Here is a 110,977-nt window from a genome sequence, read left to right as displayed (position 1 = left end):
CGCCTGACCCGTCCCTGCATGATCACGCACCTGGTTTCCGCAGGTGGGGTCAGGACCCGCCGAACCTGTGCATGATCACGGTCGAGGTTTGCGCAGGTGGGGTGGGGTTCCGGCGAACCTGTGCATGATCACGCGGGGAGGCGGTAGGTGCCGTCTTCCAGGATCTCGGCGAGTCCGTCGTCCAGCAGGCCGTCGAGCGCCCGCTCCCGCTGGACGTGGTCGTCCCACACCACGTCCAGTGCCTCCTTCGGCACCGGGCCGTACGCCTCGCGCAGGACGGCGAGCAGCCGGCCCCTGCACTGGCGGTCGGTGCCCGCGTAGGTCTGCCCCACCCGTGCCGGTCCGGCGTGGGCCGGGCGGCCCGCCAGCCTCCAGGCGCACCGCGACGCCACGGGGCAGTCGTCGCACCTGGGGGCGCGAGCCGTACAGACCAGGGCGCCCAGCTCCATCACGGCGACCGCCCAGCGCGGAGCGCCGACGGGCGGCAACAACGACTCGGCCAGCCGGCGCTCTGCGGCCGTGGTGGCCTTCGGCGGATATTCCTCCCCCTGTACGGCTCTCGCGAGAACCCGCCGGACGTTGGTGTCCAGGACGGCGTGGGTGCCTCCGTAGGCGAAGCTGGCCACTGCGGCCGCCGTGTAGTCGCCGATGCCCGGCAGGGCGCGCAGCTCGTCGTAGGTGGACGGCACCCGGCCGCCGTGGTCCACGGTGATGGCCTTCGCGCACGCGTGCAGGTTGAGTGCCCGCCGGGGATAGCCGAGGCGGCCCCAGTGCCGTACGGCCTCGCCTGGCGGCTCCTGGGCGAGGGACTCCGGGGTGGGCCAGCGCTGCATCCAGTCGGCCCAGATCGGCAGCACCCGGACGACGGGGGTCTGCTGGAGCATGATCTCGCTGACGAGGATCCCCCAGGGGGTCGCGTCGGGTCGCCGCCACGGCAGGTCGCGGTTGTGTTCGGCGTACCAGTCCAGGATCGGTTCACGTAGTGAGGCGGCCACCGTCCGACCTTATCGCCGGTCATTCCGGAGCAGGTCCGGACGGAAGCCACGCGTGCACCGGCTCCGTCCGGCACCGGCGCGGCGAGCCGTTTCCCCTGGCGGCCCATGACTCACCATACTGTCCGTATGGATCCGGACACGTTCCGTGGTGATGTCGGTGTCGAGGGCGGGGACGTCTACTGGCGCCGCCGGGTGTCGGTGCTCACCGGCATGCTCGTCGTCGTGGCAGTCGTGGCCTGGGCGTGTTCGAGCGCGTCCGGTAAGCCGGAGAGCCCGACCGGGGTCAAGGCCACACCGGGGGCCGGCGACACGATGGTCGTCTCGCTTCCCTCGCCGCTCGGTTCGAAGTCTCCCGGCCCTTCGAGCGCGGCTCTGGCGCCGGGTGGCCGGCTGCCCTCCGCGTCGGCCGTGCCGTCCTCGCACGCCTCGACGAGCTCGAGGCCCAAGCGGCCGGGTGACCCGTGTGACGCCAGGGATCTCGTGGTCGCCCTCCAGACCGGCCAGGACGTCTACAACAGAGGCGTGACGCCGAGTTTCATGCTGACGATCGTGAGCACCAGCCGTGTCTCGTGCACGGTCGACGTCGGGCCGCGGGCGCTGGAGATGCGCGTCACGTCGGGTTCGGACCGGGTCTGGTCGACGGCCGACTGTGTCAGCGGCCCGGGCGTCGACACGCAGACGCTGCGGCGAGGCGTTCCCTACGTCCGGACGGTCCAGTGGGATCGCCGGCTCTCGGGGAGCGACTGTGCGAGCCGGCGTTCGTCCGCTGCGCCGGGCACCTACGTCGCGTCGGCTCTCGCGGGTCCCCTCCGCAGCCCGAAGGTGGTCTTCCATCTCCGCTGAGTGACTCCGCTGAGCGACTTCTAGAGGTAACGCTCCAGGATCGACGACTCGGCGAGGCGGGAGAGCCCTTCACGGACGCTGCGGGCCCGTGTCTCGCCGACCCCTCCGACCGCCTGGAGATCGGTCGTGCTCGCCGCCAGCAGCTTCTGCAGGCCGCCGAAGTGGCCGACGAGCCGGTCCACGATCGTGTCGGAGAGGCGGGGGACCTTGGCCAGCAGCCGGAAGCCGTGCGGGCTGACCGCGGTCTCCAGGCCGTCGGCGCCGGAGTGGCCCAGAACGTGGGCGACCCTCGACAGATCGAGCAGGTCGGTGGAGGACAGGTCGTCGAGCTCCCGCATCGCCTCGGCGAAACGCAGGGGCCCGCCGTCGAGTGAGGACGGCAGGTAGTCGCGCACGATCAGCTCGCGATCGGAGTCGACCCCGGCGACCAGTTCGTCGAGCTGGAGGGTGAGCAGCCGGCCGTCGGTGCCGAGCTCGACCACGTAGCCCTCGATCTCCCCGGCGATCCTGCGGACCATCTCGAGCCGCTGCAACACCGCCGTCACGTCGCGGACGGTGACCAGGTCCTCGATCTCCAGAGCCGAGAGCGTGCCGGCGACCTCGTCGAGCCGCAGCTTGTAGCGCTCCAGCGTGGCGAGCGCCTGGTTGGCCTTGGAGAGGATGGCCGCCGACTCCTCCAGGACATAGCGCGTGCCGTCGAGGTAGAGCGCGATGATCCGCATCGACTTGCTGATGGCGATCACGGGAAGCGACGTTTGCCTGGCCACGCGTTGAGCGGTCCTGTGCCGGGTGCCCGACTCGTCCGTCGGGATGCCGGGATCGGGCACGAGATGGACGGCGGCGCGGACGATGCGCAGGTCGGCGCTGTCCAGCACGATCGCGCCGTCCATCTTCGCGAGCTCGCGCAGCCGGGTCGCGGCGAACTCGACGTCGAGCTCGAATCCGCCGGTGCAGATCTCCTTGACGGTGTCGCTGTAGCCGAGGACGATCAGGCCGCCGGTGTGGCCGCGGAGGATGCGCTCCAGCCCGTCACGCAGGGCGGTGCCCGGAGCGACCGCGGCGAGCACGGTCCTCCTCCGGTCGTCCAATCCCTTGTCGTGTTGCACGTGACCCCCGTGCTCGGCGGCTCCATCGGCCCGGTGACGCCCCTGAGAGCTCATGACACCGCCCAGTTTACCGGCGTAACGGCGTCTTCACCGGACGTGTGCGAGTGCATCCCACACGTTCTCGACTTCTGTGACGTCGAAGCCGGGCGCGAAGCTCGTCGTGCGGGACGCGGGTTCGCGGACCGCGACCAGACCGCCCCGCGACTTCGGGCTCTCCAGCCGGGGGGTGTCGTTCTCGAGTGAACCCGCGGGCACCAACGCCCGGGTGAACCCCAGCCGCGAGGCCTCGGCCAGCCGTCGCCGCACGTCCCTGACCGCGCGCAGTTCGCCGGCCAGGCCGACCTCACCAAGGACGATCATGCCGGAGGGCAGGGCCTTGTCCCCGGCCGCGCTGACGACCGACAACATCAGGGCCAGGTCGACGGCCGGGTCGGTCAGCCGGATCCCCCCGACCGTCGCGGTGAACACGTCACACTTGCCGATCTTGGCGTTGAGCCGTCGTTCCATGACGGCGAGCACCATCGCGACCCGGTAGGAGTCGAGCCCCGAGGAGGTGCGCCGCGGCTGCGGCGCCTCTGTCGGCCCGACCAGGGCCTGCAGTTCGGCGGGGATCGGCCGGGTGCCCTCGATGGTGACCGTGACGCACGTGCCGGGCACCGGCTCCGGGTGTCGCGAGACGAACAGCCCGCTCGGGTCGGAGATGCCGGTGATCCCGCGCTCGTGCAGGTCGAAGCAGCCGACCTCCTCGATCGGGCCGAACCGGTTCTTGGCCGCGCGGACCATGCGCAGCCGCGAGTTGCGGTCGCCTTCGAACTGCAGGACCACGTCGACCAGGTGCTCCAGCACGCGGGGGCCCGCGATCGTGCCGTCCTTGGTCACGTGACCGACGAGCACGGTCGACATGCCGCGCTCCTTGGCCAGCCGTACGAGGTTGCCGGCGACCTCGCGGACCTGGGTGACGCCGCCGGGCACTCCCGTGGCGTCGGCCGAGCCGATCGTCTGAACCGAGTCGACGATCAGCAGCCGGGGCTGGACCTTCTCGACATGGGCGACGAGGGCGGCCAGGTCCGTCTCCGCCGCCAGGTAGAGCCCGTCCTCGATCGCGCCGATCCGGTCGGCCCGCATCCGCACCTGGGAGGCCGACTCCTCGCCCGTCACATAGAGCACGGTGTCGTGCCGGGCCGTACGGGCGGCGGCCTCGAGCAGCAGCGTCGACTTGCCGATGCCGGGCTCACCGGCGAGCAGGACGACCGCGCCCGGCACCAGCCCGCCCCCGAGGACGCGGTCGAGCTCGCCGACCCCCGTCGGCCTGGCGTGCGCCGTCTCGGCCTTGACCTGGCCGATGGGGACCGCGGGAGCGGAGACCGCTCCCGGCTTGACGACGTGGACGCCCTGCCGGGCGCCCGCCTCCTCGACCGTGCCCCACGCCTGGCACTCGCCGCACCGGCCCACCCACTTGGCGGTGGTCCACCCGCACTCGCCGCACCGGTATGCCGGCCTCGCTGCCTTGCTCACGTGCCGGAGGCTATCGGTCGCCGCCGACAATCGCGTCAGATGTGAGGCTCGAGGTCGGCGAGGAGCAGGCGCTTGGGCTTGGCTCCCCTGATCTGCTGGACCACCTCGCCGTCCCGGTACAGGTTGAGCGTGGGCAGGCCGAGGATGCCGTACTTCGCCGCGATCTCGGGGTTCTCGTCGAAATTGATCGACGCGACGGTCACCCGGTCGCCGTACTCCTCGGCGATCTCCTCCAGCACCGGCGCGACCATCCGGCACGACGGGCACCATTCGGCCCAGAAGTCCACGAGCACGGGCTTGCCGCTCCGCAGCACCTGCTCCTCGAAGTTCTCCGCCGTCAGCGTGATCATGCTTCTCCTCGTTTGATCAGGCAGCCCGGGCACGCCTCGGCGAACTGGGCGGCCACCTCGGATCTGCGGGCCAGCAGAGAGCGGATCTCGGCGTCGATGTCGGCCAGCTTGCGCCGGTAGACGGCGACGGACTCCGGGCAGGAGCCCCCCGACTCGTGCCCCGACTTCAGGCACTCGACGAAGGGACGGGCGTCCTCCAGGGTGAAGCCCACGGCGATCAGCGAACGGATCTCCGCGACGAGCCGCACGTCGGCCTCGTCGTACTCGCGGTAACCGTTCGCGGAGCGCCGGGCCCTGATCAGCCCGTTCTGCTCGTAGTAGCGCAGCGCCCGGGGGCTGACCCCCGACCGCCGAGCCAGTTCTCCGATCCGCATCGGCCCTCCTTCGGCTCGACCGTAAGCGTTGACGCCGGTGTCAGGGTCAAGCCTCGGGAGGCGGCGGATATGCCTCAGAAGTGCCGCCATCTGAGAACGTTGGGATAGAAGATCTTCAGGCCGGGGGTCTCCTCGACGGCCCTGGCCGCCACCGCGGGCGCGAACTCGATGGCCAGCACGGCCTCGAGGTCGGCCCGGGACGAGAACTCCATCGTCAGGTCGAGCTCCCTGCGCCGCCATCCCTGGCGGGACCAGAACTCCTCGACGGCCTCGGGGGAGTACGAGGGGACCGTCTGCCGGAACCACCGGCCGAAGTCGCCGCGAGAGCCGTCCAGGTCGATCACGAAGGCCGCGCCGCCCCGGCGGACCACCCGGGTCAGCTCGCGCAGGCCGGGCTCACAGCCGGGACCGAAGAAGTAGGCCCACCGGGCGACCGCCACGTCGACCGACGCGGGGGGAAGGGGCAACTCCTGGGCGGTGGCCGTACGGACGGTGACGTTGGGCAGGGTGGCGCACCGGGCGGCGGCGCGCGCCGCGAGGCCCGCGTGGGGCTCGATCCCCACGACACGCGAGGCCGTGGCGGCGTAGGAGGGCAGATGGAAGCCCGATCCGCACCCGATGTCGAGGACGGTGGCGGCGTCCCAGGGCCGGATCTCCCGCATGGCGGCGTCGGCGAGTCTGCCGGGGTCCACCGCCTGGTTCTCCACCTCGTAGATCTGTGGGGAATTCCAGATGTTCGGGCTGGGTACGGCCCCGTTCACGATCCGTGCCATGGGTTCACGATAGTTCGTGATCTTGCATGCCATCATTGTGGCGAAGCGGCACACGGTGCTGGTCCGGCTTAGGCTGGATCCGTGAACGGGCGCAGGCGGCGAACAGACCACGACGGAGCCGCCACAGCGACGTGCCCGTCGAGCCGCCAGGGGAGGCGGGCGTAGATGAGTGTGATCCGCGTGCCCAGCGCGAAGGTGGCGCTGTCGACGGCCTCGGTGTACCCGGAGCGTACGCCGGACGCCTTCGAGCTTGCGGCGCGCCTCGGGTACGACGGCGTCGAGATCATGGTGGGGCAGGACCCGGTCAGCCAGGACGTCGAGGTGCTCCAGCGACTGAGCGACCACTACTCGATGCCCGTTCTCGCCGTGCACGCCCCCTGTCTGCTGGTCACCCAGCGGGTGTGGGGCCGCGACCCATGGGTCAAACTGCAGCGGGCGCGGGACGCGGCCGAACGGCTCGGCGCCCAGACCGTGGTGGTCCATCCCCCGTTCCGGTGGCAGCGCGACTACGCCAGGGACTTCGAGGTCGGCCTCGCCCGGATGCGCGAGGAGACCGATGTCGTCTTCGCGGTGGAGAACATGTTCCCCCTCCGGGCGCGGGGCAACGAGGTCGTGCCGTACGCGCCGGACTGGAACCCGGTCGACTACGACTTTCCTCATGTGACGCTCGATCTGTCCCACACCGCCGTGTCCGGCTCCGACGCGATGGAGATGGCGGGCAAGCTCGGGGACAGGCTCGCCCACCTGCATCTCGCCGACGGCGTCGGCACCACGAACAAGGACGAGCACCTGGTGCCCGGCCGGGGCGTGCAGCCCTGCGCTCAGCTCCTCGAACGCCTCGCCGGAAACGGATACGGCGGGCTGATCGTGCTGGAGATCAACACCCGCAAGGCCATCAGCCGCACCGAGCGGATCGACGACCTGACCGAGGCGCTCGCCTTCGCCAGGCTGAACTTCGCCGCGTCCACGACGGCCACATGACCAGGGCGCGAGAAGACAGCCATCAGGTCTTCGACCGGGTGGCGGAGGCCTACGACGCGGCGCGGCCCGAGTATCCGGAAGCGCTCTATGTCGCGCTGGAGGAGTTGTCCGGCGTCCGGCTCGAGGGCGCCCGGATCGTGGACGTCGGCGCGGGAACCGGCATCTCCACCCGCGGCCTGATGGATCGAGGCGCCCAGGTCGTCGCGCTGGACCGCGGGGGCCGCATGCTGTCGCGTCTACGAGCGCGGACGGATTGCGGATCGCTGCTGGCCGACGGGAACTCGCTGCCTTTCCGCGACGGCGTGAGCGACCTGGTCACCTACGCCCAGGCCTGGCACTGGCTGGACCCGGTCCTGTCGATCGCGGAAGCCGTACGGGTGGTCACACCCCGGGGAGCGGTGGCCGGCTGGTGGAACTCCGTCGACGCGGGCAAGGCCGACTGGCTCGCGGCCTGCCAGGTGCGGCTGGCGGAATCGTGTGAGGGGTACACCGGCCCGGCGCTGCCCGGGTGGAGCATGCCGCCCATCGCGGAGGCGATGGCCGATGCGGGGCTGCGCATCGAGGAGACGTGGGTCCATTGGACGCGTGGGGTGCTCCTCGACGACTTCCTGACCGACCTGCGCTCGCACTCCTATGTCGCCATCCTCGACACGGAGGCGATGGAGGAGCTCATGGCGCGGGAGCGCGCCGAGCTGTTCAAGGTCTTCGGCGACGGAAGGATGACCGTCCCGATGCGGGTCTACCTGGCGGTGGGCCGCAGGGGCGACACAGGCGGTCGGTCGTGACGAGAGGCCCGGCCGGCGGGCGCGCGGGCGCGCCGGAGGAGCACGTGCCGGAGAAGAGGCGCCGGCCCGGACGCCGTCCCGGAGCCGCGGACACCCGCGGGGAGATCCTCACCGCGGCGCGCAGGGTCTTCGCGGAGAAGGGCTTCGACAAGGCGACGATCCGCGGCATCGCCCGTGAGGCGAGCGTCGACCCCGCGCTGGTGCACCACTACTTCGACACGAAGGACGGCATCTTCGTCGAGGCCATGCAGTTGCCGATGGACCCCGCGGTGGCGCTTCCCACGATCTTGGCCGGGCCGCGTGAGGACATCGGCGAGCGGCTCGTGCGCTTCGTCCTCACGCTGACGTCCGACCCTCAGGCGCGTGAGCCCGTCGTGGCGCTGCTGCGTACGGCGATGGCGAACGATCAGGCCGTCGCCATGATCCGTGAGTTCCTCACCCAGGCGGTGCTCGGGCGGGTGGCGGAGGTGCTGGGCATCCCGCCGATCCGGCTGGAGGTCGCCTTCGCCCAGATGTTCGGCGTGATCATGATGAGGTACATCCTCAAGCTGGAGCCGATCGCGTCCGCGGACCTCGACGAACTGGTCGAGATCCTCGCGCCCACGATCCAGCGTTACCTCGAGGGCTGAGGGCTCGCGCGATCCGGTCCAGAGCCTTGTTCTAGTATCGGAGCGTACTGGTCGTCACGCGGTGGAAGGGCATAAGTTACCGACGGGTACCATTCAGGGTGACCCGGGAGGACATGCCTGGTCACCGCGGACGGGCGGCGATCATACGGTTGGCAGCCAACGCTGGATATGGGAGGGCCCGTGCTCTGGGTAGCGATCATCGGGCTGGTCATGACCGCCATCGCGGTCACCTTGGCCGGTCGCCGCGTGCTGTTCCTCTACAGGCTCGCCACCAGCGGCCAGCCCGCCCCTGAGCGTGTCCGGTATGCCAGGGAGAACGTGGGCGCGGAGATCAAGGCCCAACTGGTCGAGGTCTTCGGGCAGAAGAAGCTGCTGAAGTGGACGCCTTCCGGCACCGCCCACTTCTTCGTCATGTGGGCGTTCTTCATCCTCGCCACCGTCTATCTCGAGGCGTACGGCGCGCTGATCCAGGGCGCGGTCACCGGTACGCCCGATTTCCACATCCCGCTCATCGGCACGTGGCCGATCCTGGGCTTCCTGCAGGACTTCATCGCGGTAGCGGCGCTCATCGGCCTGATCGTGTTCGCCGCCATCCGCGTCGCGAAGTCGCCGAAGAAGCTGGGCCGCGGGTCCCGGTTCTCCGGCTCGCACCTCGGCGGCGCCTGGCTGGTCCTCTTCATGATCTTCAACGTGATCTGGACGATGTTCCTGTTCCGCGGCGCGGCGGTCAACACGGGCAACTTCCCGTACAAGTCCGGCGCCTTCGCCTCGGACCTGGTCGCGAAGATCCTTCCGACCAGCGAGGCGCTGGAGGGCGTCGGGCTGCTGCTGCACATCGGCGTGATGCTGGTGTTCCTCGTGATCGTGGTGAACTCCAAGCACCTGCACATCTTCACGGCCCCGATGAACGTGCTGTTCTCGCGCCGCCCCGACGGGCTCGGCGGAGCGCAGGAGATGCGCAGCAACGGCAAGGTGCTCGACTTCGAGGAGGCCGACCCCGACGTCGACGTGTTCGGGCGCGGCAAGATCGAAGACACGACCTGGAAGGGCTTCCTCGACTTCTACACGTGCACGGAGTGCGGCCGCTGCCAGTCGCAGTGCCCGGCGTGGAACACCGACAAGCCCCTGTCGCCCAAGATGCTGATCCTCGACCAGCGCGACCACGCCTTCAAGGTCGCGCCTTATCTCCTGATGAGCGAGGAGCAGCGCGCCCACCAGGGCCAAGACGTCCTGGCCCTGCTCGAGAAGCCGCTGGTGGGCGAGGACGGCGTCATCCACCCCGACGTGTTGTGGTCGTGCACCAACTGCGGCGCCTGCGTCGAGCAGTGCCCCGTCGACATCGAGCACATCGACCACATCCTCGACATGCGCCGCTACCAGGTGATGATCGAGTCCTCGTTCCCCTCCGAGGCCGGCGTGATGCTGAAGAACCTCGAGAACAAGGGCAACCCGTGGGGCATGCCCGAGATGAAGCGGGCCGAGTGGATCGAGGAACTCGATTTCGAGGTCCCGATCATCGACGAGAAGATGCCGGAGGACGTCGAGTACCTCTTCTGGGTGGGCTGCGCCGGCGCTCTTGAGGACCGGGCGAAGAAGACCACCAAGGCCGTGGCGGAGTTGCTCCACATCGCGGGCGTGAAGTTCGGCGTGCTCGGCCCGATGGAGGCGTGCACGGGCGACCCGGCCCGCCGTCTGGGCATGGAGTTCCTGTTCAACATGCTCGCCCAGCAGAACATCGAGACGCTCAACGAGGCCGGCGTCAAGAAGATCGTCGCCACGTGCCCTCACTGCTTCAACACTCTGGCCAACGAGTATCCGCAGCTCGGAGGCGACTACGAGGTCGTGCACCACACGCAGCTGCTGTCGCATCTGGTCGAAGAGGGCAGGCTCACCCCGATCACCCCGATCGAGGAGAAGATCACCTACCACGACCCGTGCTTCCTCGGCCGTCACAACAAGGTGTACGCCCAGCCGCGCGACATCATGGCGAAGGTGCCCGGCGTGCAGACGCAGGAGATGCACCGCTGCAAGGACCGCGGGTTCTGCTGCGGGGCCGGTGGCGCCCGCATGTGGATGGAGGAGCGGATCGGCAAGCGCATCAACACCGAGCGCGTCGAAGAGGCGTTGACCACCGATCCCGACACCGTTTCCACGGCCTGCCCGTTCTGCCTCGTCATGCTCGGCGACGCGATCAATGAGAAGAAGACCTCGGGTCAGGCCAAGGAGTCCGTCGAAGTGGTCGACGTGGCCCAGTTGCTGATCAAATCCGTGAAGGGCATCTAGGACGCGACTTTGCAGGATTTGCGAACTATTTGTGGAATCTTCGTGTAAAGAAGGAAGAAACGCTAGTTCGCGGGGAAGGCCATGAAACCCTTTCTCCACATAACGGGAAAATCACGGTAACCTCAACGTTGGCTCGATCGACGGGGAGGGGGCTGCAGGGTGGGCGTGGTCGTCACCGGCGCTGAGGTAACACTGGCTGACGTCCTCTCTCTTCGCATGGCGATCGACGAGCCGCTCGCCGAGGGCACCCGTCTCGTGCTGCGCCATCGCGGGTCCGGTGTGGAACGCGAGGTGGCGCTCGGGACGCCGGGCGGTTCGCCCGGCGACGCCAGCGTCGCCGTGTCGCTCGCCCCGCTGTCGCTCACCACGGGCCGCTGGGACGCCTACCTCCAGGCCGACGCGACGCGCACCCGGATCCAGAGCGTCGACCCCGGTTTCTCGCTCGACAGTCTCGACGCGTACGCGCTGGGCCGCCGGACGATGGCCTACCGGGCGTACCGGACCAGGAACGGCTTCCTCGCCATCAAGATCGAGGAGGCGGAGCCGGTCGCCGACGTCCGCGCGGTGTGGTTCCGCGAGGGCAGGTTCGAGGTCACAGGACTGCTCGCCTACACCGGCCTCGACGACGACGACCGGCACCATGAGGCCAGGCTCGCGTTGCGGCACACCGACCCCGCCGCGACCGTGACGGTCGCCGCCACTGTGCAGGGGGTCCGCTTCCACGCCGCTCTGTCGTTGTGCGACGTGCTGGACGCCATCCCCGAGTCGGAGGGCGTCTGGGAGCCCTCACTCGAAGTGGACGGCGTCGACGGCCAACTGCCACTCGGCGCCAGGCTCGACGACATCGAGGGGAAACGGCGCCGCGTCCACTACCCCAGGGCGCTCGTGGACGGCGTGCCGATCATGCCGAGCTTCACCTCCGACGACGAGTTACGGCTCGAGGTGGGTGCGTGAGGATCACTTTCCTGGTTCCCTCCGCGTACAGCATGCGCGGAGACGTCAGGGCCGTCCTCAACCTCGCGGCAGAGCTGGCCGGCGGCCACGAGGTCGAGGTCGTGAGCGTCAAGCGGACCAGGGAGAAGCCCTTCTTCCCCGTCAGCCCGCGCGTCGCCATGCGCTGGCTCATGGACGTGCGGCCCGGTGTGCCCCATCTGCTGCCGCGTGGCCAGATGCGGACCGAGGTCGCGTTGTGGCGGATGCTCCGCAGCCTGCGGTCCGACGTCCTGGTGACGGCACGGCCGGGGTTGAGCGTGCAGTCGGCCAGGTACGCGCCGCGAGAGATCGTCCGCATCGCCCGGGAGTGGAACCGCCCGGTGGTGGCCGGGCCGATCCGGCGGTTCTATCCCCGCCTCGACGCGGTCGTGGCGAGCAGCGCGAGCGGCAGGGACGAATGGATCCGGCTGCTCGACGACGAACTCTCCGTCCACGCGATACCCGACGCGCTCCCGGCGGGGCCGTGGCCGCGCTCGCGGATGGACAACAGGATCGTCTGCGCGGGCGGCCGTCTCGTGCAGCAGAAGGCGTACGACAGGCTCATCCGCGCGTTCGCGATCGTCGCGGACAAACGGCCGGACTGGAGATTGCGCCTGTACGGCAGCGGCCCCGAGGACAAGCGTCTGCGCACCCTGGCCGCCGACCTCGGTCTCCACAACCACGTCTACTTCATGGGCGCCACGTCGGACCTGGCCGGAGAGTTCGCCAAGGCGTCGATCGTCGCGGTGCCGTCCCGCCAGGAGCCCCTGGGGATGACCGTGATGGAGGCGCTGAGCTGCGGGGTCCCCATCGTCGCGTTCGACTCGCCGCGCGGACCGGCGGAGTTCCTCCGGCCGGGGAAGGACAGCGTGCTCGTCGCGGAGGGTGAAGGGGAGATCGAATCGTACGCCGCGGCGCTCCTGGCACTCGTGGACGACGAGCGCCGCCGCGTGGCGCTCGCGACGGGAGCGCTCGAATCGGCGTCCGGACGCGCCTCCGACGTCATCGCCGGCCGCTGGCAGGAGCTCATGTACGGCCTGCGCTCCCGGACCTAGCCTCCGGGGAAGCCGGGTTCGATACCCGTAGCGGGTACCGTTGAGACATGCACGGCTACAGCGGCGACAAGCAGGCATACCTCGCGCGCCTTCGCCGGATCGAGGGGCAGATCCGCGGATTGCAGCGGATGGTCGAGGAGGACGCGTACTGTATCGACGTCCTCACTCAGGTCTCCGCGGCCACGCGCGCGCTCCAGGCGGTCGCGCTCGGGTTGCTGGAGGACCACATCGGGCACTGCGTCGCCGACGCCGTCAGCACGGGCGGTCCGGAGGCGGAAGCCAAGGTGAAGGAAGCTTCGGCGGCTATCGCCCGACTTGTACGGTCTTGAGAGTTATGCGCCTCTTGGGTAATTCGAACTAGTCCACACAAACCAGCCCGGACCCCGAGGGGAGTCCGGACCGGTTCTGCTGAGAATCCCTTCAGCGGCTCGCCGAAGTCCGCAATCCGAGCGCGTTGTCGAGCTCCTCCAAGGTCAGTCGGTCATCGGTGAAGTTGACGGCCTCCAGCACCTCGGCGTACAGCGCGATCTCGTCCAACGCGACACGATCGTGGACCCGGGAGTCCAGGTCATCGTGCCCCACCGCGTCGTCCTTCCTTCCGCAGCCCACACCCACCATGAGGTTACGTCGGGGCTCCTTTCCGCGACATGGCCCATCGGGACCATTCCGCGACCCCGTCGTGTCCCTCTCTGACCATTTCCCAGATAGCGAGATCACGATTCGGTGAAAAAGCCGGTGAGGTTGGGAAGAGATTGCTAAAGGAGTAGTAAGGAGGACATATCCGAATTTGACGTTTGATGTGACGTAACGCGACTACGGATACCGGTGGGATCGTCCCGATGCGCCCGTGATCACTTCACTGCCAGGCACGCAGCCGGCCGTGATCAGGTGGCAGATCAGAGAAGTCGCCGGGTCCGGCGGCGGGGAACGGGTCGTCACGCTGGTGGATCAGGAACGGCACGACGGCCGAGGAGGCCGCGAAGCCGCTCGCCGGGGGCGCCGTCCCGGTGAGCCCGCACCAGGCGAGCCCCGTGGCGTACGCGGCTCCGAGAAGGGCGGCGGCGGCCCGTCGGTCGGGTGGCACGAGCGCCGGGGGGAGCGCGTCGTCGACGGGCCAGTATCCGCGCAGAGGATGGGACGGATCCGCGAGCGCGCCGTACAGCCAATGGCGCGACTCCTCGTCCATCCACGCATAGAGGCGATTCACGGCGTCCGCGGCGGCGGGAGATCCCGCGAAACGGCCGTCGAGATCGGCGGCGAGCAGCGAGGCGGCCGCCGCCCGCGGGTCCACCCCCCGGAGCGCGGTGTACGCCAGGGCCTCGACCAGGTCGTAGAGGCTGTGCCTGAAGTGTTCTCCGGACGACACCTCGGTGAGCGTCGCGCCGATCAGATGGGGTGGGCATCGTGACAACCACGCCTGCCGTACGGCGCCGCCCGCGAGGGCGTGGCGGTCGAGCCACGGCTGGGCCAGGACGGGCTCGGCCATCGCGAGCAGGGCCTCGGCCCTGGGCCGGAACCGCGTGTCGGCCCGCAGGACGACGGCCGTGTCCCTCATCAGCCTCACGAGGCGGAGGCCGGCCTCCCCTGCCCCCGCGCCCATCCGCTCGGCGTACAGGGAGACGAGCGCGTCCAGCGACGTCGGCGGCAGCCAGCGCACCCAGTCGTCTCCGGGAAGCGGCCGGGCCAGGAACTCGCCGAACATCGACAACAACACCTCGTTGCCGTCGAAGGCGGGCGCGTAGGCACACCACATGACCGTCGCCCAGACGGCTGCGACCGGGCTGGTCACGTCTCGGGCGAACATCTCGCGGAGGCCGCCGGAAGGCAGGGGGAAGTCGTCGCGGCGAAGACCCCGATGCGCCTGCAGCAGCGCCCTGATCCCGTCGGTGATCCCATTGGGCACATCCGGGCCGACGAAGGCCTGGGTCGACCCCCGGTCGTACACGAAGTCGGGGCCGGCGGGCAGCGGGAGCGGGGGGATCACCGGGGGCGGGGGCAGGAGCCGGGCGGCCGACCGGACCTCGGGGTGGGCCGGCGGCGCCGACAGGTGCCATCGGCCGTCGGCCCGGCCGAACCGGTGCCACCGCGCGTGGGCGCCGAACAGCCAGCGCGAGCCGTCGGGGGTCTCGAGCATCCGCTGGGCCATCACCTGGGCGCGCACGTCGGCGGGGAGCGTGGTCCATCGCGGGTCGCCGACCAGAGCGCGGACATCCCGCTCCATCGCCGTGAACCCGTCCCATCGCACGCGGCAATGCTAGTTCCGGTCACCGACAGCGGAGGCGGAAGCGCGGGCCCGGCGGGCGAGTGTGAAACTTTCCCCAGCAGGGAGGGCGATGACCTGCGCTAACGCTGATGAATGCCACGTAGGCTCACATACACGTCCTGCCAGCCCTTGGCACGGACACTCCTGACGTATTCGATAGATGGTCGTGACAGAGATCCACAAGCCCGTGGCCGCTCCGGCTCCCGCGGACGCGGAGGCGACGCCGGGCGACCTGGCGGCACCCGCGCAGCACCCGACGCCCGCGCAGTCCGCGACGGGCGATGCGAGAGACGAAGCGGCGGCCGCAGCCGCGGAGCGCCGGTGGTGGCTGGGCGGCCCGGCCGACCGTACGGCACTGCTGATCTGGTTCTTCTGGCACGTGGCCACCTACGTCTACATGGTCCTCGCGGCTCCTGGGCGGACCGACGCCCCGCTGCTCGACCGGCTCACGCCCTGGGACTCCGACAACTTCATCACCATCGCGCAGCACGGCTACGACGGGTCGCCGGGGATGGCGGACGCGCCCAAGCTGAGCGCGTTCTTCCCCGGCATACCGCTGCTCCTGCGTTACCTGCACGTGTTCGTGTCCGACTGGAGCCTCGCCATCGTGCTGGTGTCGCTCGTCGCGAGCGCGGTGGTGGCGGTGGCGCTGTCCCGGCTGAGCGAGTCCTTCAGAGAGGGCACGGGAACGTGGACCGTCCTGGCGTTCTTCCTCAGCCCGTTCGCCGTGTTCATGCTGGCGGGCTACTCGGAGGCGCCGTTCCTCGCGCTGGCGATCCCCGCGTGGCTGCTCGCGCGGCGGGGCCGATGGGAGGCGGCGGCGGTCTGCGCGGCCTTCGCGTCCTCGATCCGCGTCTCGGGCCTGTTCCTCCTCGCGGGGCTGGTCATCCAGTTCCTGGTCGCGGAGAACGGTCTGCGTGGGAAGGGATGGCGGACGGCGCCGTGGCTGGCGTTGCCGGCGGTTCCCGTCCTGGCCTACATGGCCTACCTCTGGTCGCGTACGGGTGACCTGCTGGCGTGGAAGCACGCGGAGGCGGACTACTGGGGGCGCTTCGCCGAGTGGCCCTGGCAGGTCTTCGTCAACACGTGGAACCGGTCGCTCGAGGAGAGCGTCCTGAGGACGTCCTACCGCGAGGAGATCCTGGCGGCGCTCGTGCTGGCGGCGCTCGTCGTCTGGCAGGCCGTCAGGCGGCGGTGGGGGAACCTGGCCTACCTCGCGCCCCAGGCCGTCGCGCTGCTCGCGATGTCGTCGTTCTACATGTCGGTCGGCCGGGCCTCGTTGTTGTGGTGGCCGCTCTATCTCTCGGTCGGCATCGCCGGTGCGCGGAGGCCCTGGGTCTTCATGGCCTATGTGGCGGTCGCCGCGCCCGTTATGGCAATCAATGTAGGAAATTTCACCACAGGCGCATGGGTTGGATGATCCCAATTCAGCTACTGTCACCGCCTATGGGGGGATTTGTCGCTAATGACCTCCTGAGCGGATGCCCGCGGGGGCTCCCGGAGCCGGGGGGTGTGGCGCGTGCGGAAGACAGGATGGCGTCGGCGTGGCGCGGCGCTGGTGGCGGCGACGTCCGTCCTGGTCGGGGGTCTCACGGGCGTCTCGTCCGCAGGCCGGCCGGGTCCGGACCGCGTCGACGTGCGGGCGTCTGAAGGCCGGCCAGGTCCGGACCGCGTCGACGTGCCGGCGTCCGAAGGCCGGCCGGGCCCGTACCGCGTCAACGTGCTGACCTACAACGTCTGTGCGGCGAACAACAGCGACAACACCTGCACGGAGAGCCTGAAGCCCGACCGCAGGCGCGCATGGGCGGGTAAGGTCGCCGCGCTCGTCCGCCAGCGGAACGTGGACGTCGCCTCGTTCACGGAGATGTGTTACGCGCAGGTCGACCTGCTCCAGCGGAAGCTTCCGGACTATCAGATGGTGTGGTTCGGCATCGATCGGGCGCACTCGCGCGGAGGCGGAGGCGACAAGTGCCGCCGGTTCTGGGGAGACCTCACGTCCCGGACGACGCCCCCTGACAAGAAGACCTTCGGCCTGGCCCTGGCGCTCAAGGGGCGGGTCCTCGGGCAGCCGCTCCGGCGGATGCTCGCCGTGGACGCGGCGCCCAGTCCCGGCTCGAAGGTCCATCCGCGTGGACTGCTGTGCGCCACCAGCATGGTGGGCCCGCGCCGCTCGGTGAGCTGCGTGACCCACATCTCGGAGACCGAGTCGCCCCGGCAGGTGGAGGACCTGGTCGCGAGGTACGCGGGGCGGAACCCGGTGATCCTCGGCGGCGACTTCAACCGCAAGCCGGAGGATCCCCAGCTCACCGCCGTGTACGGCCGTGGCCTCGGCACGGGGAGGTACACCGAGGTGGGGGCCGGGCCGTACATGGCGCAGCGCCGGACCGGCACCCCCACGACCAGAGGCGGCCGCAAGATCGACTATGTCTTCGCGACCGAGGCGGACTTCATGGCCGCGGGCGCCGAGGTGATCAAGACCAGGCCCGAGCTGTCCGACCACCTGGTCCTGGCCGGGACCTTCATCGGGAAAGCTCGGTCGCCGCGGCGTGCCGCCGCGCCTTCGCCTGGTAGTTAGCCGGGGTGCGGGCGAAGGAGGCGCGGTCGTCGTCGGTGAGTTCGCGGACGATCCGGCCGGGGACGCCGGCCACCAGCACACCGGCGGGGATCTTCGCGCCGGGGGTGACGACCGCACCGGCGGCGATCAGCGACCCCTCCCCGACGACGGCTGCGCCCAGCACGGTCGCGCCGATTCCGACCAGCGCGCCCGAGCCGATGTGAGCGCCGTGCACCATCGCCCGGTGTCCGAGGCTCACCCGATCCTCCAGGATCGCCGGCTCGCCGGGATCGGAGTGCAGGCAGCACAGGTCCTGGATGTTGCACTCGGCGCCGACCTCGATCCGCTCGTCGTCGCCGCGCAGGACCGAGCCGTACCAGACGCTGGTGGCGCGGCCGAGCCGTACCCGCCCGACCACCACGGCCCCCGGGGCCACCCACGCCTCCGGGTGGATCATCGGCACGGCGTCGTCGTCCAGGGCTGCGATGTACGGCATGCGGGTCATGATTCCACGCGCTCCGCGGCCGCCTGAGGGCCGGTGTCCTGCAATTTTCCCCTGGGAGCTTGTGGCGTTCGGGTTGCGATGTCCGGCGGATAGCAGGAAAGTCGTGTCCTGACGTGCGTATCGCCTCTCTGTCTTCCGACCCCCAGGGCTTGTCATGACCAACCAGACCGAGAACTTCCCCGACCTCATGAGCGACGACTCCTTCGAGGTCGTCATGCGTGGATACAGTCGCCGGCAGGTCCACGACTACATGATCCGGACGCGCAACCAGATCCGGGACCTGGAGGAACGGCTCGCCCGCACCATCGACCAGGCCGAGCAGAGCCGCATCGAACTGGCCGACGCCCGCCGCAAGGTGACCGAGTCCCCGCAGAACCCGGATGAGCTGGGCGAGCGGCTGAGCCAGATCCTCAAGCTGGCCCACGAGGAGGCCGCGGCCAACAAGGAGGCGTCGGAGTCGGATGCCGCCCGCCTGCGTGACCATGCCTCCGCCGAGGCCGAGCGGCTGGTCATGATGGCACGTGAGCAGGCCGAGTCGATCAGGGCCGCCGCCCAGGAGGAGGCCGAGCGCCGGGTCGCCGACGCGACCGGCGCCGCGGAGCGCCTCCTGTCGCAGGCCGGTTCCGACGCCGAGGAGACCCTGGGCACGGCCCGCGCCGAGGCCGAGGACACTCTGCGCTCGGCCCGCGCGGAAGCCGACCGTCAGCTGACCACCGCGCGGCTGGAGTCGGAGCGGCACGTGGCCGACGCCAACGCGGAGGCGAGCGCCGCGCTGGCCGCGGCGGACAAGCGGGTCTCCGCGCTCGACGAGCACACCGGTCGCCGGGTCGTCTACCTGACCGACACGCACACCGAGGTGATGCGCCGCCTCAACGAGATCGGGTCGGTCCTCGGCGACCTGCTGCACCGCGAGGCGTCGGCGGGCGCGCTGATCGACGAGGCCGCGGTCGTTCCTCCCGCTCCGCGGTTCCGCGAGGGGCAGCAGTCGGAGGAGCCCGCGAGCGACGTTCCGGCCCAGCCGGAGCACCAGGTCGACGACCTGGGAGGTGACCCGGCCGAGGGCGCGGCCGACGCTCAGGCCGACCAGGGTGACGACCTGAACCATATGGACGACCGGGTCGAGGTCGAAAGCCTGGACGCGGCGGCCGGCAACGACGCCGGATACGGCCCGGGCCCGGTGCCCGCCCACGAGAGCATCGACATGTTCCGCCCGGTCCGCGCGGTGGACCACTCCATCGGGGACGCCCACGAGGACGTCCGGGTGATCGTTGACGACGTCCGCCATGCGGACCCCCTCGCCCCGATGGCCGTGGAGGTCGTGGATTACAGCGACGTCGACTTCGGCCGGGTCCGGCAGTCGCCCGACGATCAGGAACCGCTCCGCAACAAGTAGGAACCGGAGCACGCAAGACGAGGCCGGACCCGTGAAGGCGCCGTTGTGACTGGCACCAGTGGCGACGCCCCCACGGGAGAGCCGAGCGGAAGCCTCCGCCCCCGATAGGGTCGGAGGCTTCCGCGCTCACGGATCGGCGATCGTGGCACGTTCCTCTTGTTCACGCAGCTGACCGCGCAGCCCCTCGGGATCGTCCGCGTCGATGGTCATCGCGCATCCCGCCTCCCGCTGAGCCATGGTCAGCGGGTGATGCCGGGTAGCCCACCACCGGCCCGCGTCACTTCGCCAGATCGTCCATTCCGGAAACTCCCGGGCAATCTCGGCGAGGTGTCGGTCAAAGGACATCCGTCCACCCTTCCCTCGCCGTGTCCGGTTGTTCTTGACGTCTCTTTTCTCAAGGTGCGGGACATCTCTAGAGAAATCAATGATCGGGATGGACAGGTCAACCTTGCCCCTTGACCTACGCATCGAAGTCGTACTGGAGTACATACGATGCGGCGTCGAGAGTCATCTCATTGAGCTCGATCGGAATACCTCCGGCGGCATAGGCGAGCCGGCTGATGATGATGACCGGTGTGCCCGCCGGAAGGCCGAGCAGGCCCGCCTCCCCCGGCTGCGGCATCCGAGCGCGCACCTCCTCGGTGAAGTGCACAGGGGAGTAGCCCAGGTCGCCGAGCCTCGCGTAGACCCCGCCGGGCCCCGTGTCGGGCAGCGTCACCGCCGTGCCCTCGACGAGGTCGGCTGGAAAGTAGGAGACCGCCAACTGGACGGGACGGCCGTCCACCGAGTAGCGGCGGCGGCGCACCCAGACCTCGTCGCAGTCGAGCACCCGGGCCACCTGCTCGCTCGCCGGTGTCCGCTCGATGCTGACCTCGTCCACGGTGTAGGAGCGTCCCCGGGTGTCGGAGTCCCAGATCGCCCGGCCCTGGCCCCACTGTTCTCTGGAGAGTCTGCGGGACCCGTGCCGCCTGATCGGGCGGAACAGGCGCACATAGACACCCGATCCTCTCCTCGGTACGGCCAGGCCCTCGTTGATGAGCACGGCGAGCGCCTGTCTCGCCGTGGCCCGTGCGATGCCGTACTCGGCCATGATCGCGTTCTCGCCCGGTAGTCGATCCCCATCACTCAAGGCGCCCGACAGGATCTGATCGCGCAGCCGGTCGGCGATGCGGCGATAGATCGGGGGCTCGTGATGCACCGGGGACTCCGTCACGTTTGATCACCCTCTGTCACCAACGGGGGATTGGCGTCTACAGAGAACTTGCCCCGTCTTGTCCACGATCGCACAGAGTCTCTGGTTGGTCCCGTGCTTATTTTGAGCGGATCGTGCCCGTGTGGCGATCTCCGCGAGTTATTGCAGTCCGTAACCATGGAACGATCCCGGTCCGTATTTCACCGCTGTGCCAACACTGAGTCATTAACGCTGCGAATACGGTCCGCCCGAGGCCGGGTGCGCTGTTCCCGGACGGGTGCGGGCGGCGAACTCCCGGGACGTACGGAAGTAACCCGGCGGTAAGGGTGCGAGGCCGTCCAGGCCGACCCCATTTGTGACCATATGAAGATATTTGGGGACATAATGCAGTGAGCGAAGGAGCGACAGGTGGCCATCAGCCGTGCGGACTGCCAGACCCTCGATGAGCAGGATCCCCTCAAGGACTTCCGGGATGAATTCACCCTTCCGCCGGATGTCGTCTATCTTCTCGGCAACTCGCTCGGGGCGCTTCCCCGGCGGACCGCCGCCCGCGTCGGGCACGCGGTGGAGAGCGAGTGGGGCCGGCATCTGGGGGCGAGCTGGAACACCGCGGGCTGGTGGGACCTGCCGCAGACGACGGGTGACCGGATCGCGCCGCTGATCGGCGCCGGCCCGGGCGAGGTCCTCGCCGGCGACTCCACGTCGGTGAACATCTTCAAGGCGGTCACGGCGGCGCTGCCTCTGCGGCCGGGCCGCCGAGTGATCATCTCCGACCTCGACAACTTCCCCACCGACCGTTACGTGGTCGAGGGCGCGGCCAGGGCATTCGGCGACTACGAGATCCGCGACATCGGCACCGTGGACGGCGCGCTGAACCTGGACGAGGCTCTCGGCGACGACGTGGCGATGGTCCTGCTCTCGCAGGTCGACTACCGCACCGGTGCGATGCACGACATCGGCGCGGTGACCGCGCAGGTCCAGGCCGCCGGCGCCCTCATGGTCTGGGACCTGTGCCACAGCGCCGGCGCCGTTCCCGTCGACGTGAGCGCGGCGGACCTCGCGATCGGCTGCACCTACAAGTACCTCAACGGAGGTCCCGGCGCGCCCGCGTACATCTACGTGGCCTCCCGTCACCACCAGGACGTCCGCAACGTCATATCCGGATGGCACGGGCACGCGGCGCCGTTCGACTTCGAGCCGCACTACCGGCCCGCCGACGGGGTGCGCAGGTTCGCCTCGGGCAGCCCGCCCGTGTTGTCCTACACGGCGCTCAACGCCTCGCTCGACATCTGGGAGCGGGTCGACCTGCGGCACCTGCGCGCCAAGAGCGTGTCGATGACCTCGCTGTTCATCGACCTGGTCGACGAGATGCGCCCGGGTCTCACACTGGCGAGCCCACGCGACGCCGACCGGCGTGGCAGCCAGGTGAGCTATCGCCACTCCGACGGCTACCCGGTGGTCCGGGCGCTCGTGGACCGGGGAGTGATCGGGGACTACCGCGAACCCGACATCATCCGGTTCGGCTTCGCCCCGCTGTACCTCCGCCACGTCGACGTGTACGACGCCGCGACGACGCTCGCCGAGGTGCTGAGCAAGGAATTGTGGCGAGACGAGCAGTACCAGCGGCGGCTGACCGTCACCTGACCGGTTCTGACCCGATCTGAACGGTTCTGACCTGTTCTAACTGGTTCGCCGCTCGAGTGAGCGGCGAACCGGGTCGTCAGCGGCGTTTGGCCAGGTCGGCGACGATCTCGCCGGCCAGCGCCACGCACTTGTCGCAGATGCGGCCGGCTTCGCCGTGGACCATGTGCACCCGCGGGCCGGGACGCTGCCGGCAGAAGGAGCACGCCGCGTCGCGCTTCTTGCGGCGGTTCTCCAGCGTCCGGCCGGCGAAGGGCGGCGTGAACCGTTTGCGTGCCGCCTGCCGGGAGAAGCCGAAGCGTTCGCCGATCGTGGTCCAGGACGCGCCCGCGTCCCGGGCGTCGCGGACCGCGAGGTCGAGCAGGGTGTCGGCGTCGTCGCTGAGCTCGGTGCTGAGTGCGATCGCGGTGGAAAGGATCTCCAGCGGGTCTTCCGGGTCGGATGAGCGTGAGCGGGCCTGCGCCAGTAAATCGGGGGGCTCCATTCCGACAACCTTAGGTTGCCCAAGAAAGATCATCAAGTGCGGCCGGTCCGGCGGCGGCACGGCCCGTACGGCACGGCATAACCTGGCGGCGTGAGGATGCCGGCGGACCGGGCACGTGAGCTCTTCGCCGCCGCCCGGGTGGCCAGGCTCGCGACGGTCGGCGCGGGTGAGGCGGCCACAGCGGTGCCGAGGCTCGTGCCGGTGACCTTCGCCGTAGCCGGCGACGTCGTGGTGACCGCCGTGGACCACAAGCCGAAGACGACCACCGATCTGCGCCGTCTCCGCGACATCGCCGGGAACCCTCAGGTCTGCCTCCTGACCGACCACTACGAGGACGACTGGGAGCGGTTGTGGTGGGCCAGGGCCGACGGGCGGGCGCGCGTCGTCGAACGCGGCCCGGAGCGGGACCGCGCCGTGGAGTGGCTGGTGGCGAAGTACACCCAGTACGGCGGCCGCCCTCCGGCGGGCCCCGCCGTCCTGGTCGAGGTGACCCGCTGGTCGGGCTGGGCCTACTCGGACGGCTGAGCCCCTCGCTCGGGGCGATGTGCACATGCACACCCGATTTCTGGGACGCTGAGCTGGTGATATGGGGCAAAAGGCGACACATCACATCGGATGTGGAGAAGCCTTCCGGTCGGCGTGAGCCGTACGGCAGGCCGATGCGCTTCAGAGTGCTGGGGGCCATCGTGGGCGTGGCCACGCTTTCCGTCGCCCTGTTCGCCATCCCCCTCGCGATCTCCATGGAGCGGCTCTACCACGACGACACGACGGCGTCGCTGGACCGCAACGCCACCTGGATCGCCGCCGTCGTCCACGACGACGTCGTGCGGAACGGCGTGACCTCGATTCCCCTCCCCAGGGGTGTGCCGTCGAGGCTCACCGTCGGCTTCTTCGCCGCGAGTGGGGCCAAGCTGTCCGGCGCGGGGCCGGACATGTCGCGGATCGCGGCCGACGCCCGTGACGGGCACGTCCACGAGGGCGTCGAACGGGGCTTCCTCGTGGCCGCCGCGCCCTTCCCCTCCGACAAGAAGCTGGCCGGGTCCGTCCGGGTGGCCGTGCCGTACGAGATCGTGCGCGACCACATGTATCGTGCCTGGCTGGCCATGGCGGGGCTCGCCGTGGTCGTGATCGGGCTGGCGGCGGTCTTCGCGTTGCGGCAGTCCGCGCGGCTGGCCGCGCCCCTGGAGCATCTGACGAGGTCGGCGCAGGCTCTGGGGGCGGGTGACTTCTCCATCAGGGCGCCGCGGTCCGATGTGCGCGAGGCCGACGCCGCCGGGCTCGCACTGGAGGCGACCGCGCGGAGGCTCGGCGACGTGCTCGACCGCGAGCGGGCGTTCAGCGTCGACGTGTCCCATCAGCTCCGCACGCAGCTCACCGGCCTACTGCTGGGCCTGGAGTCGGCGCTGGGCCGTCCCGACGCGGACCTCGCGGGCGTCATCCGCACGGCGGTCGAGCGCGGCGAGCGGTTGCAGACCACGATCGAGGACCTCGTGCGCCTGACCCGCGGCGGGCACACCGGCGGACCGGAGCCGTTCGACGTGCGCGCCCTGGTGGAGGAGATCTGCGTCGACCGCCGCGCGGCGCTGGCCGAGACCGGCCGCGGCCTGACGGTCTCCGTCCCCGATGAACTGCCCGGGGTCGCCGCGTCGCCCGCGGCCGTACGGCAGATCCTCCACGTGCTGCTGGACAACGCCGCCATCCACGGCAGAGGCGAGGTCACCGTCGAGGTGTCCGATCTCGGCGACGGGGTCGCCGTCGTGGTGTCCGACCAGGGTCCGGGTGTCCCGGAGGGGGCCGACGTGTTCGCCCGGGGAGCGGGCGACGGCCACGGGATCGGCCTCGCGCTCGCACGGTCCCTCGCGGAGGCGGAAGGCGGCCGCCTCATCCTCCGGCGGGCCTCGCCTCCCGTGTTCAGTCTGCTGCTGCAGGCCAGATGATCAGAGGTCGGTCTCGTACCGGTAGCCGAGTCCCCTGAGAGTGGTGATCCGGCGGGGATCCTCGCCCTCTTCGGTCAGTTTGCGGCGCAGGGCGAAGACGTGCACGTCGAGCGTCTTGGTGGGGCCGAACCAGTTGGCGTCCCACACCTCCTCCATGAGCTGCTCCCGCGTCACGACCTCGCCCGCACGGCGCACGAGCACCGTGAGCAGGTCGAACTCCTTGGGACGCAGCATGACCTCGGTCCCGGCGACGTACGCGCGCCGGGCCGCCAGGTCCAGGCGTACCCGGCCCGCCGACATGTTGCGCTGGTCGGCCGGTACGGCCTGCCTGCGCAGGTGCGCCCGCAACCGGGCCAGCAACTCGGTCAGCCGGAACGGTTTGGTGAGGTAGTCGTCGGCCCCCGCGTCGAGCGCGACCACGACCTCGAACTCCTGGGTGCGCGCGGTCAGCACCACGATCACGGCGTACGGCATGGCGCTCCGGAGCCGTTGGCACAGAGAGACGCCGTCCACGTCGGGGAGGCCGAGGTCGAGCAGCACGAGGTCGGGAGTGACGCGCAGCGCCAGGTCGAGCGCGGTCTCACCGGTGGCCGCCAGGGCCGTCTCGTATCCGTGGTCGGCCAGCGCATCCGCCAGTTCCGAGCCGATCGCCGGATCGTCCTCCACGACCAGCACGTTGGTCATGCCGTCGATGGTAGGGGAGGCACCTGTCAGGCCTCCTGCGGCGGGTAGGGACTGCGGCCCGTCTTGATCGCGGCCACCATGCGGGCGGTGAAGTCCTGCGTCGCCGTGTGGAGCCCGTGCCCGAAGCTCACCCGGGCCACTCCGAGCTCCGCGAGCTCGGCGATGCTCGGCACGCCCGGCCGGAACAGCACGTTGACCGGGGCGCCCAGCTCTTCGACGAGCGTCCGGATCGTGCCGGGATCGCTGACGAAGATGGGGTACACGCAGTCGGCTCCGGCGCTCAGGTAGCGGCGGCCACGCTCGATCGCGTCGGCGAGCCGCTCCTCGGGCGTCCCCGACCCGTGGAGGAAGCTGTCCACCCGCGCGTTGACGACCAGGTCGGAGCCCGCCGCGATCGCCGCGGCGCGGACGCCCGCGAGGAAGTCGGCCTGCTCGCCGGCGTCGATCATCGCGCCCGTGACGGGGTCGGAGTCCTCGATGTTGCAGCCGACCGCCTCCGTGGCGCACAGGCGCTCGACCAGCTCGCCGGGCGGCAGCCCGTAGCCGCGTTCGACGTCGGCGGTCACCGGAACGCCGACGGCCGAGGCGATGCGGGCGACCGCGGCCAGCATCTCGCCGGGGGGAGTGCCCTCGCCGTCCGCGTAGCCGAGCACAGGGGCGACCGCCGCGCTGCCGGTGGCGACCACGGGGAAACCGGCCGACTCGACGATTCGCGCCGACGCCGCGTCCCAGATGTTGGGGAGCACGAGCGGGTCGCCCGGCACGTGTAACGCACGCAGTGTCGCCGCCTTGTCGGCTCTCGTTATGCTCATCGTGCTCTCGCCCTCCGTGTGCCCTCCGTGTGCCCGCCTGGCGCGGCGGCCGCTCGGAAGACCACCATACGGACAGGCGCGAACGGGGGCGCATGTGGCCGTCGGGCCCGGGGAGAGTCCCGGGGTGTCGACCGGGAATTAAGGGATCACCGGCGGTGGTTCAAGAGTCTTGAGGCGGTGTCGGTGCCACGCCGGTCCCCAGGCGTGTCTCGCCGAGGCGGATCCGGCCCCGACTCGGCGAGACTTCCAAGTAAGGAGACGTCATGGCGACGACTGACCAGGCAGAGGCGGAGCCCGCGGCCCGGCCCAAGGTCGATTTCTACTTCGATCCGATGTGCCCGTTCGCGTGGATCAGCTCCCGGTGGATCCTCGAGGTGGAGAAGCAGCGGGACATCGACCTCCGATTCCGGGTGATGAGCCTGTCGGTTCTCAACGAGAACAGGGATGAGCTTCCCCAGCAGTACCGCGACATGCTCGACAGGGGCTGGGGTCCCGTGCGGGTGTGCATCGCCGCCGCGGAGCAGCACGGCGAGGAGGTGCTCAGGGACCTCTACACCGCCATGGGCACCCGGATCCACAACCAGGGGAACAAGGACTTCGACCTGGTCGCCAAGGAGGCGCTGGCCGAGGTCGGACTGCCTGTCGAACTGGCCGACGCGGCGTCGGGCTCGGACTACGACGAGGCGCTGCGCCGCAGCCACCACGAGGGCATGGACCCGGTAGGCGAGGACGTGGGCACCCCCACCATCCACGTCGACGGCGTGGCGTTCTTCGGGCCGGTGCTGAGCCGCATCCCGCGGGGCGAGGACGCCCTGCACGTCTTCGACGGCGCGTACGCACTCGCCCGTTATCCGTATTTCTTCGAGCTGAAGCGCACCCGCACGGGCGACCTCGACTTCAGCTGACGCACTCCGGCGCCCGAGGCCCTTGGAGACGCCGAGGGTCTCGCGGCGGCGCCCACCCGGCGGCGACGGGAAGGTTGCACCGATGACCGACCTCTTGGGAGACGACCGTCCCGGCCCGGACTCCGGGCTGCTCTCTCCGGTGCGGGCGGGCGGCGCGGCCGAGCGTGCCACCGACGACCGGGCCTGGCTCCGGGCGCTGCTCGACGCCGAGGCGGCGCTGGCCCGGGCCCAGGCCCGTCTGGGGGCGGTCCCGGCCGCCGCGGCGGAGACCGTCACGCGGGTGGCGGGGGCCGGGGCGATCGACCTGGCGCGCCTGGCCGTACGCGCCCGCGAGGCGGGCAACCCGGTGGTCGCGCTGGTCGAGGAGCTGACGGCGGCCGTCGCGGCGGTGGACGCCGGCGCCGCGGAGCACGTCCACCGAGGGTCCACGAGCCAGGACATGATGGACACCGCGGCGATGCTGGTGGCCGGCCGGACCCTCGCGCTGATCCAGGCCGACCTCGATCGGACGACCGCCGCTCTGGCCCGGCTGGCCCGGAACCACCGCGACACGATCATGGTGGGACGGACGCTCGGCCGGCACGCGGTTCCCGTCACGTTCGGGCTGAAGGCGGCCGGATGGCTGCATTCCGTCGTGGCCGCCGGTGAACGGCTGAGCCGCGTACGCGCGGAGCTTCCTGCCCAGCTCGGGGGTGCGGCGGGCACGCTCGCCGCCTATCTGGAGTACGCGGGGATCGCCGGGGCGCCAGATCTGGAGTCCCATCCCGAGCGGCTGATGGCGGCCTTCGCAGCGGAGGTCGGACTGAAGGACCCGGTGCTGCCCTGGCACACGTCGCGGATCCCGCTCGCGGACCTGGCGGGCGTGCTGACGCTCACCGCCGGGGTGCTCGGGAAGATCGCGGTGGACGTCCAGTCGTTGTCGAGGACCGAGGTCGCGGAGGTCGCGGAGCCATCCGCGGCGGGTCGTGGCGGCTCGTCGGCGATGCCCCACAAGCGCAACCCCGTGCTCACGACGCTGATCCGCTCGGCGGCGATCCAGGTGCCGATGCTCGCGGCGACCCTCGGGCAGTGCATGCTCGCCGAGGACGAGCGCCCCGCCGGTGCCTGGCAGGCCGAGTGGCAACCCCTGCGGGAGTGCCTGCGCCTCGTCGGAGGCGCCGCCGAGGTGGCGGCCGAGCTCGCCGAGGGGCTCGAGGTCTTCCCGGATCGGATGCGGGCCAACCTCGAGCTCACCGGAAGCCTGATCGTGACCGAACGTCTCGCGGCCGTCCTGGCCCCGATCCTCGGCAAGGCGGCCGCCAAGCGGCTTCTCGGCGGGGCCGCCGCGAGCGCCGCGGCGACGGGCCGGCCGATCACCGATGCGCTGATGGAGATCCCCGAGGTCGCCGCGCGTCTGACCAGGGAGGACATCGCCGATCTTGTTGATCCCGCGGCATACACTGGGGCCGCTGGAACACTCGTGGACCGCGCGCTGCGGGCGTACGAGCCGGGTGAGGGATGAGGAGCTCCATGGACGGCCGCATTCTTCCCTTCGGGATGGCGCTGCCCGTCATCCAGGCGCCGATGGCCGGAGGCCCGTCCACACCCGCGCTCGCCGCGACGGTGTCGGCCGCGGGCGGGCTGGGATTCGTGGCCGCCGGATCTCGCACGGCGGCTGCCGTACGAGATGAGATCGCGGCGGTTCGCGAGAAGACGGGCGAGCCGTTCGGCGTGAACGTCTTCGTTCCCGGCCCCGATCCGGCCCGCGCGGGGGTCACCGGAGTCGAGGCGGCTCTCGCGCGTTATCGCGAGGAGCTTGCTGCGGAGGCGGAGCGGTACGGCGTAGCCCTGCCGCAGACGGTCACCTGGGACGACGACGAGTGGGAGGCGAAGATCGACCTCCTCGAGTCCGAGAGGGTCCCTGTCGTGAGCTTCATGTTCGGCTGCCCGTCCTCCGAGGTCGCGGCCCGCCTGCGGAGTGCGGGAAGCGTGGTGGTCGTCACCGTGAACACCCCCGCCGAGGCCGTCGCCGCCGCCGAGACCGGGGCGGACGCGCTGGCGGTGCAGGGGCCGGGCGCCGGAGGTCATCAGGCCGACTTCCTCCCTTCTGACTGGTCGCCACCGTCGGGGCTGCCCGAGCTCGTGGCCGAGATCCGGGGAGTCGTGGACCTTCCGCTGGCGGCGGCGGGCGGGATCATGGACGGGCGGGGCATCGCGGCCGTCCTCCGGGCGGGAGCCGTCGCCGCGCAACTCGGCACCGCGTTCCTGCGTACGCCGGAGTGCGGGGCGCATCCGGTGCACAAGGCGGCGTTGACCGACCCCGCCTTCACGGAAACCGCATTCACGCGCGCGTTCACCGGCCGCCGGGCCCGGGGCCTGCTCAACCGCTTCATGACCGAGCACGAGGGATCCGCGCCGCACCTCTACCCTCAGGTGCATCGGCTGACGACGGGGCTGCGCCGGGCGGCGGGCGAGCAGGGTGACCCGCACGGGATGTCGCTGTGGGCCGGTGTCGGCTACCGGCTTGGGCGTGATCTTCCGGCTGCCCGGCTGGTGGAGTCGCTCGCCGAGGAGACCAGGGCCGCCCTGGCCTGACCCGGGGCGCTGTACGCCCGCTTTGCCCGGTGGGTGTCGCATTTCCGGGGATTGTCCTTATTGTTGATGTGGTTGTCCGGGCCATTACTCGACCGGGCTTTCCGAGTGTCGGGCTGCGGTTGACCCGGACATCTGCGTCGCGTTGTACCGCGAGCGGTTTTGTCGGTGGCGCTTGGTAATTTCCTGGTGTGATTGTCGAGCGGCAGCGGATTCCCGACGGCCTGGCCGATGTGGCGCCAGGCCCGGAGTTGGCGGCCGTCTTGGACGGCCTTGATCTGAGCCGGTTGAGCGGCTATGACGCCGTGGTCGTCCTGCAGGCTTATGCTCGGTTGGAGTCTCATGTCCAGGCTCGTAAAGCCACTGTGATGGCAGAGGTCGGGCTTTATGAGTCGTCTCCGTGCGACATGAAGAAAATGGTTCAGCCGGATAAATATGCCGACGAGATTCGTGCTGCGCTTACTCTCACTCGCCGGGCGGCCGAATACGAATATTGGTTCTCCTATTTCCTGGCAAGCCGGCTGCCTCAGGTTCGTGACGCGCTGCAATCCGGGCGGATCGACAAGGCGCGCGCTCGGGTGTTCTGTGACTGGCTCGAGGACGTGCCCGAGCACGTGGCGACTGCGGTCGCCGATCACCTGGCGCCAAGGCCGGGCGGTGGACCACCGGGGAGTTGAGGGAGAAGATCAAGCGGCTGTTACTCGCCGCCGATCCCGGCTGGGCGCGCCGTAGATATGAACGGGCTCTTCAGCGGCGGCGCGTGGAGGGGATGCGGCACCCGGACGGCACCGCGACCATCACCGGGCATCAGTTGCCGGTGGATCAGGCCGCGGCCGCGATCTCCCGCGTGGACGCGATCGCGCAGAAGGCCAAGCGGGCGGGCTTGCGCGTCCCGATCGACCACATCCGGACTGACGTCTTCCTCGGCCTACTGGACGGGAGCCTCGCCGGCCTGGATGACGGCGCCATCGTCGCCGTCCTGCTCCAGGCGGCGGAGGCCGCCTTCGGTGAGGAGGACGACTACGCCGACGAGGTCTCCGACGAAGCCGTCCATGACGCCGGTTCCGGCCCCGACCCTGACACCGGTTCCGGCTCCGGCTCCGACGCCCACGCTGGCTCCGACCCTGACGCCGCCGCTGACGTGATCAGCGAAACGATCGATGATGCCGTCAGCGACACGGTCCCCGCCGCTCCCGGCGCCCATGGCGGGTCGGCTCCGAGCTTCGGCTGTGCTCCTGGCGGCCGGCATTCCGGCGGACGAAGGGCCGCGGCCGGGGAGGTGCGGGTCAGGGTCACCACGCTCGTTCATCTGGACGACCTTCCCGGAGAGCTGGCCGGGTGGGGGCCGATACATGCTCATCTCGCTCGCCGCCTGGTGAAACAGCAGATCTCCGGGGAATGGCGCTTCGCCGTCTGCGATGAGGACGGCCGCCTGGTGCACGCCGGGATCACTGGTCACCGGCCGGAGGGATGGCCTCGCGGCCCTGCCTCCACTCCTCGGAGCCGACGCGGGATCGTGGAATTGCAGATCCCCCTGTCGCTGCTGCGGCGATGGCAAGCGGACCTCCCCGCGCTGGGTGGGTGGGCGAAGCTCATCGCTGACATCGCCCGCCAACTGGATCTCCCGGCTGTGCGTGATGGTGACGCCCGGCGGCGCTTCGCGCACGCGGCTCTCCGGCGTTGGGTGCAGATGCGTGACCGCGTGTGCAGCGCGCCCGGTTGTCGTGCGCCCGCCGGCCGGTCCGAGATCGATCACATCAGCCCGTACGGCCAGGGCGGGGCGACCATCGCGCGGAATCTGGAGGCCGCATGCGCCCACGACCACGGCCTGCGTGAGCATGGTTGGCGGGTCGTCCAGTCCGTGCCTGGTCAGGTGGTCTGGATCAGCCGCCTCGGGCACCGGTATCCGGTCTCGTCGCCACCGATCATCGAGCCTCTTCCGGAGCCGGTCATCCCCGACATTCCGACCGGGTGCGAGGAGGTCGAGGCTGAGGCCCGGGTCGAGGTTGAGGTCGAGCCGATCGTGCTCTTCTCTGCTGAGGACGATCCGCCCTGGTGGGAGGCGCCGGAGCCGTCACCGTCGACTTCATCGCACGCGTCCCCTCTGCTCGGACGAGTCGAGAGGCCGCCACCTGGGCCGGCTGACGACGTTCCCCCTTTCTGAGCCCGGGCCTGCCTTCTGGAGGGGGCCGCGCTCAGAGATTGATCCAGTAGCGGCGCTTGACGCCCGCCTCGGTCGTCCGTACGTCCTCCAGGACGCCGCCGTTATGCTCGATGGTGCGCGCGGAGCCGGGGTTGTCGACGTCGCACGTGACCAGGACGCGGTCCAGGCCGAGCGTGCGGGCCTGGGGCAGAACCGCGCCCAGTGCCCAGGTGGCCACACCGCGTCTCCTGGCGGAAGGCCGGACGCTGTAGCCGATGTGCCCGCCGAGTTCGAGCAGAACGGCGTTCAGGTAGTGGCGCAGATCGATGGCTCCCAGGTAGGTGTCATGATCGACGATCCAGTAGTAGGTGACGTGAACGCGCCCCGGCGCGACGGGAACCGACTCGTCCGAAGCCCGGAGAAGCCGATCGACCCATGTCGAGAAGCTTTCAGGGCTGTCGACGTCGTCATCGGGAGCCAGGTACAGGCCGGCCCCGTCCTGGTGAGCACCTGGATCCCACTCATCGCGTGCCGCCAGCCATGATTTGTGCAGTCGCTCTGTGGGGGCGATGAGTTCGGGCATGAGGGCGACCATAACAGCCCTTTCTTCCCGTTGATCTGGAGCATTGTGCTGAGCGGCCCCGGGAAAAGGGGTGCTCCGAGATGGTTCGTTCCCGTATAGTCCAATGTCGTGATATCCGAAAGCGGTGAATCGTCGGCATTGTTGGCCCTGCAGAGAGCGACCCACCGCACCTTGCACGCGCTGACCGCCGCCCTCGCCGATCTCGACTTGACGCCCTCCGAGATCAACACACTCGCGAACCTCGGCGACGGCCGGGCACGCAACGTCCGGGCACTCAGCGCGGACACCGGGACCCGGGCGACCACGTTGACGGGCGTCCTGGACCGCCTGGAACGGCGAGGCCTGCTCACCCGGGAACTCGACCCGAACGACCGCCGATCATTCCGCCTGGCTCTGACGGAGCAGGGCCGGGGGGTCGCCGCCCAGGTGAGCGCCGCCGTCTCCGGCCTCGAAGCCCGGGCGCTCGCCGGCCTGCCCCCTCAGCAACTGGCCGGTTACCACGCTGTCATCACCGCGCTGCAGGAGGTCTCCTGATGGACCGCACGCATCACGACGCGACCACACACGATTCCGGGCTGGCGGAGATCCTTTCCGGCATCCTCGGCCCCGACGGCGCCTTCGGGCACCGGCAGCACATCCATCTCGCCTTCGTCGCCGTGCACCGACATGGCATGCCCGAGGCCGTCGAGAAGGTCTGCGGCTGGCTCCGGCAGATCACCGCGTATGAGAAGGCGCCGCAGAAATACCACCAGACCGTCTCGCGGGCCTGGGTCGAGCTCGTCGCCCATCACGTCGTCACCGAACCGGACCGCCCGGAGTTCGACGTCTTCGTGGAGCGGCATCCCGCGTTGCTGGACAAACGACTCCTCACCAGGCACTACCGGTCCGCCACCCTGGCGGCCCCCGAGGCGCGCAGCGGCTGGGTCGAGCCTGACGTGGCGCCGTTCCCCTGGGCCGCCTGACCGGGAGAGCCGCCGGGTGGACCGCCTGCCTGGGTGCCTGACCTGGAAAGTCGCCGGAATCGGCTGGCCGGTTAACAGCGGTCAAAGTGGGGCAAGACACGCATCATGGCGGACGGTGGGTGGATCTCCCGCTGGCCGGTGATCCGGCAGCTTAAGGGCGAGGACGGCAGGCGTGACGCCGCGCGCTCGGCGCGGACCGACGCCCTGCGGCCCCGCACCGAGGAGGCCGACACGGTCGCCCGATCGGTCTGCCCCTACTGCGCGGTCGGCTGCGGCCAGCTCGTCTACGTCAAGGACGGCAAGGTCAGCCAGATCGAGGGAGACCCCGGCTCGCCCATCTCGCGCGGTCGGCTGTGCCCCAAGGGCTCGGCGAGCAAGCAGCTCGTGACCCACCCCGGCCGCCAGACCCAGGTCCTCTACCGCCGGCCGTACGGCACCGAGTGGGAGCGGCTCGACCTCGAGACCGCGATGGACATGATCGCCGACCGGGTCGTCCGTACCCGGCGGGAGACGTGGCAGGAGACGCACGAGGGCAAGGAGGTGCGGCGGACGCTGGGCATCGCCGGCCTGGGCGGGGCGACGCTCGACAACGAAGAGAACTACCTGATGAAGAAGCTGTACACCGCCCTGGGCGCGATCCAGGTCGAGAACCAGGCGCGCATATGACACTCCTCCACCGTCCCCGGTCTGGGGACCAGCTTCGGGCGCGGCGGCGCGACGTCCTTCCAGCAGGACCTGGCGGGCGCTGACTGCATCGTCATCCAGGGCTCCAACATGGCCGAATGCCATCCCGTGGGGTTCCAGTGGGTGATGGAGGCGCGCCTGCGGGGGGCGAAGGTCTTCCACATCGATCCGCGCTTCTCGCGGACGAGCGCGGTCGCCGACCGCTACCTGCCGATCCGGGCGGGATCGGACATCGTGCTGCTCGGCGCACTGATCAACCATGTGCTGAGCAACGAGCTCTACTTCCGTGAGTACGTGCTGGCCTACACCAACGCGGCCACGCTCGTGTCGAAGCGCTTCCAGGACACCGAGGACCTGGACGGCCTGTTCTCGGGCTTCGATCCGGAGACTCACAGGTACGACCCGTCGAGCTGGGCCTACGAGGGGGACGAGGAGAGCGAGGCCGAGGCCGCCGGAGCCGACTCCTACGGGGCGCGCGGAGCGGGGGCGTCCGCCCGGCCGCCCTCCGACCCGACGTTGCGGCATCCGCGCTGCGTCCTCCAGATCCTGAAGCGTCACTTCGCCCGCTACACGCCGGAGATGGTCGACGAGCTGTGCGGGATCCCACCGGAGGACTTCGCCGAGCTGGCCGAGGCGATCACGGCCAACTCCGGGCGTGAGCGCACCACCGCGTGGGTCTACTCGGTCGGCTGGACGCAGCACTCGGTGGGTGCGCAGTACATCAGGGCGTCGGCCATCCTCCAGCTCCTGCTCGGCAACATGGGCCGCCCCGGCGGCGGAATCATGGCGCTGCGCGGCCACGCCAGCATCCAGGGATCCACCGACATCCCGACGTTGTTCAACCTGCTGCCGGGATACATCGCGATGCCGCACGCGCACCGGCACGAGGACCTGGCCCACTACCTCGAAATGGAGGGCGCCGACACCGGCTACTGGGGCAACAGGCGCTCCTACCTGGTCAGCCTGCTCAAGTCGTGGTGGGGCGACGCCGCCACCGAGGACAACGACTTCTGCTTCGACTACCTGCCCCGGCTCACCGGCGACCACGGTCACTACGCCACGGTGATGGGCCAGATCGACGGCACCGTGAAGGGGTACTTCGTCATCGGGGAGAACCCCGCGGTCGGTTCCGCCAACGGCAAGGCGCAGCGCCTCGGCCTGGCCAACCTCGACTGGCTCGTCGTGCGTGACCTGACCCTGGTCGAGACGGCCACGTTCTGGAAGGACGGGCCCGAGCTGGAGACCGGCGAGTTGCGCACCGGGGACATCGCCACCGAGGTCTTCTTCCTGCCCGCCGCCAGCCACGTCGAGAAGGAGGGCACGTTCACCAACACCCAGCGGCTCCTCCAATGGCGGGAGAAGGCGCTCGATCCGCTCGGCGAGTGCCGCAGCGACCTGTGGTTCTACTACCACCTCGGCAAGCGCATCAGGCAGCGTCTGGGCGACGACGAGATCGACCGGCCGGCCAGAGAGCTGACCTGGGACTATCCCGAGATGGGCGAGCATCGCGATCCGTCCGCGGAGGCCGTGCTCCGGGAGATCAACGGCACCGGGCCCGACGGGCGCGCGCTGTCGTCCTATCGTGAGCTGGCGCCCGACGGGTCGACGCGGTGCGGCTGCTGGATCTACTGCGGCGTCTACGCGGACGAGGTCAACCAGGCGGCCAGGCGCGAGCCGGGGAGCCGCCAGTCGTGGGTCGCGCCCGAGTGGGGCTGGGCATGGCCGGCCAATCGGCGCATCCTCTACAACCGGGCGTCGGCCGATCCCGACGGCCGGCCCTGGAGCGAGCGCAAGGCGTACATCTGGTGGGACGCGGAGAAGGGCGAATGGACCGGCCACGACGTGCCGGACTTCGATCTGCGCAAGCCGCCGGACTACGAGCCGCCCGACGGCGCCCGCGCCGAGGCGGCCCTGGCGGGAACCGACCCGTTCATCATGCAGTCGGACGGCAAGGGCTGGCTCTACGTGCCGTCCGGGCTCTCCGACGGGCCACTCCCCGCGCACTACGAGCCGCACGAGTCGCCCGTCCTCAACACCTTGTACGGCAGGCAGTCCAACCCGGCGCGGCGAACCTACGACCGGCCGGAGAATCCGTACAACCCGCCGGGGTCGGCGCGGTTCCCCTATGTGTTCACGACCTCCCGGCTGACCGAGCACCACACGGCGGGCGCCATGAGCAGGTCGCTGGCGTACCTCGCCGAGCTGCAGCCGGAGCTGTTCTGCGAGGTGTCGCCGCAGCTCGCCGCCGAGGTGGGGCTGGTCAACGGCGGCTGGGCGACGATCGTGACCAGCCGTACGGCGATCGAGGCCCGCGTGCTGGTGACCGAGCGGGTCAGGCCGCTGCGCGTGCAGAGGCAGATCATCCACCAGGTGGTCATGCCGTACCACTGGGGTTACGGCGGTGGCGGACTGGTGACAGGAGACATCGTGAACGACCTGCTGCCGGTCGTGCTCGATCCGAACGTCTACATCCAGGAGAGCAAGGCCGGCACCTGTGCCGTCCTGCCGGGCAGGCGGCCCCGAGGGCAGGCCCTGCTCGACCTGATCGAGGAGTACCGGCATGGCTGATTCACAGTGATGGCCCCGAGCGCCTGCTTGGGCGCTCGGGGCCATCGCGAAGAGCGGAACAGGGTCGCGGACTGAGCGCGTCAGCCCTTCACTGTGATCGGGAGGTTCTTCGAGTCGGTGCGGTAGGTGTCCGAGCCGCCCCAGTAGATGACGAACATCTTGCCGGTGCAGTAGGCCCTGATGGTCTTCTTGAACCGGCCATGCGAGTCGGTCGTGACCCAGCCGTTGTCGGTGTACCAGACGTTCTTGCGGTTGTTGCAGGTGAAGCCGATCTGCACCCGCTGCTTGGCGAAGCCGATCTGCTTATAGCTGTTTCCGTGGTTGGTGGCGACCGAGCGGATGAGCTGGCCGCCGATGGTCAGCTTGTGCCGGAAGGTGGTCTTCTTCGTGCTGAGCTTCACGCCGGCGAAATGCGTGTTCCAGCGCCAGGCTTTCTTTACCGGGCTCGTCGCGGCCAGTGTGTTGCCGGATGCGGCGATCTGCGCTCGCCAGTAGCCGGACTGGTTGAAGTGAGGGAACGAATAATGGAAGGAATTGTCGTACTGGATTTTGAGAGTCTTCTTGGTGGTCCACTTGCCGGAGGCCTTCGCGTAGCTCCCGGGACTGTACTGGAGCAGGATCGTGCGCCCCTTGAAACTCCCGAAGGCGTACCGTTCGTGGATCGAGCCGCTGACGTTTACGTTCCCATCCTTCGTGATCGCCGGGCCGATCTGGATGTCGACGGCCTGCCGGATCCGCGTGCCACCCGTCGTCGCGCTTGCCTGCTCGTACCAGCCTTGGGCGGTCAGCGAAGCGGTGTAGGAGAGCACGCCGCAGCGGGGCTTCACCGTCGTCGAGAACGTGCCGTCGCTCCGTACCGAAGCCGTGACCGGCGCGGTGTCGTAGACGTTGCACGATGCCGGGTAGTCAGGACTCGGAGTGATCGTCACGGTCTTGCCGGACACAGCGGCACCCGATGCCGTGAGCGTGCCGCTGAGTTTGATCGGCTGGCCGTAGTCGGCCTTGCTGCGATCGGCGGTGAGCGTCAGCCTGGTCGGCGTCGTGTTCACCGTGAAGACGACGACCTTGCTGTCGCTCGGCAGGAACTCATCGGTCTCGTACACATAGGCGGAGACCGTGTGCGCGCTGTCGTCGACGTACGGCCGGGTGTTGACGGTGTACGTTGCGGTGAACTCACCGGCCTGGTCGGTCACGGCCGTCGCGTTCACCGACCCTCCGTTGGCGCCGAGGTTGACCGGCGCATTCGGAACCGGATTCCCGGTCGCCTGGTCGGTCACCTTTCCGCTGACGGCCGCGGACGGGTGCGCCTGGTCCAGGGTGTGAGGCGTGGCCTGCAAGTCGAGGACCGTCTGAATTTTCGCTTGGTCCGCAGTGTCAGCGCGTGCGGGGGCGGCCAGGGTGAGCGTGACCGCGACGCCGACGAGCGCGCTGAAGATCATGCGTCGCAATTGGTTGCCTTTGTCTTGGGGGATGAGGCGATGATCTTACACATCGCCGATGACAGAACGGCCGCCTTTATTTGCGGGCTTCGCCGGTGCGAAGAAAGCGCGGATGCCGTTACGCAGCGGCTCTGAGGCCTGTTCGTCAGTCGGTTGGGGCCGCCGGCATGACGATCCCGTAGAGGTTTGTCGCTCCTGGGCCTCGGGCAACGTGCACAAGAAGGGCTCCTGACGTTTCCAGCCCGCGAAGCATGCGGCGGACGGAGAGCTCTTCGAGAGCGAACCTTCGCGGCGAGGCGGTCAACACTCAGTCTCGGCGCTCTTAAGCGTTTCTCCCAGATTCATTCGAAAACTCGCACAGTCATCGGCAGGGGGCTCTTTGTGACACAAGAGGCCGAGACGAGACCCACGAGGGTCGGTTTCTTCACCGACACGTCGATCTGCATCGGCTGCAAGGCCTGTGAGGTGGCCTGCAAGGAGTGGAACGGCGTACCCGACGACGGGTTCGTCTTCCGGGCGACCTCGTACGACAACACCGGGCAGCTCGGCGCCGACACCTGGCGGCACGTCGCGTTCATCGAGCAGGACGACCGGTGGCTGATGTCGTCGGACGTGTGCAAGCACTGCACTCATGCGGCCTGCCTGGACGTGTGCCCCACGGGCGCGTTGTTCCGCACGGAGTTCGACACGGTGGTGGTGCAGGCGGACATCTGCAACGGCTGCGGTTACTGCGTGCCCGCCTGCCCGTACGGCGTGATCGACCGAAGGGAGCGCGACGGCCGGGCGTGGAAGTGCACGATGTGCTACGACCGGCAACGGGGAGGCCTGGAGCCGGCCTGCGCCAAGGCATGCCCGACCGACTCGATCCAGTTCGGCCCGCTCGACGAGTTGCGGGAGCGGGCCGCGGCCCGCCTCGAACGGCTGCATGCGGACGGCGTGGCCGAGGCCCGCCTGTACGGCGACAGCCCCGACGACGGCGTCGGCGGCGCCGGGGCGTTCTTCCTGCTGCTGGACGAGCCGGAGACCTATGGACTGCCGCCGGATCCGGTCGTCACCACGCGCGACCTTCCGGAGATGTGGCGGTGGGCGGGCGGGGCCGCGGTCGCCCTGGTCGGCGCCGTGGCGGCGTGCTTCCTGGGGAGCCGGCGATGAGGGCCGGGCGCGGCGGCGACCCCGCGGTGACGGTTCCCGAGGCCGAGTTCCGCTCCTACTACGGGCAGCCGGTCCTGAAGCCTCCGGTCTGGCACGAACCCCACATGCCGGTCTACCTCTATCTGGGCGGGCTGTCCGGGGCCTCCTCGGTGGTCGCCGCCGCGGCCCGCTTCTCCGGGCACGACCGCCTCGCCTTCGCCGCGAGGATGACCGCCTTCGCCGGGGCCGGCCTGGGATCGGGGCTCCTCGTCGCCGAGTTGGGCAGACCCGAGCGGTTCCTCAACATGTTGCGCGTCTTCAAGGTCACCTCCCCGATGAGCGTCGGCTCGTGGACCCTCGCCGTACACGGCGGTCTGACGGCGGCAGGCGCCGCCTCGGCGCTGACCGGACTGCTGCCCCTCGCGGGGGATGCGGCGGTCATGGCGAGCGCCCTGACCGGCCCCGTCATGGCCACCTACACCGGAGTGCTCCTCGCGGACACCGCCGTGCCCGCCTGGCATGCCGCCCGGCGCGAGATGCCCTTCCTGTTCGCGGGCAGCGCCCTGGCGAGCGCGGGGGCGGCCGGCATGCTGACGACTCCGCGCGCCGAGGCGGCGCCGGCCAGGGTGGCGGCGGCCCTGGGGGCCGTCATGGAGACCACCGCGGCGGCGATCATCGAACGGCGTCTCGGCCTGGAGGGCGAGCCGTACCACCAGGGCAGGGCGGGCCTTCTCATCAAGGCGTCGCGGGCTCTGACTCTGGCAGGCGGGCTGCTGGCCACGGTCGCCGGGCGCAGCCGCACGCTCACCGCCATGTCCGGCCTGGCCATCACCGCGGGCGCGTTGTGCACCCGATTCGGCATGCTGGCGGCAGGCAAGGCGTCGGCGCTCGACCCGAAGTACACCGTGGTCCCACAGCGAGACCGCGCCACGGGGCGAAGGCTCGTCGCCGTCCCCGACCAGGAGGGCGGCCCGGACACGCCGTAGCGCCGCGACGGAGGTCACCGCAGGCGCAGGGGCGCGCCTTCCCTGGGGACGAGCTCCCCGATGACGGGCGCGCCGGGGATCTCGCCCACGACCAGCAGCCCGCCGGACGTCTGCGCGTCGGCGAGCAGCAGCAGTTCGTCGCCCCCCACCCGGCCGGCGTCCAGGTGGGGCTCCACCCAGGCCAGGTTGCGTCGGGTGCCGCCGCTCACGTAGCCGTCCCGCAGGGCCTCGCGGGCACCCTCCAGGTACGGCACGGCGGCCACGTCGACCACCGCTGTGACGCCGCTCGCCCTGGCCAGCTTGTAGAGGTGCGCAAGCAGGCCGAATCCGGTGACGTCCGTGGCGCACCGCGCTCCCGCGGCCAGAGCGGCCCGGGAGGCGTCCGCGTTCAGCGTGGTCATCGCGGCGACGGCCTGGGGGAAGACCTCTCCGGTGGCCTTGTGCCTGGAGTTCAACACGCCCACCCCGAGCGGCTTGGACAGCGAGATCGGCAGCCCGGCTCGGCCTCCGTCGATGCGCAGCAGCCGGCCGGGATCGGCCAGGCCCGTCACCGCCATGCCGTACTTGGGCTCGGGATCGTCGACGCTGTGGCCGCCGGCCACGTGGCATCCCGCCTTGAGAGCCACGTCGAGGCCCCCGCGCAGGACCTCTCTGGCCAGTTCGAGCGGCAGGGTGTCCCGGGGCCAGCCCAGCAGGTTGACCGCGACGAGCGGCTCGCCGCCCACCGCGTAGACGTCCGACAGCGCGTTGGCCGCGGCGATCCGCCCCCAGTCGTACGGGTCGTCCACGACGGGGGTGAAGAAGTCGGCCGTCGCGACGACCGCACGGCCGCCCTCGATCCGGACCACGGCGGCGTCGTCTCCGTCGTCCAGCCCGATCAGCAGGTCGCCGGGCGGTTCGGAGCCGATGAGGAGGCCGGAGACCATGATCTCCAGCTCGCCGGGTGGGATCTTGCACGCGCAACCGCCGCCGTGCGCGTACTGGGTCAGCCGGATCCCGGTTGGTGCCGTCGTCTCCGTCATGCCGCGCTCCTCCGGTCCGCGGGGCCCGTCCAGCCTGCCCGCGCCATGGTCCCGCCCCCGCCATGGTCCCGCCCCCGCCATGGTCCCGCCCCTGCCATGGTCAGCCCCTGACATGGCACGCCACGTCGTGGCGTGCCGCAAGAGCCGTACCCGGTTCGGGTTAGGTTTTCTCCTGGAGGTGTCTGGGCGCCTGGTGGCCCCCGCGGTCTTCAAAACCGACGAGGCCGAGGTCCTCGGCCTGGCGGGTTCGATTCCCGTCCGCCTCCGCCACCCATTTCCACCAGGGAGAACACCCCGTCACGCCCTGTGCGTGCCACCCCGGGGGTGCCCGCATCACGGCCTGATCGCCCGAGAGACGGCCGCGGAAGCCGGGATGAGCGCAACCACCTTCTCCGCCGGCACCGGCTCGGCGGTCACATCGACCGCTCTTCTCAACGGGCGAGCAGATTCCGCAGAGGGTCAGGCATGGATTTTGTGGTCGAAATGATCGCAAAAGCCGCCAGTCATCCCGTACCGTACGATGATCAACTAGATACGGGGAGACGATCGTGTTCAAGAAGCTGCTGCAAGTGGGAGCGATGTTGACGATCGCGGCCGGCCTCCTGGTCGCGCCGGCCACCGCGGCCAACGCGGGCGCGTACGGCTGCACAGGTACCGACGTCGGCAGCTGGCCGGTGTACGACGAGTACGGCACGGTCGGCGACATCCACCTGTACTACGACTCCAGCACCGGCTGGAATTGCGCCGCCGCCGTGAAGCGGACCAGTTACGTCTTCTACGGCCTGGCGACGCACATCTACATCACGATCAACAACAGTGCCTACGACGACAATCACGTCAAGAACAACTTCGCTTCCGACAGCGGCATGTACAAGTACTACGCGGGTCCGGCGAAGGTGTACGGCAAGGGCATGTGCATCTGGCTTCAGGCGGGGATCGCGGACGTCTCCGGGCCCAACGCCCAGGGGAACTACATCACGCGGTACGTCAACCGGGTGGCATGCGGCTGAGCCTGCGTGAGGCGTCCTCGGCCTGGCGGGTTCGATTCCCGTCCGCCTCCGCTTACGGCGCCCGGCGTCAGGCGTCGAAGCCGGTGCCGCGGCTGATCCGCTCCCAGGCCAGCGTCTCGGCGCGGGAGGCGTCGAGGCGGGCGAGGATCGCGTCGGTGGCGTCGTCGCCCAGGGGCAGTTGCAGCGGCGTCTCCTCCGCCTCCAACGCGGTGAGGATGGCCGCGGCGGCCTTCGCGGGGTCGCCCGGCTGCTTCCCGTCCGAGCTCGGGAACTCGGTGCGGACGATCCCGACGGTGCCCTCGTAGCCGGGGATCGCCGCCGACTGGGTGGAGGAGGCGCTCGCGAGGCCGGTACGGAACGATCCGGGCTCCACGATCAGCACCTTGATCCCGAACGGGGCGACCTCCTGGGATAGAGCCTGCGAGAGCCCCTCGAGGGCGAACTTGGTCGCCGAGTAGGCGCCCACGCCGGGGAACGAGAAGCGGCCGCCCATGCTGCTCATCTGGACGATCACGCCCGACCCCTGCCGGCGCATGTGCGGCAGCACCGCCCTCGTCAGCGTGGCGGGGCCGAAGAAGTGCAGGTCCATCAGCTCGCGCAACTCCTGGTCGGTGGTCTCCTCGACCGCGCCGAGGTGCCCGCGGCCGGCGTTGTTGACCAGGACGTCGACCCGCCCGTGCCAAAGGATCACCTCGGCGACGACGGCGGCGATCCGCGCGCTGTCGGTCACGTCCAGCGGCACCGCGACCGCCCGGCCGGGATGTGCCGCGACCAGGTCGTCGAGGACCTCCGGCCTGCGCGCGGTGGCCACCACGGTGTCGCCGACGTCCAGGGCCGCCTCGGCGATCGACCGGCCGAAACCGGAGGACGCGCCCGTGATCAACCAGACCCTGCCGGACGGCTCATGCTCAGTGTTCATCGCGAATCTCCTCAGTGGGGAACGCCTCCATTGATGCCAGCGGATGCCCTTCCGCGTCCAAGACAGAAGGTCGTCTAGGTCATAAAGAGGATTTATGATCGCTGGATGGAGCTGCGTCAGCTGCGCTATCTCGTCACGATCGCCGATGTGGGAAACCTCGGGCGGGCCGCGGAACGGCTGTACGTGAGCCAGCCCGCCCTCTCATACGCCCTCAAGAACCTGGAATCCGAGCTCGGTGTGCGGCGGTTCGACCGCCACGCCGGAGGCGTCACCGAGACGGTGGCCGGACGTGACGTCGTCGCGGAGGCACGCCGGACCCTGCTCCAGGCCGCACGGGTGGCGGCCGTCGCGGAGCGGCACCTGCGCGGCGAGACCGGGGTGCTGCGGGTGGGCTTCGAGGCCAGCGGCGCCGGCGAGCTCACCACCCGGGCGCGGGCCGAGTTCGCCCGCCGCAATCCCGGCGTGCGGGTCGAGCCGAAGCGGTTCGACTGGAGCGAGGAGGTCACGGCGCTGCGCGACGGCCGGGTGGACGTCGCCTTCGTCTGGCTGCCCGCCGACCTCGCCGGCCTGCACGCGGAGATCGTGCACACCGAGCCCCGGGTCGTCGGCCTGCCGTCCGGCCACGCGCTCGCCCGCCGCGACGGCATCTCCGTGCTCGAGGTCAACGACGAACCGCTGATGTGGACAGAACGGGCACCACGGGCCTGGGTGGACTGGTGGGCGGTCAACCCCAGACCGGACGGGTCGGCGCCACGGTGGGGACCGACCAACGACAACGTCGAGGAGATGCTCGAGCAGGTCGCCGAAGGCACGGCCATCTGCTTCGCACCCCACAGCATGGCCCGTTACTACGCCCGCCCCGATCTCGCCTGGGTCCCGCTCACCGACGTCGAACCACTGAAGGTGGCCCTCGCCTGGGTCGACGGCGCGGACAATCCCCTCGTGCGGGGATTCGCCGCCGTCGTGTCCGAACTCGCGTCCGGCGAAGCCCTGTGACTGCGCGTCGTCGCAGGTGAGAGCGGGTGGCGCTGTACGTTGAAGTGTGGACCGACGAAGGCGCGTGCCGCGCACCGACGCCGTGCTCGCCGACCCGCGCCTGGCCGCGACGGCTGAGCGGCTCGGGCGGGCGGTGGTCAAGGACGCGATCGCCGCCGCCCAGCAGCGCGTACGGCAGGGCGAGATCGAGCCGGAGGACGTCGCCGGCGCGGCCCTGGCGGCGCTTCCCCCGCACGCCACCCACCTGCGCCCAGTGATCAACATGACCGGGGTCCTCCTCCACACCAACCTCGGCAGAGCGCCTCTGTCACCCGCGGCCGTCGAGGCCGCGGCCGCGGTGGCGGGCCCGGCCGACGTGGAGTTCGACCTGGCCACGGGCGCCCGGGCCAGGCGGGGCAGGACCGCCCTTGCGGCGCTCGCGGACGCCGTGCCCGCCGCGGACGACGTGCACGTGGTCAACAACAACGCCGCCGCGCTCGTCCTGGTCGCCACCGCCCTCGCCGCGGGACGGGAGATCGTGGTCAGCCGCGGCGAACTGGTGGAGATCGGTGACGGCTTCCGGATCCCCGACCTGCTGGTCTCGACCGGCGCGCGACTGCGTGAGGTCGGCACCACTAACCGCACCACGCTCGCCGACTACCGCGCGGCCGTGGGGCCGGAGACCGGTTTCGTGCTCAAGGTCCACCCCTCGAATTTCCGGATCGAGGGGTTCACCGGTTCCGCCGCAGTGGGAGACCTGGCCCGGCTCGGCGTGCCGGTGGTGTCCGACATCGGCTCGGGGCTGCTGGAGCGCGAGCCGCTGCTGCCCGACGAGCCCGACGCGGCGAGCACGCTGATGGCCGGGGCCCACCTGGTCACGGCCAGTGCCGACAAACTCCTCGGCGGTCCCCAGGCGGGGCTCCTGCTCGGGCGGCACGACCTCGTCGAGCGGTGCAGGCGGCATCCGCTCGCCCGCGCGCTGCGGGTCGGCAAGGTGACGCTCGCGGCCCTGGAGGCCACGTTGCGCGGACCCGCCCCGCCCGTCCATCAGGCGCTCCACGCCGACCCCCGAGAGCTGCTCGACCGCGCGGAGGCACTGGCGGGCGTGCTGGCCGGATCGGGGATCGACGCGAGAGCCGTACCGGCGGAGGCGACCGTGGGCGGCGGCGCGGCGCCCGGGGTGTCCCTGCCCAGCGCGGCGGTGAGCCTGCCGGAGCGGCTCGCCGCACCGCTGCGGACGGGGGATCCGCCCGTCGTCGGCAGGGTGGAGGGCGGCAGGCTGCTGCTCGACCTGCGCGCCGTTCACGCGGGGCAGGACGGTGACGTGGCGAGGGCCGTGCTGGCGGCGAGCCGCTGATGCACGTCATCGCGACCGCCGGCCATGTCGACCACGGCAAGTCGACCCTGGTCAGGGCGCTCACCGGGATGGAACCCGACCGGCTGGAGGAGGAGCGCAGGCGGGGGCTGACGATCGAGCTCGGCTTCGCCTGGACGGCCCTGCCGTCGGGGGAGCGGGTCGCGTTCGTCGACGTGCCGGGACACGAGCGGTTCCTCGGCACGATGCTCGCCGGGATCGGCCCGGTGCCCGCCGTGATGTTCGTGGTGGCCGCCGACGAGGGCTGGATGCCCCAGTCGGAGGAGCATCTGGTGGCGCTGGAGATCCTCGGCGTACGGCTGGGCCTGCTCGTCGTGACCCGCGCCGACCTCGCCGACCCCGGGCCCGCCGTCCGGGAGGCACGCGCCCGCCTGGCGGAGGGCGGTCTCGGCCGAGTCGAGGCGCTGGTCGTGAGCGGGCGCACGGGGGAGGGGCTCGGCGAGCTGCGAGCGGCCCTGGACCGGCTGGTGGCGGCCCTGCCCGTTCCCGACCCCGCGGCCCCGGTGCGCTTGTGGATCGACCGGGTCTTCAGCGTGCGCGGCAGCGGGACGGTGGTGACGGGGACGCTTCCCGCAGGCCGCGTCGCGGTCGGCGACGAGCTGGAGATGGACGGCGAACCGGTCGGGATCCGGGCCCTGGAGTCGCTGAAGAAGCGGGTGGACTCGGCGACCGGAGTGGCGAGGGTCGCGGTCAACCTGCGAGGCAGGGCCGTGCCGGAGCGTGGACGGGCCCTCGTCACGCCTGGTGCCTGGACCTCGAGCGACCTGGTCGACGTGCGGATCTCCGCCGCGCCGGGCTTCTCGGGTCCGTTGCCGAGGCGGCTGATCGCCCACATCGGGTCCGCGGCGATTCTCTGCGACGTGCGGCCGCTCGGCGGGCCGGCCGCACGGCTGCGCCTCGGCAGGCGGCTGCCGCTTCACCTCGGTGACCTCCTGCTGCTGCGTGATCCCGGCGGCCACCGGGCGTCGCGCGTGCTCGCCGGGGCGCGGGTCCTCGACGTGCGGCCGCCCGAGCTCGGCCGGCGGGGCGCGGCCCGGGCTCGCGCCGACGAACTCGCCGCGGCGAGCCTGGACGCGGAGTCCCTGCTCCGCGTCCACCGGCTGCTGCGCGGAGAGCAACTTCTGGCCATGGGCTGCGACCTCCCCGGCCCGCCGGTGGAAGGGGACTGGCACGCCGATCCCGCCCACTGGTCCCGGCTGGCCGGACGGCTGGCCGAGGTGGTGCGCGAGCACGCGGCCGACCATCCCCTGGAGCCCGGGATGCCGGTGGAGGCGGCCCGCCATGCGCTCGGGCTGCCCGACCGGAGGCTGGTCACGGCCCTGGTGCGGCCTCCGCTCGAGGCGGCGGGCGGCCGGATCGCCTGCGGACCGTCCGGCGGCCTGCCCGCGTCCGTGGCCGGAGCCGTCCGGAGGCTGGGCGCGGAGTTGTCCGCGCACCCCTTTCTCGCGCCGGAGGCGGGACGCCTCACCGATCTGGGGCTGGGTCCCCGTGAGCTGGCGGCAGCCGTACGGGCCGGGGCGCTGCTGCGGGTGGCCGACGGGATCGTGCTGCTGCCCGGGGCGGACGCCAGGGCGGCGGCGGTGCTGGCGGGGCTGCCCCAGCCCTTCACGGTCAGCCAGGCCAGGACCGCCCTCGGCACCAGCCGCAGGGTCGCGGTCCCCCTCCTGGAGCATCTCGACCGCCAGGGACTCACCGAGCGGGTGGACGACTACCACCGCAGATGCCGGGTAGGCGGCTCCTGACCAGCAGGTATACCTTCGAGTCAAAGGGCCGTCGTCGCCCGAGGGCCCGGTGACGGCCGCTCGGCCGCCCCCCACCCCCCGTCCTCGTCGCAGCCGGCGGCCGGAGACTCGGCAAGGAAGGAAGCCGCCATCATGCCGGGCAACAAGGCTGTCGTGTACGAGGGGCCAGGACATGTAGAGATCGTCGACACCGACTATCCCGAGTTCGAGCTCAAGGAGGGGCCGGGGGTGCCTCCGGCCAACGTCGGACGGAAGGTCGGGCACGGGGCGATCGTCAAACCGGTCGCCACCAACATCTGCGGGAGCGACCAGCACATGGTCCGCGGCCGCACCACCGCCCCGCCCGGACTCGTCCTCGGCCACGAGATCACCGGTGAGGTGGTGGAGGTCGGCCCCGACGTCGAGGTGATCAAGGTCGGCGACCTGGTGTCGGTGCCGTTCAACATCGCGTGCGGCCGCTGCCGCAACTGCAAGTCGGGCGACACCCACATCTGCGAGCGGGTCAACCCCGAGCAGCCGGGCGGAGCGTACGGCTATGTGGACATGGGCGGCTGGCCGGGCGGTCAGGCGGAGTACGTCCTGGTGCCCTACGCCGACTGGAACCTGCTCAGGTTCCCCGACAGGGATCAGGCGATGGAGAAGATCCTCGACCTGGCCATGCTCGCGGACATCTTCCCGACGGGCTACCACGGCTGCGTGTCGGCGGGCGTGACCAGCGGGTCGACGGTCTACGTCGCCGGCGCGGGACCGGTGGGGCTCGCCGCGGCGTGCTCGGCCTTCCTGCTCGGCGCCGCGGTGGTCATCGTCGGCGACCTCAACAAGGACCGGCTGGCCCAGGCGCACAGCTTCGGCTGCGAGACCGTGAACGTGGCGGACGGCGACCCGGGCGAGCAGATCGAGCAGATCCTCGGCGTTCCCGAGGTGGACGCGGGCGTCGACGCGGTCGGATTCGAGGCCAAGGGGCACGGGCCCGGCGCCGAGGAGGCGCCCGCCACCGTGCTCAACACCCTGATGCGGGTCACCAGGGCCGGCGGCAGGCTGGGCATTCCCGGGCTGTACGTCACCGGCGATCCCGGAGCCAAGGACGACGCGGCCAAGGAGGGGTCGCTGTCGATCCGGCTGGGCCTCGGATGGGCCAAGGCGCACTCGTTCGTCACCGGACAGTGCCCGGTCATGCGGTATCACCGCAAGCTCATGATGGCGATACTCAACGACCGCGTGCAGATCGCGAAGGCGGTCAACCCGACCGTCCTGCCGCTCGACCAGGCGCCTCACGGATATGAGGAGTTCGACCACGGAGCGGCTCGCAAGTACGTCCTCGACCCGCACGGCCTGATCACCGTGTGACGGGCCCGGCCTTCACGACGGGTGGGACGGTGTTCCGGCGAGGCCGCGATGCAGCAGGGCGGCGAGGGTGTCGATGATCTCCTCGTCTCCGGTCGCCGGGCCGTTCTCGCCCGCCGTGAGGACGGCTGTACACCCATGATCTGGGGACGCTGCCCGAGGTCACGGAAGGAGCCGCTCGTTGAGCATCGGCGCGGGGTAGCCGGGCACCGGGGCAGGATGCCGCCAGGGCTCGTGGACGGTCGATCCGGGGAGGCCGGCGAGCTCGGGGACGTACCGCCTCACGCACTCGCCGTCGGGATCGACCTTCTTGGCCTGGCGGAGGGGGTTGAGCACGCGGTTCGGCCGGGTGTCGTTGCCGGTGCCCGCGACCCACTGCCAGTTGCCGCAGTTGTTGGGGATGTCGGCGTCCAGCAGCAGATCGTTGAAGTGGTCCGCGCCGATCCGCCAGTCGATCCCGAGCCGCTTGGTGAGGAAGGAGCCGACGATCATCCGGAGGCGGTTGTGCATCCACCCCTCCTCACGCAGCTGGCGCATCCCGGCGTCCACGATCGGCACACCGGTCATGCCCTGGCGCCAGGCCTCCGCGGCCTCCGCGTCGTCCTCCCAGGTCGCACGCCGCGGCCGGTAGTCCCGCCGCGGCAGCTCGGGGAACGCGGAGGCGACCTGGTAGTAGAAGTCGCGCCAGCACAGCTGCCGCACGTAGTCCTCGCCGCCGGGCAAGGCCGCCGACCTCGTCACCACCTCGACGGGTGAGACGCACCCGAACCGCAGATAGGGGCTCAACATCGACGTCCGCACGGCCGCGAGGTCGTGGCCCTGGGCATAGCCGGCCAGCCCGCCGCCCAGCCATTCGTCCAGGCGCCGCCGCCCCTCGGTCTCACCACCCTTGAGCAGTCCGAACGGTTTCGGCGATGGAGCGGGAAGCGTTCCGGGGTCCACATTCGCGGGCAGCCGCACCTGGGCGGGAGGGTCGAGGACACGCCGTTTGCGGGTCTGCGACCAGACCCGCCAGTACGGCGTGAACACGCGGTAGTGGTCCCCTCCGATGGGCACGAGATCGCCGGGCGGCACCACGGTCAGGCCGGAGAACAGCCGGAAGTCGAGCCGTTCGCCCGCGCACGCGTCCGCGAGGCGCTCCTCGCGGCGCCGGGCGAACGTGCTGACGTCCGCCGCGGCCCAGATCCCGGCCGCCTGAACCTGCCGCGCCAGCTTGATCGCTTCGGCGACCGGGTCGCCGTGCCGTACCACCAGATCGCCGCCCAGTTCGCGGAGACGGGACCTCAGGTCATCCAGGGCACAGGACAGGAAGTCGGCACGATGGCGCGGTTCGATGGCCGGATCGACCACGAACAGCGGTACGACATGCCGCGCCTGCTCGCACGCCTCCGCCAGGGCCGGATTGTCGTGGACTCGAAGATCCCTGGTGAGCAGCACGATGACCGTCTCCACATACTGCTCTTCGAGGCGGATCCGGTGACCGGTTGCCGTGGCTCAGGAAGCTCCGCCGGGAGGGAGCGTGGGCAGCCCCGCGGGGGCGCCGTTCTCGATCAGGGCGAGCAGCGCGTCGGTGTCGGCGTACCTCTCGATCATGTCTCCCAGGGCGTCGAGTTGCCGTTCCCTCAGGGCGGAGAAGGACACCCCGGGGTCCGGCGTGAAGTCGTCCTTCCCCACCGCGGAGGCGACGTCGGCCAGGAAGGCGCGGCGGAAGGCGTCGTTCTCCAGTGCTCCGTGCCAGGTGGTGCCCCAGACCGCGCCAACCCGGCATCCGTCGAGGAACGGCTCGGCCTCCCCGTCGAAGGAGACGACCCCGTGGTGGATCTCGTAGGCCGCCACTCGGTGGCCGTACGCCTCGCCGACCGGCCGGGACAGGACCTTCTCCGTCCCGAACTCCACCGTGGCGGGAAGCAGCCCGAGCCCTTCGACCAGCCCCGCGCCGGACTCCACGTCGTCCATGATCGAGCGGGAGAGCATCTGGTAGCCGCCGCAGATTCCCAGGACGGGGCCCCGCCGTTCGGCCACGGCCGAGGCGAGGCCCGTACGGCGGAGCCAGTCGAGATCGCTCACCGTCGCGCGGGACCCCGGTAGGACCACCAGGTCGGCCTCCCTGACCTCCGCGGCCTCGGCGGGGGAGGACACGAACCGGACCGTGACCCCCGGCTCGGCCGCGAGGGCGTCGATGTCGGTGAAGTTCGAGATCCTCGGATAGCGCACCACGGCCACCCGCAGGCTCCGCCCGGTGTACGGCCCGGCCGCCGGTTCCGCGGCCTGCCGGTTGTCCAGGGCGAGGGAGTCCTCGAGGTCCATCCACAGGCCGTCGAGCCAGGGCAGCACGCCGTGGACAGGGCGTCCGGTGAGCTCCCTGAGCGTGTCGAGCCCAGGTTCGAGCAGTTCGCGCGCCCCACGGAACTTGTTGATCAGGAAGCCGCTGATCAGCGCCTGGTCCTCGGCCTCCAGCAGTGCGAGCGTGCCGTACAGCGAGGCGAAGACGCCGCCCCTGTCGATGTCGCCGACCACCACGACGGGGATGCCGGCCGCGCGGGCCAGCCCCATGTTGGCGATGTCCCCTCTGCGCAGGTTGATCTCCGCGGGGCTGCCCGCGCCCTCGCAGACGACGACGTCGAACTCCGCGCGCAGCCGCCGGTAGGACTCCAGGGCGACCGCCCTGAGCCGGTCCTTGTAGGCGAGGTACTCCATGGCGTCCACGTCGGCCAGGGGCCTGCCGAGCACGACCACCTGGCTGCGCCGCTCACCGCCGGGCTTCAGCAGAATCGGGTTCATGTCGGCGGTGGGCTCCAGGCCGGCGGCCTGCGCCTGGGCGACCTGGGCCCGCCCGATCTCGGCTCCGTCGGCGGTCACGTACGAGTTCAGCGACATGTTCTGCGCCTTGAACGGCGCGACCCGCACGCCTTGGCGGGCCAGCCACCGGCAGATTCCCGCCGTCACCACGCTCTTGCCCGCGTCTGAGGTCGTTCCTGCGACCAGCAGTGTCCCTTTCAGGGTCCCTTTCAGCACGGGCGCAAGCCTTTCAGGTGGGCAGCCGGAGGGTGAAGACCGATCCCCTGCCCGGCTCGCTCGTAGCGGACACGGTCCCGCCGTGGGCCTCCGCGAGCTTGCGGACGATGGACAGGCCGAGCCCGCTGCCGCCGGTGGCCCGGCTCCGCGACTTGTCCGCTCGCCAGAACCTGTCGAAGACATGGGCGAGGTCCTCGGCGGCGATCCCGGAGCCGGTGTCCTCGACGTCGATCACGACGTGAGTCCCGTCGATGCGCGAGCGCACCCGCACCGACCCGCCGCGAGGCGTGTGCCGTACGGCGTTGGAGACGAGGTTGCCCACGGCCTGGCGCACCCGCATCGGGTCGGCGAGGAGCTCCGGGTGGCCTTCCACGTGCGCGGTCAGTGCGACGCCCGCGGCGTCGGCGCTTCCCGTGTGCGCGGTGACGACCTGGGCGACGAGGTCGGGGACGCCGATCCGCTCCTTGCGCAGTCTGAGCGCGCCCGCGTCGGCCATCGCCAGGTCCTGGAGGTCGTCGATGACGTGTTGCAGGAGCACGGCCTCCTCCAGGAGTGAGGTCATCAGCGACCGGTCCGGCTCGACGACGCCGTCCTCGGCCGCCTCGAGCCAGCCGCGGATGTTGCTGAGCGGGGTGCGCAGTTCGTGCGCCACGTCGCTGACCATCGCCTTGCGCAGGTTCTCCAACTGTTCGCGGCGCTCCGACATCGCGTTGAAAGCCGTCGCGAGCCTGCCGATCTCGTCTCCGCGCTCGATGTCGACGCGGGCGGAGACGTCACCCTCCTCCATCCGCCTGGCCGCGCCGGTCAGCGCGCGCAGCGGGCCGATCAGCCGGATGCCGGCCAGGACGGTGACGGTGACGGTGGTCAGCAACACCAGTGCCGCGACCCCCGCGATCCGGGCCTGGTTCGACTGCGACAGGTCGAAGATCGTCGATGGTGTGGAGCCGCGGCTGCTGACGAACATCAGCGCGGTGGGCGCGACGTACGGCGCGAGCTGCTCGCGCCTGCCGGACGTGATGCAGTCCTCCACGATCTTCCGGTTCTTCGCGCTGTCCTGGCGGGGGGCCGTCTCCCGGCCGGCGGCGGCCGGTACGTCCCGGGTGGTGGCGCCGGCCCGCGTCTCCTGGGAGGTGGCGCCGGCCGGCGCGGGCAACGGCGTCCAGCTGAAGTCGAGGCCGAGTTTCACGTCCGGTTGCCTCTGGTGCGCGAGGCAGGTGTGCACGAGCTTGCCGAGCCGGGTGAGCGCCTTCGCCTCGGTACGGGTCGGCCCGTCGAGGACCGGGGCGTCGCATCTGCTGGACAGATCCAGCCCGTGGTCGTCGGTCTCGACGCGCGGCCGCCCGCTGGGGCTCTCCACGATCTTCGTGGTGACCGTGACGGAGGCCTCACGCAGGCACGCCGCACGCCGCTGGGCGGCCGAGCGCAGAGTTTCGCGCTCGGTGCGGGTCAGCCGGTACGGCCCCACGGCGCGCGGATCGATGTGGCCGGTCGGCGAATCGGTCACCAGGGCGCCGTCGACGGACAGCGGGTCGATCACCGCCGTCGGCTTCGCGGGCAACGAGATCGGGCCGGTGTCGGAGTCGAGGATCGGCGTGCGGTCCTCGGTGGTCAGCGTGATCCTGTGCTTGATCCGCCGCGCCAGGTCGCTCACCGCCTGCCGTGCTCCATCCCAGTTGGGATGGGTGGCCGCGTAGCCGACGAGCGCGTCGTAGGTCCTGGCGTCGTCGGCGAGGGCCTGGCCCTGCTCCTGCTGGATGGCCACCGTGGTGCTCCGTACGGTCAGCCAGGCGGTCGCCGCGATGGAGCAGACGGAAACGAGCACGGACACCGCCAGCAACCGCATGAGCAGGCTGCGGCGAAACGGCACGTCACGGCGCATCGTGGGTGTCCCGCCCGCTGCTCACGGGGGCCTCGGCGCCGTCGGTCAGCTTGTAGCCCACCCCGTAGACGGTGACCAGCCGTACGGGACGGCGGGGCTCGGGCTCGATCTTCCTGCGGAGGTTCATCACGTGGACGTCGACCGTCCGCGAGGTGATGTAGCGGTCGAAACCGTGCAGGTGGCCGAGGATCTGCTCCCGGGTGAACACCCGGCCGGGCTCGGCCGCCATCAGTTCGAGCACCTGGAACTCGCCGGGAGTGCACTCGATGCGCCGGCCGTCCACGCTGATCTCATGGCGGACCGGATCCACCGCCAGCGGGCCGACCCGGAGCATCGGGTCGATCTTCGGGGCCGTGGGCCGGGTCCGCCGGAGCAGCGTGCGGACGCGGGCGGTCAGCTCCCGCGGGCTGTAGGGCTTGGTCATGTAGTCGTCGGCGCCCAGGTCGAGGCCGAGGAGCAGATCGTCCTCCGTGGAGCGGGCGGTCAGCATGAGGACGGGGAGGTCCGACTCGGCGCGGAGGATGCGGCACACGTCCAGCCCGTCGACCTTGGGCATCATCACGTCGAGCACGAGAAGGTCGGGCGGCGTGCGGCGGACGGTGTCCAGGGCTTCACGGCCGTCGTGCACGGTGACGACCGAGTGCCCCTCCCGCTCCAGGTAGCGGCGGACCAACTCGGCCTGCTTCACGTTGTCCTCCGCGACCAGGACGTATGCGCACATATCGGCGATCCTAGGCGCGGCCTCGGGGCATTCGAACGCCCCCTGCCTGGTGGTTCATGGGACGGCTAAGGGTTCCTGACAGGTTTCTGACAACCCTGGCCCATCGTGTCCGGCATGCCGAGAGTGGCCGGACCTACGCCGACGACGACCAGCCGGCCGAATCCACGATGAACAAGATCGACAATGACTGCACGATGGAGGCCTTCGGTGGCAGGGACTGACGAAGTGGACGCGCCGCCGAGGAAGGGACGGAAACGGATCGTCCTGGGGGTGTTCGTCCTGGTCGCCGTCGTGGCGGCCGGTGGGATCGCGGTCGCGGTGATCGGCCACGACGGGAAGCCGGAGGCGACCGGTGCCGGCAAGGCTCCGGTGGCGACCACGTCCGTGGTCAAGACCGACCTCTCCGACACCCGGTCGCTCCCGGGCACGCTGGGCTACGGCGTCGAACGCTCGGTGCGGGGCGCGGGCACGGGACTGGTCACCCGGCTGCCGAAGGCGGGGGCCACGGTGGTCAGGGGCAAGCCGCTCTACTGGGTGGACGATCGCCCCGTGCCGGCCTTCGTCGGTGACACGCCCCTGTTCCGCAAGCTGGACAAGGTGGGCACCCGGGGCCGTGACGTGACCGTGGTGGCGAACAATCTGCGGGCGCTCGGATACTCCATCGGCTACATGCCGCCCCAGACGCCGGTAGCGGGGAAACCCTCCGTGCCGGGTGACGTCTTCACCGCTTCGCTCAAGTCGGCGCTCAAGCAGTGGCAGGTGGCCGCCGGGCTGCAGCCCACCGGCACCCTGGACATCGGCCAGGTCGTCGTGCTCTCCGGGCCGGCGCGGGTCGCGTCCATCAAGGCCCAGCTCGGGGACCCCGTGGCGGAGGAGCTGATCACGGTCACCCCGACGGCCAAGGTCGTGACCGTACCTGTGGACGCCACCGACGTGGGCACCATCCGCCTGAAGGCCCGCGCGAGCATCGCGCTCCCCAGCGGAAAGAAGATCGCCGGGCAGGTCACGGCGATCGGGAGGACCGTTCAGGACGTGACGGACGGCTCCGGCCAGACCGCGGCCCAACTGAACATCACCGTCACCCCGCGCAAAGCGGCTGATGTGAAGGCGCTGGACGCCGCGGGCGTCGAGGTGACCTTCACTTCCCAGGTCCGGCGAGGTGTTCTCGCGGTTCCGGTCGGCGCGCTGCTGGCCCTGCGCGAGGGCGGCTACGCCCTCCAACTCCCCGACGGGAAGCTGATCGCGGCGGAGACCGGGATGTTCGTCCGGGGAATGGTCGAGGTCACCGGCAAGGGCGTCACCGAGGGCCTCGAAGTGGTGACGAGCTCATGACCTCCGGGGTCCCCGTCATGCGCGTCCATCGGGCCAGCAAGCTCCATCCGGGTGGCGTCACCGCTCTCGACGACGTTTCGCTGGTGATCGACGAGGGTGAGCTGCTGGCGATCCTCGGCCCGTCGGGATCGGGCAAGTCCACGCTGCTGAACATCATGGGCACGCTCGACCTGCCGACCAGCGGCACCGTGGAGATCGGCGGCCAGGACGTCGCGGCCCTCACCGACCGGAGGTTGTCCGCGCTGCGCGGCCGGCTCCTGGGGTTCGTCTTCCAGCAGTTCCACCTGACGGACGGGCTGAGCGCCGCCGAGAACGTGGCCACGGGGCTCCTCTACGCCGGTGTGCCCCACCGCAGGCGCCGCCCGCTGGCGCTCGAGGCGCTGGCACGGGTGGGACTCGCCCATCGGGTCGGACATCTGCCCCATCAGCTCTCCGGTGGGGAGAGACAGCGGGTCGCCATCGCGCGGGCCCTGGTCAACGAGCCGACGCTGGTCCTCGCGGACGAGCCGACGGGCGCCCTCGACACGGCCAACGGCCAGGCCGTGCTCGAACTGCTGATCAAGCTGAACGCCGAAGGCACCACGATCGCGATCGTCACCCATGACAGGGACATCGCGGCACGGGTGCCCCGGCGGGTGGAGATCCTCGACGGCCGGATCGTGGCCGACGTCCGTACGGGGAGCATGTCATGAGGCGGGCCACTCGAACCGATCCCGTCCGTCTCGCCCCGGGCGACATCCTGCGGCTCGGGCTGCTGGGCATCCGCACCCGGAAGATGCGGGCGGCGCTGTCCGCTCTGGGCATCTCGATCGGCATCGCCACTCTGATCATCGTGATGGGGATCCCGGCCTCCAGCCAGCAGGCCCTGATGAACGAACTGTCCGCGCTCGGCACCAACATGTTGCGCGCGGAACCCATGCCCAACCAGGATCCCCCGGTCCTGCTGCCGGAGACTGCCGACGGCATGGCCGCCCGCATCGCCCCCGTCACCGTGGCGAGCGCGGTCGCCAACACCCACGCCGTCGTGGCCCGATCAGACAAGGTCGACGCCGGAGACGCCGCCGGCATCAGCGTGCTCGCCGGCCGCGTCAACCTGCTCGCCGCGGTCAACGGCTCGGTCCAGTACGGGCGATTCCTCACCGCCTCGACCGACAGGTTCCCGACCGTCGTCCTCGGATATGAGGCCGCGGCACGTCTCGGCGTCAATGAGTTGCCGCCCGGCCAGGAGCCCCCGCAGGTGTTCGTCGGCGACCACTGGTTCACCGTGATCGGCATTCTGCGCTCGATGCCACTCGCCCCCGAGCTGGACCGCTCCGTCCTGGTCGGCTGGGAGGCCGCCCGGAAGTACCTGCGTTTCGACGGGCATCCGACGGTCGTCTACGTGCAGGCGAGGGAGGACGCCCTGGAGGACGTGCGGGAGGTCCTTCCCGCCACCCTCCACCCGGAGACGCCCGACCTGGTGGTGGTCAGCCGCCCCTCGGACGCGCTCGCGGCCAAGCGCGTGACGGAGACCACGTTCTCCGCGCTCTTCCTCGGGCTCGCCGGCGTCGCCCTGCTGGTCGGGGGCATCGGCGTGGCCAACACCATGGTGGTCTCCGTCCTGGAACGCCGCCGCGAGATCGGCCTGCGGCGGGCGCTCGGCGCGACCCGGGGCCACATCCGGGCCCAGTTCCTCACCGAGTCGGTCGCGCTCTCCGGGCTGGGAGGCGTGATCGGCACCCTGCTGGGGGTTCTGGTGGCCGTCGGCTACTCGGCGTACCAGGGGTGGCCGCCGGTGATCCCGCCGGTCGCGGCCTTCGGCGGCATCGGCGGGGCCGTGGTGGTCGGCATGGCCGCCGGGGTCTACCCCTCCATCCGCGCCTCGCGCCTGACCCCGACCGACGCCCTGGCCGCGCCCTGACCCCCCGCGATTTTTCCGGGCCCCGACCACGACCGGACCCTCATCGCCCCCTGACAGGTTCCTCACAACTCCTGGAGATGCTCACCCTCATGATTTCCCTCTCTGATCGCAGCGTCCGGCTCGCCGCCGTGGTGCTCGCCGGTTGTTGCTGGCTCACCGCGTGCGGTGGCTCGGACAGCAAGGTGGCCGCGCAGAACGACGGCGTCGCGTCCCTGGTCACCGAGTCTCCCGCCGGCACGTCCGGTACGGCGAAGGCCGATCCGGCGGGGGACTCCTCTTCTGGCTCTTCTTCCGAGTCCAAGCGGCCCCAGTTGCGCCTGGACAGCTCAGCGGAGGAGGTGGCGGCGTACCGGAAGGCCTACGCCGAATGCCTGACGGACCATGGATCGCCCACCAAGACGAGCGGTGAGCCCACCAAGGCGGAAGTGAAGGCGTACGAGGCCGCGAGGAAGGCGTGTGTGAACAAGGAGCCGCTGATGCCTCCGGAGTTCAGTCCCAAGACGAACCCTCATTACGCCGACGACGTGCGCAAAGAGGTCGCGTGTCTGAAGCGGCATGGGTTCAAGGTGCACATCACGCCGGCCACGGGTTCCGATCCCAATGCGATCGGGTGGACGTACGACAGTATCCCGGGGGAGGGCGTGGACATCACGAAGATCCAGAATGTCTGCCGGGCGGAGGGGTACGGCGGCGGAGCCGCCCTAGAGCCCGGCGCCGCCTGACCTCCTCCCCCCTTGGCCGTGATCATGCACAGGTTCGGTGGCGGGGTGTCTGACCTGCGCCGATCTCGGTCGTGATCATGCACGGGCTCGGTGTTGTGCGGGTTGACCTGCGGTGATGTGCGGCGTGATCATGCACGGAATCGGAAGATGGCACCCTGAGCTGGGGAAATCCTCTCCGTGATCATGCACGTGCGGGGGCCGCGCATGATCACGCCCGGAGTATGGCCAGGTCGGCGATGCCGTACCCGAAGGTGTGCATGATCACGTATGCCGTGAGGCCGGGTCAGGAGCGCTTCGCCCGAAAGCGTGCATGATCACGCTTGAGAAAGCGGCAGGTCGGACACCCCGTCGCCGAAAGTGTGCATGATCACGCCCGGGGGGTGGAGGGGTCACTCGGGCCAGGCGGAATTCTGGATGACTTCGACGAAGTCGATGTGGCGGAAGCCTGGGACGAAGTGCTCGAGCACGTCCGCGTTTACGGTGCCGAACGTCGAAGCCGGCCGATCCTTGAACCCGTCGGTGAACGCCGCCAGAATCTGTCGCTTGAAGTCGGGGCGCGGATGGGCGGCGATGACCGCCGCGACGTCATCGGGGTCGAGATCGCCGTAGCCGATGCCGAGCACGTCCGTCTCCACACCCGCCGTGACCAGGGCGATCTCGGGATCCAGCCGATACGGGACCTCGGGCGTGGTGTGCAGGGCGATCGCCTCCCACACCCTGCGGACGTCGGCAGCGGGCACTCCGTGGGAGTCGAGGAACCGGCGGGCCTCGTCCGCCCCGTCGAGCTCGAACCGCTGGTCGGTGCGCCGGTAGGTCTCGGTCAGCCCCAGGTCGTGGAACATCGCGCCGACGTACATCAACTCGGCGTCGGCCGACAGCCCGAGACGTCTGCCCTGCAGCGTCCCGAAGAGGTAGACACGCCGGGAGTGGTGATAGATCAGGGGCGTCGCCGCGTCCCGGACGAGTTCGGTCGCCTCGGCGGCGAGTTGCGAGTCGGGTACGGCGACGCCCGCGATGGTCTCCGACATGTCAGCGATCTCCTTCGCCCACCTGCGATGTCTGGCTGGAACATGCCCCGCGGTTTGGCCGGATTGCCTCCCCGAAAGGACAAGAACGCCTGGTAGGACATGGTCTATCCCTTCGCGGCGCCTGCCCGAGACCGTCGGTGGCGTCTGCGAGGATGCGGTCTCCGAACGTCCAAGGGGGGCCGGTCAATGGGTGAAGTGGATGGAGCCGCCGAGGAGATGGCGAAGCTGGCCGAGTGGCTCGTCTCCGACGCGCTGCGCGCTCGGCGCCACTGGAGCGAGCCCCGGTTCCGCCGGTCGGTGACGGCCCTGGCCGATCGGCCCGATCAGGCAGGCTGGGCGCGTACGGTCGACCGTACGCTGCTTTCCGGCCTGCGGCAGGCGGTCACGGCCGCGTGGCACGGCGGCTGGCAGCCCGCGGACGTCGCCCGGAAGGTCCGCCGCGCGTTCGGCGGCGAGCATGTACGGCTCAGCATCGACGCGATGGCCGAGGAGATGCGGGCATATGCCGCAATAGCCGTGGATGACCGGTGGCTGGCTCAGCTTTCCGCGCTCGACGCCCGCGTGTGGTGGGAGGCCGACGAGGAGATCCTGCGCGAGAAGGGCGACCGCGTCGCGATGGTCACCCGTGCCGTCGAGGTCCTGTCGGTGCTGACCATGCTTCCCCGGCTGGAGCGGCTCTGCCCACTGCCCGGTACAGCTCGTCGTGTCGTACATGTCCCTGGCCGGGCGGCCACTGAGCGGACCCTCGCCCGTATCCGCGCGTTGCTGGCGAAGGCCGAGTCCACCGAGTTCCCCGCCGAGGCGGAGACGTTCACGTCGGCGGCGCAGTCGCTGATGGCCAGGCACAGCATCGACGCCGCGATGCTCGCCGCCGAGCCCGGCGGCGTGCAGGAGCCGGGTGGCCGCCGGTTGGGGATCGACGCCCCTTACGAGAAGCCCAAGGCGATCCTGCTCGATGTCGTGGCCTCGGCCAACCGGTGCCGCGCGATCTGGAGCAAGGAGCTCGGATTCTCCACGGTGCTCGGGTTCGATCCCGATCTTGACGCGGTGGAGTTGTTGTTCACGTCGCTGCTGGTGCAGGCGACCGCGGCGATGGTCCATGCCGGTGCCCGCCGTGACCTGGCCGGCAGGTCACGCACCCGATCGTTCCGCCAGTCGTTCCTCGCGGCATATGCCCAGCGCATCGGCGAACGGCTCCGCGCGGCCTCAGGTGAGGTGGTACGGCAGGCCGTGGCCGAGACAGGGAGTGATCTTCTGCCGGTGCTGGCCGCCCGGGAGCAGGCGGTGGACAAGGCCGTCACCGCGCTGTTCCCTCGGCTGGCGCGGAGCGGTGTCATGTCGGTCAACGATCGAGAAGGCTGGATGTCTGGGAGAGCCGCCGCCGACCTGGCCACTCTCCATGTCCGCGACAAGATCGCCTAAGGCGTCCCACGCCCCCATGTCCCGGCCCCAAGTTCTGGGGCTCGGGACCCAGCTCTCGAGCGTGATCATGCACGCCTTCGCGAATATGCCACCTGAGCTGCGGAGATGCCGCGCGCGATCATGCGCACATTCTGCGAATGACCCACTGACCTGCTGTGATGGGCATCGTGATCATGCACGCTGTCACTCGCGTCAGCAGGCTGCCCGTGCATGATCACGAAAAGTGAACGCCCAGGTCGCGACGTGTGTGCCCGAACTTGTGCATGATCACCAAATGCATATGGCCAGCTCAATCCCAGTTCTCCAGAAGGTGTGCATGATCACGCACAGTGTTTCCACAGGTGGAGGGATGTGTTGCCGAACCTGTGCATGATCACGCCCAGGGAAGGGGCCGGTCAGGGGTGGTCTTCACGAACCTGTGCATGATCACGCTGGGGATATATACGTTTTCTTGACGCCTTGGGGTGATAGGAACCCCCATCTGCCTTAGTAGTGTGCATTCGGCTTTATGCGCATTTGACGGGGAGGTGACCGAGTGGCCGGGTTAGTGCGGCCCCCGGTGACGGGGGATCTGCGGACGTGGCTGCTCGATGGGCTACACCAGGAGGACCTGAAGGCCGTGGGGCCACACGGTCCCGACGCGCCGGGGGAGCAACATCGCTGGTGGCAGGTGATGTGCCTGACCGGTGTGGACTACTTCTCGACGCTGGGCTATCAGCCGGGCATCGCCGCACTGGCGGCGGGTGCGCTGTCTCCGATCGCCACGCTCTTCCTCGTGTTGCTGACCTTGTTCGGGGCGTTGCCGGTCTACCGGCGGGTGGCGGCGGAGAGCCCGTACGGCCAGGGTTCGATCGCGATGCTCGAGCGACTGGCCCCGCAGTGGTGGGGCAAGTTGTTCGTGCTGGTCCTGCTCGGGTTCGCGGCCACGGACTTCGTGATCACGATGACCCTGTCGGCCGCCGACGCCACGGCGCACATCCTGGAGAATCCGTTCGTCCCCCACCTGTTCGACGGTCATCAGGTCCTCGTCACGCTGGGCCTGCTGACGTTGCTGAGCGCGGTGTTCCTGAAGGGCTTCAAGGAGGCCATCGGCATCGCGGTGGTGCTGGTCGGGGTCTATCTGGTGCTCAACGCGGTGGTCGTGGCCACGGCCCTCGTGCACGTCGTGGAGCAGCCCGACCTGGTCGTGAGCTGGAAGAAGGTCCTGACCACCGACCACAGCAGCCCCCTCGCGATGGTCGCCGTCTCGTTGCTGGTGATGCCGAAGCTCGCGCTCGGCATGTCCGGCTTCGAGACGGGTGCGGCCGTGATGCCGCTGGTCAAAGGCGATCTGAAGGGCCGGATCGCCGGCACCAAGCGCATGCTGACCGTCGCCGCCCTGATCATGAGTGTTTTCCTGATCTTCAGCAGCTTCGCGACGAGCGTGCTGATCCCGGAGAAGGAGTTCCAGGAGGGAGGTAAGGCCGCCGGCCGGGCCCTCGCCTACCTCGCCCACGACTACCTGGGCAACTACTTCGGGACGCTCTATGACGTCAGCACGATCGCGATCCTGTGGTTCGCCGGGGCGTCGGCGATGGCGGGACTGATCAATCTCGTCCCGCGTTACCTGCCCCGGTACGGCATGGCCCCCGACTGGACGCGCGCCGTCCGGCCCCTGGTGCTGGTGTTCACCGCGATCGCCTTCGCCATCACGATCATCTTCCACGCCGACGTCGACGCCCAGGGCGGCGCGTACGCCACAGGCGTGCTCGTGCTGATTCTCTCCGCGGCCGTCGCGGTGGCCGTCGCCGCCGCCCGTGCCGGGCAGACGAAGCTGGTGGCCGCGTTCGGGGTGATCGGCGTCGTCCTCGCCTACACGCTGGTGGCCAACGTGATCGAACGCCCGGACGGCGTGAAGATCGCGTTCTTCTTCATCGTCGCGATCATCGTGACGTCGATCGTCTCGCGCGCCACCCGCTCCACCGAGTTGCGGGTGACCGAGGTGCATCTCGATCCGCTCGCCGAGAAGCTCGTCGTCGAAGCATGCGGAGAGATCCACCTGATCGCGAACGAGCCGCACCAGCGCAACCAGAGCGAGTACACCGACAAGCGCCGCGAGCAGTGGCTGAACCACCGGCTGCCCAGCTCGGAGCCCATCATGTTCGTCGAGGTGACCGTGCCGGACGCCTCCGAGTTCGAGACCGAGCTCCGAGTCAGCGGCGAGGAGCTGTACGGCCACCGCATCCTGCGCATCGAGAGCTCGACCGTGCCGAACGCACTGGCCGCGCTTCTCCTCTACCTCAGGGACCGCACGGGGCAGGTGCCGCACATCTACTTCCACTGGACCGAGGGCAACCCGATCGCCGCCATGCTCCGCTACCTCCTCTTCGGTGGCGGGGACGTGCCGCCCCTGACCCGCGAGGTGTTGCGTCAGGCCGAGCCCGACGTCGAGCGACGGCCACACGTCCACGTCGGCTAGAACCGTGCCGGCCGTGCCGGCTGTGCACACGGCGAGGGCTCGCTACTTCGTGAGGATCATCTCGATGAGGCCGGCGGCGTAGGCGTACTCGGCCTCCGCGTCGAGACGGCCGAACCGTCCCCCCGCCTCGGAGGCCGCGAACCCGAGGATGAAGGTCGACAACAAGCGCTCGGCGCGTACGACGTCGTCTTCGGCGAGCCCGGCCTCCCGTAGCGCGGCGTAGGCGGTCTCTCGCGGCCGCTGGGCTGCCGGCGTGACGGCCGGGCGATGGAAGAGCAGCGGGAACAGATCGGGGTGTTTCCGCGCGACGGCGCGGATGCCGCCGGCCAGCAGGGTCAGCCGTTCGCGCCACGGCAGCGCCGCATCGGGGATCGGTATCTCCCCGTGCAGTCTCTCGACGAGGCCGTCGAGCAGGCCCTGCTTGTCCCCGATATGCCGGTAGAGGGCCATGGGGGTGACGTCGAGTTGCTCGGCGACGGAGCGCATCGTGACCGCGGCGAGCCCACGCTGGGCGGCCAGATCCCAGGTCGCGTCGATGATCTCACTCCGAGTCAGGCCTCTACGTCCCATTGACACTCCTCTTCGCATTTGTATACATTGTATATATACGCTGTATACTTTGGAGGCAGGATGCTGGACGCCTCGGAACTGGTCAAACGCTTCGGGCCGGTGCGCGCGCTCGACGGATTCGACCTGGTCGTCTCGGCCGGAGAGGTCTGCGGGCTCGTCGGCCACAACGGCGCGGGTAAGACGACCTTCGCTCGGATCGCATGCGGCCTGGACCGGCCCGACTCCGGCAGAGTGCTCGTCGCCGGGGCGGAGGCGGGTGGATGGGCGGCGCAGAGCAGGATCGGATGGGCGCCGCAGGAGCCGGCGCTCTACCCCACCGCCACGGCCAGGGAGAATCTCCGCCTCTTCGGAGGGCTCGCGGGGCTCCGTCGCGCGCGGCTGCGCACCGAGATCGCGGAGGTGGCGGCGGCGATGGGCCTTGAAGGCCTGCTCGACCGGCCGGTGGGTCACCTGTCCGGCGGGCAGCAGCGCCGCGTCCAGACCGCCACCGCGCTGCTGCACCGACCGCCGGTCCTTCTGCTGGACGAGCCGACCGTGGGCGCCGATCCCGAGACGCGGCAGGCGCTGCTCGCGGTGGTGCGCGCCCGCGCCCTGGAAGGGGCCGCCGTGTGTTACACGACGCACTACCTTCCCGAGCTGATCGAGCTCGACGCCACGCTGGCCGTCGTCTCCGGAGGCCGTGTGATCGCCCGGGGCACCCGTCAGGAGCTGCTCACGGGCCTGCCCGGCCGGGCCGTGCTGACGTTCGACGGTCCCGCACCCGGCGGCGGCGGTGCGGAGGCACTGGTCATCGCGTCCGCCCTCCCGGCAGAGGCGGCGGCGGAGGTGCTGGCGACGCTCGGCCCCGACGCGCGGCGGCTGCGCGGCGTCGACATCACCCAGCCCACGCTGGACGACCTCTACCGGCACATCGCCTCAGGGGAGCTGGACCGTGCTGCGTGACACCGCCATCGTCGCCAGGCACACCTGCGTGCTCCTCGGCCGGGACCCCGGCACGCTCATCGCGTACACGGTGATGTCGTCGGTGCTGATGGTGGTGCTGCACCCGGTGTACGAGCGGCTGGCCGCGCCGGGAGCGTCCGGGGTCCTGAGCGCGGCGAGCGGCACCGCGGTCATGTTCACTCTGCTCGCCCTGGACGTGGCGGGAGAGCAGCTGCTCAGCGAGCGCGACTGGCACACCTGGGACCGGCTGCGCGCGAGCTCCGTGTCTCGCGCGGCTCTCCTCGTCGGCAAGGCCCTGCCGCTCGTCGTGGTCTTTCTCGCGCTCCAGGCCCTGCTGTACGGCGAGGCCGCGTGGTGGTTCGGCCTCGATCTGGCGGGCGGCGCGTGGCGGCTCCCCGTTCTGTGTCTCCTGTGGGCCTGCTGCGTCGCCTCGCTGGGACTCGCGCTGGGAGCGTGGCTGCGCAGCCGCGGCCGGCTCGGCGCGGTCGCCGACATCGGGGCGATGGTCATGATGGGGCTCAGCGGCGCGCTCGTCCCGCTCGGCGGCCTTCCCGGCTGGTTCACCGGCCTGGCGCCGGCGACCCCCGGTTACTGGGCGGTTCACGGCGTGCAGGCCGCGTTCCGGTCAGGCAGCGGGTACGGCACGGCCGTCGCCGCGCTCTGCGCCGTCACACTGGCCGCCGGAGCGCTGGCGGTGGTCCGGATCGTCGCGTTCCCCGGCCGCCGCTGAGCGCTCAGAGGCGGAAGACGATCACGATGGCGAGGCCGTTGCCGAAGCCGGTCCATTCGCCGCAGGAGGCCACGGGAAGTCACCATCGAATGCGGATGATAGGGATTTCATCAATATCCGGCCTGGACACGTAGGAACCTCGTCAAGACCGGCGATCAGCCTGCTTGTCTGTACTTGGCTGGACACATGAGGATGGGACGGCCGGCCGGTCCCCGGCACACCGAACTGCTGGTCGCGGCGGGATTCGCCGTGGTCGTGGGGGGCTGCCTGACGGCGACCGCGGTCTTCCCACCGGGGGAGATCGTGGGCCGGATCGCCGTCCTCGCCGCCGTCCTGTGCGTCTTCGCGGCTCGGACGGCCGATCCTCTCGCGGCCCTGGCCACCGCCGTCATGGGCTGGCTGGTGGCCACCGGATTCCTGGTGAACCGCGAGGGTGAGCTCCGCTTCACCGGCTGGCCCGATCTGCTGCGTCTCGCCGTCCTGGTCGCGGCCGTCGCCATCGGGACGCTCTGGGGGAGGATCAGAATCGCCCGCCAGTACGCCGCTGTGACGATCATCGAGATCGCCCCCGACGACCCGTTGCTCGCAGATGCCGCCGCCCTCGCCGAACCGGCCGGTTCGGCGAGGGCGGTGAACCACTGACGGTCAGAGGCCGACGTCCCTGCGCGTGAGGTCCTCCATGCTTTCGCGGCGGACCACCAGCCTGGCCTTCCCCTGGCCGACGGCCACCACGGGCGGCCGGCAGGTCAGGTTGTAGGTGGACGCCATGGAGTGGTGGTAGGCGCCCGTGGCGGCCACGGCGACGACGTCGCCCGGGTGGATGTCGGCCGGCAAGGGCACGTCCTCCGCGATCACGTCGCCCGCCTCGCAGTGGTGTCCGACCACGGTCACCTCGCGATCGCCCTCGTGGGACGTACGGCCGATGAGCCTGACCTGGTAGCGGGAGCCGTACAGGGCGGGGCGGGGGTTGTCGCTCATGCCCCCGTCGACCGCCACGTAGGTGTGCCCGAGGCCCTTCTTGACGGAGATCACCCGGTAGAGGGTGACGCCGGCCGTTCCCGCGATGGCGCGGCCCGGCTCCACGATCAGGCGGGGAACGGGCAGCCCGAGTCCGGCGGCGCGTTCCTCGACCGCATGGGTCACGCGGTCGGCGAAGGCCTCGATGTTCAGCCTGGAGTCCCCCGGCCGATAGGCGATGCCGTGGCCGCCGCCGAGATCGAGTTGGGGCAGTGCCACGCCGTGGGTCTTCCAGACGCCGGCGAGATGCTCGACCATGGCGCGGGCGGCCCTCTCGAACGGCTCGACCTCTGTGATCTGGGATCCGAGATGGCAGTGCAGGCCGACGAGTTCCAGGCGCGGCTGCCTGAGCACGCGGCTCACGGCGTCGCCCGCGCCTCCGGTCGCGACGGACAGGCCGAACTTCTGGTTCTCCCCTCCGGTGCGGACCGCGGCGCTCTCGCCGGCCTCGATGTCCGGGATGACCCTGATCAGTACCTTCTGGCGCTGCCCCGCGGGTACCAGCGCGGCCAGCCGGTGGATCTCGTCCACGCTGTCCACGACGATCCGCCCGACGCGCTGCTCCACCGCCAGGTGGAGCTCGAGCGGGGTCTTGGCGTTGCCATGAAAGATGATCCTCGCGGCGGGGAAGCCGACGGAACGCGCGACGGCCAGTTCGCCCGCCGAGCAGACGTCGAGGCTCAGGCCCTCGGTGCTCAGCCAGCTCGCCATCGCGCGGCACAGGAACGCCTTGGCGGCGTAGGCGATCTCCGCGTTGGGCAGCGCGGCCCGGTAGGCGCGGGCCCGCAGGCGGACGTCGGTCTCGTCGATGACGTAGAGCGGCGTGCCGAACCGGTGGACGATCTCCATGAGCGGCACGTTGCCGATGGTGGCGATCCCGTCGTGCCGGAAGCGGGTGGTGGCCGACCACGGACCGTGTGCGGTCTCGGTCATGACAGTCATGCGGGCTCCTCCTCGGTGAGCAGGGCCTGCCCCAGGCCCACGACGGTTCTTGCGATGAGTTGGGTGTGGGTGGCGTCGGCGCCGGCGTCGCGCAGTTCGGTGACGGCACGCTCGAGATCGGGCATGTCGCGGCAGACGAGGTGGACCTCGAGGTCGAAGTCGCCGACGAGGGTGACCGCGCCCAGTACCGATCGCATCCTGCGCAGCCGTCCTTCGTAGACGTACGGCGTGGTGCCGGGCGCCAGCCGTACGCCGACGAGGGCCTGGGTCGTGAGGCCGAGCACGGCGGGGTCGACGTCGGCGTGGACGCCCACGAGGACGCCTCGTTCACGCAGGCGGCGCAGCCGCACCGAGACCGCGCTGTCGGCGAGTGCCAGCTCGCGGGCGAGCTCCCGGACCCGGGCCCGGCCGTCCATCCACAACGCGCGGAGCAGGCGCAGGTCGATGTCGTCGAGGACTCTCGCGCGCCTGGCCGGGGATCCGGCCCCATCAGCCGTCATGGACTCCCTCCAGGATCGCCCCAATAGTTACAAAAAGGACGCTAGATCCTGGGCGTCGGCGAATTCGTGATCAAGACGCGATCCCTACGCGGACGCCGTGAATGTTGACGTGCGGTTGACGACGCACCCCGTTCTGTAGCGATATGACCTTGATGAGCTGGATGTTCGGGCGGCCCGGACGTAGCGTCGAGGGCGTGAGCATCTCCGCCCCACCGTGTGACCACGCAGCCTCGACAGGTCCCGTCGTCCTCCGTGCGCTGCGGCACGGTGAGAGCACGTCGAACGTCGCCTGGGCCGAGTCCCTGGCCGGGGGTACGGCGACCGTCCCCTCCGACGACATGGAGATCTCACTGACCGATCTCGGACGACGGCAGGCCGCCGCGGTGGGGCGCTGGCTGTCGGCCCTGGATCAGCCCCCTGACATGGTGTGGTGCTCGCCGTACCTGCGGGCGGAGCAGACCTGGTCGCTGGCCCGGCGCGAACTGGTGGCGGCGGGACGCGAAGCACCGTGCGAGCGGGTGGACGCCCGGCTCCGTGACCGCCATCGCGGGCTGCTCCACCATCTGCCCCCCGCCGTGGTCGAGGAGCGCTTCCCCGGGGAGGCGGCGCGCGAGGGGCGCGAGGGCATGCTGGGCTACCGGCCTCCGGACGGCGAGTCGTTCATGGACGTGGCGGCGCGGCTACGCTCGGCCTGGCAGGACATCCGCGGCGACGCGGCGCATCAGCGCGTCCTGATCGTGGCGCACGACGCGGTCGTGCTGCTCCTGCGCCAGATCCTCGAAGGCCTGTCCGACGATGAGATCCTGGCGATCACCGCGGCCGGTCTTGCGGGCAACGGCTCGGTCACCACCTGGGAACGTCAGGAGAAGCGCTTCCGGCTGGCCTCCTACGACTTCCGTGGCCACCTGCGGCTCTGACGACCGCCGTCAGTTGAGCCTGCCGGTGCTCACGCCGTTGAACCAGCCCACATCGTCGGGGGCCGTCCGCACCGTGATGACACGGATGTTCGTGAAGTCGTCGAACGACTCCCGGCCGCCTTCCCGGCCGACGCCGCTCGCCTTCACTCCGCCCCACGGTGCGGACGGGTCCAGGCGGTGGTGATCGTTCACCCACACCATTCCGGCCTCGAGCCGTTCCGACACCCGGTGAGCCCGGGCGACATCGCGGGTCCAGACCGCCGAGCCCAGGCCGTACGGCGAGTCGTTGGCCAGCGAGACGGCCTCGTCCTCGTCCTCGAAGGGGATGACGACCACCACGGGACCGAAGATCTCCTCCTGCGCGACGCGCATGTCGTTGCGGACGTCGGCGAGCACGGTCGGTTCGACGAAGAAGCCGCCGGGGAGCCCGGGAACGTCGGCAGGGCGACCCCCCGTCACCAGGCGTGCGCCCTCGTCCAGCCCGATGCGGACGTAGTCGAGGATCCGGTCCCTGGCCGTCGCCGAGATGACCGGGCCGAGTTGTGTGCGCTCGTCGGTCGGGTCGCCGACCCGGATCGAACCGGTGACCTTGGCGAGGGCCTCGACGACCGAGTCGTACGCGCCGCGCTGTACGAGCAGCCGGCTGCCGGCGACGCAGGTCTGGCCCGCCCCGGCGAAGGCGGCGAAGGCGGCCCCCTGGGCGACGGCCTCGCTGGGCGCGTCGTCGAACACCAGCACGGGGGTCTTGCCGCCGAGTTCGAGGGTCGCCTTGGCGAAGTGACCCGCGGCGGCCAGGGCGATCGACCGGCCGGGCTCCGTGCCGCCTGTGAACACCACCTTCTCGACCAGTGGGTGGGCCGCCAGCGCGGCGCCCGCGACCGGGCCCAGGCCGGGGATCACGTTGAGCACTCCGGCGGGGATGCCGGCCTCGTCGGCGATGTCGGCGAGCATGAGCGCGGTCAGGGGGGTGTGCTCCGACGGCTTCAGGACGATCGAGTTTCCCGTCGCCAGCGCCGGGGCGAGGCTCTTGGACGCGATCATCAGCGGGTGGTTGAAGGACGACAGGATCCCGACCACTCCGAGCGGGAACCGGCTCGTGTAGGAGTGGTAGCCGTCGCCCATCGGGACCACGTCTCCCCGGTCGGCGAGCAGCAGCGCCGCGTTGTAGCGGTACCAGTCCGGGAGCCGGGCGATCTGGGCCCTCGTCTCGGTGATCGGCCGCCCGTTGCTCATGGTCTCGAGACGGAACAGGTCGTCGATCCGGCCCTCGATGCGGTCGGCGAAACGGTTCAGCACGCGTGCCCTCTCGTGGATGGACCTGTCTCGCCACACGCCGGAACGGAACACCTTGTCGGCCGTCTGGACGGCACGATCGACATCCTCGCCGGTCGCGCCCATGACCTGGATGAACACCTCCCCGGTCGCCGGATTCGTCACGTCGATCGGCGCGGCGTGCCCCTCGGCCACCCGCCCGCCGATGCGCAGGCCCGTGGCGGGCTCGTCGAACAGCGCGTCGCCGCTCATGGATGTCACCTCTTCGCCCGTATACCAAAATGTAGAACTGTATACAGGTTACCATATGTCATGTTATGTTCTGTATGTCGTATTTCTGCGATGGAATCGATGGGGAGGGCGACGTCAGGAGGAGGTGCCGATGGAGTCAGCCGCGGCGCGGGTGACCGGTGCGTTGCGTCAGCGTGTGCTGACCGGCGAACTGAGGCCCGGTGAGCCCCTGTCCCAGTCGCGCGTCGCCGCCGAGTACGGCGTCAGCCGGATTCCCGCACGGGACGCGTTGCAGACCCTGGCCGCCGAGGGGCTGGTGGACCTCGGCGCGTTCACCGCGGTCGTCCGGGGAACGTCGATCGGCGAACTCCAGGAGCTTTACGAGCTGCGCGAGGCGATCGAACCCCTCCTGACCAAGATCGCCGTGCCGAACGTCGGACGAGCCGAGATCGCCTTGATGACGTCGCTCCTCGGTGAGATGGAGGCACACCCGTCCTCGATGGACTGGCTCGCCGCCAACGCGAGGTTCCATGCCCTGATCTACACGCGGGCCGACCGTGTGCGCATGATCGAGCTCACCACCCAGCTCAGGCGGCTGACCGATCGCTATCTGTATCTGCACGTCGACATGTTCGGCGAGACCGGCCGCCTGGACCTCGAGCATCGCGAGATCCTCGAGGCCGTCGGAATCGGTGACGCCGCCGGGGTCGCCGAGCTGACACGCAGGCACATCGCGAAGTCACACGATTACCTCCTGCGCCACATGCTCCACCGGGAGCCGGCTCCGCAGGCCTGAGCCGGGTCCCGCCCGGCCTGATTCCTCTCACAACGGTCGGCCGTCGCATGTTCCGACAAGTTTACTAAGCCATTGACAGCTCTTAGCGAACCAGTGGTACTCTCTCGCGGAGAGCGCTCTCTTAGATGAGTTCGACCGATCGATGACCGGCGAAGCGCGCAGGCGAATCGACGCCGGTGCGCACCTCCGTCTCCGCTCCGGGGCCGGAGCGCCGTCACCAGCCCGGCTCGGCCCACCGCCGCCGGATCGTCGATCGGTCCTCGACGAAGGGAGAGCCCATGTCGAACATGCGCGGGCGCATGGACGTGGGAGCAAGCCCCGGCCGGAGGCTGGGACTTCGTCTCAAGGCGGGTGCCTCCGCCGTCCTATTAGGAGTGGGCACGGTGGGTGTCGCGTTCCTCACCGCCGTGGCCGTCCCCGGAGCCGCGAACGCCGCCGTTCCGGCCCCACCCCCCGGGTTCAGCCTCACCTGGAGCGACGACTTCGGCTCCGCCGCGGGAACGGGCGTGAACACGGGAACCTGGAAGTACGACACCGGTCCGGGCAGCAGTTTCGGCACCGGTGAGATCGAGACGATGACGAACAGCACGGCGAACGTCTTCCACGACGGCGCCGGGCACCTCGTCCTCAGGGCCCTGCATTCGGGGAGCAATCCCACCTCGGGCTGGACGTCCGGCCGCATCGAGACTCAGGCGGCGACGTTCGGCGCGCCGCCTGGCGGAGTCGTGCGGATGGAGTCGTCGATTCAGCAGCCCAACGTGACCACCGCCAACGGCGCCGGCTACTGGCCCGCCTTCTGGATGCTGGGCGCGCCGCTGCGCACCGGCACCCCCTGGCCGACCAGCGGCGAGATCGACATCCTTGAGGACATCAACGGCCGCAGTTCGGTGTTCGGGACCCTGCACTGCGGGACCAACCCGGGTGGCGTCTGCAACGAGTCGACCGGCATCGGCAGCGGCGAACGCCCCTGTCCAGGATGCCAGACGGGCTACCACACCTACGCGGTGGAGATCGACCGCTCGGTGTCGCCCGAGCAGATCAGGTGGTACCTCGACGGCAACAACTACTTCTCCCTCTCGGCGAATCGTGTCGACGCCACGACCTGGGCGAACGCCGTCGACCACCCGTTCTTCATCATCTATGACCTCGCGATGGGCGGCGGCTTCCCGGCGGCCTTCGGCGGCGGTCCCAACGCCGCGACCGTGTCCGGCGGGCAGATGAACATCGACTACGTCGCCGTCTACAACAAGCCCCCGGGCGGTGGCGGCGGCGGATCCAATCTCGCTCAGGGCAGGCCGACCACGGCCTCCTCGATCGAGAACGGGAGCCTCGTCGCGCCGAACGCCACGGACGGGAACACCGGCACGCGCTGGTCGAGCGGGTTCAGCGATCCGCAGTGGATCCAGGTGGACCTCGGCTCGACCCGGACGATCAACCGGGTCGTGCTGAACTGGGAGGCCGCCTACGGCAGGGCGTTCCAGGTCCAGACGTCGAACAACGGCACCTCCTGGACGACCGTCTACTCGACCACCACCGGCACGGGCGGCGTGCAGAACCTCGCGGTCTCGGGCTCGGGCCGATACGTGCGGGTGAACGGCACCCAGCGGGCGACGCCGTACGGCTACTCGCTCTGGGAGTTCCAGGTCTTCGGGCCCTAGCGATCGGGCGGGGTGGCGAGGCGAAGCCGATCCGCCTCGGCACCCCGTTTCCGCCGTTCACCTGACATCCCGCAAGCTGGTGAGAAACAACTGAGAGCGCTCTCTGTCTCTCTTGCCGGGCTCGTTGACGGCAACACTTACAACCGCGACGGCATACTCGGCCTGGCGCGTCGCCACGGCCTGCGGAGCCACCACTATCGGTGCCTTCTCCACGGCGACGTCGCCGTAGTTCATCCCGGCGAACGCCCCGCACCTGGCGATGGGACTCCTGCCGGCTCTGGTCGCCGGAACAGTCCTCATCGGCTTCGGCCTGGAGCCGGCTCTGTCCGAACACTGAATGGGCACGTCAGGAAACGCTCTCTTGCCTCGGGGCGGCGGCGAAGAAGGATGTGTGACCTGAGTGGCATCGCGAATTCGCCACGTCAACGGCATTGTGCCATTTCTCGTGAGTGAGCCGATGCGACGACTGACAGGAATTCCCGACGGATCGCAAAACTGGAATTGACTGGCAGATCCTGAGGAAGTTTCACGTCGACGGCTCCTGATGGCGGATCCCCCCGGAGGTCAGGACCTCAGGTGGATCCGGAAGGCCTTGACCTTTCCCCGATGACCTGCGGAATGACATCCGCCGTATTCTCCCGTGAAGACTCCAGGCGTATGTCATCCGCTCGGAGAAGCGGAGAGAACGGGAAAAGTGGCCATGGCGCGGACGCGGTTAACCGGATAGAAATATCTCATCACTTCTTATGAGGCCTGACGTTAGTTCACGCTGACCAGGGAGCGCTCTCTCGCTGGGAACCGGCGTCGGGCCGCCGTTCTCGATAGGCAGGTCGATGAGAACAGTCCGTGATCAGGGTGCGTGGAGAATGGCGCGCACACGTAGAGGCACCTCCTTCATCCGGCGTCTCGGCGTCACGGCCTCGGCGGTCGCGCTCACCGCCGCCGGGTTGGCGCCCATGACGGGCACCGCGTCCGCGCACACGAACAGGCAGCCGGACTTCGGGCCCAACGTCTTCGTGTACGACCCGTCGACGCCCGTCGCGGAGATCCAGGCGAAGTTCGACCAGATCTTCGCCCAGCAGGAGCACAACGAGATGGGCACCGCCCGTTACGCCGTGCTGTTCAAGCCGGGGCAGTACGACGTCAACGCGAGACTCGGTTACTACACCACGGTGGCCGGGCTCGGCCGGTCTCCCGACGACGTGGACGTCCACGGCGCGGTGCGGGTCGTCGGACAGCCCGACCCGAGCTCCGCGGCCGGCATCTCCGCGCTCACCAACTTCTGGCGCTCCGCCGAGAACCTGTCGGTGACGCCGACCGACTGGTCGAACCAGTGGGCGGTGTCGCAGGCCTCGCCGATGCGGCGGGTCCACATCAAGGGCATCCTCTGGCTGGAGCCGGGGAACGGCGGGTTCTCGAGCGGCGGCTACATCGCCGACTCCAAGGTCGACGGGATCACGATCAACGGCTCGCAGCAGCAGTGGCTGACCCGCGACAGCGTGCTCGGCGACATCTGGACCAACGGCGTGTGGAACCAGGTGTTCTCCGGTGTCACCGGCGCGCCCGCACAGGGCTTCCCGAGCCCGCCGTACACGACGCTCGCGACCAGCCCCGTGACACGGGAGAAGCCCTACCTCTACGTGGACGACGCGGGCCGCTACCGGGTGTTCCTCCCGGCACTGCGGCACGACACGTCCGGGACGACGTGGGACGCCGGCCAGCAGCAACAGGGCTCGTCGGCGTCGATCGACGACTTCTACATCGCCAAGCCGGGCGACAGCGCGGCGAAGATCAACCTGGCACTGCTGCTCGGCAAGAACCTCCTGCTCACTCCGGGCGTCTACCACCTCGACCAGCCCATCCACGTGCTGCGCAAGAACACGGTCATCCTGGGTCTGGGCATGCCGAGCCTGGCGCCGGACACCGGCAAGGCGGCGCTGCAGATCGCCGACGTCGACGGAGTCCGGGTCGCGGGCGTCCTCGTCGACGCCGGCAAGCGGGAGTCCGACACGCTCGTGCAGGTCGGCAGCCCCCTGAGTCATCGGGACCGCTCCGCCAACCCGACCTCGCTCCAGGACGTGTTCTTCCGGATCGGCGGCCCATGGGTCGGCAAGGCCGAGACGAGCCTCGTGGTGAACAGCGACGACACGATCATCGACAACATCTGGGCGTGGCGCGGCGATCACGGCAACGGGATCGGCTGGACCCAGAACACCGCGGACACGGGCGTCGTGATCAACGGCGACGACGTGACGGCTTACGGTCTGTTCGTCGAGCACTACCAGAAGTACCAGACGATCTGGAACGGCGAACGCGGGCGGACGATCTTCTACCAGAGCGAATTGCCCTACGACCCGCCGAGCCAGGCCGCGTGGACCAGCCCGACAGGCAAGGGCTACGCGTCGTACAAGGTCGGTCCCAGGGTGAAGTCCCACGACGCGTGGGGCCTCGGCGTCTACTCCTACTTCAACCAGGGAGTGGACATCCGCGCGGACCGTGGGATCGAGGCGCCGAAGACGCCGAAGGTCCGGTTCAACGACATGATCACGGTCTTCCTGGACGGCAGCGGCGGCATCGAGCGGACGATCAACGACGCGGGCACCCCCGTCGTCGGTTCGTACGGCACGAGCACCATCGTCAGCTACCCGTGATCTGACGCGATCACCTCATGTCGAGGCAGGCCGGTCCGGATCCCTCTCGGGCCGGCCTGCCGTACGAGGGAAACAGGTGATGACGGCGATCGGATGCTTTGGTACAACCGGTGTTGATATTGGTCGTACCGGGAGGGCGTCATGACCGAGTCGGACGGCGCGGCGGCAGACAGTGCGGCACGACGACGGCCCGCGGTGGTGTGGCGGGTGTCCCTGGTGCTGGCGGTGTGGGGACTGGTGAGCGTCCTGTTCACCTACATGTATCTGGACGAGCTGATCAACCGCGACAGCTACGACCACGGCAACTCCAGCTACCGGGTCCCCTTCCTGAACTTCCCCGCCGCGCTCGTCGCCACCGTCACGATGCTGGTGCTCGCCTACCTGGTCTTCAGGGGCGGCACGAAGGACCAGACGCGGACACTGAGCCTGGTCACGGTGGCTGTGGTCGTGAGCGCGGTCCTGGGGGTGGCGGCGATGTTCGTGCGGCCGGAGTCGATCACGATCTTCATGGCCGCGTTCGCGATCATCGGCCTCATGGTCGCGCGCTCGCCGGACGTCCGTGAATGGTGCCGATGGTGACCGTTCAGGCGGCGCCGGTGTAGGCGGCCGTCGTCCGGTCGGCGGCGGCCCGCGCCGTGGCCTCGTCCGCGCCCGCCGCGATGTCCGCGTCACCCCAGCGCTCGCCGCTGAGTGTGATGAACCGCTTGCCCTCCTCGGTCGTGAACCAGGCCGCGGCCTCCGCCGGATCCACGGCCTCCTTCGACGACAGGTGGAGCGTCAGGCCCATGAGGCCCATGTCCCAGCCGATGCCGACGGCGCCGGGGCCGAACTCGGTCCAGTGCTCGTCGACGTGGGCGGTGTGCTCGAGTTCGAACCGGGTGCCGCCATCGGGCTCGGCCGTGAGCCTCACTTCGATCCAGCTCACCATGTCGCCGTACTCCCAGGTGGCGGCGTAACTCTTCGGCGGATCGCAGCGCTCGATCAGGCCGCCCGCGTTGCCCTCGAGTTGGTAGCGGCCGCCGACGCGCAGGTCGCCCGACACCGGCAGGAACCATCGGGCGATGCGCTCGGGGTCGGTGCAGGCGTTCCAGAGGTCGTCGACGGACGTGTCGTAGGCCTGGCTGATGGTCAGGACGCGCGCCTCGCCCGCCTCCAGCACACGGGTGCCCAACTGCCGCCGCACTGCGTTGATCTGATGGGTGACATCGATCATGGAGTCTCGCCCTTCCGGTGCGGGCCCACGGCCCTGTTTCGCACGCCGAGCCGCGCACACGACGGAAACTACTCTTGGCGCTTATATACGTCAACCCTTATAAGGGCCGGTCGGAGCGCTGAGAAAGTTCAGACGATCCCTCATGTATCCCGGACGATCGCGATAGGTCCCCGCGTACGGATGTCCCTAACGTGAGTGGCTGGGTGCGCCGTCGCTCGAGGGCCGCCCCACCGACGATTCCCGATCAGAGACATTCGGCGGGATGCGTATCACGTGGGTTCTCATCTTTTTTCGGAAGGTTGTAATGAACGCTCGATCATTCCGCTTCGGGGTCAGTCTCCTCAATGTCGGTTCTTCCCGATCGGCCTGGCGCGCGCGGGTCCAGGAGGTCGCGGATCTGGGCTACGACGTCATGCAGGTGCCCGACCACTTCGGCGCGGTGGCGCCGTTCCCGGCCCTGGTGGCCGCGGCCGACGTGCCCGGCATTCGGCTGGGGACGTACGTGCTCAACGCCGGCGTGTTGAGCCCGGCCTACCTCGCCCGTGACGTGGCCGACACCTATCGGCTCACGGACGGCCGGCTCGAGCTCGGTCTGGGCGCCGGCTACGTGCCGGAGGAGTTCGCGGCGGCGGGCTTGCCGTTCGGCACGCCGGGGTCGCGTCTGCGCAAGCTCGAAGAGGTCGTCACGGGGGTGCGTGAGCTGCTGGCGGCCGAGGCCGACTCGCCGCAACCGCCGATCATGATGGCCGGTGCGGGCGACCGCATTCTCGCGCTGGCGGCTCGCAGTGCCGACATCATCAGCTTCCCGATCACGGCCGGCTTCGGCGCGGGCACCCCGGAGCAGGCTCTGAGCGCCCGTGTCGAACGCGTCCGGGAGGCGGCCGGCGAGCGGATCGGCGACATCGAGCTGAATCTCTTCGTGGCCGGCGCCGGCCACCGGGTGGCCGACATCGATCTTGCGGTGATCACCGCGGCCACGGGAATGCCGCCTGAGCAACTGGCTGAGCTGCCCGGCGTCCTGGTCGGCTCGCCGCGGGAGATCGCCGACACCCTGCTGCGTTACCGCGAGGAGTTCGGCATCAGCTACGTCAGTGTCCTGGAGCCTCACATGAGGACGTTCGCCGAGGTCATTCCGCTGCTGCGGTGACACGCCCCCGGCCGACCTGTGGCGCGGTGATGCGCGGTGAGGCGGTGCCGGCTGACCTGTGCGCGGTGACGCGGCGTCGCCTGACCTGAGCTGGCCTGAGCCGAGCCGGCCCGGCCGTCGCCCTTCCGGGTGACGGCCGGGCCGTTCGGCTATGCGGCCTCGCCGGTGGCGGCCTTGAGCTCCTCGATCAGGCCGACCGCTTCCTCCACGTCGCCGGGCGCCGCGATGTTGGCGATGATCAGGTGGTCCACGCCGGTGCCGTCGAGGCGGGTGATGTCCTCGGCGATCTGCCGCGGAGAGCCGCCGAGGAACGGCCGTCCCTCACCGAGCGGTTCCCTGACCAACGGCACGTTGGCGCGGGCGACCACGGTCAGCGCCGAGGGGTCGCGTCCCGCGTCGCGCGCGGCGTCGTGGAAGGCGGAGACGAGACCCTTCACGACCTCAGGCGACACGGCGATCGGGTTCAGTCCGTCCGCGATCCGCCCGGCTCGCTGAACGCCGGCGGGCGTCATGGCTCCCAGCAGGATGGGGAGATGCTCCTGGACCGGCTTGGGGTTCACCTCCGACGCCGCGATCCGGTAGAAACGCCCTTCGAACTCCACCGGGTCGGGGCCCCAGCACGCGCGCATCGCCGCGACGACCTCGTCCATGCCCGCGCCCTTGCGCCGCATCGGCACGTTGGCGGTCTCGAACTCCTGCGGCATCCATCCCTGTCCCAGACCGGCGATCACGCGACCGCCGCTGAACTGGTCCAGGGTCGCGAACCGGCGGGCCAGCACCACCGGCGGGTGCAGCAGGGCGTCGACCACGCTGGTCCCCAGCTTGATCCGCTTGGTCAGGGCGGCCACGTAGCTGAGCGTCTCCAGGGGTTCGAACGTCAGCCGGTAGGTCTCAGGGATCCGTGCCATCGAGCCGTCGGGCTGCGGCAGTTCCGCGTACGGGCGCAGGAGTCGTTCGTAGGTCCACAGTGAGTCGTAACCGATCCGCTCCGCCTCCTGCGCGACGCGGGCGATGTTGGCGGGCGAGGCGAGCCGCCCGGATGTCGGAAGCGCGATGCCGAGTTCCATGTGATTCCTCAGAAGTCGGAACGTAAAGGATCTCCAGAGTGCAGCTTGCTTGATCAGGTTAACCCGGACCGGTTGCGAAGATCGGCCCAGAGTTCACGCGTGGGGTGTCCTGATGGGAACCTGACGATTACGTGTTAGAAAGCGCTGATTTCGCAGCCATTTTCACCGTTCGCGACATAACGTCCGGCTAATGACCTGCGCGGGCTCGGAACGCGTACGGCGAGCGGTGTCAGGAGGAGACGATGGCCACGGTGATCGGGCTGACCTGTTACCCGATCAAGGGCTGCCGCGGAACGTCCTCCCCGGACGCGGACATGACGCGGGCGGGTCTCGCGCACGATCGCGCGTTCATGGTGATCGACGAGGCCGGCGTGTTCCGCAGCCAGCGGCGGGACCCGCGGCTCGCGCTCGTCCGCCCGGAGATCGAGGCCGCCGGGGAGCGGCTCGCCCTCCGCGCGGACGGCATGGACACCGTGCGGGTGGAGGTGGATCTGACCTCCACCCGGCGTGACGTGGAGCTCTTCGGCGTGCGATACACGGGCATCGACCAGGGGGACGCGGCGGCGGAATGGCTGTCCGAGATGCTCGGCCGGCCGAGCCGGCTCGTCCGGGTGCCGCCGGAGCATGATCGCGTCACCGACGGGCTCACACCGGGCACCTGTGGATACGCCGACAGCGGCGCCGTGCTCGTCACGACGGTGAGCTCGCTGGCCGCGTTGAACACCCGGATCGAGGCGCGGGGCGCCGAGCCGGTGCCGATGAGCCGCTTCCGGCCGAACATCGTGGTCGACGGCTGGGACGAGGCGCACACCGAGGACCGGATGCGCCGGTTCGAGGCCGGTGACGCCGAACTCGCCTACGCCAAGCTCGCCATCCGCTGTGCCGTCACCCTCGTCGATCAGGAGTCGGGCGGCAGGGCGGGTCCGGAGCCTCTCCGCACGCTCGCCGACTACCGTCGCACGACAGGGGGCGTCGCGTTCGGTGCCAAGTTCTCGGTGGCGCGGCCGGGCAAGCTGTCCGTGGGGGACGAGGTGACCGTCACCGCGTGGGGCGACTCCGCGTTGTGAGCGGTCGCCGCTGACATCACTCCGATCCCGGAACTTCATTTCACGTTGGTTGTCCTGGGACTCCAGGCTGTTCACGATGGCGGTCATGAGTGACCCCGAGGCGCAGCATGAGCACCACCATGGACCTCTCCACGGCCTGTCCGAGTTGATCGGCGAGCATCACGACCGCGCCGTGCGCCGTCACGAGGAGGAGGCGCTCGCCGAGGCGGCGGAGCAGGCGGGCTTCGACCTCGAAACCGACATCGGGCATCCGACCGCACAGCAGACGCCGGTCGGTTACGACCTGGAGACCGACATCGGCCTCGACAACGAGCCGCCGGAGCTGCGCCGGTAAAGCTCCCTCACGACCGGCTCACGGGCGGCGCCCTCGCCTGATCGGTCGCGCCGGGCCGTACGGACGCCGTGCTAGCGTCGCCGCTCGTGGCGGAGAACGTGGTGGCGGATGACGCGGCGTTGACGAACGTGTACGTGGGCCGCGCGGACGTGGACGCGGCCGGTGACCGCGGCTGGCTGCTGGGGCACTTCAAGCCGCTGGGCGACGTGCGGCACAGCGAGGACGTCGAGATCAAGTGGGGCGTGCACCCGCGTGGGGACGAGCGCGCCCAGTGGGTGACGGGCGAGCACCGCACGGCGCTGTTGATACTGATCAGCGGCCGGTTCCGGGTGGAGTTGCCGGGACGCAGCGTGGTGCTCGCCGAGCAGGGCGACTACATCGTCTGGGGTCATGGCGTCGATCACTCGTGGCACGCGGAAGAGGAGTCGGTGGTGCTCACCGTTCGCTGGCCGTCCGTCGCGGATTACGCGGCGCCGGCGCCCGACGCCGGGCCCGTGGCCCGGGGAGATCAGCCGGCTCGGGGAGATCAGCCGGCCCGGACCGGAGGCGGCCCCGGAAGGCGCGCCCGCGGGGTGACCGGCCGGGAATGAAGCCGGCCCGCCTTCTCGGAAGACGGGCCGGACGCATGTCAGCCGCAGTGGACCTGGTAGCCGTGACCGGCGAAGCGCTCGCCGCCGTAGTCGAAGTAACCGCCCACGTCGACGCACTCACCGCGGGCCGGGATGTAGATCGGGCCCGCCCATTGGTGGTAGTTCTGGTCGAGGCCGTCGTCGACGAACCCGGGGTAGGTCCTCGTCGACAGCTGCACGTCGAGATGGTTGACCAGCCCCGACCAGGAGGCGATCGGCTTGGCGATGGCGCAGTTCTTGCCCGTCGAGCTGTTGTAGTACAGCGAGACGTAGCCTCCGGTGCGGCTGCTGTCCAGTCCCTTGATCGGATAGGAGTCCAGGAACGCGTAACCGGATCCGCAGCTCGCCGTGGCGGCGGACGCGGGTGTGCTGATCAGCGCGGGCGTCACGGTCAGGGCGAGCACCGCGGCGGCCCCGGTGACGGCGCGGCGAGCAGACATCCTCATGGCAGGCATCCTCACGGCAGGGATCTTCAGGCTCAGCATCGGACGCTCGTACGGCCGAGGGGCTCACCGGTCTCGGGGAGCGGCCCGTAGCCGATCCAGCCGACGGCCACGGTGCAGTCCGACAAGGTGGCGGCGCCCGACGACCACAGCTCGGTGAACTTGCCGCTGTTGCAGCGCACGTCCTGGACGTGGTTGCCCGCGCCGGCCGCCGTCGTCGTCGCGATCGTGGTGCAGGCGTGCCACGAGCTGTGGCTGCTGCGGTAACCCTCCCAGACGTACAGGTAGGCCCAGTTCTTGTTGCAGCCCTTGAACTGCTTGACCGAGGCGAACGTCTGGCCGCCCGTGGTGACGTAGGCGGTCGTGCCGATCTGGGTCACGCTCGAGCACGAGGGGTTGGTCTCGGCGTGCGCCGGCCCGCTCAGCCCCAACACCAGGGGCAGGGCGATGATCCCGGCCCCGGCGGCCTTCGCGAGTCTTCTCTCCACGTTGCGATCCCTTTCGATTGACAGCGCCGCCTCACTGCGGCGGCGGCTGCCCGTCAGCGTGCCGGGGACCCCTGCACTCTCCCTGTACGGCCGGGCCTTACAAGCGAAGTCACAGGTCAGGGACCACTTGTACGTCGAAGAAGATGCCCCTCAGCTGCGGCAAGTAAGGGATGCCGCGATCGTCGACCATCTTCCAGAAGACCTTGCAGTGGACGCGCAGGTTGGGCGCCACCACCGGGACCCGGACGAGCACGGACTGGCCGGGCTGGGTGTCCGGGATCCGCACGCGGCGTGGTGAGTGGCACACGTCGGACCCGTCCCACGGCAGTTGCCTGTCCAGATAGCGGTCGTGCCAGAACACGCTGCCGCTGTTGGTGAGCTGCCACACCTTCTCGAACCGCGCGCCCTCCCGCACCTTCGTCCCGTCCGGATAGGTGACGTCCGCGTCCAGCCGGGAGTCGTCGCCCGGGATCGGCCGTAGATCATCGGGCATGACCACGACGGGGGGCTCGGACAGCCGGGTCACGACCGCTCCGCACATTCCCGCGGTGACGGCGAGCCCGGCGGCCGCCAGGACCAGCATTCGGCGCGACCGGCCGTGGACCTTGGCCGGACCGGCCTCGCTCGGGGACTCGGCCGGTTCCGCGGTGTGCCGTGGAGTCGGCGGGGCGTCGGCCGGTTCCGCGGCGCCCTGCGAGGTGGCCGGGGCGCCGGCCGGCGCGGGCACTTCGGCGAGGATCTCCCGGTGGAGGCGGCGCAGGTCGGAGTGGGGGTCGGTGCCGAGTTCGTCGGCGAGGGTGGTTCGCAGGTCGTCGTAGACGGTCAGGGCCTCGGCCGGCCTGCCCGACAGGTGCAGTGCGCGCATCAGGCGATGCTGGAGCGGCTCGCGCAGGGGGTTGCGCGCGGCCTGCTCGGCCAGGTCGGCCACCAGCGAGGCGGGCGGCGCCCCCGCGGCGAGGCAGAGGTCCGCGTAGGACTCGACGGCGCTCAGGCGTAACTCCTCGGAACGCGCCACCTGCAGGCGCACGCAGGGGGTGGACGGCACGTCGGAGAAGGGCGCCCCACGCCACAGGGCCAGCCCTTCCGCCAGTGTCGTGCCGGCGAGCGCGGGCTCGTCCTCCGCCCGGCGTACCGCCTCCTCGAAGCAGGCCAGGTCGGTGGTCGACTGGCCGAGGTCCAGCGCGTACCCGCCTGATCGCGTCCGCAGGACGCCGCCCCCGTCCCCTTGGCCGGTCAGCGACCGCAGCGTGGCCCGCAGTCGCGAGGCCCGCACCTGTACGGCGTTCGCCGGGTCGGCGGGCAGGCGGTCCGGCCAGAGCGCGTCGGCGAGGTGGTCGGTGGTGACGAGCCGCCCGGGGTGGGCGAGCAGTTCGCCGAGGAACGCGCGGTCCTTGGCGGCGGAAGGGGCGACGGTCCGCCCGTTGTGCGTGATTTCGAGAGGACCAAGCACACGAAATTCCACGCGCCGTAGTCTGACAGACGAGATCAATTGATGATCAACAGGATGCGGAGGACGCGATGGCCGCCCTTCACGGTGCGCTCGCGGAGCGAGGCCTGAGCTTCCGCGATCGATGATCCCCGGTTGTTTCCGGCGGGCGGTGACGGGGTATTCGCGCGTGAGAAATCCGGCTCGCCGTTTCCGCGCCCGAACATCGATCCGCCGGATGTATCCCATCAGTAGAGCCGGGGCAATTACGCGCTCTGCGCCGTCGTCGGGCGGGGAAACGCATCCTCACGTGCTGGAATGGAATGCCGGTCTCTTCTCCTCGGTATGAGTCAACCCATCTAGACGCGCTCTGTCATCGCCGCCAACGATGGAGGTGACATCGCAATCGCCTCGCGCGAATGCGAATCGGAGAGGAGACGCTTATGCTCGGCAAGCGACTATCACTCCCGCTCGGTGCCGTACTCCTGGCAGGCCTGGCCTTCGGGCCCGGGCCGGCGGCCGTAGCGTCGACCGCGCAGCACACCCCGAAGACGGTGGTCGGCACCGCTCAGGATGTGACGACGTCGACGAACACCCCGAACCTGGTGAAGACTCCTCCGGACCCTGACCACCGCCGTCATCACCGCTACAACAGAGACCACCGCCACCACCGCTACCACAACCGTCACCACCGGTACGAGCGCGACCACCGGCACCACCGTCACCACCGGTACGAGCACAACTTCCGGTGATCCGCTGATGTAGCGGACGGGCGCCGGCGTCGCCGATGCCCGCAGGTTCGAAGGGCCCCGCATGGCGGAGTGATCCGCGATGCGGGGCCCTTTGACATCTCGCGTAGATCTTTTGTCCGCTTTGTGTTAAATCGACGGCTGGGCGCTTACAGTTCCTGAATGCGCTTTGTCCCCTTTGTGGTGATTCTTGCCGCCCTGATGACCGTCGTCGCCTCGCCCGCGTGGGCCATCACCAACGGCTCGGCAGACGGAGCCGGCCACCCGGAGGTGGGCGCCCTGCTCGCGGGAAAGGCCCACGGCGACGGCACCTGGGCCGACTGCACCGGCACGCTCATCTCTCCGACCGTCTTCCTCACCGCCGCGCACTGCGGGGAAAAGGGCCAGAAGACGGCGCGGGTCACCTTCTCCAGTCATTACCGGCAGGGTGACCCGGTCTACACCGGCCGTTTCGTGGCCGACCCGCGGTTCAACGTCAAGGCCGACCCCTTCGACATGGCGGTCGTGATCTTCGGTGCGCCCATCTCCGGAATCAAGCCCGCCACTTTGCCGGAGGCCGGTCTGCTCGATCGGCTGAAGACCGACGGGCTCGCGACCACGCGGTTCACCCCGGTCGGGTACGGCTCGCTGGCCCCGACCAAGGGCAAGCACGGAAGCCGGTTCACCTACACCGACACCCGCAACCTGGCGTCGATCTCCTTCAAGAAGCTCACCGGCAGGTGGCTCCAGTTGTCGCTGAAGTCCACCGTCGACGGCAGCACGTGCTTCGGCGACTCGGGCGGCCCGAACTTCTTGGGCGGGGCCGGCTCCCATCTGCTCGTGGCCACGACGATCAGCGGAGACGACGACGCGTGCAAGTCGACCAACTTCGACTATCGCCTGGACACCGCGTCGGCCCGTGATTTCCTCGGGAAATACGTCACGCTTCCCTGAATCGGGGCCTGTTTCACTGGCTGGGCGAAGAAATAGTCATCCGGCCTGTTGATCTACACTGAATTCCATGTCGACTCGCAATGGCATGACCGAAGCGGGGAACGTGAGGGCGATAGGAAATACCGCCCTCACGGCCTCATTGGCACTTCTTCCGTTGAATGCCCTCGCTGCCGAGACATGGTCGGTTCTGGCCTGCGTCGTCTTCGCGATCATCGGTGTGGGCACGCGGATCGAGGCGGCCGTCAGGTCCGTCGGCCGCGACGCCGGGGTGATGGAGAACCGGCCGCAGGAGTAGTCCGGAGGCCGGTCCACTCCTGCGTACGAGGCGGTCGTCGCCGATGGAGCGGTCAGTGCACGACGACGCCGTCGGCCGCGCTGGTGACCGCGACCGTCGTCGAACTGCCCGCGAAGACGTAGCGCCAGAAGCCGTTCGCCGAGGCGGTGATGGTGGTCCTCAGATTGCCCGAGGCGTCGGTCTTCACCGTCTTCTTGGTCACGTATGCGCTGGTTCCCGACTTGCGGAACTGCAGATTCACCGACTGGCCGGCGTACCCCGTGTAGGTCCCGGTCTGCCAGTTCGCCCGCGTGAGCTTGCCCGTGACCGTGAGGGCCTTGCCCTTGCGGACCGGTTCCGGCGTGGCGTCGGCGGTCAGCCTGGACAGGCCCACGATCGAAACGGTGGCCGCCGCATGCAGGTCGGCGTAGCTCTTCTTGTCGGCCGCGTTCGCCCAGGCGGCCACCTTCCACGGACCGGCCAGCGCGTTCCTGCCGAGGGCGTCCCGCGCGTCGATGAGGAACGTCACCTCGCAGACGGAGGTCCAGACGGACGCCTTGGTGCAGGTGGCGGGGTTTCCGTCCATCACCACGCCGTCAGGCGTGTTGTAGGAGCCGTGGTAGAGGTACAGGTCGCCGTCGATGATCCCGGACGGGTCGGTGGCGGTGAACCGGGCCTTGATCGTGCTGCTTCCCGAGGCGTCGAACCGGATGGGCTTGCCGCCGTTGACCGTCACATTGGTGATCTTCGTCTTGCCGACCGTCCGGTCGCCCTGCTGCTTCGGGCCGGCGAACGCCCGGATGACGGTGCGCCTGAGGCTCGTGCCGTTGTCGTCCTTGGCCGAGGCGCGCAGGGAGACGAAGGAGGCGGTCGACGGAACCTTGATCTCGGCCGAGACGCTCGCCTTCGAGCCGGACACCGGCAGCGCCGTCCAGTGGGCGCCGTCGTCCGTCGAGTACTCCAGTCCGGTGACGGTGTCCGTCGCCGCGAGGAGGGTTCGTGTGGCGGCCGCCGCGGTGACGCGGACAGGCGTGGAGGACGTCGCGGTGTTGCTCGCGTTGATTCCCGACAGGGTGAAGTCGACGTCGACGAGGGGGAGATCCTCGTAGCCCGCGTAGTGGGTGGCGGAGCTGAACTTCCACTCGCTCTCGATCCGGGTGGAGAGCCGGGAGTAGGGAACCGTCCGGGTGACGGTGTGATCGAGTTCGTATTCCGCTCGGTCCGCGGTCACGTCGGCCGTCAGTCCGTCATATGAGGTCAGGTTGTCGGCAGCGGCGATGGTCCGTCCGTTCGAGGTCAGGCGGTAGGCCACCTTCGCCCTGGAGTCGAATCCGGTGTTGCCCCTGGCGTCGGTGAACGCGTACGGCTCGTACACGTACATCTTCGTCGCGGTGCGCTGAGAGCTGCCGTGCGGGATCCGGCGCGGCGCGAACGGCGCGACGCCCAGTGTCTCTCCGGGTACGGTGCCCGCAGGCGCCGTCAGCATCGGGAGCTCCAGGCGGTGGTTGTAGCTCTGGCCGTAGATCAGGTCGCGGAGGAAAGTCACTCTGGGGGTGAAGTACTGGGTGACGGACCTGCCCGTCTTCACCGGGGCCATGAGGGAGGGGAGGGTCCAGTCGCTGGTGATCGGTGCGGAGTCGAGTGACCCGATGCTGCCGTTGCCCTGAGAACGCACCCAGGTGAGGGTCTTCGCGAGCGAGCTCGATCGCACGTGGGTCACCGGCGAGCTGGGAACGGTTCCCGCATACTCGCGGTACAGGTTGTAGATGTACGGAGTGGCCATGGACGCCGACGTGCCCTGCTTCACCAGAACGTCGCCCAAGCGGAGACGCACGCCGGCATGGGAGAAGGGGGTCACGTAGAGGTTCGCGGACCCGCCTCCGGCGAAACCCGCGATGTCGCCGTTCGGCAACGTCAGCCACACGGCCGAGGTGTACCGGCGGGCGGTGGGGTCGTCGACCTGGATGGCCGTCTCCTTGGCCGTGCTCTCCTGGAACCGGACCGTCAGACCGGCGGTGGTCACCTTGAAGGACTTGACGAGGATGTAGCTCGGTTCGTCCCACGCTCCGTAGAGGACCACGCTGAAGTAGTCACCGGCCGGCAGGCTCGCGGTCGCTCTCGGGGTCCCGTATTCGTCCTTTACGGGGTAGTAGACCCAGGTCTTGCTGTTCCAGATGTAGATGGACTTGCCATAGACCCAGTCCTTGCTCGTGATGTCGAACTTCACCGGGTAGGTCGCCGCGGCGGCCGCGGCGGCCTTGGCCACCGGCCTCCTGACGCCTGTGGCGATCTTCGTGGCTTGCAGAGGCCGGGATCGGTCCAGCGGCTGCACCGTCAATGTGCCGCCCGTGGACGCGTACGCGTATCGGTTGACGCTCGTGCCCTGCGCCGGAGCGATCTGGACTTTCGACCCGGAGCGGGGGATCACGTCCAGCCGCTCACCCGTGGCGAGTTTCACGGTCTTCCTGGTCCCGGGCGCGTCCGCGGGGGCGACGACTCCGGCCGCCGCGGAGACCGGTGTCATACGGCCGGCGGCCCAGCCGTCACCGGGGACGGACAGCACCGAGGCCATCACCGCCGTCCCGGTCAGCGCGGCCAGCGCGGCACGTCGAAGCGGATTCCAGGCAAGGGGCATCGGCGGGGATCTCCTGTGTCAGCCTTGCTCCTGGAATGTCTCATGTGTCACAGGAGCTAATCGCTGCACACATTAATGGCGATCTTCTCCGTTTTCATGACCGGGAAGCTCACAGCCCGATAACACCCTCGGAGTCGGAAAGCCCCGCACTCTGCCGTGACGCCGTACAGGATTTCGATCGGTGGCGAGGTGCCGAACTCGCCTGACGGTCTCTTCTGTGACCGACCACCATCGCCTGAAGATTGACGTCCATCGCCTAAAGTCGGACGGGTGGCCCCGACACCTTCCCGGCTGGCCTGGCTGGACGCCCTGCGTGGACCCGCCGCGCTGGCCGTCGCGTTGCACCATTCGGCCTGGACCTTCGCACCCGGCATCTGGGCTCACGTGGACGGCCGGATCGACGTGGGCACCTGGGGCGTCTTCGTCTTCTTCCTGGTCAGCGGCTACATCATCCCCGCATCCCTGGAGCGGCGCGGTGACCTGCGGGCCTTCTGGATCGGCAGGGCCTTCCGCCTCCTCCCGCTGCTGCTCACCGCGATGTGCCTGGCGTTGATTCTCGCGTACCTGGGTCTGTTCACCCTTTATCCCGGTCTGAGCACGCGACCGTTGCCGCTGGTCGCGCTGGGCAACCTGACGATGCTGCAGGAACTGCTCGGCGTGACCCCCGTCATCGACGTGATGTGGACGCTCTCCTACGAGATGGCGTTCTACCTGCTGACGGTCGGGCTGTTCTCGGTGCGGCAGTCCCATCGTTCGGCCCCGATCGCGATCGGCCTGGCGCTGCTGGCCGTACCTCTCGGATTCCTGCTTCCCGGCCCGACCATCGGCGGCCGTGCCGACCTGGTCGCCGCGCTCTTCGGCGTCGCGGCCGTCGCGGCCGTCATCGTGTCGGTGCGGGCGGGCGGCAGGACGCGTACGGTCGCCGCGGTGGCGGGCGGCCTCCTCGGTCTGGCGCTGGTGATCTTCGGTAGCCGGATCGGGGCGGGGCAGGGCCTGATCATCCTGGGCATGATGTTCGCCGGCACGGCCGTGTACCGGGCCGAGCAGGGCACGATCCGCCCACGTACGGCCGTCGCCGCGGTGCTGACGGTCCTGGCCTGCGGAGTCTTCGCCAAGGACGACCCCGGATGGGCGCCCGCGATTCTGCTTGCCGCCGGTTTCTTCGCGGCGGTGTTCGCGCTGCGGCGCAGGCGGTTCCCGCGATGGCTCGCCCACGTCGGGGTGATCAGCTTCTCCCTGTATCTGCTGCACCCGCTTCTGCTGCGGGTGAGCCCGAATCTGCCGGTGTTCTTCCTCATCCTGCTGCCGCTCGGCTACCTGACCCACCGGTTCATCGAGGCTCCCGCTCAGCGCCTCGGCAGACGGCTGTCCCGGCCGCCCGCGCAGGAACCGCCTCGTGATCAGGAGACGCCGTACGCGCTGACGTCCGGGAACTGAACGCGGCGTGAGCTCATGCCGAGCGGATCACGCGGTGGACGCCGGCGCCGGCGACCCGTCGTCCGCGGCGGTGGAACGGGCGTAGCGCGCCGTGAGTCGGCGCATGTGGTCGACGAGTTCCGGGGGCTCGGTGACCTCGAAGTCCAGGTCGAGCAGGCCGAGGCACACGGCGATCGTGTTCAGGCTGTCCGCGCCGGTGTGCAGCACACAGGTGCGACCGTCCAGGGCCTCGACCACGCCGACGGCGGGGTTGATGCGCTCGGTCACGACCTCGGCGGGCGCGTGGACGACGACTCGGGACCGGTGACGCCAGGCCGCCGCCGAGACCCCCTTGGCGACGTACGTGGCAGCACCGCCCTCAGGCGGATCGCGCGGCGGGAAACGCGGACCGGTGGGCGTGCGCGGTTCGACGCGGTCGGCCCGGAAGGTGCGCCAATCCTGGCGCTCGACGTCCCACGCGACGAGGTACCAGCGGCGCCCCCACGACACGAGCCGGTACGGTTCGACGGTCCGGACGCCCGTCGAACCGTCATGGCTGCGGTAGTCGAACCGCAGCCGCTCCTGGTCGCGGCAGGCCGCGGCGAGCGCGGTCAGCACGGCCGGGTCGACCACCGGGCCGGGACGGTCGGCGGGCACGGGCTCGGTGTACGTCTGCAGTGCGTTGACCCGGTAACGCAGCCGGGAAGGCAGCACCTGTTCCAGCTTGGCGAGGGCGCGCACCGAGGTCTCCTCGATGCCGGCGACGCCGCCGCCGGCGCACGTGCGCAGCCCGACCGCCACGGCCACCGCCTCGTCGTCGTCGAGGAGGAGGGGCGGCATGGCGGTGCCGGCGCCCAGGCGGTAGCCGCCGTCGGTGCCCCTGGTCGCGTGCACCGGATATCCGAGGTCGCGCAGTCGCTCGACGTCGCGGCGCACGGTCCGCTCACTCACGTTCAGCCGCTCCGCGAGGGCCGCGCCCGGCCAGTCCCGTCTGGCCTGCAACAACGACAGCAGGCGCAGCAGCCGCGCCGAGGTCTCCAACATGTGCTCAAGACTGCCAGGACTTCAGGACAGAAGCTGACCGGAAGGGTCCGTAGCGTGATTTTCATGAGCGAGAACACCGCGATCAAGCCCTTCCGCATCGACATTCCGCAGGCTCGGCTCGACGACCTGAACAGCAGGCTCGACCGCACCCTGTGGCCCGACGAGATCCCGGGCGCCGGCTGGGACTACGGCGTTCCAGTGACGTACGTCCGCGAGCTCGCCGAGCACTGGCGCAACGGGTACGACTGGCGCGCCCACGAGGCCGAGATCAACCGGTATCCGCAGTTCACCACCGAGATCGACGGGCAGAACATCCACTTCCTGCACGTCCGCTCGCGGCACGAGAACGCCCTGCCGCTGATCCTCACGCACGGCTGGCCGGGCTCGATCGTGGAGTACCTGAAGGTCATCGAGCCCCTCACCGACCCCGAGGACCCGGCGCAGGCGTTCCACGTGGTGATCCCGTCACTGCCCGGCTTCGGCTTCTCCGGTCCGACCAAGGAGAAGGGGTGGAACCGGTACCGCACCGCCAAGGCGTGGGCGGAACTGATGCGGCGGCTGGGCTACGACCGCTACGGCGCCGTCGGCAACGACGGCGGCTCGTTCGTCTCGCCCGAGGTCGGGCGATTCGATCCCGAGCACGTCGTCGGAGTGCACGTCACCCAGCTCTTCTCGTTCCCGTCGGGCGATCCGGCCGAGTTCGAGAAGATCACGCCGGAGGACCAGAAGGCGCTGGAAGTGCTGCAGTGGTTCTACGACAACAAGATGTCGTTCAACACCCTGCACTCGCAGCAGCCGCAGACGCTGTCGTACGGGATCTTCGATTCGCCGGTCGGGCTCCTGGGCTGGAACGCCCAGCTCTTCGGCGACACCGTCGACATCGACGCCGACTTCGTGCTGACCAACACGATGCTCTACTGGCTGACCGGCACCGCGACGTCGGCCACCCGCTTCTACTACGAGGACGCGCACGCCGAGCACCCGCAAGGGCCGACCACCGTCCCCACCGGCCTGGCGATGTTCGGCGGAGACTTCGTCTCCATGCGGACGTTCGCCGAGCGCGACCACCAGAACATCGTGCACTGGAAGTCGTATGACCGGGGCGGCCACTACGCCGCGCACATCGTGCCTGACGTGCTCGTCGACGACCTGCGCACCTTCTACGGCGGACTGCGCTGACCCGTCGCCACGGAAGAGACGGCGGGGGCGGGTCAGCAGCCGTCCCCCGCGAGAGGAGATGAGGGGCCGGACCCCCCCCGCCGGCCTCCCGGTGGGCCCTCTGAGAGGGTGACGGCCATGACGAACAACGGGGTTGCGGTGTTCTCGCAGATGACCGGTGAGACCGAGATGCCGCCCGAGGTCAGGCGCGAACTGGTCGACTGCTGGGTCGGGGTGACCAACGCGGGAGGGGCGGCCGGTTTCCCGTTTCCCCCTGTCACGTTCGACGAGGTCGCGGCGGTGGCCGACCAGATCATCTCCGGCCTCGACCCGCGCGGCAGCCGGCTGCTGCTCGCCACCGTCGACGGAGTGCTCGCCGGGTGGGTCAACGTCCGCAGGGACGCCAACCCCTTGATCGCGCACTGGGGGACGGTCCACCACCTGCAGACGCACACCGCTTACCGCCGCCGGGGGATCGGCGCCGCGCTCATGAACCGCCTCGAAGACGTGGCACGCGACGAGATGGGCCTCGAACAGCTCCGACTCGCCGCGCGGGGCGGCGTCGGGCTCGAGCACTTCTACGGCGGGCTGGGCTGGAAGGAGATCGGCCGGTGGCCCGGCGCCCTACGGCTCGCGCCGGGAGACGACCGCGACGAGATCCTGATGGCGCTCGCGCTCTGAGGCGCGCCGGCCCGTTAGCCCGGTGCCGGCGCTGTCAGCCGACGGTGCTGGGTCTGTCAGCGCGTACGGCCACGCTGCCGTTCATGGAGAACACAGACGCGTACGGCAGGCCGTCGCTACATGAGCACCGCACACCCGCGGTGCCGGAGGGAGTCGATCCAGTCGGGCACCCGGCGCAGCTTCGTCCACCGCAGATCGAGTTTCTCCAGGGCGGGCAGGGATCCCAGGCCCTCCGGCAGCTCGGTCAGGCGCGTGGCACGCAGGTCGAGATGAGTGAGCCGCCTCAGCCGTCCGATCGACTCCGGCAGCCTTTCGAGCGGGTTGTCGCGAAGTTCGAGATGGCGTAGCTCGCCCAGGTCGCCGATGGAGTCGGGCAGTGTGGTGAGCCGGTTGCCCTTCAGGTGGAGCTCCCGTAGCCGCGAGAGCCCGCCGAACGTGTCAGGCAGTGCGGTGAGCCGGTTGTTGTACAGGCGGAGTTCGCGCAGCGCCGCCATGTCGCCGATGGACGGCGGCAGCGAGCCGATGCGGTTGTCGGTGAGGTTGAGGTAGTCGAGCCGGTTCAGCCGTCCCAGCGACGCGGGAACCGCGGTCAGGCCGTTGTCGCTGAGATAGAGGTACCCGGTGAGCCGGGGCAGCTCGCCGATCGCGTCCGGCACGCGTCCGAGCCGGTTGTGCCCGAGATCCAGCATCGACAGCTCGGCGAGGCCGGCCAGGGCGTCCGGAATCTCGGTGATCTCGTTCTCCGCGAGATTGAGTGAGCGCAGGCCCGTGAGGTTCCAGATCGTGCCAGGCAGCGCGGTCAGTCTGTTGCGGCCGAGACTCAGGCTGCGGAGCGACGCCATGCGCCCGAGTTCCGGGGGGACTTCCGTCAGCCGGTTGCCGTAGAGCAGCAGGGTTCGCAGGTCGGGTAACTCCGCGATGGAGGCCGGTAGACGGGTCAGCGCGTTCCCGTCCAGGTCGATGTGGCGGAGCGTCGTCAGGGTGGCGATCGACTCGGGTAACTCGTGAACACCGGCGTCAGAGGCGATCAGGGCGACCACCGCACCATCGGCGTGACGTAAGGCCGTGTCCGGCAGGCCAGGGAGTTCGGCCACGGGAACGCAGCCTAGCCGATGCGGTTCCATGAAGGCCGGGAGGTTCTGTCGCACCCGGATGCGAGCATCGGCGACATGAGCGGAACGTTGAGCGGAAAGATCGCGTTGGTCGCCGGGGCGACGCGCGGCGCCGGCCGTGCCGTGGCGGTTGCGCTGGGCGCCGAGGGAGCCACCGTCTACGTGACCGGGCGCAGCACGCGGGAGCGGCGCTCGGAGATCGATCGACCGGAGACGATCGAGGAGACGGCCGAGATGGTCGCCGCGGCCGGCGGCGAGGGAATCGCCGTGCGGGTCGACCATCTGGAGGCCGACCAGGTGAGGGCGCTGGTCGAGCGCGTCGACTCCGAGCAGGGCCGCCTCGACGTGCTGGTCAACGACATCTGGGGTGGGGAGTCGCTGTTCAGCTGGGATCAGAGGCTGTGGGAGCACTCGCTGGACAAGGGCCTGCGAATCCTCCGGCTGGCGATCGACACCCACATCATCACCAGCCACTACGCCCTGCCTCTGCTGATCAGGAACCCGGGCGGCCTGGTCGTCGAGATGACCGACGGCACCGCGCAGTACAACGCCGAGAACTACCGGATCTCGTTCTTCTACGACCTGGCCAAGACCTCGGTGAACCGCATGGCGTTCGCCCAGGCCAAGGAACTGGCCCCGCACGGCGGGACGGCCGTGTCGCTCACCCCGGGATGGATGCGCTCGGAGATGATGCTGGACATCTTCCGTGTCACCGAGGCGAACTGGCGTGACGCGCTGGCGGCGCAACCGCACTTCGCCATCTCGGAGACCCCGACGTACGTCGGCCGCGCGGTGGCGGCGCTCGCCGCCGATCCCGAGGTCGCCCGCTGGAACGGGCAGTCCCTGTCGAGCGGCGGGCTCGCCCAGGTCTACGGCTTCACCGATGTCGACGGCAGCCGGCCCGACGCCTGGCGGTACATGGTGGAGATGCAGGACGCGGGCCGACCCGCCGACGTCACCGGCTATCGCTGAGCCGGGTGGGGTCGTGGCCGGCATCCAGGTGAGCTCGGACCGGGCGGGCGGAACTGTCGGTGCCCGCTGCCAGACTCGCTCAGCATGAGTGACGACGTGCGGCTGAGGGATGTCGAAGAGGCCGACCTGAGCCTGTTCCACGAGCACGAGCACGACCCGGAGACGGTCAGGCGGTCGAAGTTCACTCCCCGGGAACGGGGGGCCTTCATGAGCCACTGGGCCACGAGGGTCCTCGGGGACCCCACGGTCTTCGTGCAGACGGTGACCGTGGACGGCGCACCGGCCGGCAATGTCGTGGCCTGGTGGGAACAGGACAGGCGATTCATCGGGTACGTGTTCGGCCGAGAGTTCTGGGGCAGGGGCGTCGGCACCAAGGCGCTGACGCTCTTCCTGCGGCGGGAGAAGGCTCGCCCCCTGTACGCCGACCCCTTCGGAGGGAACGCCGGTTCCGTCCGGCTGCTGGAGAGATGCGGCTTCCGGCGCGCCGGCACGGTGACGCACGGAGAGAACGAGCACATCATGTTGGTGCTCGACGAATCGGTGCCGGACGAATCGGTGCAGGACGAAGACCACGCCGGCGGGTGACACCGGGGCTCACCGTCACGGGTGGCGCCCCTCCTTGGAACCATCTACAGCATCCGCCGCTCGAGCGGTTCTTCAGGAAGTGAGCTCCGGACCGCTCGCCCGAGCGCGGAGCCGGGCCGTCCCTCTCGTCAGGCCTTCACAATCACGACCGTTTGTACGAGCTTGTCGTGAAGACACTGCCGGCGGCCGTCGAAGCCGAAACACGTCGCGTCGATGAGGGTGATCGCCCAGCCTGCGAAAGGGACGAGCGGCGCCCCAAGGAAGAAGACCGCACGGATCAGGGCGTGGTGCAGCGCCGGCGCCCGGCCGGTGGAGAGCGATACGACCCTGATCTTCAATGCTCGCTTTCCGAGCGTCTGCCCCCAGCGTGCATGTGTAAGACCGAGGTACAGGACACCGAGGAGAGTCTGGGCGGCGACGAGAGCCCAAATGCTCGGATTGGTCCCCCAGGGATTCATCGTCGAGGAGTCGTCGGCGGCCAGCACGGAGTCCCCGACGAAGGCGGTGAGGACGACCGCGAGCAATGAGAGGACGACCGCGTCGATGAGGCCGGCCGTGAGGCGACGGAGGAAACCCGCCCCCTGCTTGACGAATTGGGAGGAAATCTCGGTCACGTAGCAAGTGTGCCGTAAAGATCACAGATTGACCGGTCCTGAGCGCGGGACCGAACACCCACCGCCTGCGGGGCCAGTGAAGTGCCCAGTTGCCCTGGGGTCCGCTCCGGTTCAGAGATCTATGCCTCTGCCTTCCTTGTACGGCACGAGCCACGCGAACGCGACACTGGCGAAGTTCACCAGCATGGTGTGCGGGGCGCGGGTTCCGGTCTCGGAGACGTGGAGCCGGATCACCGAACCCTCTTTCATCCACGCCGCGACGTCGTCTTCGGTCGGCTCGTCACCGTGCAGTCGCAAAGTCACGTCATGGGGTTGACCGGCCATCCGGAGGTGAAGCTCGCACGTGGGCTCGCTGTTGGCCATGGTTCCCGTCCATGTCGTGATTGCGTGGATTACCGGATATCACGGTGAACGTACCCCAGTGGGATGCGCGACACCGATCACCCGGCAGGAGGATGCCCTGCCTTTACCGAATGAGGCTCTGTGGGCCGCCGACTCCCGTGGCTACCCGGCGGGCCGCTGAATTTCGGGCCGGTCGCCGCGTTACTCATAACGACGATAACGATTCGTCCGGATAAAACATTATTTATTAGGGCGTGTTATGTCCCAAAAGTAACTCTGGCTGTCTCTGGAAAGGTCGCCGGAAGGGGGCTGCCATCTGCGACGGAGGCGCTCAGGTGTCTGAAGGGGGTAGATTAGGCGGCACCGCGGAAATTTCGTGCGTTGGCATCCGGGTCGGCGTCGCCCGAGGCGAAAAAACAACTTCGGTTTCTCTCATGGGGCCGAGACAGGTCAGTCGATTATGGCGCCGACGCACATCTTCCGCATCGCATCACCCGTCCCCGGGGTCGCCGACTCCCGGGGGCCTCTGAGCAAAGCTCATGTCGCCACCATCGTCGAGCTGGACGGGGAGATCGACATCTCCACCAGTCCTGCTCTGCGCGAGCGCCTCCTCCGCACCATGCGACGCAGTACGAGCCTGCTCATCTGCGACCTGTCCCGGGTGTCGTTCCGCGATTCCTCCGGGATGGCCGTCCTGGTCGGCATCCAACGACGCGCCAGGGCGATGGGCATCACCATGGGCCTGGCCGCACTCCGCCCCCATGAGGCCGAACTGCTGCGCCTCACCGGCCTCGACCGCGGCTTCACGCTGTACGAGAACGTCTCAGTTGGGCAGCCCGGAAAGCGCGCGGGGACGGCGACCTGGGTGCGCTGCGCCTCCTGAGCGCTCACCGGGCCGGTGGATCAGTGGTCGGCGTCTCTGGCGTCTCTGGCCTCGTGCCGGTGGCGCGTCGGCTCGGGCTCGTCGCCATGTGCGAGAGACTGCCGCACCCGCTGCCGGGCCTGGTGTTCCTGCAGGGTGGCGTCCTTGCCGACACCACCATGGGAGTCCTCGACGTCGTGCGTGTGCTGGTGGTCGTCCTGCTCCTGCAACCTGGACGGCCTGGTGTTCCTCGTACGGCTCATCGCGCACCTCCTGGTGTGCTTGCCTCAACTTGACCTTACGCCCATGTGGATCGGGGCGGAGACCGTCGAAGAGTAGGCTGAAGCCACCGAGGACATTTCGAATGCCGGCAGTCGCGTCGGCACCGTCCGCGGCGTTCACGACCGCAGCCCCGACCAAGGCTGAGACAGGTCGGCCGATCATGTCGCTGACGCAGATTCCCTCGCCTTCCACAGATCCTCTCGCTCGTGTTCGTTCAGGAAACCCGCCTCAAGCGCGTGCTGCACGGCTGAGCCTGGAACCCGTCCATGGCCGTATGCGGGCCGTGGACGGGGCATGGTGGCCGCGGTCGACGGACGCGACGGCCGAACTCCCGGGCCTCATCGCGGCCGTCGACCGCAGAACCGGGGAGACGACCCTCCGGGTGGGCCTGCACGTGGACGCCTGGGACGCCATTCCGCATCGCATTCCCGCCCCTGGCCGGGCCGTGCGGGTCGGATGGTTCCGCTCCATGGACCGCCGGCTGGTCAGCCTGACCATGAGGGGCAGGGACACGATCACCCTGCGGGTCATCGCGCCGGAGACCGCGCCGGAATCGGCGAGGGCGATATTCGCCGAGGCCACCGGTGACGCGAACGCCGTACCTCCCGGTGGGGGTCACGACGGAGGAGCAGCATGCCTGGGACAACGAGGGCGGCCGGTCCGGCGCCGGGTGAGGCATCTCGGAGAACCGCCCAGTGATCACCACCATCATCTGAGGTGATCGGCTCTTCTGACAGTGCCGGTTTCCCCGATGATCCATGCGGGCTTTGATTGTCCTGAGGGGCCGCGGTCCACCGGGACGGGACCTTCCCGGAGCGGCTCCGCAGGGCGCCCAGGCCGGAGAGACGTGATCGTCGGCGTACTGGCTGGCCCGTCGTCTCCGCCGGGCGCTCTGGACTGGTGGCTATGGCGCTCGTCACAGGCGGAGGCAGGCGCCACCGTCATTGCCCGTTTTGTACCAGGTTTCGCCGCGGCCATGCGTGTCTACCGGCGATCTCGCCGACGGGGTGGCCGACCGCGATCCGCGGCGGGACGCCACGTCACGCGCACCGGTCACCAGTGCCATCCCCACAGGCGACGCTGGTGCCGTACCGTCAGCCCGCCGCCGCGCTGCTTGCCGCGCACGACGAAATGCAGGCCGTCCCCCGGAACCGGAAGGGTGGGGACGCTGCGTACATGGGAGTTACCCGCGATGAACTCGACGTTCTCGATGTCGACAGAGGCGCCGCGCGGCAGCACGAGCGTCGTGGAGCCGGCGAGCACATCGAGCTCGACCTCCACCACCCGGTGGGCGATGAGGGCTTCGGTGAAGTCGAGCTTCACCGACCCGGCCTTGGCCGTCACCTGGATTCGCCTGGCCACCACCCAAGGGCCGCGCCTCTTCAGGCTGGCCGCCGTGGTGCGCAACTGGCTCAGCTCCGGGGCCGGTGGCGCCGTCCCGGGAAGGTCCGCGACGAGCGGCTCGATCTGGCTGAACACACGCGCTGAGAGCACCCCGTTCAACCGCTGCTCGAACTCCTCCTGAGTGAGCCGGCCCTCGCCGAAGGCCACATGCAGCCTTTCGGTGACCCGCTCACGATCAGCGTCGGACATCCGCAGCTCTGGGGGGTGCGGCACGAACTCTCCGCTCACGCCACGACTCTAGACGCTCGGAATTGAAATTCGGAGACGCCGGCTTCATCAGATTGATGAACGTGCGAACGATCTCTCGTGTGGCCTCGCCGCCGCCTGGCTCGTAGAAGTCGACGGCCGGCGCCCCGTATCGGAGCACCTTCACGTCGACGGCGGAAAGCAGAAGCGGGTTGCGGGTGATACCCATGTGACCGCCATCCGCGTCATGGAAAGGCATCACATGACAGGGGACTCCCCGCCCCGCCCGGCCGAGCGTTTCGACGAGGTCTTCGACGTCTACTTCGCCGAGATCCACCGATACGCGGCCAAGCGGCTCGGACCGGACGCCGCCGCCGACATCGCGGCGCAGACGTTCCTGGAGGCGTTTCGGCAACGCGGACGCTACGACCCGGAACGCGCGAACGTGCGCACCTGGCTGTACGGCATCGCCACCAAGGTGATCGGCAGACACCAGCGGGCCGAAACGCGCGCGCTGCGGGCAGGCGCCCGCCTCGGCCCGGGCCGCAACTTCGAGGAGCACACCGACCGGGTCGATTCGCGGGTCAGCGCCGAGGGCCTGCGAGGCGAACTCGCCTGGGCGATCGCGGCGCTGCCACGTGGACAACGCGACGTGCTGCTGCTCGTGGCCCTGGCCGACTTCAGCCACGACGAGGTCGCGGCGGCACTGGGGATCTCCTACGGCACGGTCGGCTCCCGGCTGAATCGTGCCCGAACCACGCTGCGCAAGGCGCTGGGCGGGACCAATCCGATGCTCACTTTGGAGGAACAGCATGGATGAAGTGCGGATGGTCCGGGACTCCTATCCCGAGCCCGCCCCGCCCACCGCCCGGGAGATCGCCCAGGCGAAGGCACTGCTGAACGAGCCGCCGCGCCGCTCACCGTCCCGGCTGCGGTGGGGACTGGGCGGCGTGCTCGCGGCGGCCGCGGCGGCGACCGCGGCGATTACGCTCGTCGGGGGAAACACGGTCGTCGGAGGGAACACGCCCGGCGGCGGGAAAGCGGTCGCGCAACCCGGCACGGTGAACCTGGACGCCAGGGGGGCGATCCTCGCGGCGGCCGAGAAGGCGGAACAGCAGCCGATCGGCAAGTACTGGTACATCGATCAGATCGATGGCCAGTCCTACATCATGCGCCCGAAGACCGGGACCTACGCGATCACCGGTGCGCACAGCGAGATGTTCAGCTGGTGGGGTGCCAAGTCCGGCATGGGCGAGGGGCACTACGGCCGCGATCTCCCGGCCCACCCGTTGACCGCGCAGGACGCGGCACTGTGGCGCAAGGACGGGTCGCCATCGAGCTTTCGCGTCTGGTCCGGCGACCACTACTACACCTACACCGCCAGGGCGCAGAAGTGGCAGATGGATGGCCCGGAGAGGGGTACGGACCCCCGCGGCGGCGGCGGAGGATTCGTGGGCGCCCCCGGGATGTCGGTCAAGGACCTGCAGAACCTGCCGGCCGATCCCGCCAAGCTCGCCGAGAGGTTCCTGAGCGACGAGGCGCTCGCGAAGAGGGTGGACCCGAGTGGGAGGAGCGCGGGGAGGCGCGAGGGGTTGCGGCTCCCGCCCAGCGTCAAGATTTCGATGGCGGGAGCCCTGGCGATGGACCCGGTCCCGCCGAAGGTGCGGGCGGGCCTGATGCGGGCACTGGCCGACCAGCCGGGCATCCACGCGATCGGCCGCGACTCCGACCCGCTGGATCGCGAGGGCGTCGCCCTGGCCTCCGACGACCGCGCCACGACGGTCACCGGTGAGTACGGCGGGCCGAAGGCCGAGCGGGGGACCTACCGCTCACGAGCCGTGATCGTCTTCGATGAGCGCACCGGAGCGGTGCTGTCCGTACAGGAGGAGCTGACCAAGCCCGGCGGCCCGTACTCGGAGATGAAGCCCGGGTTCGTCATCAATTACATCGCCTACCGCTCGGCGGGATGGACCGACGCCAAGCCGAAGCCCCAGGCCGAACTACCGTTCAGCTGACTCTTCGGTCGGTCCATCGGCCAGGCCGTCCAGGACGGTCTCCAGGCCGAAGGCGAACCGTCCAGTGCCTCGTCGCTCTCGTCCGCCCACACCACGGGGGCGTGGGCGACGAGGCGGCCACAAGGCCGTCAAGGGTTGTCGGTCTGCCATGTGTCGAATTGGGGAGCGGGCGGGTCCATGAACTCTCTGAGCTGCTTTACCCGGATCACGCAGTCGGCGCAGATGTGTTCCTCAACCGATCTCGCGGTGGCTTCAGGAGTCGGCTCACGGAAATTGCCTGCCACCGTCATGCCCAGCGGAAGATTGCTATCGGGGTCCTGCTCGCCTGAATGGCGCTCACAGTGGAGAGGGGATGGGACGGATGGTCATGGTGTTGACGTCGACGCCCGATGGCTGCGTTATGGCCCAAACGATGGAGGCGGCGAGTTGCTCAGAGGTGAGCATGGCGCGATCGGGCGCACCGCCGGCGGCGTCGAAGAAGTTCGTCTCCGTGGCACCGGGGTTGACGAGGGTCACTCCGACGCCGTCGCCGGTCACCATGCGCCTGGTGTTCTCCGCCAAGCCGATCACCGCCCACTTGGTCGCGCCATAGATGTTGCCCGGACTGTAGACGACGCCCGCGACACTTCCCACCAGCACGATCCGTCCACGTGTCTGCTTCAGAGCGGACAGGGCGGCCCTGATCAGCAAAGCGGGCCCCAGCACATTGGTCAGCACCATGTCGCGCCACACCGCGGGATCGCCATCGTCGACATTGTCGAAGGAGGCGAAACCGGCATTGGCCACCACGACGTTCAATTGGCCAAACCGCTGGAGTGTGGACTCCACAGCCGCCTGGACCGCCTCGAAGTCGGCCGCGTCTCCGGCCAATGTCAGCAGATCCGCCGGCTCATCCAGCTCCCTGGCGAATTCGCGCAGGCGCTCCTCGCCACGACCGGTGACAGTCACCCGGTATCCGCGGTCCAACAACTGCCGGGCCGTGGCCGCCCCGATTCCGCTTCCACCTCCAGTGATGAGAGCGACAGGAGAATCGGTCATCAACAGCCTCCAGAATCCGAGGGAAGATACCTGCCACTGATCGGCACGCGATACAGACATCGGGTACCTGTGACGGCGGCTGAGCTCGTACAGCCTGCCCGCGTTCCCCCCGTCGAGACGCCGGCGTCGGAAGGACGGTCGAAGCATCACGGGCTCGTCTTCGCCTCGACCGGCTGATGTTCCACGATATCCGTCACGCGAGGCCTTGACGATCACTAAAGGCCCGCGTAATCGTGACAATCCGCGCTGAGCATCTGCTTTGCGCCGGTGGCGTGATTTCTCCACCGACGCATTACAGGTTTCAGCGACAAGTGCCGTTATCGGATTGGCGGTCCTGTCGTGCCTGCGTTCCTTACTGCCCTGATTGCTGCTATCCCATGGCTGACGTGTGCATTTATCTGCTGCTTGGTCGTGACGTACGTCGTGGCCGTCTTAATGGCCCTGCTCCACTCCGACGCCCGACGACGGGCTGACGCGAGGGCGGTCCTGGACCGCCATGCGTTCACTGTGCTTCGGCGGCATAGACCGTAGCCGTTCATGGCGATCGTGACTCGCCTCAGAATCCTTCCGGAATCCCGCAAATCGCTGAGCCGGCCTGCCGGAACGTATGCAAGCGCGATCAGCCCCTTTGGTCGCTTCCGCAGGCCCGGCGCTCCGACCATCCGGTCGCGTCCTAATCGGTCCTGCCGAGCCCGCGGGCGAGGATGGCGGCGGTCTTGGCGACGATCTTGTCGTCACCGGCGCCGTCCGCGGCCCGGCGGTTGGTGAGGATCACCATGACCACCGGTGCGCCGGACGGTGGCCGGACGACCGCGATGTCGTTCGTGGTGCCGTAGGTCGGGCCGGTCCCGGTCTTGTCGCCGACGGTCCAGTCCTTGGGCAGCCCGGCCCGGATGCGCGCGTCCCCGGTCGTGGCATCGTCCATCCAGCCGATCAGGCGGGTCCGATCGGCGGGCTCGAGCGCGTTGCCCAGGGTGAGCGCCAACAGGTCGCGGGCATAGGCGGACGGGGCCGTGGTGTCGCGTTTCTGACCGGGCTTCCATTCGTTGAGCTCGGTCTCCCAGCGGTCGAGCCGGCTCACCGAGTCGCCGAGTGAGCGGTAGAACGCGGTGAGCCCAGCCGGTCCACCGATCTGCTTGAGCAGCAGGTTGCCCGCGGTGTTGTCGCTCACGGTGATCGCCGCGTCGCACAGTTCGGCCACGGTCATGCCGGTGTCCACGTGTTTCTCGGTGATGGGCGAGTAGTCCACGAGGTCGTCGCCGGTGTAGTGGACGACCCGGTCCATCAGTCCGGGATCGGACTGCCGCGCCTTCCGCAGCACCGCCGCGGAGACCATCGCCTTGAATGTCGACAACGTCGGGAACAACTCGCCGGCCCGGTGGCTCAGGGCCCGTCCCGTCCCCGTGTCGATCGCGTACGCGCCGATGCGTCCGTGGTTCTGTTGTTCGAGGCGGCGGAGCTGCCGGTCGACCTCCGCCGGGGCCGGGGCCGTGGACGTCGCCGGCTTGGGAATTCGTGCTGTGGCGCTCTGCGTGGCCGTGGTCTTGGTGACCGCGGTCTCGCCGCAGCCGGCCAGGCCGATGAGGGCGGACAGGGCGAGCCCAGTGGCGCCGAGCGCGGTCCGAAACCGTGATGGGTCTTTCATTACACGCAATACCGGATGCTTCCTCGACTTGGCCGCCAATCCCAACAAGTGGAGGGTCTCGGTTAGCGGTGCGAAAGACCTTGACCTAGCCCGTCCACGTGCACACTGTAAGGCTACTGATCTCGGCTGCAAGGGGTGCGCGTGATTGGGTTGGGCTGGTTCGAACTCCTGGCTCTCGTGGGCTTGTTGCTGGTCGTAGTCGTTGTCGTCCTGGTGGTACGTCGCCGGCGGCCATAGGCCGAATGCTCGGGCGGCTTACGACACATTTCACTAGTGGCCTCACTCGGTATCTGTCACCGCGTGTCCGGCGTTATGCGCGTGGCGGACGCCTCCGCCCACCTCGCATCCCATCTGCCATCGTCCCGCGCAAGGCCTGGATCAAGAAATATTCTCTGACCTGGGCATTCGCGATCAGAGAAGGGTGACGGGAATCGAACCTGCGCTGTCAGCTTGGGAAGCGTATGGATCACGGCCCGTGAGGCGCCTGAGCAGGGTGTCAGGGCTGTCATGAGTGACCGTGATTGACCCCTCGTCGCCCTGTCTAATTGCACGCTAATTGCACGATGATCTTTCACACCATCGAGTGCTCTGCCTCGAGGCACCTGGTCTCTAGGCTGAGACCGTCCGGAGCAGCCGACCGGGAGTGGCGATGGCGATTGAGAGAGGTTCCGACGTGACGCGCCTGCCTCGAGGTGCGACGGGGTTCCGAGATCGCGGGACGGAGCCGCTGCCGCTGACGGATACGCGAGGCTTCGCCTCAGTCTGCTACGAGGCCGCTCGGCTCGTGGGCGCCAGAGTTCTGGAGATCGCGCCACCCGGCGTCACGCCAAGCTTCCATACAGCTGTGATGAAGTGCGGAGAGTTGACTGTCGGGGTGCTCGGTCACATGCACTTACCGTTCATTGCGATCGCCGAGGTGCCGACAGGGGGCGTGGTCTTCATCGACGGCTGTGATGACCTTGAGGAAGCGTTGAGGGCTTCGGGGGCCTTCCGGCTCCTGACCAGGGACGAACTGGAGACCCCAATCGGCTTGATCGATACGTCAGACCTTGACACGGCGGAACGGAACGAGATCGGCTTCTGGAAGCCCGCAAACCTTGGCGAGTTGCTGTTCAACTACTGGGATTGAGGCAGCACCGCTCAAGGAGCTAGACGGTCGGAATTTCGAGGTGGCCAGCATGGACCGGGATACTCTCGTCGCACTCCTGGATGACTATGTCGGGGACGCCGGCGTCGCGTGTCGCCACGCTCTTCTATCTGGGGGAGATTTCGAGGTCTGGCCGGACCCAGTCCGTACGGATAGGTGCGTTTTCACCTATCGGCGGCGCGAACGGCGGAGTCGGCGTCTGAACACTCCCTCCATCGGTTTCAAGGAGGCTGTCGTTCGGCTCGAAACCTGTGCCCTTGATCGTGTTCTTGTCGGCTACGCGAGGAGCGTCGGCGGCGGGTATCACTTTCAGCTCTTTCTCTCTCCTGACGGGTCGCGAGTGATCGCTTGCTTTGGCATCAGCCGGGAGCATCTCGTGCGGCCCGCAGATTCCTCTCCTGCCTGATCACTCCGTATGCTGTCGACCCGCCCGAAGGGGAAGCGGGCCAAGGCCACCGGGACCAGGTGGAGCGCCCTACGGACGAACGACCTGGACCCGGTGGCCTTGGTCTGCTCGGCTTGTCCCGGGTCGATGGCGGGCGGGGTGATCAGGCCCTACCTCAGCCATCTACGGCCGAGTGGCGATGAGCATGCCCTTGGCGATCACCCCGGAGCCGGAGTGCCCCGCCGGAGGCGTATGGGGTTGGAGTTTCAGTCATTGCATGGCCATGCGGAAGCCGTGTTCGGCGGACACGGGGCACAGGAAGACGGTGAGTCTTCCCCATCGACCAAGGACGAGGGAGGTGGGCTCGTCCTCCCAATCAACAGGAGCATGGTCGCGGTCTTCGAGGGGCTGCCATCGCGGACCGCTGCCACCGTCCCATTCGGTGGTGTCGAGTTGCAGGAGGGGCTCGGTTTCGGTTCCGCAGGTCGTGCATGGAAGCTCATACATGTCGGTTAGGTGCCAGGTTTCCCATCCGCCGATCTTGCAGCCCGGTGCGATGGAGAGCAGGTATTGATAATCCGAGTTGGCCCGGTCCCATTCGTTGAGGGCCGATTGGAGGTCCTCGGGGAGCTCTTCGCAGTCGGGGTATTCGGTGACCCGTTCGGGATGCAGGACGCAGGGGCGCGGGAGATAGTCGTCGTCGGCCAGGCTCACTGAAGATGGGTACGGCGCGGTGAAGCCTGGTCCGTGGGTTTCGGTGGGCACTGTGGCCAGGTCCGCTGTTCGTCGCCAGATGAGGCGGACCACGGGGCCCCAGAGGTCTTCTTGTTGGTGCTTAGCGGGGCACCAGAGCACTTGAAGGAGATCGGTGTTGTCGGGGTAGGGGATTTCGGGGATGTCTCTGGCGAAGAACTGGGCGACCCCGATCATGGGTATCGGAGAGGCCGGGCGCCATGGTTCGAGGTTGCCGTCGTTGATGATGGGTTCGCCACACGTGGGCCAGGCTTCGCCCGCCGGCCATAAGAGTGGGCCGCCGATGTGGCTGTCTTGGGCTCCGGGCGTTCCTGGTCGTGGGTGGAGCCGTACGGTCGTGCGCGCGTAAGCGGTCAGCCAGGGGAAGAGTGTCGGGAGGTCGACGGGCGGAGGGGGTGTGGTGCGCGTCATGACGGGAGTGTAGGGATGTCCCCGAGCCTTATGACGTTGGGCTCGAAGCGCTGCACAGCATGGCGAGGGGTGCATGCATGCGGCGGGTGGCCCGAGCTGCCGCCGGCCGGGACCGGCCCCCAGGCCGCATGCCCGGCCGGCGAGCGGGCGTAGGGCCGCGAGGCGGCGCTTAGCGCCGCCCTTGATCCCTATAAGCACAATTCGGCAAGGTCCCGCCACTGCTTTGGCTGGCATTGGGCTTGCTCGGATTACTGGTCCAGCGGTGGTGCTGCGGCGTTCGGCTCGCGGGGGATCGCCCGTACGGTGGCTGCGGCAAGCTGGTCGGGTGACTTTCGCGGAGGCTCGATGACTTGGTCGTCGGGCCTGATCGGCTTCCTGGCTGGATTGCTGATCGCCGTATTCACGGCGCCGGTCGGTGTGTTTGGTGCCGTATTCCTGCTACCCGTGCAGTTCAGCGTTCTAGGTGTCCCGAGTCCAGCGGTCACACCTACCAACCTTCTGTTCAACGTCGTGGCAGGGCCAGGCGCGCTGATGCGCTATCGACAGAACGGTCATGCCTTCGGCCCTCTGACACGACAGCTCGTGGTTGGGACGCTGCCCGGTGTCGTTATCGGCGCACTTATACGGATCTTCGCCGTACCTGGACCGAAGGAATTCCGGCTGATAGTGGCATGCCTCCTGCTGCCGTTGGGCCTTTGGCTGTGGGTCCGTACTTTCCGATCACGCCTATATCGACATGCCGGCGAACTCTCCCGCCGCGCGATCACCGTACTGGCGCTGGCGGTGGGAATCGTCGGGGGAATCTATGGGATCGGCGGCGGCTCGATCCTGGGACCGATCCTTGTCGGGCGCGGCATGCCCGTGTCCAAAGTGGCTCCCGCTGCACTCGCCTCGACCTTCTTGACCTCGATCGTGGGAGCAGTCACGTATGCGCTCGCCTCGCTCATGTCGAGTGACCACATTGCCCCTGATTGGGGTCTGGGTCTGCTGTGCGGACTGGGCGGCCTTGTCGGAGGGTACGTTGGCGCCCGGTTGCAGCCCCGGCTTCCGGAGACAGGTCTCCGGTTGTTGCTTGGAACCCTCGCTGTCGCGCTCGCGGTGGTCTATGCCGCGCAAGCTCTCGGCGGGTAAGGGCGCGATCAGAGGGCGTACGCCAGCTCTACCAGCCCCGCCGTCACGATGGCCTGCGCGGGTGCTCGCCGGGCCTCCGGCTGCTAGTCCTCGACACCTTCGACGAACCACGTACCGGCGCGCTGCACCAACTCCACCACTGCGGAGCGTTGCGGGCCGTTAGCCCGTACCAGGAAGTGCCTGACGGTGAGCTTCTCCAGTTCCTTGCCAAGGTTCTCGGTCGTCCACCACGGCAGGAGCTCCTCCCAGTACGACCCAACCTCCTCAGCCACCGCATAGGTGCGGCCCCAAGCAGTGAATCTCACAGGCTGGGAGTCCTCGTCGACCTCGACTTCGGCCGGTTGGTGGTAGCGGCGCACACTTCATTCTCGAACATGTGAACTATAGATCGCCAGTCGCGATCGGGCGTAATGCAGGCAGCGGTCAGCTCGGGCGGTGTTGGGTGACGCGCCATAGGCGGCGGGGTAGTTCGCCCTCCTCGAACGGGTGGATCTGCGGGGTGCTCCAATCGTGGGCCAGTGCATCGACCAGCGGGCGGTCGAAGAAGTGCACCGCGAAAACGCCATGTTCGAAGATGCCGTCGCCGTGGGCGGTGCCGGCACCGTAGTGAGCGTCTCCCGTGTGGCGCACGGTATAGACGAAGGTCCCGCCTGGGCGCAGTACCCGGCGCACCTCGCCGACCAGAGCGTGAATCTGCGCTGTCGACAGTGCCATGCACAACAGCATGTGCGCGTAGACCGCATCCACCGACTCGTCGAGCAGCGAGAGCGCCTCGCGCACGTCATGCACCGTAGTGGCTACCCGGTCCCCCAGGCAGGCGTGCTCGGCGGTACGGCGTAGCTCCTCCAGAGCGTGCTGGCTGAAGTCGGTGGCCTGCACGGCAAAGCCGCACCGGGCGAAGTACAGAGCGTCTCGACCGTGGCCGGCGCCCAACTCCAGGACTGACCTTGCCCCGGTGGCGGCGAACGCCTCGACGGAGTACACGGCCGGGGCCGATGGCTGGTCGCCGTACATGTCGGGGTGGGCGGCGTAGGTGCGCTGCCAATGCTCACGCTGAGCCGCCGCCAGGTCGCCGTACTGCCCGGCCGCTGGCCTGCTCGTTGCCTCGTCCATCGCGCTTTCTACACTAGTTCCACGGATCTCTGGAGGAACATGCTGACACCCGAGGAGCCAGAAAGCCGCAGCTACGGCCGGGAGCCGATCGTGCTCGACGGCGGCGATCGCCGCTGCGTCCAGCTGTTGATCGAGCTACGCCGCCTGGTCGACGGCCTGGAACCGGGCACCGTCGTTCACCTGATCACCAGCGACCCGGCAGCCCCGATCGACCTGCCCGCCTGGTGCCACCTGACCGGCCACACCTACCTCGGCCCGCATCCCACAAGCGCGCGGCCCACCTACGCCGTGCAGGTCCGCTCCAACCCCCGGGCAACGCACGCGCACGCGCCCTGGCACCTCCACAACACCTGAACTCCGGATGCAGGAGGGTTCAGCGACTAACGCCGTGGGTCATGGCCAACTGAGCCGTTCCTCCAGCAGCGCCTGCTGCGCGGGATTGGCGGTCAACTTCAACGCGCGTTCGTCCGCCTCCCATGCCTCCTGCGGCCGTCCCAGAGCGCGCAGCAGCTCGGCGTGAGTGGCATGCAAAAGCGGATAATGCTTCAACGCGTCCGCAAGATCCTTCAGCTCGTTCATAGCGGCTTCCGGTCCCTTCACGTATTGCAGAGCGATCGCGCGGTGCAACCTCGTGACCGGGGAGGGCGCCAGGTACAGCAGCATGTCGTAGAGCACGACGATCTGAGCCCAATCGGTGTCCTCCCAACGCTGCGCCTCGGCGTGACAAGCCACGATCGCCGCCTGCACCTGATACGGGCCAGGCCGATGGTGTCTGCGCGCCGCACGCACGAGCAGAGCGGAAGCCGCCTGGATGGCTTCGTGATCCCACAAAGAGCGGTCCTGATCGGGCAGAAGAACCAGACGTCCGCCCGTGTCGAAACGGGCTGCTCCGCGCGCCCGGTGCAACCGGATGAGCGCCAGCAGGCCGATCACCTCCGGCTCATCGGGAGCCAGGCCCGCCAGCAGCGCGGCCAGCCATTCGGCATCATCGACTAGGTCCCGGGCTTGGGCGCGCTCTGCCGTGCTGGACAGATAGCCCTCGTTGAACAGCAGGTAGATGACGGCCAGTACCTCCCTCAATCGCCCGGGCAGGTCCTCAGGAGTTGGTACCCGGTAGGGAATTCCGGCTTCGGCGATCTTCTTTTTGGCTCGGGTGATTCGCTGCGCCACCGTGGTCTCCGGCACCACGAATCCGGCGGCGATCTGTGCAGTGCTCAGCCCGCACACCACCCGAAGTGTCAAAGCGATTTGCGCCGACCGCGACAGCGCTGGATGGCAGCAGGTGAAGATCAGCCGGAGTCGCTCATCCGGTCTGGGCGGCACTGGCCATTGCAGCTGGGCCAACTTGGCGCGGTAGTTGGATTCCCGGCGCAATACGTCCAAGCCGCGGCGGCGGGCCACTGTGAACAGCCACGCGTCCGGCAGGTCCGGGACGCCCTCGACCGGCCACCGCTGCAAGGCCGCCTCGATCGCGTCCTGGACCAGGTCCTCGGCGGCGGAGAAGTCGCCCAGCAGCGAGACCAGGGATGCGGCCAGCCGGCCCGCGTGCTCGCGCACCACGCGGGCCAGCACTTCGTGCGACACTGGCTCGTTCACCATCTGGCTCACGAGGCGGGGCGGATCTCCATCACAGGGCAAGCCGGCCAGGACCTGGCGATCTTCAGGGCTTCATCGAGATCGGCGACCTCGATCTCGGCGAATCCGCTGACCACCTCCTTGCCCTCCACGAACGGCCCGTCCGTGATGACGGGTTCGCTGTCGCCCTGGAGCCGCATCGTGGTGGCCGTGTGCACTGGAGCCAGGTGAGTGTGGTGGGTGATCTTGTCGGCGTGCTCGGCGAACCAGCGGCCCACAGCCTCGAACGCCGCGTCCCGCTCCAGCTCACCCATGGCCTGCAGTTCCTTGGCGAACTGCTCGGTCTCGACGAACATCAGCACGTACTTCACGTTCGCTGTCCTCCTTGTGTCTTGCCCAGCCTGGGTCTGATGGGTGGGTCGTGTCACGTGGACGGCAGAGCCGCATACAGGTCAATGCCGTTGCCGTCCGGATCCAGCACAGTGGCGTACCGCATGCCCCAGAACGCATCGAACGGCTCGGCGAGCCCCCGATAGCCGGCCTCGACCAACTCGGCGTACTTGGCATCGACTTCGGCCGGTGCAGGAAACTCGAAGCAGAGCAGGTTGCCCGGACCGCCGGTCGGACGGGTCCAGCCCGGCAGGAAGGGCGTGCGGAAGGCCTCGGTATCCAGCATCACGTGAAACCCATCCGGCAGATCGCAGGCGGCGTGTTCGGGCGAGTGGGGGTCGATCTTGAAATCGAGCCCAAGGCGGGCGTAGAAAGCGATCGCCGCGTCCATGTCGGACACGACGATGTCGATCGTGTTCATCGTTGGGTTCACGAGCTACTCCGTTTCCTGATCTGCAGAACAGTCCCCTGTTCACCGGCACCGCTCAGATACGTGGCTCCAGGTGTTTGCTGGCAGACCTTGCCTCTCTCGTTTCCCAAGAGACGATTGGGAGTCCGCCCGATACGACAGCTCCTAGGAATTGGCCGAACCTGTAGGAAGCTTCAGTGGCTCCTCCCGTTCCCCAGAGGTGCCCGTGATCTGGTTCGGTGCCCTAATCCCAGAGGTCATGCTGGCGGCTTGCGAGCGCCCGCCGAGCCGTGAGATAGCGATCGTGGAACTCCTCGGCAAGGACTTCCCTGCGATAACGCTGGCGTAGGACGCGATCGAGGTCTCCGGCTCGATTCACTAGGTCAGTGAGCGACTTTCGTTCGATGTCGAAGGCGCTCATGCCTTGCTTCACAGCGGCATCCAGGTCGCCGCGTCGGGCGTGGACAATGCCGAGATCAATGTGCGCGTCGGCAACTCTCATGGGGGCATTGGACGTTCCGTCTGGACGGGTGTGGATCCGGATGGTGTCCAGGGCGTGTTCTTCGGCGCGGTCGTTGTCTTCGAGCCATGTGTATGCGGTGGCGGCGTAGAAGATCCACTTGGCGTGGTCGAACACGAAGTGGTGGTCTGAGTTCTCTGGGATCGGAAGCCTGGCGAGGATGTCGGCCCCTCGGGAGAGAGCCTTGTCGGCCT

General features: G+C 69.3%; 111 protein-coding genes, 1 tRNA gene and 1 pseudogene (1 of these 113 cut by a window edge). 64 read left to right on the top strand and 49 right to left on the bottom strand.

Annotated elements, in window-relative coordinates; all coding sequences use genetic code 11:
- Positions 1-7: the end of a TIM barrel protein gene (locus tag Psi02_RS24950; RefSeq protein WP_203978072.1), read on the top strand. 929 nt of this gene lie to the left of the window's left edge; only the last 7 of its 936 coding nucleotides appear in the window; the start codon falls outside the window, past its left edge; it ends in the stop codon at positions 5-7.
- A 121-nt stretch (positions 8-128) separates the two neighbouring features.
- Here the strand turns inward: Psi02_RS24950 and Psi02_RS24945 are convergent, their stop codons facing one another.
- Positions 129-995, bottom strand: a complete 867-nt coding sequence (locus Psi02_RS24945; protein ID WP_275415252.1) for an iron-sulfur binding domain-containing protein — start codon at positions 993-995, stop codon at positions 129-131.
- A 126-nt stretch (positions 996-1,121) separates the two neighbouring features.
- Between Psi02_RS24945 and Psi02_RS24940 the strand changes: the two genes are divergently transcribed.
- The gene (locus Psi02_RS24940) at positions 1,122-1,838 is read left to right on the top strand and encodes a hypothetical protein (protein ID WP_203978071.1); all 717 of its coding nucleotides are present in this window, start codon (positions 1,122-1,124) and stop codon (positions 1,836-1,838) included.
- A gap of 20 nt (positions 1,839-1,858) precedes the next feature.
- On the opposite strand, the gene disA is transcribed toward Psi02_RS24940, so the two are convergent.
- The 5 genes from disA to Psi02_RS24915 form a co-directional block, all read right to left on the bottom strand.
- On the bottom strand, positions 1,859-2,998 hold the full coding sequence (gene disA, locus Psi02_RS24935) for a DNA integrity scanning diadenylate cyclase DisA (protein WP_203978070.1): 1,140 nt from the start codon (positions 2,996-2,998) through the stop codon (positions 1,859-1,861).
- Positions 2,999-3,031: 33 nt separating this feature from the next.
- Complete coding sequence (gene radA / locus Psi02_RS24930) at positions 3,032-4,459, bottom strand: DNA repair protein RadA (RefSeq protein ID WP_203978069.1); 1,428 nt, start codon at positions 4,457-4,459, stop codon at positions 3,032-3,034.
- A gap of 35 nt (positions 4,460-4,494) precedes the next feature.
- Positions 4,495-4,809, bottom strand: coding sequence for a thioredoxin (gene trxA / locus Psi02_RS24925; protein ID WP_203978068.1), 315 nt, complete (start codon positions 4,807-4,809; stop codon positions 4,495-4,497).
- Positions 4,806-5,183 (bottom strand): MerR family transcriptional regulator, encoded by a 378-nt coding sequence (locus Psi02_RS24920; RefSeq protein ID WP_203978067.1) that lies wholly within the window; start codon positions 5,181-5,183, stop codon positions 4,806-4,808. The genes trxA and Psi02_RS24920 overlap by 4 nt, the downstream gene beginning before the upstream one ends.
- A 74-nt stretch (positions 5,184-5,257) precedes the next feature.
- Positions 5,258-5,956, bottom strand: a complete 699-nt coding sequence (locus tag Psi02_RS24915) for a class I SAM-dependent methyltransferase (RefSeq protein WP_203978066.1) — start codon at positions 5,954-5,956, stop codon at positions 5,258-5,260.
- Between the two features lie 165 nt (positions 5,957-6,121).
- On the opposite strand from Psi02_RS24915, the gene Psi02_RS24910 reads away from it, so the two are divergent.
- The 7 genes from Psi02_RS24910 (at position 6,122) to Psi02_RS24880 (ending at position 12,990) form a co-directional block, all read left to right on the top strand.
- Positions 6,122-6,937 carry a sugar phosphate isomerase/epimerase family protein gene (locus Psi02_RS24910; protein ID WP_203955156.1) on the top strand — a complete coding sequence of 272 codons (816 nt, stop codon included), beginning with the start codon at positions 6,122-6,124 and terminating at the stop codon, positions 6,935-6,937.
- The gene (locus Psi02_RS24905; RefSeq protein WP_203978065.1) at positions 6,934-7,722 is read left to right on the top strand and encodes a class I SAM-dependent methyltransferase; all 789 of its coding nucleotides are present in this window, start codon (positions 6,934-6,936) and stop codon (positions 7,720-7,722) included. Before Psi02_RS24910 ends, Psi02_RS24905 begins: the two co-directional genes overlap by 4 nt.
- Positions 7,719-8,351, top strand: coding sequence for a TetR/AcrR family transcriptional regulator (locus Psi02_RS24900; protein ID WP_239095127.1), 633 nt, complete (start codon positions 7,719-7,721; stop codon positions 8,349-8,351). Before Psi02_RS24905 ends, Psi02_RS24900 begins: the two co-directional genes overlap by 4 nt.
- 180 nt (positions 8,352-8,531) lie before the next feature.
- On the top strand, positions 8,532-10,634 hold the full coding sequence (locus Psi02_RS24895; RefSeq protein ID WP_239095126.1) for a (Fe-S)-binding protein: 2,103 nt from the start codon (positions 8,532-8,534) through the stop codon (positions 10,632-10,634).
- Between the two features lie 216 nt (positions 10,635-10,850).
- Positions 10,851-11,588 carry a hypothetical protein gene (locus Psi02_RS24890; RefSeq protein WP_239095125.1) on the top strand — a complete coding sequence of 246 codons (738 nt, stop codon included), beginning with the start codon at positions 10,851-10,853 and terminating at the stop codon, positions 11,586-11,588.
- A complete protein-coding gene (locus tag Psi02_RS24885) occupies positions 11,585-12,661 on the top strand; it encodes a glycosyltransferase (RefSeq protein WP_203978062.1) in 1,077 nt (358 codons plus the stop codon). Before Psi02_RS24890 ends, Psi02_RS24885 begins: the two co-directional genes overlap by 4 nt.
- Positions 12,662-12,708: 47 nt before the next feature.
- Positions 12,709-12,990: a metal-sensitive transcriptional regulator gene (locus Psi02_RS24880; RefSeq protein ID WP_203955161.1), complete on the top strand. Its 282-nt coding sequence runs from the start codon at positions 12,709-12,711 to the stop codon at positions 12,988-12,990.
- Positions 12,991-13,081: 91 nt separating this feature from the next.
- Here the strand turns inward: Psi02_RS24880 and Psi02_RS24875 are convergent, their stop codons facing one another.
- Together Psi02_RS24875 and Psi02_RS24870 are read right to left on the bottom strand one after the other, a co-directional pair.
- Positions 13,082-13,243 (bottom strand): hypothetical protein, encoded by a 162-nt coding sequence (locus Psi02_RS24875; protein ID WP_169806330.1) that lies wholly within the window; start codon positions 13,241-13,243, stop codon positions 13,082-13,084.
- Positions 13,244-13,517: 274 nt separating this feature from the next.
- A complete protein-coding gene (locus Psi02_RS24870) occupies positions 13,518-14,906 on the bottom strand; it encodes a hypothetical protein (RefSeq protein WP_203978061.1) in 1,389 nt (462 codons plus the stop codon).
- Positions 14,907-15,090: 184 nt separating this feature from the next.
- Here Psi02_RS24870 and Psi02_RS24865 point away from each other — a divergent pair, with 184 nt between their 5' ends.
- The gene (locus Psi02_RS24865; protein ID WP_203978060.1) at positions 15,091-16,344 is read left to right on the top strand and encodes a mannosyltransferase family protein; all 1,254 of its coding nucleotides are present in this window, start codon (positions 15,091-15,093) and stop codon (positions 16,342-16,344) included.
- Positions 16,345-16,443: 99 nt separating this feature from the next.
- On the top strand, positions 16,444-17,499 hold the full coding sequence (locus Psi02_RS24860) for an endonuclease/exonuclease/phosphatase family protein (protein WP_203978059.1): 1,056 nt from the start codon (positions 16,444-16,446) through the stop codon (positions 17,497-17,499).
- Here Psi02_RS24860 and Psi02_RS24855 read toward each other — a convergent pair.
- Entirely contained in the window at positions 17,444-17,974 is a 531-nt protein-coding gene (locus Psi02_RS24855) for a gamma carbonic anhydrase family protein (RefSeq protein WP_239095124.1), read from the bottom strand. The two genes, Psi02_RS24860 and Psi02_RS24855, sit on opposite strands and share 56 nt — an antisense overlap.
- A 163-nt stretch (positions 17,975-18,137) precedes the next feature.
- Between Psi02_RS24855 and Psi02_RS24850 the strand changes: the two genes are divergently transcribed.
- Complete coding sequence (locus Psi02_RS24850) at positions 18,138-19,376, top strand: coiled-coil domain-containing protein (protein WP_203978057.1); 1,239 nt, start codon at positions 18,138-18,140, stop codon at positions 19,374-19,376.
- A gap of 126 nt (positions 19,377-19,502) precedes the next feature.
- Here Psi02_RS24850 and Psi02_RS24845 read toward each other — a convergent pair whose 3' ends face one another.
- Both Psi02_RS24845 and Psi02_RS24840 read right to left on the bottom strand, forming a co-directional pair.
- Complete coding sequence (locus Psi02_RS24845) at positions 19,503-19,721, bottom strand: hypothetical protein (RefSeq protein ID WP_203955167.1); 219 nt, start codon at positions 19,719-19,721, stop codon at positions 19,503-19,505.
- 115 nt (positions 19,722-19,836) lie between these two features.
- A complete protein-coding gene (locus tag Psi02_RS24840; protein WP_203978056.1) occupies positions 19,837-20,589 on the bottom strand; it encodes a GntR family transcriptional regulator in 753 nt (250 codons plus the stop codon).
- A 387-nt stretch (positions 20,590-20,976) separates the two neighbouring features.
- Between Psi02_RS24840 and kynU the strand changes: the two genes are divergently transcribed.
- Positions 20,977-22,212, top strand: a complete 1,236-nt coding sequence (gene kynU, locus Psi02_RS24835; protein ID WP_203978055.1) for a kynureninase — start codon at positions 20,977-20,979, stop codon at positions 22,210-22,212.
- A 76-nt stretch (positions 22,213-22,288) separates the two neighbouring features.
- Here the strand turns inward: kynU and Psi02_RS24830 are convergent, their stop codons facing one another.
- Positions 22,289-22,693, bottom strand: coding sequence for a ClpX C4-type zinc finger protein (locus Psi02_RS24830; RefSeq protein ID WP_203978054.1), 405 nt, complete (start codon positions 22,691-22,693; stop codon positions 22,289-22,291).
- Positions 22,694-22,789: 96 nt separating this feature from the next.
- Here Psi02_RS24830 and Psi02_RS24825 point away from each other — a divergent pair, with 96 nt between their 5' ends.
- Both Psi02_RS24825 and Psi02_RS24820 read left to right on the top strand, forming a co-directional pair.
- On the top strand, positions 22,790-23,218 hold the full coding sequence (locus Psi02_RS24825; RefSeq protein WP_203978129.1) for a TIGR03668 family PPOX class F420-dependent oxidoreductase: 429 nt from the start codon (positions 22,790-22,792) through the stop codon (positions 23,216-23,218).
- Positions 23,219-23,352: 134 nt separating this feature from the next.
- The gene (locus Psi02_RS24820) at positions 23,353-24,630 is read left to right on the top strand and encodes a HAMP domain-containing sensor histidine kinase (RefSeq protein ID WP_239095123.1); all 1,278 of its coding nucleotides are present in this window, start codon (positions 23,353-23,355) and stop codon (positions 24,628-24,630) included.
- Here Psi02_RS24820 and Psi02_RS24815 read toward each other — a convergent pair whose 3' ends face one another.
- Positions 24,631-25,314: a response regulator transcription factor gene (locus tag Psi02_RS24815; RefSeq protein ID WP_203978052.1), complete on the bottom strand. Its 684-nt coding sequence runs from the start codon at positions 25,312-25,314 to the stop codon at positions 24,631-24,633.
- A 26-nt stretch (positions 25,315-25,340) separates the two neighbouring features.
- Positions 25,341-26,126 carry an isocitrate lyase/PEP mutase family protein gene (locus Psi02_RS24810; protein WP_203978051.1) on the bottom strand — a complete coding sequence of 262 codons (786 nt, stop codon included), beginning with the start codon at positions 26,124-26,126 and terminating at the stop codon, positions 25,341-25,343.
- 263 nt (positions 26,127-26,389) lie between these two features.
- On the opposite strand from Psi02_RS24810, the gene Psi02_RS24805 reads away from it, so the two are divergent.
- From Psi02_RS24805 to Psi02_RS24785, 5 genes are all read left to right on the top strand, one after another.
- On the top strand, positions 26,390-27,031 hold the full coding sequence (locus Psi02_RS24805) for a mycothiol-dependent nitroreductase Rv2466c family protein (protein ID WP_203978050.1): 642 nt from the start codon (positions 26,390-26,392) through the stop codon (positions 27,029-27,031).
- An 82-nt stretch (positions 27,032-27,113) separates the two neighbouring features.
- Entirely contained in the window at positions 27,114-28,532 is a 1,419-nt protein-coding gene (locus Psi02_RS24800; RefSeq protein ID WP_203978049.1) for a nitrosuccinate lyase, read from the top strand.
- 8 nt (positions 28,533-28,540) lie between these two features.
- Positions 28,541-29,605 carry an NAD(P)H-dependent flavin oxidoreductase gene (locus Psi02_RS24795; protein WP_239095122.1) on the top strand — a complete coding sequence of 355 codons (1,065 nt, stop codon included), beginning with the start codon at positions 28,541-28,543 and terminating at the stop codon, positions 29,603-29,605.
- Between the two features lie 188 nt (positions 29,606-29,793).
- Entirely contained in the window at positions 29,794-30,279 is a 486-nt protein-coding gene (locus tag Psi02_RS24790; RefSeq protein WP_203978048.1) for a DUF222 domain-containing protein, read from the top strand.
- The gene (locus Psi02_RS24785) at positions 30,276-31,766 is read left to right on the top strand and encodes an HNH endonuclease signature motif containing protein (protein WP_203978047.1); all 1,491 of its coding nucleotides are present in this window, start codon (positions 30,276-30,278) and stop codon (positions 31,764-31,766) included. The genes Psi02_RS24790 and Psi02_RS24785 overlap by 4 nt, the downstream gene beginning before the upstream one ends.
- A 31-nt stretch (positions 31,767-31,797) precedes the next feature.
- Here Psi02_RS24785 and Psi02_RS24780 read toward each other — a convergent pair whose 3' ends face one another.
- The gene (locus Psi02_RS24780) at positions 31,798-32,328 is read right to left on the bottom strand and encodes a GNAT family N-acetyltransferase (RefSeq protein ID WP_203978046.1); all 531 of its coding nucleotides are present in this window, start codon (positions 32,326-32,328) and stop codon (positions 31,798-31,800) included.
- 141 nt (positions 32,329-32,469) lie between these two features.
- Here Psi02_RS24780 and Psi02_RS24775 point away from each other — a divergent pair, with 141 nt between their 5' ends.
- The 3 genes from Psi02_RS24775 (at position 32,470) to fdh (ending at position 36,542) form a co-directional block, all read left to right on the top strand.
- Positions 32,470-32,862: a MarR family winged helix-turn-helix transcriptional regulator gene (locus Psi02_RS24775; protein WP_203978045.1), complete on the top strand. Its 393-nt coding sequence runs from the start codon at positions 32,470-32,472 to the stop codon at positions 32,860-32,862.
- Positions 32,862-33,290, top strand: coding sequence for a hypothetical protein (locus Psi02_RS24770; RefSeq protein WP_203978044.1), 429 nt, complete (start codon positions 32,862-32,864; stop codon positions 33,288-33,290). The genes Psi02_RS24775 and Psi02_RS24770 overlap by 1 nt, the downstream gene beginning before the upstream one ends.
- A 105-nt stretch (positions 33,291-33,395) precedes the next feature.
- A complete protein-coding gene (gene fdh, locus Psi02_RS24765) occupies positions 33,396-36,542 on the top strand; it encodes a formate dehydrogenase (RefSeq protein ID WP_203978043.1) in 3,147 nt (1,048 codons plus the stop codon).
- An 80-nt stretch (positions 36,543-36,622) separates the two neighbouring features.
- On the opposite strand, the gene Psi02_RS24760 is transcribed toward fdh, so the two are convergent.
- Positions 36,623-37,981 (bottom strand): carboxypeptidase-like regulatory domain-containing protein, encoded by a 1,359-nt coding sequence (locus Psi02_RS24760; protein ID WP_203978042.1) that lies wholly within the window; start codon positions 37,979-37,981, stop codon positions 36,623-36,625.
- A 381-nt stretch (positions 37,982-38,362) separates the two neighbouring features.
- Here Psi02_RS24760 and Psi02_RS24755 point away from each other — a divergent pair, with 381 nt between their 5' ends.
- Entirely contained in the window at positions 38,363-39,133 is a 771-nt protein-coding gene (locus tag Psi02_RS24755; RefSeq protein WP_203978041.1) for a 4Fe-4S dicluster domain-containing protein, read from the top strand.
- Entirely contained in the window at positions 39,130-40,098 is a 969-nt protein-coding gene (gene nrfD, locus Psi02_RS24750) for an NrfD/PsrC family molybdoenzyme membrane anchor subunit (protein WP_203978040.1), read from the top strand. The genes Psi02_RS24755 and nrfD overlap by 4 nt, the downstream gene beginning before the upstream one ends.
- Before the next feature lie 14 nt (positions 40,099-40,112).
- Here nrfD and selD read toward each other — a convergent pair whose 3' ends face one another.
- A complete protein-coding gene (gene selD, locus Psi02_RS24745) occupies positions 40,113-41,120 on the bottom strand; it encodes a selenide, water dikinase SelD (protein ID WP_203978039.1) in 1,008 nt (335 codons plus the stop codon).
- A gap of 174 nt (positions 41,121-41,294) precedes the next feature.
- Between selD and Psi02_RS24740 the strand changes: the two genes are divergently transcribed.
- Together Psi02_RS24740 and Psi02_RS24735 are read left to right on the top strand one after the other, a co-directional pair.
- Positions 41,295-41,390: transfer RNA gene (locus tag Psi02_RS24740), tRNA-Sec, on the top strand.
- Positions 41,391-41,668: 278 nt separating this feature from the next.
- Positions 41,669-42,130 carry a hypothetical protein gene (locus Psi02_RS24735; RefSeq protein WP_203978038.1) on the top strand — a complete coding sequence of 154 codons (462 nt, stop codon included), beginning with the start codon at positions 41,669-41,671 and terminating at the stop codon, positions 42,128-42,130.
- A 67-nt stretch (positions 42,131-42,197) separates the two neighbouring features.
- Here the strand turns inward: Psi02_RS24735 and Psi02_RS24730 are convergent, their stop codons facing one another.
- Positions 42,198-43,049, bottom strand: a complete 852-nt coding sequence (locus Psi02_RS24730) for an oxidoreductase (RefSeq protein WP_239095121.1) — start codon at positions 43,047-43,049, stop codon at positions 42,198-42,200.
- 105 nt (positions 43,050-43,154) lie between these two features.
- Here Psi02_RS24730 and Psi02_RS24725 point away from each other — a divergent pair, with 105 nt between their 5' ends.
- From Psi02_RS24725 to fdhA, 4 genes are all read left to right on the top strand, one after another.
- The gene (locus Psi02_RS24725; protein ID WP_203978037.1) at positions 43,155-44,045 is read left to right on the top strand and encodes a LysR family transcriptional regulator; all 891 of its coding nucleotides are present in this window, start codon (positions 43,155-43,157) and stop codon (positions 44,043-44,045) included.
- Positions 44,046-44,109: 64 nt separating this feature from the next.
- On the top strand, positions 44,110-45,381 hold the full coding sequence (gene selA, locus Psi02_RS24720) for an L-seryl-tRNA(Sec) selenium transferase (protein WP_239095120.1): 1,272 nt from the start codon (positions 44,110-44,112) through the stop codon (positions 45,379-45,381).
- Positions 45,381-47,141, top strand: a complete 1,761-nt coding sequence (locus Psi02_RS24715) for a SelB domain-containing protein (protein ID WP_203978035.1) — start codon at positions 45,381-45,383, stop codon at positions 47,139-47,141. The genes selA and Psi02_RS24715 overlap by 1 nt, the downstream gene beginning before the upstream one ends.
- Before the next feature lie 132 nt (positions 47,142-47,273).
- Positions 47,274-48,488, top strand: coding sequence for a formaldehyde dehydrogenase, glutathione-independent (fdhA, locus tag Psi02_RS24710; protein WP_203978034.1), 1,215 nt, complete (start codon positions 47,274-47,276; stop codon positions 48,486-48,488).
- Positions 48,489-48,647: 159 nt separating this feature from the next.
- Here the strand turns inward: fdhA and Psi02_RS24705 are convergent, their stop codons facing one another.
- The 4 genes from Psi02_RS24705 to Psi02_RS24690 are packed head-to-tail and all read right to left on the bottom strand — an operon-like array spanning position 48,648 to position 54,100.
- Complete coding sequence (locus tag Psi02_RS24705) at positions 48,648-49,937, bottom strand: cryptochrome/photolyase family protein (protein ID WP_203978033.1); 1,290 nt, start codon at positions 49,935-49,937, stop codon at positions 48,648-48,650.
- Positions 49,938-49,979: 42 nt separating this feature from the next.
- Positions 49,980-51,500 carry a cobyric acid synthase gene (locus Psi02_RS24700; RefSeq protein ID WP_239095119.1) on the bottom strand — a complete coding sequence of 507 codons (1,521 nt, stop codon included), beginning with the start codon at positions 51,498-51,500 and terminating at the stop codon, positions 49,980-49,982.
- Positions 51,501-51,513: 13 nt separating this feature from the next.
- Positions 51,514-53,379, bottom strand: coding sequence for a sensor histidine kinase (locus tag Psi02_RS24695; RefSeq protein WP_203978032.1), 1,866 nt, complete (start codon positions 53,377-53,379; stop codon positions 51,514-51,516).
- Positions 53,369-54,100 carry a response regulator transcription factor gene (locus Psi02_RS24690; RefSeq protein ID WP_203978031.1) on the bottom strand — a complete coding sequence of 244 codons (732 nt, stop codon included), beginning with the start codon at positions 54,098-54,100 and terminating at the stop codon, positions 53,369-53,371. Before Psi02_RS24690 ends, Psi02_RS24695 begins: the two co-directional genes overlap by 11 nt.
- A gap of 207 nt (positions 54,101-54,307) precedes the next feature.
- Between Psi02_RS24690 and Psi02_RS24685 the strand changes: the two genes are divergently transcribed.
- The 4 genes from Psi02_RS24685 (at position 54,308) to Psi02_RS24670 (ending at position 58,054) form a co-directional block, all read left to right on the top strand.
- Positions 54,308-55,432, top strand: coding sequence for a peptidoglycan-binding protein (locus Psi02_RS24685; protein WP_203978030.1), 1,125 nt, complete (start codon positions 54,308-54,310; stop codon positions 55,430-55,432).
- Positions 55,429-56,124 (top strand): ABC transporter ATP-binding protein, encoded by a 696-nt coding sequence (locus tag Psi02_RS24680; RefSeq protein WP_203978029.1) that lies wholly within the window; start codon positions 55,429-55,431, stop codon positions 56,122-56,124. Before Psi02_RS24685 ends, Psi02_RS24680 begins: the two co-directional genes overlap by 4 nt.
- Complete coding sequence (locus Psi02_RS24675; RefSeq protein ID WP_203978028.1) at positions 56,121-57,332, top strand: ABC transporter permease; 1,212 nt, start codon at positions 56,121-56,123, stop codon at positions 57,330-57,332. The genes Psi02_RS24680 and Psi02_RS24675 overlap by 4 nt, the downstream gene beginning before the upstream one ends.
- Positions 57,333-57,421: 89 nt before the next feature.
- Positions 57,422-58,054 (top strand): hypothetical protein, encoded by a 633-nt coding sequence (locus Psi02_RS24670; protein WP_203978027.1) that lies wholly within the window; start codon positions 57,422-57,424, stop codon positions 58,052-58,054.
- Between the two features lie 389 nt (positions 58,055-58,443).
- Here Psi02_RS24670 and Psi02_RS24665 read toward each other — a convergent pair whose 3' ends face one another.
- Positions 58,444-59,082 (bottom strand): HD domain-containing protein, encoded by a 639-nt coding sequence (locus Psi02_RS24665; protein WP_203978026.1) that lies wholly within the window; start codon positions 59,080-59,082, stop codon positions 58,444-58,446.
- Between the two features lie 186 nt (positions 59,083-59,268).
- Here Psi02_RS24665 and Psi02_RS24660 point away from each other — a divergent pair, with 186 nt between their 5' ends.
- The gene (locus Psi02_RS24660; protein WP_203978025.1) at positions 59,269-60,504 is read left to right on the top strand and encodes a DUF2786 domain-containing protein; all 1,236 of its coding nucleotides are present in this window, start codon (positions 59,269-59,271) and stop codon (positions 60,502-60,504) included.
- Between the two features lie 535 nt (positions 60,505-61,039).
- Positions 61,040-62,962 carry an amino acid transporter gene (locus tag Psi02_RS24655; protein WP_239095118.1) on the top strand — a complete coding sequence of 641 codons (1,923 nt, stop codon included), beginning with the start codon at positions 61,040-61,042 and terminating at the stop codon, positions 62,960-62,962.
- A gap of 42 nt (positions 62,963-63,004) precedes the next feature.
- Here the strand turns inward: Psi02_RS24655 and Psi02_RS24650 are convergent, their stop codons facing one another.
- Positions 63,005-63,532 carry a TetR/AcrR family transcriptional regulator gene (locus Psi02_RS24650; protein WP_203978024.1) on the bottom strand — a complete coding sequence of 176 codons (528 nt, stop codon included), beginning with the start codon at positions 63,530-63,532 and terminating at the stop codon, positions 63,005-63,007.
- A gap of 60 nt (positions 63,533-63,592) precedes the next feature.
- Between Psi02_RS24650 and Psi02_RS24645 the strand changes: the two genes are divergently transcribed.
- The 3 genes from Psi02_RS24645 to Psi02_RS24635 all read left to right on the top strand — a co-directional run bounded on the left by Psi02_RS24645 (position 63,593) and on the right by Psi02_RS24635 (position 65,846).
- Positions 63,593-64,474 carry an ABC transporter ATP-binding protein gene (locus Psi02_RS24645; RefSeq protein ID WP_203978023.1) on the top strand — a complete coding sequence of 294 codons (882 nt, stop codon included), beginning with the start codon at positions 63,593-63,595 and terminating at the stop codon, positions 64,472-64,474.
- Positions 64,464-65,204, top strand: a complete 741-nt coding sequence (locus Psi02_RS24640; RefSeq protein ID WP_203978022.1) for an ABC transporter permease — start codon at positions 64,464-64,466, stop codon at positions 65,202-65,204. Before Psi02_RS24645 ends, Psi02_RS24640 begins: the two co-directional genes overlap by 11 nt.
- A 186-nt stretch (positions 65,205-65,390) precedes the next feature.
- Entirely contained in the window at positions 65,391-65,846 is a 456-nt protein-coding gene (locus Psi02_RS24635) for a hypothetical protein (RefSeq protein WP_203978021.1), read from the top strand.
- Positions 65,847-65,849: 3 nt separating this feature from the next.
- Here Psi02_RS24635 and lysA read toward each other — a convergent pair whose 3' ends face one another.
- A complete protein-coding gene (lysA, locus tag Psi02_RS24630; RefSeq protein WP_203978020.1) occupies positions 65,850-67,163 on the bottom strand; it encodes a diaminopimelate decarboxylase in 1,314 nt (437 codons plus the stop codon).
- Positions 67,160-67,663: an Lrp/AsnC family transcriptional regulator gene (locus tag Psi02_RS24625; protein ID WP_203978019.1), complete on the bottom strand. Its 504-nt coding sequence runs from the start codon at positions 67,661-67,663 to the stop codon at positions 67,160-67,162. The genes lysA and Psi02_RS24625 overlap by 4 nt, the downstream gene beginning before the upstream one ends.
- Before the next feature lie 194 nt (positions 67,664-67,857).
- Between Psi02_RS24625 and Psi02_RS24620 the strand changes: the two genes are divergently transcribed.
- Positions 67,858-68,580: a histidine phosphatase family protein gene (locus Psi02_RS24620; protein WP_203978018.1), complete on the top strand. Its 723-nt coding sequence runs from the start codon at positions 67,858-67,860 to the stop codon at positions 68,578-68,580.
- A gap of 9 nt (positions 68,581-68,589) precedes the next feature.
- On the opposite strand, the gene Psi02_RS24615 is transcribed toward Psi02_RS24620, so the two are convergent.
- On the bottom strand, positions 68,590-70,104 hold the full coding sequence (locus tag Psi02_RS24615; protein ID WP_203978017.1) for an aldehyde dehydrogenase: 1,515 nt from the start codon (positions 70,102-70,104) through the stop codon (positions 68,590-68,592).
- A 130-nt stretch (positions 70,105-70,234) separates the two neighbouring features.
- On the opposite strand from Psi02_RS24615, the gene Psi02_RS24610 reads away from it, so the two are divergent.
- Positions 70,235-70,879 (top strand): GntR family transcriptional regulator, encoded by a 645-nt coding sequence (locus Psi02_RS24610; protein WP_203978016.1) that lies wholly within the window; start codon positions 70,235-70,237, stop codon positions 70,877-70,879.
- Between the two features lie 278 nt (positions 70,880-71,157).
- Positions 71,158-72,537, top strand: a complete 1,380-nt coding sequence (locus Psi02_RS24605) for a galactose-binding domain-containing protein (RefSeq protein WP_203978015.1) — start codon at positions 71,158-71,160, stop codon at positions 72,535-72,537.
- Positions 72,538-72,594: 57 nt separating this feature from the next.
- On the opposite strand, the gene Psi02_RS24600 is transcribed toward Psi02_RS24605, so the two are convergent.
- Positions 72,595-72,837 carry a hypothetical protein gene (locus Psi02_RS24600; RefSeq protein WP_203978014.1) on the bottom strand — a complete coding sequence of 81 codons (243 nt, stop codon included), beginning with the start codon at positions 72,835-72,837 and terminating at the stop codon, positions 72,595-72,597.
- A 566-nt stretch (positions 72,838-73,403) separates the two neighbouring features.
- Here Psi02_RS24600 and Psi02_RS24595 point away from each other — a divergent pair.
- Entirely contained in the window at positions 73,404-75,188 is a 1,785-nt protein-coding gene (locus tag Psi02_RS24595) for a pectate lyase-like domain-containing protein (protein WP_203978013.1), read from the top strand.
- Positions 75,189-75,329: 141 nt separating this feature from the next.
- A complete protein-coding gene (locus Psi02_RS24590) occupies positions 75,330-75,767 on the top strand; it encodes a hypothetical protein (protein WP_203978012.1) in 438 nt (145 codons plus the stop codon).
- A gap of 4 nt (positions 75,768-75,771) precedes the next feature.
- Here the strand turns inward: Psi02_RS24590 and Psi02_RS24585 are convergent, their stop codons facing one another.
- Positions 75,772-76,401: an SRPBCC family protein gene (locus Psi02_RS24585; protein ID WP_203978011.1), complete on the bottom strand. Its 630-nt coding sequence runs from the start codon at positions 76,399-76,401 to the stop codon at positions 75,772-75,774.
- A 304-nt stretch (positions 76,402-76,705) separates the two neighbouring features.
- On the opposite strand from Psi02_RS24585, the gene Psi02_RS24580 reads away from it, so the two are divergent.
- The gene (locus tag Psi02_RS24580) at positions 76,706-77,548 is read left to right on the top strand and encodes a TIGR03621 family F420-dependent LLM class oxidoreductase (protein WP_203978010.1); all 843 of its coding nucleotides are present in this window, start codon (positions 76,706-76,708) and stop codon (positions 77,546-77,548) included.
- A 149-nt stretch (positions 77,549-77,697) separates the two neighbouring features.
- Here the strand turns inward: Psi02_RS24580 and Psi02_RS24575 are convergent, their stop codons facing one another.
- Positions 77,698-78,615: a TIGR03619 family F420-dependent LLM class oxidoreductase gene (locus Psi02_RS24575; protein ID WP_203978009.1), complete on the bottom strand. Its 918-nt coding sequence runs from the start codon at positions 78,613-78,615 to the stop codon at positions 77,698-77,700.
- A 242-nt stretch (positions 78,616-78,857) separates the two neighbouring features.
- On the opposite strand from Psi02_RS24575, the gene Psi02_RS24570 reads away from it, so the two are divergent.
- From Psi02_RS24570 to Psi02_RS24560, 3 genes are all read left to right on the top strand, one after another.
- Positions 78,858-79,682, top strand: coding sequence for an MOSC domain-containing protein (locus tag Psi02_RS24570; RefSeq protein ID WP_203978008.1), 825 nt, complete (start codon positions 78,858-78,860; stop codon positions 79,680-79,682).
- A gap of 85 nt (positions 79,683-79,767) precedes the next feature.
- The gene (locus Psi02_RS24565) at positions 79,768-80,016 is read left to right on the top strand and encodes a hypothetical protein (protein WP_203978007.1); all 249 of its coding nucleotides are present in this window, start codon (positions 79,768-79,770) and stop codon (positions 80,014-80,016) included.
- Between the two features lie 86 nt (positions 80,017-80,102).
- Positions 80,103-80,606, top strand: coding sequence for a cupin domain-containing protein (locus Psi02_RS24560; RefSeq protein ID WP_239095117.1), 504 nt, complete (start codon positions 80,103-80,105; stop codon positions 80,604-80,606).
- Positions 80,607-80,644: 38 nt separating this feature from the next.
- Here Psi02_RS24560 and Psi02_RS24555 read toward each other — a convergent pair whose 3' ends face one another.
- From Psi02_RS24555 to Psi02_RS24545, 3 genes are all read right to left on the bottom strand, one after another.
- Positions 80,645-81,091 carry a spore-associated protein A gene (locus tag Psi02_RS24555; RefSeq protein ID WP_203978006.1) on the bottom strand — a complete coding sequence of 149 codons (447 nt, stop codon included), beginning with the start codon at positions 81,089-81,091 and terminating at the stop codon, positions 80,645-80,647.
- A 32-nt stretch (positions 81,092-81,123) separates the two neighbouring features.
- Positions 81,124-81,576, bottom strand: a complete 453-nt coding sequence (locus tag Psi02_RS24550) for a hypothetical protein (protein WP_203955218.1) — start codon at positions 81,574-81,576, stop codon at positions 81,124-81,126.
- 109 nt (positions 81,577-81,685) lie between these two features.
- The gene (locus tag Psi02_RS24545; protein ID WP_203978005.1) at positions 81,686-83,038 is read right to left on the bottom strand and encodes a BTAD domain-containing putative transcriptional regulator; all 1,353 of its coding nucleotides are present in this window, start codon (positions 83,036-83,038) and stop codon (positions 81,686-81,688) included.
- Positions 83,039-83,445: 407 nt separating this feature from the next.
- On the opposite strand from Psi02_RS24545, the gene Psi02_RS24540 reads away from it, so the two are divergent.
- The 3 genes from Psi02_RS24540 (at position 83,446) to Psi02_RS24530 (ending at position 84,979) form a co-directional block, all read left to right on the top strand.
- Positions 83,446-83,754 (top strand): hypothetical protein, encoded by a 309-nt coding sequence (locus Psi02_RS24540; RefSeq protein ID WP_203978004.1) that lies wholly within the window; start codon positions 83,446-83,448, stop codon positions 83,752-83,754.
- A gap of 159 nt (positions 83,755-83,913) precedes the next feature.
- Positions 83,914-84,684, top strand: coding sequence for a trypsin-like serine protease (locus Psi02_RS24535; RefSeq protein WP_203978003.1), 771 nt, complete (start codon positions 83,914-83,916; stop codon positions 84,682-84,684).
- A 154-nt stretch (positions 84,685-84,838) separates the two neighbouring features.
- Positions 84,839-84,979: a hypothetical protein gene (locus Psi02_RS24530; RefSeq protein WP_203978002.1), complete on the top strand. Its 141-nt coding sequence runs from the start codon at positions 84,839-84,841 to the stop codon at positions 84,977-84,979.
- Between the two features lie 52 nt (positions 84,980-85,031).
- Here Psi02_RS24530 and Psi02_RS24525 read toward each other — a convergent pair whose 3' ends face one another.
- Positions 85,032-87,593 carry a hypothetical protein gene (locus Psi02_RS24525; protein ID WP_203978001.1) on the bottom strand — a complete coding sequence of 854 codons (2,562 nt, stop codon included), beginning with the start codon at positions 87,591-87,593 and terminating at the stop codon, positions 85,032-85,034.
- A gap of 270 nt (positions 87,594-87,863) precedes the next feature.
- Here Psi02_RS24525 and Psi02_RS24520 point away from each other — a divergent pair, with 270 nt between their 5' ends.
- On the top strand, positions 87,864-89,030 hold the full coding sequence (locus Psi02_RS24520; RefSeq protein WP_203978000.1) for an acyltransferase family protein: 1,167 nt from the start codon (positions 87,864-87,866) through the stop codon (positions 89,028-89,030).
- A gap of 27 nt (positions 89,031-89,057) precedes the next feature.
- Here the strand turns inward: Psi02_RS24520 and Psi02_RS24515 are convergent, their stop codons facing one another.
- Positions 89,058-90,053 (bottom strand): helix-turn-helix transcriptional regulator, encoded by a 996-nt coding sequence (locus Psi02_RS24515; RefSeq protein ID WP_203977999.1) that lies wholly within the window; start codon positions 90,051-90,053, stop codon positions 89,058-89,060.
- 63 nt (positions 90,054-90,116) lie between these two features.
- Here Psi02_RS24515 and Psi02_RS24510 point away from each other — a divergent pair, with 63 nt between their 5' ends.
- Together Psi02_RS24510 and Psi02_RS24505 are read left to right on the top strand one after the other, a co-directional pair.
- The gene (locus Psi02_RS24510) at positions 90,117-91,232 is read left to right on the top strand and encodes an epoxide hydrolase family protein (protein WP_203977998.1); all 1,116 of its coding nucleotides are present in this window, start codon (positions 90,117-90,119) and stop codon (positions 91,230-91,232) included.
- 117 nt (positions 91,233-91,349) lie between these two features.
- Positions 91,350-91,892, top strand: a complete 543-nt coding sequence (locus Psi02_RS24505; protein WP_203977997.1) for a GNAT family N-acetyltransferase — start codon at positions 91,350-91,352, stop codon at positions 91,890-91,892.
- 116 nt (positions 91,893-92,008) lie between these two features.
- Here Psi02_RS24505 and Psi02_RS24500 read toward each other — a convergent pair whose 3' ends face one another.
- Positions 92,009-92,986: a leucine-rich repeat domain-containing protein gene (locus tag Psi02_RS24500; RefSeq protein ID WP_239095116.1), complete on the bottom strand. Its 978-nt coding sequence runs from the start codon at positions 92,984-92,986 to the stop codon at positions 92,009-92,011.
- Between the two features lie 75 nt (positions 92,987-93,061).
- Here Psi02_RS24500 and Psi02_RS24495 point away from each other — a divergent pair, with 75 nt between their 5' ends.
- Together Psi02_RS24495 and Psi02_RS24490 are read left to right on the top strand one after the other, a co-directional pair.
- Positions 93,062-93,976: an SDR family oxidoreductase gene (locus Psi02_RS24495; protein ID WP_203977996.1), complete on the top strand. Its 915-nt coding sequence runs from the start codon at positions 93,062-93,064 to the stop codon at positions 93,974-93,976.
- Between the two features lie 84 nt (positions 93,977-94,060).
- Entirely contained in the window at positions 94,061-94,561 is a 501-nt protein-coding gene (locus Psi02_RS24490; RefSeq protein ID WP_203977995.1) for a GNAT family N-acetyltransferase, read from the top strand.
- Positions 94,562-94,689: 128 nt separating this feature from the next.
- Here the strand turns inward: Psi02_RS24490 and Psi02_RS24485 are convergent, their stop codons facing one another.
- Together Psi02_RS24485 and Psi02_RS24480 are read right to left on the bottom strand one after the other, a co-directional pair.
- Positions 94,690-95,175, bottom strand: coding sequence for an RDD family protein (locus tag Psi02_RS24485; RefSeq protein ID WP_203977994.1), 486 nt, complete (start codon positions 95,173-95,175; stop codon positions 94,690-94,692).
- A 111-nt stretch (positions 95,176-95,286) separates the two neighbouring features.
- A complete protein-coding gene (locus Psi02_RS24480) occupies positions 95,287-95,538 on the bottom strand; it encodes a hypothetical protein (RefSeq protein ID WP_203977993.1) in 252 nt (83 codons plus the stop codon).
- Between the two features lie 439 nt (positions 95,539-95,977).
- Here Psi02_RS24480 and Psi02_RS24475 point away from each other — a divergent pair, with 439 nt between their 5' ends.
- Positions 95,978-96,400: an STAS domain-containing protein gene (locus tag Psi02_RS24475; protein WP_203977992.1), complete on the top strand. Its 423-nt coding sequence runs from the start codon at positions 95,978-95,980 to the stop codon at positions 96,398-96,400.
- 20 nt (positions 96,401-96,420) lie between these two features.
- Here the strand turns inward: Psi02_RS24475 and Psi02_RS24470 are convergent, their stop codons facing one another.
- Positions 96,421-96,642, bottom strand: a complete 222-nt coding sequence (locus Psi02_RS24470; protein WP_203977991.1) for a hypothetical protein — start codon at positions 96,640-96,642, stop codon at positions 96,421-96,423.
- A 101-nt stretch (positions 96,643-96,743) separates the two neighbouring features.
- Here Psi02_RS24470 and Psi02_RS24465 point away from each other — a divergent pair, with 101 nt between their 5' ends.
- The gene (locus tag Psi02_RS24465) at positions 96,744-97,382 is read left to right on the top strand and encodes a DUF5994 family protein (protein WP_308442264.1); all 639 of its coding nucleotides are present in this window, start codon (positions 96,744-96,746) and stop codon (positions 97,380-97,382) included.
- Between the two features lie 332 nt (positions 97,383-97,714).
- Here Psi02_RS24465 and Psi02_RS24460 read toward each other — a convergent pair whose 3' ends face one another.
- Entirely contained in the window at positions 97,715-98,293 is a 579-nt protein-coding gene (locus tag Psi02_RS24460) for a DUF1707 SHOCT-like domain-containing protein (RefSeq protein ID WP_203977989.1), read from the bottom strand.
- A gap of 220 nt (positions 98,294-98,513) precedes the next feature.
- Between Psi02_RS24460 and Psi02_RS24455 the strand changes: the two genes are divergently transcribed.
- Together Psi02_RS24455 and Psi02_RS24450 are read left to right on the top strand one after the other, a co-directional pair.
- Positions 98,514-99,071 (top strand): RNA polymerase sigma factor, encoded by a 558-nt coding sequence (locus Psi02_RS24455; protein WP_203977988.1) that lies wholly within the window; start codon positions 98,514-98,516, stop codon positions 99,069-99,071.
- Complete coding sequence (locus tag Psi02_RS24450) at positions 99,064-100,266, top strand: hypothetical protein (protein ID WP_203977987.1); 1,203 nt, start codon at positions 99,064-99,066, stop codon at positions 100,264-100,266. The genes Psi02_RS24455 and Psi02_RS24450 overlap by 8 nt, the downstream gene beginning before the upstream one ends.
- A gap of 336 nt (positions 100,267-100,602) precedes the next feature.
- Here the strand turns inward: Psi02_RS24450 and Psi02_RS24445 are convergent, their stop codons facing one another.
- Entirely contained in the window at positions 100,603-101,304 is a 702-nt protein-coding gene (locus tag Psi02_RS24445; RefSeq protein WP_203977986.1) for an SDR family oxidoreductase, read from the bottom strand.
- Between the two features lie 673 nt (positions 101,305-101,977).
- Positions 101,978-102,949, bottom strand: a complete 972-nt coding sequence (bla, locus tag Psi02_RS24440; RefSeq protein WP_203977985.1) for a class A beta-lactamase — start codon at positions 102,947-102,949, stop codon at positions 101,978-101,980.
- Positions 102,950-103,598: 649 nt separating this feature from the next.
- On the opposite strand from bla, the gene Psi02_RS24435 reads away from it, so the two are divergent.
- Positions 103,599-104,078: a hypothetical protein gene (locus Psi02_RS24435; protein ID WP_203977984.1), complete on the top strand. Its 480-nt coding sequence runs from the start codon at positions 103,599-103,601 to the stop codon at positions 104,076-104,078.
- Positions 104,079-104,751: 673 nt separating this feature from the next.
- On the opposite strand, the gene Psi02_RS24430 is transcribed toward Psi02_RS24435, so the two are convergent.
- Positions 104,752-105,411: a hypothetical protein gene (locus Psi02_RS24430; protein ID WP_203977983.1), complete on the bottom strand. Its 660-nt coding sequence runs from the start codon at positions 105,409-105,411 to the stop codon at positions 104,752-104,754.
- Between the two features lie 579 nt (positions 105,412-105,990).
- Here Psi02_RS24430 and Psi02_RS24425 point away from each other — a divergent pair.
- Entirely contained in the window at positions 105,991-106,776 is a 786-nt protein-coding gene (locus tag Psi02_RS24425) for a sulfite exporter TauE/SafE family protein (RefSeq protein WP_239095115.1), read from the top strand.
- A gap of 83 nt (positions 106,777-106,859) precedes the next feature.
- On the opposite strand, the gene Psi02_RS24420 is transcribed toward Psi02_RS24425, so the two are convergent.
- Together Psi02_RS24420 and Psi02_RS24415 are read right to left on the bottom strand one after the other, a co-directional pair.
- The gene (locus tag Psi02_RS24420) at positions 106,860-107,048 is read right to left on the bottom strand and encodes a hypothetical protein (protein ID WP_203977982.1); all 189 of its coding nucleotides are present in this window, start codon (positions 107,046-107,048) and stop codon (positions 106,860-106,862) included.
- A gap of 151 nt (positions 107,049-107,199) precedes the next feature.
- The gene (locus tag Psi02_RS24415; protein ID WP_203977981.1) at positions 107,200-107,889 is read right to left on the bottom strand and encodes a class I SAM-dependent methyltransferase; all 690 of its coding nucleotides are present in this window, start codon (positions 107,887-107,889) and stop codon (positions 107,200-107,202) included.
- A 39-nt stretch (positions 107,890-107,928) separates the two neighbouring features.
- On the opposite strand from Psi02_RS24415, the gene Psi02_RS24410 reads away from it, so the two are divergent.
- Complete coding sequence (locus Psi02_RS24410; protein WP_203977980.1) at positions 107,929-108,243, top strand: sulfurtransferase TusA family protein; 315 nt, start codon at positions 107,929-107,931, stop codon at positions 108,241-108,243.
- A gap of 39 nt (positions 108,244-108,282) precedes the next feature.
- Here the strand turns inward: Psi02_RS24410 and Psi02_RS24405 are convergent, their stop codons facing one another.
- From Psi02_RS24405 to Psi02_RS24390, 4 genes and pseudogenes are all read right to left on the bottom strand, one after another.
- Positions 108,283-109,488 (bottom strand): RNA polymerase sigma factor, encoded by a 1,206-nt coding sequence (locus Psi02_RS24405; protein ID WP_203978122.1) that lies wholly within the window; start codon positions 109,486-109,488, stop codon positions 108,283-108,285.
- Positions 109,489-109,493: 5 nt separating this feature from the next.
- Positions 109,494-109,835 (bottom strand): YciI family protein, encoded by a 342-nt coding sequence (locus tag Psi02_RS24400; protein WP_239095114.1) that lies wholly within the window; start codon positions 109,833-109,835, stop codon positions 109,494-109,496.
- Positions 109,836-109,888: 53 nt separating this feature from the next.
- On the bottom strand, positions 109,889-110,275 hold the full coding sequence (locus tag Psi02_RS24395) for a VOC family protein (RefSeq protein WP_203977979.1): 387 nt from the start codon (positions 110,273-110,275) through the stop codon (positions 109,889-109,891).
- Between the two features lie 232 nt (positions 110,276-110,507).
- A pseudogene (locus Psi02_RS24390) lies at positions 110,508-110,977 on the bottom strand (hypothetical protein); the annotation flags it as partial.

It is taken from the genome of Planotetraspora silvatica, assembly GCF_016863315.1.
GTDB lineage: Bacteria > Actinomycetota > Actinomycetes > Streptosporangiales > Streptosporangiaceae > Planotetraspora > Planotetraspora silvatica.
The sequence above is the reverse complement of the archived record's forward strand: the minus strand, read 5'-3'. Positions and strand labels throughout refer to the sequence as shown.

What these genes read in the sequence shown, in the direction of transcription:
- Psi02_RS24850 (WP_203978057.1), top strand. Translation starts at nt 18,138, where the DNA reads ATGACCAACCAGACCGAGAACTTCCCCGACCTCATGAGCGACGACTCC.
- Psi02_RS24540 (WP_203978004.1), top strand. Translation starts at nt 83,446, where the DNA reads ATGCTCGGCAAGCGACTATCACTCCCGCTCGGTGCCGTACTCCTGGCA.
- fdhA (WP_203978034.1), top strand. Translation starts at nt 47,274, where the DNA reads ATGCCGGGCAACAAGGCTGTCGTGTACGAGGGGCCAGGACATGTAGAG.
- Psi02_RS24470 (WP_203977991.1), bottom strand. Translation starts at nt 96,642, where the DNA reads ATGAGCCGTACGAGGAACACCAGGCCGTCCAGGTTGCAGGAGCAGGAC.
- Psi02_RS24575 (WP_203978009.1), bottom strand. Translation starts at nt 78,615, where the DNA reads ATGGAACTCGGCATCGCGCTTCCGACATCCGGGCGGCTCGCCTCGCCC.
- Psi02_RS24580 (WP_203978010.1), top strand. Translation starts at nt 76,706, where the DNA reads ATGAACGCTCGATCATTCCGCTTCGGGGTCAGTCTCCTCAATGTCGGT.
- Psi02_RS24810 (WP_203978051.1), bottom strand. Translation starts at nt 26,126, where the DNA reads ATGAGCATAACGAGAGCCGACAAGGCGGCGACACTGCGTGCGTTACAC.
- Psi02_RS24425 (WP_239095115.1), top strand. Translation starts at nt 105,991, where the DNA reads ATGACTTGGTCGTCGGGCCTGATCGGCTTCCTGGCTGGATTGCTGATC.
- Psi02_RS24505 (WP_203977997.1), top strand. Translation starts at nt 91,350, where the DNA reads ATGACGAACAACGGGGTTGCGGTGTTCTCGCAGATGACCGGTGAGACC.
- Psi02_RS24715 (WP_203978035.1), top strand. Translation starts at nt 45,381, where the DNA reads ATGCACGTCATCGCGACCGCCGGCCATGTCGACCACGGCAAGTCGACC.
- Psi02_RS24670 (WP_203978027.1), top strand. Translation starts at nt 57,422, where the DNA reads ATGATTTCCCTCTCTGATCGCAGCGTCCGGCTCGCCGCCGTGGTGCTC.
- Psi02_RS24690 (WP_203978031.1), bottom strand. Translation starts at nt 54,100, where the DNA reads ATGTGCGCATACGTCCTGGTCGCGGAGGACAACGTGAAGCAGGCCGAG.
- Psi02_RS24585 (WP_203978011.1), bottom strand. Translation starts at nt 76,401, where the DNA reads ATGATCGATGTCACCCATCAGATCAACGCAGTGCGGCGGCAGTTGGGC.
- Psi02_RS24905 (WP_203978065.1), top strand. Translation starts at nt 6,934, where the DNA reads ATGACCAGGGCGCGAGAAGACAGCCATCAGGTCTTCGACCGGGTGGCG.
- Psi02_RS24600 (WP_203978014.1), bottom strand. Translation starts at nt 72,837, where the DNA reads ATGAGGACTGTTCCGGCGACCAGAGCCGGCAGGAGTCCCATCGCCAGG.
- Psi02_RS24490 (WP_203977995.1), top strand. Translation starts at nt 94,061, where the DNA reads ATGAGTGACGACGTGCGGCTGAGGGATGTCGAAGAGGCCGACCTGAGC.
- Psi02_RS24830 (WP_203978054.1), bottom strand. Translation starts at nt 22,693, where the DNA reads ATGGAGCCCCCCGATTTACTGGCGCAGGCCCGCTCACGCTCATCCGAC.
- Psi02_RS24610 (WP_203978016.1), top strand. Translation starts at nt 70,235, where the DNA reads ATGGAGTCAGCCGCGGCGCGGGTGACCGGTGCGTTGCGTCAGCGTGTG.
- Psi02_RS24590 (WP_203978012.1), top strand. Translation starts at nt 75,330, where the DNA reads ATGACCGAGTCGGACGGCGCGGCGGCAGACAGTGCGGCACGACGACGG.
- Psi02_RS24800 (WP_203978049.1), top strand. Translation starts at nt 27,114, where the DNA reads ATGACCGACCTCTTGGGAGACGACCGTCCCGGCCCGGACTCCGGGCTG.
- nrfD (WP_203978040.1), top strand. Translation starts at nt 39,130, where the DNA reads ATGAGGGCCGGGCGCGGCGGCGACCCCGCGGTGACGGTTCCCGAGGCC.
- Psi02_RS24680 (WP_203978029.1), top strand. Translation starts at nt 55,429, where the DNA reads ATGACCTCCGGGGTCCCCGTCATGCGCGTCCATCGGGCCAGCAAGCTC.
- Psi02_RS24475 (WP_203977992.1), top strand. Translation starts at nt 95,978, where the DNA reads ATGGCGCCGACGCACATCTTCCGCATCGCATCACCCGTCCCCGGGGTC.
- selD (WP_203978039.1), bottom strand. Translation starts at nt 41,120, where the DNA reads ATGACGGAGACGACGGCACCAACCGGGATCCGGCTGACCCAGTACGCG.
- Psi02_RS24625 (WP_203978019.1), bottom strand. Translation starts at nt 67,663, where the DNA reads ATGACGGCTGATGGGGCCGGATCCCCGGCCAGGCGCGCGAGAGTCCTC.
- Psi02_RS24660 (WP_203978025.1), top strand. Translation starts at nt 59,269, where the DNA reads ATGGGTGAAGTGGATGGAGCCGCCGAGGAGATGGCGAAGCTGGCCGAG.
- Psi02_RS24675 (WP_203978028.1), top strand. Translation starts at nt 56,121, where the DNA reads ATGAGGCGGGCCACTCGAACCGATCCCGTCCGTCTCGCCCCGGGCGAC.
- Psi02_RS24820 (WP_239095123.1), top strand. Translation starts at nt 23,353, where the DNA reads ATGCGCTTCAGAGTGCTGGGGGCCATCGTGGGCGTGGCCACGCTTTCC.
- Psi02_RS24555 (WP_203978006.1), bottom strand. Translation starts at nt 81,091, where the DNA reads ATGAGGATGTCTGCTCGCCGCGCCGTCACCGGGGCCGCCGCGGTGCTC.
- Psi02_RS24915 (WP_203978066.1), bottom strand. Translation starts at nt 5,956, where the DNA reads ATGGCACGGATCGTGAACGGGGCCGTACCCAGCCCGAACATCTGGAAT.
- Psi02_RS24565 (WP_203978007.1), top strand. Translation starts at nt 79,768, where the DNA reads ATGAGTGACCCCGAGGCGCAGCATGAGCACCACCATGGACCTCTCCAC.
- Psi02_RS24405 (WP_203978122.1), bottom strand. Translation starts at nt 109,488, where the DNA reads ATGGTGAACGAGCCAGTGTCGCACGAAGTGCTGGCCCGCGTGGTGCGC.
- Psi02_RS24805 (WP_203978050.1), top strand. Translation starts at nt 26,390, where the DNA reads ATGGCGACGACTGACCAGGCAGAGGCGGAGCCCGCGGCCCGGCCCAAG.
- Psi02_RS24645 (WP_203978023.1), top strand. Translation starts at nt 63,593, where the DNA reads ATGCTGGACGCCTCGGAACTGGTCAAACGCTTCGGGCCGGTGCGCGCG.
- Psi02_RS24815 (WP_203978052.1), bottom strand. Translation starts at nt 25,314, where the DNA reads ATGACCAACGTGCTGGTCGTGGAGGACGATCCGGCGATCGGCTCGGAA.
- Psi02_RS24825 (WP_203978129.1), top strand. Translation starts at nt 22,790, where the DNA reads ATGCCGGCGGACCGGGCACGTGAGCTCTTCGCCGCCGCCCGGGTGGCC.
- Psi02_RS24455 (WP_203977988.1), top strand. Translation starts at nt 98,514, where the DNA reads ATGACAGGGGACTCCCCGCCCCGCCCGGCCGAGCGTTTCGACGAGGTC.
- Psi02_RS24635 (WP_203978021.1), top strand. Translation starts at nt 65,391, where the DNA reads ATGAGGATGGGACGGCCGGCCGGTCCCCGGCACACCGAACTGCTGGTC.
- Psi02_RS24465 (WP_308442264.1), top strand. Translation starts at nt 96,744, where the DNA reads ATGCCGGCAGTCGCGTCGGCACCGTCCGCGGCGTTCACGACCGCAGCC.
- Psi02_RS24880 (WP_203955161.1), top strand. Translation starts at nt 12,709, where the DNA reads ATGCACGGCTACAGCGGCGACAAGCAGGCATACCTCGCGCGCCTTCGC.
- disA (WP_203978070.1), bottom strand. Translation starts at nt 2,998, where the DNA reads ATGAGCTCTCAGGGGCGTCACCGGGCCGATGGAGCCGCCGAGCACGGG.
- Psi02_RS24890 (WP_239095125.1), top strand. Translation starts at nt 10,851, where the DNA reads ATGGCGATCGACGAGCCGCTCGCCGAGGGCACCCGTCTCGTGCTGCGC.
- Psi02_RS24510 (WP_203977998.1), top strand. Translation starts at nt 90,117, where the DNA reads ATGAGCGAGAACACCGCGATCAAGCCCTTCCGCATCGACATTCCGCAG.
- Psi02_RS24570 (WP_203978008.1), top strand. Translation starts at nt 78,858, where the DNA reads ATGGCCACGGTGATCGGGCTGACCTGTTACCCGATCAAGGGCTGCCGC.
- trxA (WP_203978068.1), bottom strand. Translation starts at nt 4,809, where the DNA reads ATGATCACGCTGACGGCGGAGAACTTCGAGGAGCAGGTGCTGCGGAGC.
- Psi02_RS24450 (WP_203977987.1), top strand. Translation starts at nt 99,064, where the DNA reads ATGGATGAAGTGCGGATGGTCCGGGACTCCTATCCCGAGCCCGCCCCG.
- Psi02_RS24515 (WP_203977999.1), bottom strand. Translation starts at nt 90,053, where the DNA reads ATGTTGGAGACCTCGGCGCGGCTGCTGCGCCTGCTGTCGTTGTTGCAG.
- Psi02_RS24430 (WP_203977983.1), bottom strand. Translation starts at nt 105,411, where the DNA reads ATGATCGGGGTCGCCCAGTTCTTCGCCAGAGACATCCCCGAAATCCCC.
- bla (WP_203977985.1), bottom strand. Translation starts at nt 102,949, where the DNA reads ATGAAAGACCCATCACGGTTTCGGACCGCGCTCGGCGCCACTGGGCTC.
- Psi02_RS24535 (WP_203978003.1), top strand. Translation starts at nt 83,914, where the DNA reads ATGCGCTTTGTCCCCTTTGTGGTGATTCTTGCCGCCCTGATGACCGTC.
- Psi02_RS24445 (WP_203977986.1), bottom strand. Translation starts at nt 101,304, where the DNA reads ATGACCGATTCTCCTGTCGCTCTCATCACTGGAGGTGGAAGCGGAATC.
- Psi02_RS24665 (WP_203978026.1), bottom strand. Translation starts at nt 59,082, where the DNA reads ATGTCGGAGACCATCGCGGGCGTCGCCGTACCCGACTCGCAACTCGCC.
- Psi02_RS24495 (WP_203977996.1), top strand. Translation starts at nt 93,062, where the DNA reads ATGAGCGGAACGTTGAGCGGAAAGATCGCGTTGGTCGCCGGGGCGACG.
- Psi02_RS24605 (WP_203978015.1), top strand. Translation starts at nt 71,158, where the DNA reads ATGTCGAACATGCGCGGGCGCATGGACGTGGGAGCAAGCCCCGGCCGG.
- Psi02_RS24920 (WP_203978067.1), bottom strand. Translation starts at nt 5,183, where the DNA reads ATGCGGATCGGAGAACTGGCTCGGCGGTCGGGGGTCAGCCCCCGGGCG.
- Psi02_RS24940 (WP_203978071.1), top strand. Translation starts at nt 1,122, where the DNA reads ATGGATCCGGACACGTTCCGTGGTGATGTCGGTGTCGAGGGCGGGGAC.
- Psi02_RS24525 (WP_203978001.1), bottom strand. Translation starts at nt 87,593, where the DNA reads ATGCCCCTTGCCTGGAATCCGCTTCGACGTGCCGCGCTGGCCGCGCTG.
- Psi02_RS24650 (WP_203978024.1), bottom strand. Translation starts at nt 63,532, where the DNA reads ATGGGACGTAGAGGCCTGACTCGGAGTGAGATCATCGACGCGACCTGG.
- Psi02_RS24615 (WP_203978017.1), bottom strand. Translation starts at nt 70,104, where the DNA reads ATGAGCGGCGACGCGCTGTTCGACGAGCCCGCCACGGGCCTGCGCATC.
- Psi02_RS24415 (WP_203977981.1), bottom strand. Translation starts at nt 107,889, where the DNA reads ATGGACGAGGCAACGAGCAGGCCAGCGGCCGGGCAGTACGGCGACCTG.
- Psi02_RS24780 (WP_203978046.1), bottom strand. Translation starts at nt 32,328, where the DNA reads ATGCCCGAACTCATCGCCCCCACAGAGCGACTGCACAAATCATGGCTG.
- Psi02_RS24845 (WP_203955167.1), bottom strand. Translation starts at nt 19,721, where the DNA reads ATGTCCTTTGACCGACACCTCGCCGAGATTGCCCGGGAGTTTCCGGAA.
- lysA (WP_203978020.1), bottom strand. Translation starts at nt 67,163, where the DNA reads ATGACTGTCATGACCGAGACCGCACACGGTCCGTGGTCGGCCACCACC.
- Psi02_RS24770 (WP_203978044.1), top strand. Translation starts at nt 32,862, where the DNA reads ATGGACCGCACGCATCACGACGCGACCACACACGATTCCGGGCTGGCG.
- Psi02_RS24435 (WP_203977984.1), top strand. Translation starts at nt 103,599, where the DNA reads ATGGCGATTGAGAGAGGTTCCGACGTGACGCGCCTGCCTCGAGGTGCG.
- Psi02_RS24910 (WP_203955156.1), top strand. Translation starts at nt 6,122, where the DNA reads ATGAGTGTGATCCGCGTGCCCAGCGCGAAGGTGGCGCTGTCGACGGCC.
- Psi02_RS24730 (WP_239095121.1), bottom strand. Translation starts at nt 43,049, where the DNA reads ATGAACACTGAGCATGAGCCGTCCGGCAGGGTCTGGTTGATCACGGGC.
- Psi02_RS24595 (WP_203978013.1), top strand. Translation starts at nt 73,404, where the DNA reads ATGGCGCGCACACGTAGAGGCACCTCCTTCATCCGGCGTCTCGGCGTC.
- Psi02_RS24760 (WP_203978042.1), bottom strand. Translation starts at nt 37,981, where the DNA reads ATGATCTTCAGCGCGCTCGTCGGCGTCGCGGTCACGCTCACCCTGGCC.
- Psi02_RS24695 (WP_203978032.1), bottom strand. Translation starts at nt 53,379, where the DNA reads ATGCGCCGTGACGTGCCGTTTCGCCGCAGCCTGCTCATGCGGTTGCTG.
- Psi02_RS24725 (WP_203978037.1), top strand. Translation starts at nt 43,155, where the DNA reads ATGGAGCTGCGTCAGCTGCGCTATCTCGTCACGATCGCCGATGTGGGA.
- Psi02_RS24480 (WP_203977993.1), bottom strand. Translation starts at nt 95,538, where the DNA reads ATGGCCAACAGCGAGCCCACGTGCGAGCTTCACCTCCGGATGGCCGGT.
- Psi02_RS24795 (WP_239095122.1), top strand. Translation starts at nt 28,541, where the DNA reads ATGGACGGCCGCATTCTTCCCTTCGGGATGGCGCTGCCCGTCATCCAG.
- Psi02_RS24395 (WP_203977979.1), bottom strand. Translation starts at nt 110,275, where the DNA reads ATGAACACGATCGACATCGTCGTGTCCGACATGGACGCGGCGATCGCT.
- Psi02_RS24410 (WP_203977980.1), top strand. Translation starts at nt 107,929, where the DNA reads ATGCTGACACCCGAGGAGCCAGAAAGCCGCAGCTACGGCCGGGAGCCG.
- Psi02_RS24855 (WP_239095124.1), bottom strand. Translation starts at nt 17,974, where the DNA reads ATGCCGTACATCGCAGCCCTGGACGACGACGCCGTGCCGATGATCCAC.